We start from the raw sequence: 86450 nt of genomic DNA, 5'->3' as shown, positions 1-86450 counted from the left end.
TGGGGGGTGGGGTTAGGTGGGGAGGAAGGCTGGGGATTCGGCGTCGGGGAGGAGCAGCGTGGGAGTCCCGGTTCCGTCGGCGGGGACGGACCAGACGTCCGCGCCACCCGGGCGGCGCAGGGCGTACCCCACGGCGTCGGCGGAGAGCCAGATCGCCTGGTCGTCGACGCTGCGCGTCTCGGCGAGCGGCACGACACGACCGGTGGCCAGGGTCAGCACCGACAAACGCCAGCCCCGAGCGGGATCGCCGGCCACGGCGGACTTGTACGCGATGCGCGTACCGTCGGGCGACAGGGACGGGCACTCGACGCCGTCGCGCACGACGGCCACGGCGTGCCGCGACACAGAGCCGTACACCAGGTAGCGATGGTTGCGCGTCGACATCGTGGCGTAGAAGTGGTCGTCGTCGGCGGTGAACGTGACGCCCCAGAAGTTGCGGTCGGCTGCCGCCGGCGGCGTGACCGTGAAGTCTTCGAGCGTGCCGACGAGGTCACCGCTGACGGTGTCGAGGATGCCGGCCCGGGTGGAGAACTTCCCGTTGTTGTAGGAGTCGCCGGCGACGAAGACGGTCCAGGCGAGCAGCCGGCCGCTGGGCGAGACCCGGGCCCGGTTGGGTACGCCGACCAGCGGGAACTTGTCCTTCTCCCGCAACTGGGCGTCGACCTGCACGACCTGGTACGTCGCCAGTGGGCCGTCCGGGCGCAGGCAGATGCCCGTGCCCGCGGCGGCGAAGAAGCGGCTGCAGGACAGCGTCGCCACGCGACCGCCGGAGATCAGATGGCCTTGCGTCGCCGGTGCGGTGCTCACGGCGTACAAGCCGGCCTGGAGAGTGAGTGGCGCGGAGCCGAAGACGGCCGGGTGGCGCGCGTGCCGGATGACGCCGGCCGTCACCGCGACCAGCAGGACGAAGGCCGCCGCGGTGAGCAGGAGCTTAGATCGCACGTGGCCGCACCAGGACGGCGGTCGCGACCCCGGCGAGCAGCGTGAGGGTGAACGCGACCAGCACGGCGGCGGTCGTGTCCCAGGTCTGCCAGACGAGGCCGAACAGGACCGACGAGCCGAGGTAGGCGACGGCCTGCCCGGTCTGGATCATCGCGAGGCCGGTGGTCCGCAGCGTCTCGGGCAGCACCGGACCCGCCAACGCCATGAGCACGCCGTCGGTGCTCGCGTAGAAGGCGCCGTTGAGCAGCAGGACCAGCGCGATCATCGGCGTGCCCTGCCACGGGGTGGCCAGCACCAGATAGATCGCCGCGAGCAGAACGTATCCGCCGAGCAGCACGCGCTGCCGCCCGAGCCGGTCGGCCGTCGCCCCGGCCAGGCCCGCGAGCAGCAGGTAGGCCAGGTTCGTGCCGACCGCGAGCACCGGGAACCAGCCGATCGCCAGGCCCGATCGCCGCTGCAACAACAGGTACACGAAGCCGTCGCCGATCGTCGCCAGGCCCAGCACACACCCGGCCGCGGTCAGCCGCCGGGCTCGCGGATCAGCGGCCAGCGCGGCCAGGTCACGGGCGCGCGGCCGCCTCGCGGCCAGCGGATCGCGATGCTCCTTCACGAAAAGCACAAGCAGGAGTACGCCGAAGGCAGCGACACAGCAGCTGCACACGAAGACGGCGTCGAACGCGTCCCGCGAGGCGGCCGTCACCGCCGCGGAGCCGGTGGCGGTCAGCACGCCCAGCGCGACCAGCGGCCCGAGGAAGGCGCCCGCCGCGTCCAGCGTCCGGTGTACGCCGAACGCCCGGCCCAGCAGACCCGGCGGGGCGGACAGGGTGATCAGCGCGTCCCGGGGCGCGGTACGCAGTCCCTTGCCCATCCGGTCGGCGGCGATCACCGCGCCGATGACAGCGGTCTGCGTACCCATCACGAGCAGGCCGAGCTTGGCGATCGCGGAGACGCCGTAGCCGATGCCCGCGACGGTCTTGCGGTGGCGCGTACGGTCGGCGAGCCAGCCCCCGGCGAGCCGGAGCGCGGCGGTCGCCCCGGTATAGAGCCCGTCGACGGCCCCGTACGCCAAGGGCGTCAGCCCGAGCCCGAGCACCAGGTCCGCGAGGAGGACGGCGGTGACCATCTCGGCCGACACGTCGGTGACCAGGCTGACCAGGCCGAGCGCGAAGACGTTGGCCCCGATGGCCGTCCAGCGGCGACCCGCGCCCGTCGCGGCCGGGCGATCTACCGTCGACAGGTACACGTCACTGCCAGATGTCGGTGATCGGCGTGGCGCTCGCCGCGTTGTTGATCGGCGTGAGCCCGTACGCGTCCTCGATGGTCCGCAGGACCGTGTAGTGGTTGATCGTCTCGGCATAGCTGCCGACCTTGACGTGCTGGCCGACGAACGCGGTGAAGATCTGGTTCACCGACGTGCCGCTGTCCTCGTCGAACGTGACGATCAGCAGGCTGTTGTGGGTCTTGGCCCATTGGGCGTACGCGTCGAGCTTGGCTTTGAGCCAGGTGTCGCCCGTGCCGACGGAGCAGTCGTGCATGTCGTTGCACATGTCCGGGGTGACGAAGCTGACCGTCGGCAGGGTCGTGAAGTCGGTCGGGAACTTCGAGTACCGCAGGTTGCTCGCGGCCGGGACGTTGTCGAAGTCCACCCAGCTGTTGTGCTTGCGCCGGTAGGTGCCGCTGGAGCAGCCGGTGTAGCCGTCGGACGGCATCGCCTCGGAGTAGCCGGTGAAGGTCAGCCCGGCGGCGATCAGCTGGTGCCCGAGGTTCTCCTTGCCGGTGAACGTACGCGGGCAGCTGTCGTCGGTGACGCCCTGAGCCGATCCGGAGAACAGCGCGATGTAGTTCGGCTGGCTGGGGTGGGTGATGGCGAAGGACTTGGTGAACTTCGCGCCCTGCGCGGCCAGCGAATTGAAGTACGGCGCGCTGGAGCTGCCGTTGATCGACGAGTACTTCTTGTTCTCGAACATGACCAGCACGACGTGGTCGGGCCGGGGCACGGCGGCCGCGGTCACCGCCGCCGGCACCGGATCGGGGCCGCGGCCGGCGCCTTGATCAGGGCCGTTGTCGGGGCCGTGCTGGAGCGCGTAGGCGCCGCCGGCGACGCCCAACGCCACGACGGCGGCCAGCACTGTAGTGAGGCGTTTGACGGTCATCGGACTCCTTCGTCGGCGGATCACCTTACGAAATGTTACGCATCGATGCGTTGTGAATCGATGCCGCGCGGGCGAATGCTCCACGTCTGAAGGGTGAACGCGGCCGAACACCGTCCGGATATCTATTCTCCCGACATCACCGACAAATTGCACGACACGGTTGTTCGGCGCGGCACGTTTCGGCTTGCGACACCACCCCGCCCCGCAGATCGAGGAGTGCCTCTTGTCCGAACCACAACGCACGGGTGCCCGACGGCTCCGGCTCATCGTCGCGGCCCTGCTCGCCGCGACCCTGACCGTCCTGCTCCCCGCGGCCGGGGCCGCCGCGGGCAACCGGCACACCCAGCCGAAGCCGACCATCGTCCTGGTGCACGGCGCGTGGGCCGACGGCTCGTCGTGGACCGCCGTCGGCGACCGGCTGCGCCGGGCCGGGTATCCCGTGCGCATCCCGCCGAACCCGCTGCGCAACCTGACCACCGACGGGCAGACGATCGCGAGCTTCCTCGCGACCCTCACCGGGCCGATCATCCTCGTGGGCCACTCCTACGGCGGCGCGGTCATCACCCAGGCGGCCACCGGCAATCCGAACGTCAAAGCACTGGTCTACGAGGACGCCTTCGCCCCGGACGAGGGCGAGCAGATCTTCCCGCTCGCGGGCGAGGACTCGGCGCTCAACGTCGACCCCGCCACCGTCTTCGACTTCGTCCCCTACCCGGGCGCGCCGGCCGGTGACGTCGACCTCTACCTCAAGCAGGCCACCTTCCTCGGCCCGTTCGCGGCAGGTGTCCCCCGTCCCCAGGCATTGTCCCTGTACGCCGCCCAGCGCCCGCTGGCGTTGAGCGCCGGGTTCACGCCGGCGGGCGTACCGGCGTGGAAGACGATCCCGTCCTGGTACGTGCTCGGGACGCAGGACCAGATCATCACGCCGACCGCCCAGCGGTTCATGGCGACGCGGGCTGGTTCCCGGATCACCGAGGTACGCGCGGGGCACCTCGCGCTCATCACCAAGCCCGAAGCCGTGGCGAAGGTGATCCAGCAGGCGGCGTCCGCGACCGCCTGACCCAAGTCCTGCGGATCACGGGTACGCGGGCGATCCGCGCCGGTTCCACCGGCGTACCCGTGATCCGCAGCGTCGATTCAAGCCGGGGAAACTGAGCAGAACAGGCGTCCGGGGGATGCGATACCGTTCGCGGCGGGGACAATGATCCCACGACCGAGGAACGGGGGGAGCCCATGGAGATCGCCACCTCGCAGGAGGGCGGCGTCGTCGCCGTCACGGTGACCGGTGACGTGGACCTGCTCTCCCGGGAGGAGCTCGGGCGGAGCCTCGCCGACGCCGTACGCGACGCGGACCAGGGCGTCGAGGTCGACCTGTCCGGTGTCGAGTTCCTGGACTCCTCCGGCATGTCGACGCTGCTCACCGGCCGCCGGGCGGCCGACGAGGCGGGTCTGACCTTCCGGATCGTCGCCGCCGGCGACCTCGTCCGCCGGGTGATGGTGCTGACCGGCGTCTGGCCGCTGCTCACCGGGCAGGGCCGCGGATGACGGCAAGCCGCGATCCCGAGATGCTCGACCGCATCAGGGCGGTCACCGACGCCGAACTGTCGCACCTGCCCGCGGACGCGCTGCTCACCGAGCTAGTCGTGCGGACCAGGGCACTGCTGGGCGTCGACACCGCGACCATCCTCCTGCTGGACCCGACCGGGCGGGAACTGATCACCGCCGCGACCGTCGGTCTGGAGGAGGAGTTGCAGCTCGACATCCGGGTGCCGATGGGCGTCGGCTTCGCCGGGCGGGTGGCGGCCAGCGGCGAGTCGCTGATCATCGAGCACGTCGCTCGCCGGGACGTCTTCAGCCACGTGCTGATCGACCACCATGTGACCTCCATGGCCGGCGTGCCCGTGCTGCTCGCGGGCCGCGTCGTCGGCGTACTGCGGGTCGGCACGGTGGACGCCCGGCCGTTCACCGAGGACGACATCGAGCTGCTGCGGCTGGTCGCCGACCGGGCCGGCGTGGCCGCCAACACTCGGCTGTCGCAGACCGAACGCGTCGCGACCCTGGCCCTGCAACGCAGTCTGCTGCCCGCCCGGCCGCCGGAGATCCCCGGGCTCGACATCGCCGTGCGCTACATCCCCGGCGCGGCGGTCGGCGTCGGCGGCGACTGGTACGACATGTTCACCCTGCCCTCCGGCCATGTCGGGCTGGTCATCGGCGACGTGGCCGGCAACGGTCTGCAGTCAGCCGTCGTCATGGGCCGCATCCGCAGCGCGCTGCGGGCGTACGCGTTGGAGTCGACCGATCCGGCCGATGTGCTCACCCGGCTCGACCGCAAGATCCAGCTGTTCGAGCCGGGCGCGATGGCGACCGCGGCGTACGCCGTCGTCGAGCCGGACCGGACGTCGGTCACGTTCTCCGTCGCCGGGCACCTCATGCCGGTGGTCCTGGATCCCGGTGCGCGGGGGCATCTGCTCGACGCCCCGGTCGACCTGCCGTTGGGGGCGCTGCCGGACGCTGCTCGACGGATCACCACGCTGGCGTTGACGCCTGGGACAGGCCTGCTGCTCTACACCGACGGGCTGGTGGAGCGACGCCGTCAGTCGATCGACGACGGGATCGAGAAGCTGCTGGCCGGGCTGGCCGGGAGCGACGCCGAGACCCTGTGCGCCTCGGCGACGGCGAACATGCTGCACAACGAGGCGGTCAACGACGACGTGGCCGTGGTCGGCGTCCGCCTCACGTGACGGGGCGCAGCGGCGCCGGATGCGACCGCAGCCGGACCCACACCAGTTTGCCGCCCTCGTAGGCGTCGACGCCCCACGCCGCGGCGAGCTGTTCGATCAGGGCCAGCCCATAGCCGCCCGTGTCGTCGGGCGTACGCCGCCGGGGCGACACCGACGTGCTGTCGGCGGCACCGATGGTCACCTTCGTCTCGTGCGCCTGCACGGCGATCTCCAGCAGCCCGCCACCGTGGCGCACGGCGTTGGCCACCAGCTCCGAGACGACCAGATCGGCGATGTCCAGCCAATCGCCGTCGGTGAACCCCCACGCCGTGAGCAACTGCCGGACGGTCTTGCGAGCGCCGCGCGGGGCATCGACCCCGGACGGCACATCCAGCCGGGCACGCAGCTCACTCACCGTTCCCTCCCCTCCCCGAGGCGACCGGCGTACTCGCCGCCCATTGTGCCGCTTCTTCCGTGGGAAGACGAGGCGGCGTCGGCACCGGGCGAACGAGGGGCCGTTTCCATGGAGAACGAGGCGGCCGGGAAGTGGCTGCGCGATCCGGGGTGAGCGGTTGGTGCCGTAGGCTTCCGCGGTGATCAGTCCATACGCGCAGACCCCGTACGCGGTGCGCTGCGACTGGGGTCCGATCGGCGCGGACGAGGTCGGTCCCGGCACCGCCGTGGTGGCCGTGGTCGATGTGCTCTCCTTCTCCACCACGCTCACCGTCGCGGCCGACCGGGGCATCGAGGTATTTCCCTACCGCTGGCGCGACGAGCGGGCCGCCGCGTTCGCCGCCGAGCAGAACGCGACGCTGGCCGTCGGCCGGTCCGAGGTCGGCCCGGCGCAGCCGGTCAGCCTGTCGCCGTCGACGATCCGCGCGGCGCACGGTGTCACCCGGCTGGTCCTGCCGTCGCCCAACGGCTCCACCGTCGCACGGCGGCTGGCCGAGACCGGCGCCACCGTCATCGGCGTATCGCTGCGCAACGCTCGCGCCGCCGCCGCGTGGACCGCCCGTACGCTGCCCAGCGGCGCAGCCGTCGCGGTCGTCCCGGCCGGCGAGAGGTGGAAGATCGACGACTCGCTGCGCCCGGCGATCGAGGATCTGTGGGGCGCGGGCGCGTTCCTTCAGGGTCTGCTCGACGAGGGGCTCGGCGGTCTGTCGCCCGAGGCCGAGTTGGCGGTGGCGGCGTACCGCCATGTCTCCCCCCACCTGCGAGACGCGTTGTACGCCTGTGCCAGCGGGATCGAGCTGGCCGGCTACGGCTATCCGGAGGACGTCGACATTGCGTCCGAAGTAGACAGTAGCACCGTGGTTCCGGTGCTGGACGGCGAGAGCTTCCGCCCGGTCCCGGTCTAGCCGACGGCGATCTTCAGCTTCGCTTCGCCACTGGCGATCCGGGCCGCCTCAGCCTCGGTCTGCTTCCTCGGAACCCCCGACCGTTCACCCGGTCCAGGTTAGGCTGCGACTCCGACCACATCGGGGACGGCCGCCGCCGAGCGATACACCGCCGGCTCGCGGTGCACCGGGGCTTCGCGGTACAGCGGCGCTTCGCGCATGCCGGCCGCGAGACGCTCGGCCACGGCGACCGCGTCCTGCTCCCGGTCGAACGGCTGCCACATCGTCCAGCTCGCCTGGGCGGAGCCGACGAACCAGCGGCCGTCGGGCAGGACGCCCAGCGTGATCGTCATCTTCTCGTCAGACAGCTTGCCCCGGCCGATCCAGCGGCGCACCCGTCGGGTGCCGTCGGACCAGGGGGTCGATTCCCGTTCCGTGTCCACCCGACGACTATCGAACACAAGTACGACACCGTCAAGAGCTGGTCCCGCGTGTCGGGAACAATTGTTCGAATCACGCGGGACCCGCCCGTGGCTTGCTCGTGGTCAGTCAGCTGCGCGTCACTCGTTGCGGGCGACCTCGGGGCCGGTCATCCGGCGCAGCAGCGGCAGGGTGCCGCCGATGACCGCCAGCGACAGGACCAGGCCGACCCCGACCATGGCGTAGTAGTCCCAGCCCGGCGGCACGAGCGTGGAGCCCATCTGTGCCCGGAGGAACAGCTGGGCCGACAGCAGCCCCACACCGATGGCGACGACGGCCACCACCATCATCGGCAGGACGCTCTCCAGCAGCACGACACGGCGCAGCGTACGCAGCGAGACGCCGGTCAGCCGCAGCAGGCTGAAGGGCCGCTTGCGGTCGCTGAGGCCACCGGCGACGCTGGCGGCCAGGCTGCACCCGGCGATCGGCAGGCTGGCCAGGATGATCACGTTGGCCAGCTGCACCCAGCCGGTGAACATGTTCGTCGTGTCCTTGGTGTAGTCGCGATCGGCGATCGGCCGATGCGCGCTCGGAAAGGTGCTCTCGAGGAGCGTCCGGCTCTGTTCGACCGCCGCCATGGACCCGTCGTTGCGGACCTGGATCGCGGCGATCGGCAGCTGCTCCAGGTCCGCGGCCGTGATCGCCGCCGCAGGCCAGGGCGGGGCCGGCATGCCCTTCGGAACTCCGAAGTCGGCCACCGCCGCCGCTTCGGCTCCGGCCGGGCAGCTGCCCAGCTCGGGATGCCGGGCCAGGTCGGCGCAGGCGATCACGTAGGGCTCGTCGCCATATCTGCCGGGCTGATCCGGACCGAAGCCTGGGTTGGATCGCAGGAAGAACACGTCGGACACCCCGGGGACCGCCTTGAGCTGATCGGTGACAGGCGGCGTACCGGTGGGCCCGGGTTCCGGCCAGAACGTCTGCCGCACGTAGCCGGCTTCGAAGCGGTACTCGGTCAAGTCGCGGTCGGCGATGATCGTGCCGATGGTCGCCACGGCGACGCTCGTCACGAACAACGCCAGCACCAGTCCGCTGACGGCGCGGAAGCCGCCCTGCGGGTTGTCCGACAGCCGCCGGGCGGCGATCAGGGTGGCAGGTCGCTGCGCGCGCCGGGCCAGCAGCCGCGAGCCGACCATGGTGAACCAGGGTCCGGCGAGCACGAGTCCGGACATGACCACGAGGAAGCCGGGCAGGAACACCGCGACCTGCTTGAGGCTCGTGTCCGGCCGGTGGCCGTCCAGGTAGGAGAGCCAGGCCAGGCCGGCTACCAACGGAATCAACCGGTACGCCCGCGGCGGCTTCGGAGTGACCCGCCGGGTCACGCCGAGCGGGGACACGCGTACGCGGCGCAGTGACAGCCACGCCACCGCGAGCGCCGCCACCGGTACGCCCGCCGCCACCCACAGCACGTTGGCGACCGTCAGCGACATGTCGTCCGGGTAGAACGGCGCTCCGGTGAAGGGGATCGCCGCCAACGGTTTTCGCAGGAGGAAGAAGACGCCGAAGCCGACGACCGTGCCGATGGCGGCGGCGACCGCGGCTTCGACGACCGCCATCTTCGAGATCTGGCCGCTGGTCGCGCCGATCAGCCGCATGGCCGCGTACCGCTGTTCCCGGCGCGCGGCGGTGAGCCGGGTCGCGGTGCCGATGAAGATGAGCACGGGGAACAGCAGCGCTCCGGCGACCACGCCGAGAATCAGGTCGAATCCGGCCGACCGGTAGCCGACGATGCAGCTGGTGCAGTCCTCCGGCGAGGTGCCGAAGATGCTGGTGACCTGCTGGGCATTGGGCAGCTTGGCGGCCTCGGCCGGATCGTGTCCGATGATGATCACCAGCGAGGTGGGCGACGGCAGCGCCGCGTCGCCGATCAGGCCGACCTCATGGCCGGGGAACCGCACGTCGAGTTGCTCGGCCGGCGCCGTCGCGAGCAGGTCGTGCATCTCCGGGGAGACGAAGTACTCCCCGGCGGCGGGCAGCCGGGTCAGCCCCGGCGGGATGGGCGAATCGGGGCCGGTCGCCGCGACGTCGACCCGGGCGATCGGGTACGCGTCGTAGAAGTCTTCGCGCGGCGCCCACCACAACGCGTCGGCGTGGACGGCGTCGGTCGCGGCGGCCGGGGCCAGCCCGGTGTTCATCCACGCGTACCGGTGGTTGAGCGAATGGACGGCGTTCATCGCGGCGAGCGTGGCCAGCACCAGGCCCACTCCGAGCGCCACCGCGGCGGCGATCGTGATCAGCCGGACCACGGCCTCCCGGCCGCCGGCGACGGCGAAGCGCAGACCGAGCCGGATCACGACGCGACGCCTTCGGTCATCGCGACGCGGCCGTCCCGGACGATGACCTCGCGGTCGGCGTACGCCGCGACGCGGGGCTCATGGGTGACCAGGACGACGGTGGTGCCCTGCTCCTTGGCCGAGCCGACGAGCAGATCCATGACCTGCTCGCCGGTCAGCGAGTCCAGGGCGCCGGTCGGTTCGTCGGCGAACAACACCTCGGGCTCGGCGACCAAGGCGCGGGCCAGTGCGACCCGCTGTGCCTGCCCGCCCGACAGCTCACCCGATCGGCGACCCTCCATTCCGGACAGATCGAGTCGCTCGAACCAGACGCGGGCACGGCTCATCGCCTCGGCCCGGCGTACGCCCCCCAGCAGCAGCGGCAGCGCGACGTTCTCCTGGGCGGTCAACTCGGGCACCAGCTGGCCGAACTGGAAGACGAAGCCGAACCGGTCGCGCCGCAGCGCGCTGCGGCGGGTCTCGGACATCTGGTCGACCCGGTCCCCGGCGAAGGTCACCTCGCCGGAGTGGGGCACGAGGATGCCGGCCAGGCAGTGCAGCAGGGTGCTCTTGCCGGATCCGCTCGGTCCCATGATGGCGACGATCTCGCCGGCTTCGGCCCGGAAGGACGCGCCGCGCAGGGCCGGGGTCTCGCCGAAGGACAGCGTGACGTCGCTGGCCGCGATCAGGGCGGTCATCGGTGGATCTCCTTCGCGAGCGTGTCGAGGCGGGCGGCGGTCAGGTCGATCCAGCGCAGGTCGGCTTCGAGGTGGAACAGGCCGTGGTCGGCGAGCAGGGCGTCCACCATGCCGCCGCTGCGCCGGATCTCGGTGAGCTCGCGCATCCGCTGCATGTGGGCGCGCCGCTGGGTGTCGAGGTACTCCTCGGCGGGCCGGCCGAGCATGAGCGCCAGCACCACCTTCGAGAAGAGGATGGTCTGCAGGTGCGGCTCGGGCTCGACGGGCTCGGTCAGCCAGGCGTCGACCTCGGTGGCGCCGACGTCGGTGATGATGTAGCGCTTGCGGTCCGGGCCGTCGCCCTTGCCGACGTCGCTGATGACGACCTTGCCGTCCCGGGCCAGCCGGCTGAGGGTGGCGTACACCTGGCCGAACGGCAGCGGCCGTCCGCGCCCGAAGTACGCGTCGTAGTCCCGCTTCAACTCGTATCCGTGGCTCGGCTCGCGTTCGAGCAGGCCGAGGAGGGTCAGAGGCACCGTCATGCCGAGGACTATACACCCAGCGTATACACCCGGCGGACAACCCCCACGGCGACACGACCACGGACGCGCGAACCCGGACGGCGAGGCAGAATGGCGCAATGCTGCCGACCGACGGGCACGTGCACAGCGAATGGTCGTGGGACGCGCCCCACGGCGCGATGGAGGAGACCTGCGCGCAGGCGGTGGCGCTCGGTCTGCCGGCGATCGCGTTCACGGAGCACGTCGACCATACGAAGTGGACGGTCGAGCCCGCCGAGCTGGATCCGTTCCCCCACCTCAAGAAGCTCCTCGACGCCGACGACCGGGTCGTGCCACCCCGCTTCGACGCGCTGGGCTACCTCGAAAGCCTCGACCGCTGCCGGCACCGGTTCCCCGACCTTCGGATCATCAGCGGCGTCGAGCTGGGCGAACCGCACCGGCACCGGGACCAGGTGGCGCGGCTGCTGGCCGTCGGCGAGTTCGAGCGGATCCTCGGCTCACTGCACACGATTCCCTGGGCTGACAAGGCTTCCGAGCCGCCCTTTCACTTCCGGCACCGCCCGCCCGGCGAGGTCCTACGGGACTATCTGGCCGAGCTGCCGACGATGATCACGACGGCGGCTGAGTTCGGCGTACTGGCCCACATCGATTACGCCGTCCGCTACTGGCCGGCCGACGCCGAGCCCTTCGACCCGTACGCCTTCGAGGACGAGTTCCGGCACGCCCTGCGTACGCTGGCCGACAGCGGCCGGGTGCTGGAGGTCAACACCCGTGGGCCGCGGAATCCCGACATCGTCCGGTGGTGGTACGACGAGGGCGGTCAGGCGGTCGGCTTCGGCAGCGACGCCCATCAGCCGACCGGGCTGGCCTTCGAGTTCGCCGAGGCGGCCGCGATGGTCGAGGCGCAGGGCTTCCGCCCCGGGCGCCACCCGTACGAGTTCTGGGTCCGTTAAGCGCCCAGCGACGCCATGACTCCGAGCGGGTTGGCCAGCAGATCCGCGAACCCGAGTTCGGCCGCCCCGGCCAAGGTGGTGTCGTCGCCGAGCGCGGCCACCTCCAGGCGTACGCGGTGCCGGGAGACCGGCAGGACGTGGGCGGCGATGCGCTGGTCCACCCGTTCGCGGGCGCCCAGGTAGACGTCGCGCATGATCCCGCCGAAGACGAGCATGCCCGGGTTGAACAGGTTGATCAGGTTCGCGACGCCGATGCCGAGCCAGTCGCCGACGTGGTCGACCGCCCGCCGCGACGCGGGGTCGCCCCGGAGCGCCTGCTCGACTACGTCGCGGACGGCTTCGTGGCCGATGACGTCGGCGGGCAGGCCGGCCTCGTCGAGCAGCGCCCGCTCCCCCACCTCCGCTTCCAGGCAGCCGCGGGCGCCGCAGGAGCACGGCCGGCCGTCGTGCGGGTTGACCACCATGTGGCCGAGTTCGCTGCCGTAGCCGCTCTCCCCGTCGAGCGCCTCGCCGCCGACGATGATGCCGCCGCCCACACCCACGTCGCCGTGCAGATAGATGAGGTTGCGTACGCCGACGCCGGCGCCCCGCAGATATTCGGCCCACGCCCCGAGATGCGCCTCGTTGCCGACCCGGACCGGCAGCCCCAGCCCGAGCTGGTCGCGCAGTTCGGTGCCGAAGGCCTGGTCCACCCAGCCCAGGTAGGGCCCGTATCGGACGGTGCCGTCGCCGGGCCGGATCATCCCGCAGTAGGACCCGCCGACTCCGACGCAGACCGCGCCAGGCCGGGCCGAGCGGTGCAGGTCTCGCCCGAACTCGGCGAGTACGCCCACCACGGCGTCCAGGTCGGGCCCGGAACGCGACCGGGCGGCGATCCGCCGGTCCTGTACCTGCCCGCCGAGCGACACCCGGGCGGCGGTCAGGCGGTCCACCGCGACGTCGAAGGCCAGCACGTACGCGCGATCGGCGGCGGGCGTGACGACCAGCGAGGGGCGGCCGGAGCGGCCGAGCCCGCCGGGCTGCCGTTCGTGCACGAGACCGGCGGCGCTCAGCCGGGTCGTCAGGGCCATGATGGTGCTGCGGTTGAGGTTCATCTCCTCGGCCAGCTCGGCTCGGGACATCGGACCGGCCAGGTGCAGCCGCCGCAGCAGCGCGCCCAGATTCCGCCGAGGTCCCTCGTCGGAGGCGGCCTCGGCTCCGGGCACGGTCGGGCTGGTCAGCATCGGCGAACCCACCTTACAATGCGTGCGTCGCGACCCCGGCGGGCATCAAGGACCGTGCGGGCTGAAACGTCGACTCCCACGAAAGGGGGCGTCGATGTTGCGACGCTTGGACGATCTCGCGGCTCACCTGGCGACCCGGGGTGACGTGATCGGGGTGCTCGGACTCGGCTCGGCCGGGGTGGAGCAGGACCGCTTCGACGAACACTCCGATCTGGACTTCTTCGTCGTCGTGGACGACCTCGCCGCCAAACAGCGGTATCTCGACGACATCGGCTGGCTGGCCGCGCCCGCGCCGGTGGCGTACAGCTTCGTCAACGATCGCAACGGGCGCAAGGCGCTGTACGCCGACGGCGTCTTCTGCGAGTACGCCATCTTCACCAGCACGGAACTACAGCAGCTGCCGTTCACCGGTGCACGGGTGATCTGGGCCCGCTCCGACGCGCCCGCGAACCTGGCCGAGCTGGGCGCCCAGCCGACTCCGGAGAACGGCACCGTGGAGTTCCACCTGAACGAGGCGCTGACCAACCTCTACGTCGGGCTGCATCGGGAGTTGCGCGGTGAGACGCTGACCGCGGCCCGGTTCGTGCAGTCGTACGCCGTCGACCGGGTGATCGCGCTGGCCCGGCTCACCGATCCGCGGGCGTACCAGCGCGACGTCTTCGATCCGAGCCGCCGGGTGGAGCGGGCGTACGCGCCGGCGGAGCTGCCGCTGGCCGGAATGGTCCCAGGCTACGGGCGCACCTTCGAGGCGGCCGAGGTCACGCTCGGCTGGCTGCGGGCGCGATTCGAGGTCGACCCGGTGATCGGCGCGGCGATCGACGAGTTGCTGAGGATCCGGGCGCGGGGTGCGTCCGCGCCCGGATCGGCTAGCTGAAGCCAGTTCGCCCGGCGGAGCCGGGACTAGCAGAAGCAGCTAGAGACAGTCACCGCCGCCGTTGTTGTTCTGCGCCGGCTGGGTGTACTTCTCCTGCGTGCCGTACTTGGCGTACACGCGCATGTAGTTGGGGTAGTCGACGTCGCCGTAGTAGGTCGCCGTCTGGTTGTCGTAGTACGTCGTGTCGCTCGACCAGACGATCCACTGGCCGTTGCACTGCGACTGGACCTCCCAGTACACGTCGCCCGCGCAACCGGACAGGCCCTGCGACCACATGACCATGTTGGCGCCGTTGTAGATGTACTTGGAGAGTTCGAGCGTGCACGAGTCGGCGGCCTGCGCCGAGGCGGCCGGGCCGACCAGTCCGGCGGCGGCCAGCGCGGCGGCGGCCGCGACACCTGCGATCCTGCGCATGGTGGTACCTCCTTTGTGGATGCCTCCCAGGATGTCGATCACCATAACCGTCTCTGTAATGTCTTGTCACCCCGTAACGATCTAGTGAAAATCCTTAACGGCGTCTCGTGACCTGGACTCTCCCACGAGGGGAGGGTCCAGCATGGGAACCGTGCAGGACGAGATGACCATCGGCCGGTTCGCCCGGCTCTGCCGGCTGAGCGTGAAGCAGTTGCGCCACTACGACGAGGCGGGGCTGCTGCGGCCCGCCCGCGTCGACCCGGCCACCGGCTACCGCTACTACGTTCCGGCTCAGGCCCGCGACGCGCTCACCGTCGCGCTGCTGCGCGAGATCGACCTGCCGCTCGCGGTCATCACGGCGGTCCTGGCCACGCCCGAACCGGACCGCGGGCGGCTGCTGACCGCCGAACGCGACCGGCTCGCCGAGCGCATCGACCGCGATCGGGCCCGGCTCGCGTTGCTCGATCGGCTCGCGTCCGGTCACCCCGATCACGAGGTGGTACGCACAACGGAGCCGGCGAGGCGGTTCGCCGTCGTCCGGGCGACCGCCGATCCAGGGCGCATCGGGGCGGCGTACGGCGAATGCGTCGGGCGGTTGCTCGCGACGCTCGCCGGGCGGCTCTGGACGCCGCCGTTGTGGGGCCTGTATCCGCTGGACTTCCCGGATAACGCGGCCGACGGCATGGCGGTCGCGGCCGCCGCCGAGACGGACGCGATCACCACCCTGGAGACGGTGGACCTGCCGGCCGCCGACGTCGTCACCACCGTCCATCATGGACCGTACGCTGAGCTGCCCTTGGCGTACCACACCTTGTTCGCCTGGATCCACGAGCGGGGACTGACCCCCGTTGGCCCGGCGCGCGAGGCCTATCTGGTGGGGCCCGGCGAGGCCGAGCCCGCCGACCTGCTGACCCGCGTGATTCTGGAGGTACGCCCGTGAGACCCGAGTTGGTCGACCTCGCCGAGCAGGAGTTCCTGATGGTCGACGGCCGCGGCGACCCGGACGGACCGGGCTACGCCGAGGCGGTCGCCGCGCTCTACAAGCCCGCGTACGCGCTGCGCTTCGCCCTGAAGCGGGCCGGCGTCGACCGCAAGGTGGCGCCGCTGGAGGGCCGCTGGTGGTCCGACGACCTCGCGGACTTCGCGGCCGGCGGCGACCGGTCGCGCTGGAACTGGACGATGATGATCGGCCTGCCCGCCGAGGCCGCCGAGCTCGACGTGCCGTTGGCTGAGGGCGTGCGGCGGGAGCGGTTCACCGAGGGACTGAGCGCGCAGGCGCTGCACGTCGGCCCGTACGCGACCGAGCCGGAGACGCTCGACGTCCTGCACGCCTTCATCACCGAGCAGGGGTACGCGATCGACGGCGAGCACCACGAGATCTACCTGTCCGATCCGCGCCGGACCAAGCCGGAGCGGCTCAAGACGATCCTGCGGTACCCGGTCCGCCGCGCATAGCCCGGCCCCGCGCCTGTAGACGAAATGTATCCGATTTGGATATCGAGATGTTCAGATCGGGCCATGAGGATCAGCCGGCGTGCCGTCGTGACGGCGCTCGCGATCGCCCTGGCCGCCGCGGTGGGCGGAGCCGGCGCGAGCGCGGCCGCCGAGACCGCGACCGTGCAGGACGCGGCGGACGAGTCGCAGGACTTCCCGTTCCCCGGGGCGGACACGATCGCCCTGCATGACGGGTCCGATCAGTACATCACCTATGGCGCCAGCGCCCACGGCCGCAAGGTCCCCTACGCGATCTCCGGCTCGGGCGACGTGGTCGGCACGTCGCCGGTGATCGCCGGCGACGCCATGCCGGACGGCGGCGGGGCGTGGGTGGAGGACGGCTCCGGCATCTGGACGCCCGGCGCCTGGTACCACGTCAAGGACGGTGTGGGCCGGTACTACCTGTTCTATACGGCGACTCACCGCGACGACAACGGCCGCAAGTGCGTCGGCGTCGCCCGGTCGCGGAACCCGGGCGGCCCGTTCACCCCGGAGCCCACCCCGATCGTCTGCCCGGACAAAGGCGACCGCTGGGCGCTGGACGCCGACGTCACCGCCGGCCCCGCCGGCGCGATCTGGATGACCTGGCGCGACGGGCAGCGGGCCGAGGGCCTGGAATCGGCGCTGTCGGTCATGATGCTGACCTTCAACACCGACGGCACCGTGGACCGCAACGGCGACCCGGTGGTGATCCTGCGCAGCGACAGCCTGGTCTGGGCCAAGTGGCGCGACACCGGCGGGGTGACCGTCATCGAGAACCCGAGCGCCTTCTACCACGACGGGTCGTGGTACCTGTTCTACTCCGGCAACGCCTGGGCGGAGAACTACTACTCGACCGGCATCGCCTACTGCGGCGCGAAGATCGACGACGGCCTGTGCACGCCGATGCCGGGGCCCAACCGCGCCTGGTTCTCCTACTCGGGCCCGGCCGTGCATCTGCCCGACGACATGCGCAAGTACGGGCTGCCCGGCAACAAGCGGGGACCGGGCGCCATGGACGTGTACCTCGCTCGCGACGGCCGCCCCTGGGTGACCTGGAACTACCTGGCCGACGACAGCAGCGGCCGCAAGAGCCGCACCGGCCGCCTGGTCGTCACCGGATCCGGCGCCGGCGCGGACTTCAAGGTCCAGCTCTCCTGACGTCGTTCCAACGTATCCGCCTTCCTGATCCGCTTTCGTGAAAGGGACCGTGTCCATGCCCCGGAGAAGCCTGAGCACCGCCCTGGTCGCCGTGGTGGCGACCCTGGCGGGGCTCCTGCCGGCCACCCCCGCCGCCGCCGTGAACGTCACCTTCCAGGCGGGCACGCTGAACATCCTCAACGAGCTGACCCAGGCGCAGTTCGCCGAGGATCTGCGGCTGATCACCTCGAAGGCGGACCTGGTCGGCCTCAACGAGGTCGCCAACCGCCGTGACTTCCTCCAGACCTGGGCCGCCGACAACGGCTGGTGGTTCTACTCCCCCACCCCGTACAACGCGTCCGCCGAGGCGCTGCTGGCCAAGAAGAGCATGTTCGACGTGCTCGACAAGGGCTCGAACTTCGTGTGCGACACCAACGGGCCCGGCGAGGTGCCCCCGGCCCGGTACAACAACTGGGTCAAGTACAAGCACAAGGCCAGCGGCCGCGTCGTGTTCCACATCAACTTCCACGCCAACGCCAGCATCGAGGACAACGGCCACCCGACCGACCTGCCCCGGACGCAGTGCGCGGAGCAGCAGTTCCAGGAGGTCAAGGAGCTGGCGGCGCGGAAGAAGGACGAGGGGCAGGTCATCGTCAGCGGCGACCTGAACGTCGACTTCGAGGCCGACCGGAGGGTCGGCTACGCGAAGTTCCCGTGGAAGGTGTTCGAGGCCAACGAGCTGCCGAACCTTCGCTCCGTCTACAACATCCTGGGAGTCAAGGCCACGCCGACGCACGACGTCCGGCACATCGACTACGTGTACTTCTGGAAGCGCGTGGAGTCGTCCCAGGTGATGTGGATGACCGACTATCGGATCGTCACCGGCACGAACTCCGATCACAACGGCGTGGTGGCCGACTTCGCCATCGATGTGGCGTAGCCTGCCGCCGTTCCGCCGGGCCGGACGCATGGCGGCGTCCGGCCCGGCACTCCATTCGCAGGAAACTATTGACGGCCGGAACTCCCTACGATGGGCGCCATGGGCGATTCGGATGCCTGGCGCGGCGTCGAGGGTCCGGGCGGCCTGAGCTTCCTGGGCCATCTGGCCGACGTCGACCTGTTCGACGTGGTGTGCCGCATGCGCAACGTCGGATTCTTCGGCACCCAACCGGTCGGGGTGTACACGGTGATCCTGGTGTCCGGCGGCGGCTTCCTCCATCGCGTACACCGCGAGGAATCCTTTGTAGACACGATGTCGGCCGTGGTCGTCCGGCCCGGCGACCAGCTCACCGTCGCACATCCCGCCGGATTCGACGACCGGTCCACCGTCCTCCAGTACGCCGAGGAGCCCTATCTCGATCTCGCGCCCGGCGCGCGGCAGGTCAGCGACGACCTCTTCCTGCGGCATCGTGCCCTGGTCGCGGCGTGCCGGCGGGGTCTCGACCCGGTGGAGCTGGCCGAGCGGATCGACCTGCTCGTCCACGCGCTCGCCGCGCCGGAGCGCTCGGCCCGCCGCGACGGGCGCACGATGCGGTTCGGCACGCGGCAGGTCCACCGCCGCATGGTCGACCGGACGGTGGAGGCGCTGGGCGACGGCGGCTACCGGCGCGGGCTCGACGAACTCGCCACGATCGCGGGCGCCTCCCGGCATCACCTGAGCCGCGTCTTCCAGGCCGTCACCGGGATGACGGTGACGGCGTACCGGAACCGGTTGCGCGTACGCGCGGTGCTGGCCGACATCCAACAGGGTGCGCCGAACCTGCGCGAGCTGGCGCACGCGTACGGGTTCGCCGATCAGGCCCACCTGATCCGGGTCGTCCGGGGCCAGTTCGGGCGTACGCCCGGCGAGATCCGCCGGCTCCTGAACGCCGGCACGGCTGGCGACACAGCCGCCGACGCCTGCGAGTGAGCACATAAGTTCAACGAACGGCTGCTCACCCGGCTCGATCATGGAGCGCATGACCGACATCGGAACGGCCGACCTCGACCACCGCTGGGCCGACGATCAGTTGATCGACTCGCCCACCCGGACGACGGACGACGTCACCCGACCGGAGACTCGCTACGATGTCCCAGCTCGACGCGACCCTGCCGGAACCACGTCGGAGCTGAGGGGTGAGACTTGACGTCGTCGTTCGGCGCGCTGCTGCGTGAACTCCGCCGCGACGCGGGGTTCACCCAGGAACAGCTGGCCGACCGGGCGGCCATCAGCAGCCAGGCGGTCGGCGCCCTCGAACGCGGCGCGCGGCGGTTCCCGCATCAGCACACGGTGACCCGGCTGGCTGACGCGTTGGGGCTGGCCGACGACCAGCGGGCCGCATTCGTCGTCGCAGCCGCCCGGCCGTCCGCGCCACCGGCGCAGCGGGAGCCGGAGGTCACCACCGAGTCCCCGGTACGCGTCCCGCGCCAACTGCCGCCGCCTACTCCGTTGACCGGCCGGGAGCCGATGATCGCGGAGGTGGCCGCGCACCTGATCGCCGCCACCGACCCGAGCCCGGTGCTCTTGGTGGGACCCGGCGGGATCGGCAAGACCGCGCTGGCCGTCGCGATCGGGCACCAGCTCGCCCCGGAGTTCCCCGACGGGCAGTTGTTCGCCGACCTCCGGGGCGCCCAACCCGACCCGGTCGACGCGTACGCCGTCCTCGGGCGGTTTCTGCGGGCGCTCGGCGTACCCAAGGCGGAGGTGCCGGCGGACCCGGACGAGCGGCTGGCCGCGTACCGCAGCGCGCTCGCGGGCCGCCGGATGCTGCTCGTCCTGGACGACGCGGCCACCGAGGAGCAGGTCCGGCCGCTGCTGCCGCCGCCCGACGGCTGCGCGACCGTCGTCACCTCCCGCCGCCAGCTGGGGGCGTTGCTGGGCGCGACCCGGTGGACGGTGCCGGCCTTGGACAGCACGGACGCGGTGCGCCTGCTGGCTCGGATCGCGGGCGACGCACGAATCGCCGACGAGCCGACCGCGGCGACGCAGGTGGCCGACGCGTGCGGCTATTCGCCCCTGGCCATCTGCATCGCCGCCGGGCGGTTGGCGGTCCGGCCACACTGGACGGTCGCGGAGTTGGGCCGCCGCCTCACGGCCGAGCACGGGCGGCTGGACGCGTTGTCGGTCGGCGATCTCGACGTGCGGGCCAGCATCGGGCTCAGTTACCAATCGTTGCGTCCGGAGCAGCGGCGTCTGTTGCGGCGGCTGGGGCTGGTCTGGACGAAGGACTGGCCGGCCTGGGTCGCCGACGAGCTGTTCCAGCCGGCTTCGCCTCCGCACTCGGCCGAGGACGACCTCGACGAGCTGGTCAACGTCCACCTTGTCGAGGCGATCGGCGCGGACGCGGTCGGCCAGCAGCGATTCCGCCTGCATGACCTCATCGCCGAGTTCGCCCGCGAGCGGGCCTACGACGAGGAGAGTCCCGGCACGCCGGAGCGGATCGTCGCCGATCTGCTGCGATCGTGGACGGCCCTGGCCGCCGGGGCCGACGAGGACCTGGGGCACGGCTTCGGCTACGGCACCGGTCTCACGCTCGGTGACGCGCCGGCCCAGCCCGCCGAGACCGCGCGGCTCGCGCCGGGCGAATGGTTCGACGCCGAACGCGGCACTCTGGTCACGGCGGTGGGTCAGGCGATCCGGCTCGGTCACGCCGACGTGGCGGGGACGCTCGCCCTGCGGCTGGCTGGTTTCCTACGCGTACGCGGTCATCGCGACGACCACATCGCCACCCTGCGCCAGGCGCTGGCGGCGGTCCGTGCGGGCGGCCTCGACGAGCTGCGGCTGCGAGTGGCGCAGACGTTGTTCTCGGCGTTGCTCGATCACGACCTCGACGCCGGGATGCCCGAGCTGACGAGCGAGATGCTGGCTGCCGCCCGCGCGCTCGGCCAGGCCGACCTGCTGATCCGTGCGCTGGTCCAGGCTGGGCTGTACGCCAAACGCCGAGGCCGGCTCGGCGAGGCGATCGGCCATTACGAGGACGCCCTCGCGGCCTGCTCGGACGAGTCACGGATGCTGGCCACGGCGCTGGCCGCACTGGCGTTGGCGTACACCGAAGCCGGTCGGCCGCACGACGCGCTGCCGTTGTCGGAACGCGCGGTCGCGCTCCAGCGCGGGGAGGGCGCGCCGGTGATGATCGCGCTGCGACTGCTCAGCCACGCCGAGGTGCTCGCCGACGCGGGCCGGCCGGCGGACGCGGAGACGGCGTTGCGGGAAGCCCTGGCGCTGAGCCGCGCCACTGGTCACGACGCCGCGCGGGCGTACGCCGAATGGCGGCTCGGTGACCTCGCCCTGGTGCGGGGCCGGTGGCGTACCGCCGATCGGCTGATCCGGTCCGCCGTCGCCACCTTCGACCGGCTGCGCGACGCCGGGAGCACGGCGTACGGCATGCGTTCGCTGGGCGATCTCGCGATGGCCCAAGGGCGTCCGCAGGCGGCGATCACGCCGTATCAAGACGCGCTCGCTACCTGGCAGCGGTTGCGGTTGCCGTTGGAGGCCGCCCGGATGCAGGCCCGCCTCGGCCACGCCTGGTACGCCTTGGCCGATCACGGCCGTGCGGCCGAGCATCGGGCCGCCGGCGACCGGATCCTGGCCGACCTCGGGTTGACGGAGCGGGCGCTACGCCTGGGCCTGGCCTTCCATCCCGCGCGGACGAATGTGTAGGTCGGCTGTAGGGGTTGTCGCTGTCCTGGGTGGACCTCGGACCGACAGACTCTGCGGCCATGAGACTGATCCCGCTCCGCCCAGGCACCGCCGCGACCTTGGGCGGTTCCAAGGCGGACCGGTGGCCGCAGGGCTCGGCGTCGATCTACGGAGTCCGGCCCGACGGCCGGCTGACCTACGCGGTCGTCGACGCGGCCACGGGAACGCGTACGCATGGCCCGGTGGTGTCGTCGGAGTCGCTCGGTTTCGTGCCCGCCGCGATGGCGACGCTCAACCTGACCACCGTCCTGGCCACGACGGCGTCCGGCGGCCTTCACCGCATCGACGTGCTCGCCAACAACACGTCGCTGACGTTCAACGCCCCCGTGCACCTCGGTGACGGCTGGCCGGCCGGCCCGCTGGTGTACGACGGCGACGGCCACCTCTATGGCATCGCCGACGGCGTGCTGACGCGCTGGACGGTGACGGCGAGTAAGCCGGAGGCGGCCAACCTCACCGGCCCGCTCGTGATCGGCTCCGGGTTCGCCCTGACGACGCTGACCACGACCGGTCCGGATCGCCTCCTGGGTACGGCCCCCGATGGGCGGCCCACTTCCTATCGCATCCGCGGCGCGAACGATTGGATCGTAGCGGCCTCGACGACCCCCTTCGCGCCGGATCTGACCAGCCTCGTCTGCCCCGGCGGCGGCGTGTGCTTCGGCCACGCGCCCGACGGCTCGCTCCACCGCTTCCTCGACCGGAGCCCGGCCGGCGACGGGACCGACCTGGTCGAGGCGGGCACGGTCGACACGGACGGCTGGCGTCAGGTGATCCTGTCGGCCCAGCCCAGGACGGTCAGCTGACTCGCCAATCTCCCACTAAGCCGATAGGCTTACTGCGTGTTGCGCTTCCACTGGTTCCTCCCGACGTCGGGCGACGGCGATCAGGTCGGCGCGGCGACCGTCACCGCCGGGGCCGCCGACCATCGCCGGGCCGCCACCTTGGACTACCTCGCCGAGGTCGCCGAAGCCGCCGAGGATAACGGATTCACCGGCGCGCTCACCCCCGTCGGGTCCGGCTGCCCCGACCCGTGGATCGTGTGCTCGGCCGTCGCCGCGCGTACCAGTAGATTGAAGTTCTTGGTCGCTTTGCGACCGGGTTTCGCGTTGCCGACGCTGATCGCGCAGCAGGCGCAGGCCTTCACGCAGCTGGCCGGCGATCGCCTGGCGCTCAACGTCGTGACCGGCGGCGACAGCGGCGAGCAGCGCGCCTACGGCGACTTCCTGGACCACGACGCCCGGTACGCCCGGACCCGCGAGTTCCTGCAGGTGCTGCGCGAGTCGTTCGTGGGCGAGCCGTTCGACTTCCACGGCGAGCACTTCCGCATCGAGCGAGGCGGCCTGAAGCAGCCGCAGTCGCCGGCGGTTCCCGTGTACTTCGGCGGCGCTTCGCCGGCGGCGGAGCAGGTCGCGGCGCGGCTGGCCGACACCTATCTGATGTGGGGCGAGCCGCCGGCGGCGATCGCCCGACGAGCCGACCGCATGCGTACGCTCGCCGCCGCGCACGGCCGTGAGCTGCGCCTGGGCATCCGGTTGCACGTCATCGCGCGCGAGACCGCCGAGGAGGCCTGGGCGGAGGCGGACCGGCTGCTGGCCGGGATGAGCCCCGAGCGCATCGCGGCCGCGCAGGCCCGGTTCTCCACAATGGACTCTGTGGGCCAGGCCCGGATGGCGGCCCTGCACGGCGGCAGCGCGGCGAAGCTGGTGATCGCGCCGAACCTGTGGGCGGGCGTCGGCCTGGTCCGCGAGGGCGCCGGAACGGCCCTGGTCGGCAGCTACGCCGAGGTGGCCGAACGGCTGCGCGAGTACGCCGCGCTCGGCCTGTCGGAGTTCATCCTGTCCGGCTGGCCGCACCGCGAGGAGGCAGAACGCGTCGGCCGCCACGTCCTGCCCCTGCTCGCCGAATCAGCGGTTCCCGCCTGAATTGTTCCGCCTGGGGGTCAACGCACGGGGTCGGTGGTGAACACCGCGACGTCGCGGTCGAAGCAGACGACGATGTGGCCGTCGGCGGTGACGTCGACCGCGGCGACCTGCTCAGGAAGCTCCAGGTCCGGGCTGATCTTGTCGAACGTGACGAGGCTGTACGCCGACACCGTCCGGTGGATCGCGACGACCGCGACCGGATGGCCGTCGACCGTGGCGGCGGCGAGCGCGTCCAGGTGTTGGCGGCCCAGGTGGCCGATCTGCTGGGCGGTGGCGACGTCCCACACCTTCACCTGGACGTCGCGCCAGTCGTCATAGGTGGTGACGGCGAGGGATCGGCCGGCCGCGACGGTCGCGGCCACGAGCCGGACCGGTTTGCCGTTGCCGCCGGTGGTCTGGACGCTGGTGTCGCGGTTGGTGGTGAGGTCGCGGACCTTGAAGCCGCCGCCCCATCGGCCGAGGACGGCGACCGGGCGGCCGTCGAGCGTGGTGGTGGCGAGGTCGTGCACCCAACGGTGGTCACTGGCGCGCGGCTTGCCGGTCTCCTCCCCCGTACGCAGATCCCACAGCCGGATCTTCTTGTCGTCGCCGGCGGTGATGGCCCGGGGCCGGCCGTCGGTGCCATCGGCCCCGATCGACGTGATCGGACGGTGGTGGGCAGCCAGTGGTGCGCCTGCCGGTTTCCCCAGGTCCAGGTCCCGGCGGTGCACGGTCCCGTCGGCGCCTCCCGTGACGGCGACCGCCCGCCCGTCCACGGTGGTCGCCGCGACCGTTGTGACCGCGCCGGTGTGACCGGTCAGCGGCGCGCACACCTGGTCGCCGGTCGACAGCTCCCAGACCCGGACGGTCTCGTCGTCGCCGCCGGTGATCACCACCGGCCGGCCGCCTACCGTCGTGGTGGCCACCGCCTTGATCTCGGCGTCGTGGCGTACGGGCTTGTCGATGGGCTCGCCGATGACCAGCTCGGACACCCGGATGGTGCCTCGGTCGCACGTCGACACCACCACCTGGCGGCCGTCCACCATCGCCGTTGTCACCCCGATCACATTGCGGGGGTGCTGGGGAAACAGCTCGCCGACCAGCTCGGCGGAGCTCAGGTCCCACACCTGGATGGTCGGCGTGTCTCCGCGGCAGACCAACGCCACTGGCCGGCCGTGCACGACAGCTGTCGACACGAGGTCGGTGTTCCAGTCGGCGGCTATCGGAAGGTCGGTCACGGGTAGTCCGGTGGCCAGGTCCGACACGAAGGTGGCCAGGCGGTAGCCGCTGGAGACCGCCACCGGCCGGCCGTCGGCCAGCTCCGCGACCGCGAGCGTGCTGACCTGGCCGGGGTGGTCAGGGTGGTCGGTGTGGCCGGTGAACGGGCTGCCTACGGGTTCGCCGGTGTCCAGGTCCCACACCCGGACGGTCCGGTCGCCGGCGGTGACGGCGACCCAGCGACCGTCCAGCATCACGGTCGCGACCGCGTACACCGGACCGGTGTGGCCACGGATCGGTGTCATCACCTCCTGGCCCGTGTCCAGATCCCACACCCGGGCCGTCCTGTCGTGGCAGCCGGTGACCACCACGCGGCGACCCCGACGCTCCGCGATCGCGAAGCCCCAAATGGTGTCGGCCCGCAGGTCGATCGGCTCCCCCACCGGCCGGCCCGAGGCGAGCTCCCACAGCCGAACGACGCCGTCGCTGCCTCCGCTGATCACGATGGGGACACCGGCCAGATCAGACACGGCGATCGCCCGCACCTCGCTCGTGTGACCGATCCAAGGGGCGCCGACTTGCTCACCCGTTTTCAGGTCCCATAGCCGGACGGTGTGATCACCGCTTCCGGTGACCGCCACCGGACGGCCGTCGAGGACCGACGTCGTCACCGCCATCACCCAGGAGGTGTGGCCGTCGGCGGAGCCCATCGGCGGGCAGCACAGGCCGCCCTTTGGTGCCAGACTGGTCCACATCGGTCGGATACGCCACGCAGGTGGTTGAGCAGACAATGTCGACATGCGGGGCAGGATAGCCGCCGGCACCGACAGCCTCGGGCCGGCGTTCTGGGCCGCCTGGTCCATGTTCGACAGCACACTGAGGATCGACCGCTCGTGACAGCCATCATCCGATCAACGCACCTCTATGCGCCATCCGGTCATCGAATCGTGCTCGTCGTACCGATCGGGACTTGTGATCTGGACCACATGGAGCGACGAGCCTAGCGTATCCACCGTGCTCACTTCCTCGATCGAGCACGACTGGCGGAACGGGGTCTGGCTGGCGTGGCTGGCCGGCGAGTTCGCGCGCGACGGGCATGTCCGGCTGCGGCGGATCGTCAGCAAATGCCTGTCCGACGACCCGGCCGGAATCGTCGTGGACCTCACCGAGGTGACCTCGGTCCTTCCGATGTTGCCGACTGCGCTGGCCACCGAGCAGCGGCGGGCTGCCCGCAGTGGCGTCTCCCTGGTCTACGTCCTGCCGGAAGACCGCGCGGCGGAGCTGAAGTCCGGGGCAGCTGGCCGGCACCTGATCATCTGTCCCACGGTCGCGGCAGCCCGTTTCCTCGCGGGCCTCGTCACCCCGCATCGCTGGCTGCACCTGGCGCTCGATTCGCGGCCGCAGTCCATGACGAAGGCACTCGATCAAACGCGGGCCGCCTGCCTCACCTGGGGCGTGCCCGACCTGGCGGCCCCAGCCGAATCCGTCACGGCCGAGCTGGTGACCAACGCGCTCAGCCATGTCGGGGGCGTCGTGCGGCTGACCGTGTCGCTGCAACAGGATCTGCTCCGCATTCGGGTGCACGACCGCAGTCGCCGAGTCCCGATCCTGGCAGCCGCCAGAGCCGAGCCGGTCACCTGGGATCAGACGACCGGGCTGGAACGAGTCGCCCAGTACGCCGCAGCTTGGGGCGCGCGGGCCGTCGACGATGGCAAGATCGTGTGGGCGACGGTACGCGCGCAGATCACCGTCCTCGCTCCGTCACCTCGACCGGCGCAGGCGGACGCTCGTCACACCGAGCCGCCCAGCCTTTCGACAGCGCTGCTCGTCGTCGGCGGGCTGACCCTTGATTGCGCCGGACGGCAGGCCTGGCTCGACGGCCGGCTGCTGCACCTGTCCGACCGCGAGTACGACCTGCTCAGCTATCTCATGCACCATCCGGACATGATCGTCAGCAAGAAGGAGCTGCTGACGAACATCTGGCATCGGTCGCCCACCTCGACCACCCGTACGCTCGACGTGCATCTCTGCTGGCTGCGCCAGAAGCTCGACGACGACATCCGGGCGCCCCGTTATCTGCACACGGTTCGAGGCCTGGGCATCCGTTTGAGCGCGCCGCCCGTCGACTGAGCATGACCTGGATCACATCCGGCCACCCCATCGGCGAATGCCGACTTGCAGAAACCTTCAATTGCTCATGTCCTGCAAGGGTGGCTCGGGAGGGGTGCTGCGCGTGGTTCCGCTGTATCAGAGGAAGGCGGAGTTCTTCCGTACGCTCGGCCACCCCGTGCGGATCCGGGTCCTGGAGTTGCTCGGCGACGGCCCGCTGGCCGTCCGCGATCTGCTGGCCGACGTGGAGATCGAGCCTTCGAGCCTGTCGCAGCAGCTGGCGGTGCTGCGTCGGGCCGGGATCGTGACCTCCCGCCGGGACGGCGGATCGGTGGTCTACGAACTGGCCGGGCCGGATGTCGCCGATCTCATGGCCGCCGCCCGCCGCTTCCTCACCGAGATGATCGAAGGACAGTCCGAGCTGCTGGAGGCGCTGCGCGACGAACCGGCCGCCGCCCGATGAGCACGCTGACCCGGCTGCTGCCCACACGCTCCGACCTGGCGGGGATGCTGCGCCGGCCGCGTACCGATCTGATCGCCGGGCTGACCGTGGCGGTCGTCGCGTTGCCGCTGGCGCTGGGCTTCGGCGTCACCTCCGGGCTCGGCGCGGCGGCGGGCTTGGCCACCGCCATCGTGGCGGGCGCCCTGGCCGCCCTGTTCGGCGGCTCGAACCTGCAGGTCTCCGGTCCGACCGGGGCGATGACCGTGGTGCTCGTCCCGATCGTGCATCGCTACGGGCCCGGCGGCGTGCTCACCGTCGGGCTGATCGCCGGCGTCTTCCTGGTCGCCTTGGCCGTCATGCGCGCCGGACGCTACGTCCGCTACGTTCCGGCTCCGGTCGTCGAGGGGTTCACCGTCGGCATCGCGGCCGTCATCTTCCTGCAGCAGGTCCCGGCGGCGCTGGGCGTCGAGGCGGCCAGTGGGGAGAAGGTCACGGTGGCCGCCTGGCACGCGGTCGTCGACTTCGTCCGGGCACCGCACTGGGCCGCGCTCGGTCTCGCACTCGCGGTCGCGACGGTGATGCTCGCTGGAGCGCGGTGGCGGCCCACCATCCCGTTCTCGCTGCTCGCCGTCGCCGCGGCGACTCTCGCGACAGCTCTGTCCGGGCTGCCGATCGCCACCATCGGCGCGCTGCCCGCCACGCTGCCCGCCCCGTCCCTCGGCTTCCTCGACCTGGCCGCCGTGCCCGGTCTGCTCACGTCGGCGCTGGCAGTGGCCGCCCTCGCCGCGCTGGAGAGCCTGCTGTCGGCGACCGTCGCCGACGGCATGAGCGTGGGTCAGCGGCACGACCCCGACCGGGAGTTGTTCGGCCAGGGCGTCGCAAACCTGGTCACGCCCTTGTTCGGCGGGGTGCCGGCCACTGCGGCCATTGCGCGTACGGCGGTGAACGTCCGCGCTGGGGCTCAGTCCCGGCTCGCGTCGCTCACCCACGCGATCACCCTGGCCGTCATCATGCTCGCGGCTGCTCCGCTGGTCGCCCACATCCCGCTCGCGGCGCTGGCCGGGGTCCTGCTCGCCACGGCGGTACGCATGGTGGAGGTGAGTTCGCTGGCGGCGCTGGCCCGCTCGACGCGGTCGGACGCGCTGATCCTGGCGTTGACCGCCGCCGCCACCCTGGTCCTGGACCTGGTCGCCGCCGTCGGCATCGGGTTGGCCGTCGCCTGCGTGCTGGCGATCCGCCGCATCGCCCGGGCGACCACATTGGAGACAGTGCCGCTCGACGTCACCGACCACCACGCCGAGGAGGCGGCGCTGTTGCGGGAGCACATCGTCGCGTACCGCCTCGAAGGCCCGCTGTTCTTCGCCGCCGCGCATCATTTCCTGCTGGACCTGTCCGACGTAGCCGACGTACGCGTGGTCATCCTGCGCATGTCCCGGGTGCTGACGATCGACGGCACCGGCGCGACCGTGCTCCGCGACGCGATCGAACGGCTCGAACGCCGGGGCATCACGGTCTACCTGTCCGGCTTACGACCAGGCCACGAGCGCGCCATCGCCGCGACCGGCGTCCTGTCGCGGCTCGCCGATCAGGGCCGGGTGTTCCCCGACACGCCGCAGGCCATCGCCGCCGCCCGCATTCTGTTGCAGCACAACGACTTTCCGGCGGTCACCGACCCGGTCGGCGCAGTGCGTACCGCCGCGTCCTGACCTAACCCGATCCGGCGGCGCAGCGGCTGTGCCCGCGTCCTGACCGGCGCCCAGCGGTGGGCGCCGGTCAGATCCGCCGTCACGCCAGGTTGTGCAGCTTCTTGAACTCCAGCGTGTACGCGAGCTTGCCGGGCTTGGCGTCGCTGTACGGCTTGGCGAGCTTGTCGAACTCGCCCTTGTTCGCCGCCTTGCCGTCGTTCCACGCGGCGAGGACGCCGAGCTGGGAAGCGGTGAAACCACTGTCGATCATGCTGTCGCCCGGCAGCGCCGTCATCGTCTGGGTCAGTGTCTTGACGGTGGCCAGGTAGCTCGCCAGGTCGTTCTGGTTCCACGCGGTCAGGTCGACCGGCTCGGCGTCCCGGACCCAACTGCCCCAGTAGAACTCCTGGAACGGCAGCCCGTTCTGGGCGTAGCCGATGTCGCGGCCGAAGTAGAGCAGGCTGCGGTACCTGTCGTTGGTGAAGTTGGCCAGGCCGACGCTGGTGGGCAGCTTGTTGACCGTGATCGCGGCGCCGTCGGGCTGACGCAGATACACCCACTTGCTGGCCTGCATCTGAGCCCAGAAGTCCTGCCGGGTCAGGGTCGACAGGTTGGCCTGGACCCGCAGGCGCACGTGCAGGTTCGCGCCACCGTCCGGAGTCTCGTAGAACGACGTCAGGGTGTGGTGGCCGTCGGTGAGGAAGGGTTCGCCGCCTGGGCCGATGACCACGGTCTTCATCGCGGCGACACTGTCGGCGGTCTCCCCGCCGACCGGCAGCTCACAGGTGAACGACGCCGGGTCGTCCAACCGCGCACCGGCCTGCACGCTGGCGGCGGCGATCCGGCCGTCGGTCTCGCACCAGTCGTCGAACTTCTTGTTGATCGCGTCCTTGCCGAGGGTGTAGCGGCCGAGCTTGTAGTACACCTCGTCGTAGCCCAGGGACGGCTGCGTCGGGTGGACGTCGCCGATGCGCACGTCGAGCAGGTCACCGGCCTGCGCGCACAGGTACTGGGCGAACGGGGTGTTGCGGTTGTCGTGGCCGCAGAAGTCGGGCCGCGTACCGGGCGCTCCCGGGGCGGCGGTCGCGACCGGCGTCAGGGCGTACACGCCGGCGCCGACGACGGCGAGCAGGGCCGCGCCGAGCACGGCTACGCGGATGGTGGGCAGGCGCATGAGACAGCACGCTCCTCGATGACGATGGGGGTCGTCGCGAGCGTGCCGGTGATCAACCAACTAGATGTACCGGCCTGGTGACATCCACGCGAACCGCAGGGAAACGCTGCTCGGTGACGCAGGCCACCACCCGTCCGGGGCTCGGCAGGTCGATCCGGTCACACCGTACGCACGCCGCACCGCTGGCCGAGAGCCGTCCGGCAGCGAGCCGTTGGGTTCTACTGCCGTCGATTGTTAACCTCGAAGGGCATCCAATCCGACACGAAAGGTTCTGGTAGGTGAGGTTCGCGGAGAATGTGGGAGTTCTGGCGGCGCCCGCCGTCACCGTGCCGGCGACGATGACCGGTCGTCAGCTGGCCACGGTGCTGCGGCTACGGGCCGAGACCTCCGCAGCGGTCGTACGCGATGGCGACCGGCGGGGGCTGCTGTCGCGCGCCCAGCTCAGCGAAGGACGCGCCGGCAGCCAGAGCACCGGAGCGGTCGGCAACGCCGCGGCGTGGGACGCGCTGCGCGTGAGCTGGGACACCAGCCTGGCCAAAACCGCCCACCTGCTGCTCACCACGCCCGACGCCCAGAGGCATGACTAGCTGCTCGTCGATCTCCCCGACGGCGAGACGGGGCTGCTGCCGATCAGCCGGCTGTTCCGCGAGCTCGCCGACCGCGCCGACGGGCCGGAGCTGCCCGTCCAGCGGGCCGACGAGCCGAACGGGCACGACGAGCCCGCCATCGACGCCATGATCGACACCGGCCAGCTGCGCGTCTACTACCAGCCCATCGCGGACACCCTCGACGGCTCGATCGTCTCCGCGGAGGCGCTGGTGCGCTGGGAGCACCCGACGCGGGGACTGCTGGCTCCGGACCGGTTCCTGCCGGCGTTCGCCCGCGACGGCAGCCTTCCCACGCTCGATCGGTGGGTATTCGGCCAGGCCTGTCACGACCTCGCCGAACTGCGTCACGAACTCGGCGTACGCGCACCGCAGTGGGTGAACGTCAACATCTCCCGCGCGTCCCTGCGTACGGACTTCGACGCCATGATCAGCGACGTGCTGGCCACCACCGGCATCACGCCCGGCCGGCTGCGCATGGAACTGCCCGAGGACGCCGACCTGCCCGCGTTGACCGAGGTCGCGGACCGGCTGGCGCGGCTCGGCGACCACGGCGTCCGCTTCACCCTGGACGACATGGGCACCGGAGCCACCAACCTGCGCTATATGTCGGCCCTGCCCATCCACGGGTTCAAGATCGACCGGATGTTCGTCGCGGGGATGGCCGACAGCGCCCAAGACCGCACGATCGTCCAGTTGCTGGCGGATCTCGGCCAGCGGCTCGGCCTGCGGGTGACCGCTGAAGGCGTCGAGAACCCCGCCCAGTTGCGGATGCTGGCCGAACTCGGCGTCGCGTACGCCCAGGGCTATCACATCTCGGCGCCGCTGCCGCGCCAGGAGCTGACCGAGTTCCTCACGCGCGAGCCCGAACTGTCATCCGTTTCCGGCTGAGGCGGACGATCCGCCCGCACGGTCCTATCCTGCTGCGCCGTCGCGTCCGGCCAGCTCGGCCAGGCGCTGGGCTTGCCCCTCGTGCACGTCAGTCACCCACTCCCAGCCGGGCTTGGCCGACGCGCCGATCCGCGGGTCGCTGGGCTCCTCGCCCGCTCGCAAGGCGAGCAAGTACGCCCGATCCTGCTCGATCCGCTCGCGCACCTGAACGGCTCCGCCGACCGATCCGTGCCCCGGGATGACGACGTCGACGTCACCCGCCACGCCCTCGAGCAGCCGCAGCCCGGCGAGGTACTCCTCGATCGGGTCCCCGGCGCCGTTCAGATCGAGCATCGGAATCAGAACGTCGGAGAGCATGTCGCCGGCGATGAGGACGCCACGCTCTTCGACGAGCAGGGCCGCGTGGCCGGCCGCGTGCGCCCGATGCTCGATGATCCGGACTTCCGGGCCGTCCCACGGAATCCGCGCCGCTCCAGCGGGCAGGCCGCCGATCTGGCCCAACAGGTCCAGCGGCACCTCGATCTCCGGCGGCAGATCCTCGGCGACGAGGTCCCGCCAGTTCACGTTCGACAGGAACGCTTCGATCTCAGCCGCACAGCGGGCGGTGCCGTAGCGCGGCGCTTCGCCCAGCGTGGTGTGCCAGAGCAGGTGATCCCAGTGTGGATGCGTCGAGAACCCCGCCACGACAGGTCCACCCAGTACTCGAAGGTCGTCGGCGATCGCGCTCATTTCTCGGTCGGTGATCCCGGCGTCTACGAGCAGCACACCCGCTTCGCCTTGCACGACAACGGCGTTGCTCTCGATGAACTCACTCTCGTGGACCCGTACGCCCTTCGCGACTTCCCTCATCATGTGCGCGCCTCGCTTACTTCGGAGATGGCGTAGCGGTGCATCGTGACGCCCGATCGGAGTGTTCGCTGCTCCAACAGCTCGAAGTCGATCGGCTTGTCGTAGTCGTCGAACAACGGCCGGCCGAATCCGAGGTACGCCGGATGCGTCCAGAGCATCAGCTCGTCGAGCAGCTTGGCCCGCAGCAACTGGGTGGCAAGCGTCGCGCCGCCCACGCTGATGATGCCGTCGGTCTGGGCGCGCAATGCCGCCAGTTGTTCGATCGCGTCGTCTCCGCCGATGATCCGCGTGTCGTGATCAGCGGTCTGCCGCGTACGCGAGACGAGCACCTTGGGCTTGGCAGTCCAGATCTCCCCGTATTCCCGCATGTAGTCCGGCAGCGACGCGTCGTGCGGCGCGCGCGGCCAGTACTCCTCCATGACCTCGTAGAAGACCCGGCCATGGACCATGAGCGCCAGCTCCCGCGTCCGGGCGTTCGCCTCCCGGTGCAGTTCCTCGTCGATGCGCAGCCACTCGCCGGCGCCGTTGTCCCCCGGCACTTGCTCGATCCGCAGGTCGAGGGACACGTTCATCGAGTAAACGAAACGGCCCATCCGCTTCCCATCCATAGTGATTGCGTTTTGCAATCACTATAGTTGGGGCGGCATACCTGTCAAGGAGGAGTCGTGGAGTCACCACCTGGGTGTCCGATCAGTGCCGCCGTCGAGGTACTCGGCGACCGCTGGTCCCTGCTCGTGCTTCGCGACGTCATCTTCGGCGACCGCCGCTACTTCCGGGCGTTGCTCACCGGGTCGGTCGAGGGCATCGCGTCGAACATCCTCGCCGACCGGTTGGTGCGGCTCGTGGAGGCGGGGATCCTCACCCGTGGCACCGCGGCTCGAGGGCAGCGCGCCCGCTACAGCCTCACGGAAGCCGGCATCCAGACCCTTCCGATCATCTGCGCCCTGGGCGCCTGGGGACTGGACTGGCGTCCCGGAAGTGACGGCCTGCGGCGTCGGCACCAGCTGATACGCGAGGGAGGTCCGGCATTCATCGAGGAGCTGATGGACGAACTCCGTACCCGTCACCTGGGTGCGCCGCCGAGGCCGCACGACGGCCCGGGCCCGTTCGACCGGCTTGACGCAGCCGACCTGCCATAAGTCCGCTGTGGACGCTCAGCTGGCGGATTCCGGCCCAGGTGGCGCGGACCGCGCGTTCGTCGCGTCGTCGCGTCCCGTGGCCCGCAAGGCGTAGATCGACGCCTGTACGACACCGGCCGGCGTGCGGACGTTCACCGTGACGCGCTGGTAGCTAGGCCCTTCGAAGTCGTCCAGGCGGGGCCAGTGCGCCGGAAGGTCGGCCGACTCGAAGACGTGGACGTCGACCGCGGTTCCGCCGGGGTCGAGGACGATCGCCGGGAAGCCGAGACTGGCACCCCAGCCCGCGTCGACGAACCTGCCGTAGACCTCGCCGCGGAACCAGCGACCGTCGAGCCCGTCGAGTTGGTGATGGTTCTGGCGGCCCGGCGCCAAGGTTCCGTAAGTGGCCAAGCGGCATTGGGCGTCCGCGAGTCCGATCCTCGATTCGTTCGAGTCTTCCATCATCGTGCTCCTCCGCTGTCGCAGCAGAACTGTTGGACCGTGATCATCCAACGCCCACGCTGCGCTAGGGTGCGCACATGCGAGCCACAGCGACCTTCACCGTGACGTCCTTCGTGCCGGCGAGCCTGAGCCCCGAGCCCACGGCGGTGTCCACCGGTACGCCGGTCGGCGTGGCGACCATGGAGAAACTCTTCGACGGCGAAATCACCGGCCGGTCGTCGACCTTGTTCACAGCGGCGTTCGACCAGGACACCGGGGTCGGCACCTATCTGGCCATGGAATCGTTCCAGGGCACGGTCAACGGCAGCGAGGGATCCTTCACCTTCGCCCATTCCGCCACCACGTCAGGCGCCGACCGCACCGCCGAGTTCTTCACCATCGTGCCGTCCAGCGGCACCCAGGCCCTGAAGGGCATCACCGGCAACGGCGGCATCGCCGTCGACACAGACGGCACCCATCGCATCTGGCTCGACTACGAACTCGGCTGACGCCCACCTGCGTGTGACGCAGATGAGCCGCCCGCCGTACTTCGCGGGCGGCTCATCTGGTCTAGCGGATCAGAAGTCGCCGCCGAAGTCGCCGCCACCGAAATCGCCGCCGCCGAAGTCCTCGTATCCGCCACCGTCGTAGCCGGCTTCGGTGGCGCCGGCGTCTTCGAAGCCGGCGCTGTCGGCCCCGGCGTCTTCCGCCCCAGCCCCGTCGGCGGCTTCGGCATCAGGAGCGAACGCGTCGCTGATCATGTCGCCGATGATCATGCCGCCGAAGAAGCCGAGGGCCGCGCCACCCAGGCCGGCCGCGAGAGCTCCGCCCATGCCGGGCCGCCCGTGGTAGCCGCCGTACTTGTAGCCCTGGTGGCCCTGCCCGGCGTAGCCGTACTGCCCGGGACGCCCCTGGCCCTGCGGCGCGTAGCCGGACTGGTGCGGCTGCATGAAGGAACCGGGTGCCACAGGCGCGGGCTGACCGAGCTTGTCCAGCGCGGCCACCACCCAGCGGTCGACCTGCGCCGTCCACCCGTTGTCGGCCGTCAGCCGCTCGACGTCCACCGGCGAGAGGTCATAGCGATCGGCCGCGCCGGGCCGGGACGCCAGCTCGACGAAGATCGTCGTCACGTCCGCTCCCGTCCCCGCGAACAGGAACGTCAGCATCGGGATGTGCGGGCCGGGTTGCTGCCCCTCCGGGATGGGAGCGTAGAAGGTGATGGCCTGTGCGGCCGGGACGGGCAGGCCCGGGGTCGCTCGCAGCTCGTTGCGGACGAACCGGCAGCCGATCGTGCCGAGCGCGTCGACGATGCTCTGCGGCACCTGGCCGGCGTCCACCGCCATCGGGTCGAAGTCGGTCTTGCCGCTGCCGGACGCGACCGCCACCTCGGTGCGTACGCCCAGGCCGACGCCGGGCATCGTCTTGCCGTAGAGCCGGGTGAACGGCGTGTTCGCCGGCAGCGGGACGGTGAACGGGATCGACGGCGTCTGCCCGTCCATCACCCGCAGGCCGCCCGCGACCGCGAACCGGCCCAGCTCGATCTCGCCACGCTGCCCACCCGCCAGCAGGATCACCGTGATCGCCGCGACGTCGGTGTCGGACTTGGCCCGCAAGTTGACCTGACCGGACAGCTGACCGCCGGTGACCGGCGGCTGCGCAGACAGCACGGTGTCCACCTCGACTCCGCCGAAGCCGAGCCCAGCGAGCAGTTTCTTGAAGACCATGGAAGTGCGTTCCCTTCATGTCAGCAGTGCTGAAAGCTTGCGGGTTCAGGCCGCCGCGCCGATAGGATCAGCCACACGGCGCAAACTATCACGTGTAACTGTACGGTTGCTGAGGAAGGGCTGGTCGTGGCGTTGATGCGGATAGGCGAACTGGCCGCCACAGCGGGTGTCAGTTCCAGGACGGTCGACTACTACACGCAGCTCGGTCTTCTCGCACCTGCCGAGCGCACGGCGAAGGGCTACCGGCTGTACGAGGCCCAGGCCGTCGGCCTGATCGGCGCGATTCAGACGTTGGAGCAGGCGGGTCTTCGCCTGGAATCCATCGCCGGCCAGCTGCGCAAGTCCACGGAGGACCTGCCCGGGATCGTCGATCGGCTCGGCCAGGACCTCCGCGCATTGCACCAGCTGGCGGACACCGAGAAGGCCACCGAGACGAACGCGGTCGTCGCCGCCTTGATCTCCCGCGCGCACGACCTGGTCACGGCTGCGACCGAGCTTCTCGGCGCGCTCCCCCAGATCTGAACCGCCGTGCGCGTAGTACTGGGGAGCCACGCCGGAGATGGCTCCGCAGAGTGACGCCCCGCGCGGGGGATGATCCGTAAGGTCGCCCGCATGACCAAGATCAAGCCGCGCGAAGCCGCTGTGACTACCGCTGTCGGGGTACTGGCGCTCATTCCGATCGCGATGATCGTCCTGTGTGTCGCCCGCGGCGTGTTCTATGGCCTCGTCGAACCAGGGCCGTATGACAACGCGTGGGGCGGCCCGACCCAGGGTGGCGCTTGGGCCGCCCATTTCCTGATCAGCATCCCGTTCATCGCGATCGGCGTTCTGGCGCTGCTCGGACTGGTGCGGCTTCGCCGCTCGTGGCTGCGCTGGCTGGGTGGCGAGCGTCGCCGGTGGTGGGTGCTGCCCGTGACCCTCGTGCTCTACGCGGGCGCCGCCGTGCTCGTCGTCGCCTGGCTGCACCAGGTGTAGGTCACCACGGAGCCGACGGGGAATGTCGGAGATATCCGCTACGGTCGCCGACTATGGAATTTCTCGACAACGCGGACGCTCCACATTACTCGGACGTACGCTCACCGCTACCCTCGGTGGACGCCGGTCCGGAGGCGGTCCTGGCCGCGTTGCAGGAAGTGGACTGGTCGGCGTTCACCCCGGCCCGGGATCTGCGGTCGCTGCGGGCCAGGCTCGCCGAGCTGGAGCAGAGGTCCGGCGTCACCGACGCTCACCGATTCGTGACCGAGCGACTCGTGACGTCCGGCGCGCTGCTGCGCCACCCGGACGGGCACCCGGCCGAGATCACCGGGTTCGCGCTGAGTCCCGATGGCCGTCACCTCGCCGTCGGCAGCTGGTGCGGCGACGACTACGAGACGGGCGGCATCCTGCAGATCTGGGAAGTGCCCACCGCGCGCTGCGTCAACACGCTCCACGGGATCGAGGGCGGGGTGGGCTGGCCCGATTACGGCCACATGATCCAGTGGTCGGCCGACGGGCAGCGGATCGCGTTCGCCTTCAACACCAACGTGGTGGGGTCGTGGGAGCCGTTCGGGCTGAGCACCGATCTGCTGGGCCACGCCAACGTCACCGACGGATACTCGCGTCCGCCCACGTTCGCCTTCGCGCCCGACGGTACGCGTGCCCACATCACGATGTGGTCCGGCCGCGCGGTGCCGGGCTGCATCGCGCCGTTGGCGGAGGGCCCGCTGTACTTCAACGACGATCTTGACAACCCGAACGTCGGCTTCCTGGCCGAAGAGCTTCCGGCGGCGGTCAGCGACCTGATGGGCGACGAGCAGCTGGGCCTCGAGCGGGCCTTCTGGTCCCGGGATGGCGCGCGTCTGCTCGGCTACGGGGACGGTCTCGTCTTCGCCGTCGACGTCGCGACTGGACGGATGTCGTGGTTCGCCGAGGCCGAGAGCCGCGGGGTGATCCCGGCGTGGAGCGCGGACGAACGTCTGGTCGCCTATCAGACCGACAGCCGCCTGGTGATCGCCGACGCGGCGACCGGGCGGCAGATCACCACTCTGCCCAACCACCCTGGCGCATCGGAACTCTCCTGGGGCAGCCGTGACGGGGTCGCTCAGCTGGCGGTGGTGGTGCCCGAGAACAACGACGCGGATGCCACGCCGAGAGTCCTCATCTACGACGAAAGCGGCACCGGTTACGGCGTAGCGGCGGCTCTGAAGGAGGTCTCCCGCGAAGAACTCGACGGCGCCACGTGGGCCTGGGCACCTGACGGGCGGCACGCGGCCGGCCTCACCGAGAACGGCCAGATCCAAATCTGGTCCCTTGGGCAGGCACCGGACCGGCTGTCGGTCGTCGAGTCTCCGGAAGATGCGTACGGACTGCTGTGGGGCGCGGACGGCGTACTCGTCGCCGTCGGCCCGAGCGCGCTGCGGTTCGTCCAGGCCGCTACCGGCGAGACGATCGGGGACTTCGCGTTCCTGCGAGCCCCCAGTGGATTGCGCCCCCTCGAGATCGACGGCGAGGACATCGGCGAGAACCTGCGGGACTCCGGGGAACTGACTGCCGACCCGACGTTCGCCCTCGACGACGGTACCTGGGCGGTCGCCTTCGAATCGGGACTCGTGATCGCGCCGTCCGATCGGCGCGACGCGCTCGACGGCGCCCTCGCCTGGACGGTGGAGCGGCGCTTCGCGTGGCCGATTCGGTGGGGTGAGCTGGTGATCGTGCCGGACGCGGCGACCGGCGCACAGCAGGTCGATTCACCGCTCACGAAGTATGCGGAGCAGTTTCAGGGCCAGAGCGGACTGGACACGGTCGCCGGGCAATGGCCGCCGCCCAACATCGCGACAGTGGACGACCTGTTTCAGTTCGCGCGCTCGGCGCGAGCGGCGCTGCACTCAGGCTGGGACTATCACGTCAGCGAGAATCTGCGCTGCGCGGCGCGGTTGCGGGCGCGACGGGGCGAGGCAGCCGAGGCGACGGAACTACTGGAGTCGATCCCGACGCAGGTCGACTACATCAGGGGATGCGCCGACGTCGCCATGATCCTCGCCGCCGCCGGGCAGGCCGACCAGGCGCGACAGATCTTCTCCTTTACGGAGCAGGAGGTCGAGGACGAACTCGACCGACACAACGTGGCGTTCGTGGCCTCCGCAGTCGGCGGCGCCTACGCAGCGCTGGGCGACACCGCCCGCGCCGATGCGTGGTTCGATCGGGCCCGCGCCGCCATCGAACCCGAGACGAACTCTGGCGAGCACCGCCTGTCCGTCGCGTGGGCGCTCATCGAATGCGGTCGCGTCGACGACGCGCGTGCCGTCTGGCAGGCCGCCGCCGAAACCCTCAGCACCTTCTACAGCGTGCCGTTCCTGGCCTACCTCGTTCGCACCGGACGCGAGGATCTCGCCCGGGAAGTCCTGACGTTCCGGGACCCCGCCGCGGACGAGTGGCAGGATCACAGCTGGTTCGACGGCTGGGAGGCCGTCGAATTGTTCGCCGGCTTCGGCCGCGCCGACCTGATTCACACCTGGGCAGAGATCTACGGTTCCCGTTACGCCTACGAAGAACTCGTGGAGCGGGCGGAGGCGAACGCGCGAACCGCAGGATCGCGGCCGACCGAGGCCGACCTCGACTCGCTCGCCGATGCGTACGCGACTCTGCAGAAGACTCCGCGGACCAGGCGCGAACGCCCGACCGAGCTGCTCATCCTCCAAGCAGCCCGGTGCGGCCACATCAGCGCGGTGCTGGACCTCCTCCCGGCGCTCCCGGCCGACGACTTCAACGGCCGCGCCGGCCACGCGTTCCACGCGCTCTGGCTGGTGACCACCGGCGCCGACGTCCCAACCTGGTGAGTCCGGCGAAGTGAGCCGGCGGCCGGGACGCCGTGTCCCGGCCGCCGATGCCGAGCTGACCGCGACCTCATGCCTGCAGGGTGAGGCGGCCGTGGTCCGAACGGCCGACCATTGGCGCAGCCGCTAAGGAGGGATCGCCGTGACCGCGTCGACGACGGAAACTTTGCCGATCGTATTGATTCACGGGCTCTGGATGACCGCCCGGAGCTGGGACCGCTGGGTGGAGCACTATCAGGCGAAGGGACACGAGGTCGTCGTGCCCACCTACCCGGGATTCGAGATCGAAGTCGAGGCTCTGCGGGAACACCCCGAGATCATCGCCGAGGCGTCGGTCCCCGCGACGCTCGACCATCTCATCGAGGTGGTCGAAGCCCTGGACCGGCCGCCGATCATCATGGGCCACTCGTTCGGTGGGACCTTCACCCAGCTCTTGGTCAATCGTGGGCTTGGCGCGGCCGCCGTCACGATCGACTCGGCTCCGCCCGAGGGCGTACGGGTGAACCCGCCGTCGCAGATCAAGTCGCTGTTCCCCATCCTGTCGAACCCGGCCAATCGGCACCGGGCGGTGGGCTTCACCAAGGAACAGTTCCACTACGCCTTCGCGAACACCAGTACCAGGGAAGAGTCTGACGCGGCCTACGACCGGCTGCACATCCCCGCGCCCGGAAGCTGGGTGTGGGCGTACGGCCTGATCGCCAACTGGAAGCCGGGCCACCAGGAGACGTGGGTCGACTACGACCTGGACGACCGCGCGCCCTTGCTGTTCATCAGCGGCGGCAAGGACCATCTGATGCCACCGTCGGTGATCCGTTCCAACGCGAAGAAGTACCGCGACTCCGACTCGCTGACCGAGCTCTACGAGTTCCCGGAGCGATCGCACTTCACCGGTGTCGAGCCCGGCTGGGAACAGGTGGCCGATTACGCGCTGGAGTGGGCGACCCGCCATGCGCGCGACACCGACAACCGACCGTAGCGATTGTCTGAAGCACGCGGACCAGGGACTTTCCCGGGTCCGAGGAGTGCGACGCTCGGTCAGGCTCCGAAGGGAAAGGCCCGCCTACCCTTCAGGAGGCTGCACCATGTCAGTGACCAGCACCGAAACGGCCATTCGCCCGTACCTGGTCGAGATCGCTCAGCAGGATCTGGACGATCTTCGGCAGCGGGTCAGGGCGACCCGCTGGCCGGATCGCGAGACCGTGCCGGACGTGACACAGGGCGTACAGCTCGCGACGATGCAGAAACTGGCCGCGTATTGGGCCGATGGCTACGACTACAGTCGGGTTCAGCGCCGGATCAACGCGTTTCCGCAGTTCATGACCGAGATCGACGGCCTGCCGATTCACTTCGTCCAGGTCCGGTCGAGCCACCCCAGCGCGCTGCCGATGATCCTCACGCACGGCTGGCCCGGGTCGATCGTCGAGATGCTCGACGTCATCGGCCCGCTGACCGACCCGCCGGCGTATGGAGGCGACGCCGCGGACGCCTTCGACGTGGTCGTCCCGTCCCTGCCCGGGTACGGGTTCTCCGGGAAACCGACCTCGCCCGGCTGGGATCCGCCGCACATCGCCCGGGCTTGGGTGACACTGATGAAGCGGCTGGGATACGACCGTTTCGTCGCGCAGGGCGGCGACTGGGGCGCGCAGATCACCGACGTCATGGGGCACGACGCCGCGCCGGAGTTGGTCGGCATCCACTCCAACATGCCTGGCACCGTGCCGTCGGAGCTGACCGAGCTGCTGCTGAGCGGAACGCCCACGCCCAACGGTTTGAGCGGCGACGAGCGGCGCGCCTACGAACAGCTGCTGGCCGTCTACGGCAAGGGCATCGCGTACGCGACCGAGATGAAGCTGCGCCCGCAGACCCTGTACGGCCTGGCGGACTCGCCGGTCGCGCTGGCGGCATGGATGCTCGACCACGACGCGCACAGCTACGACGACATCATGGCGGCCTTCAACGGCAGGCCGGTCGGCAACCTGACCCGGGACGAGGTGCTCGACAACGTCAGCTTGACCTGGCTGACCAACACCGGGATCTCGTCCGGCCGGCTCTACTGGGAGAACACCCTCGACTTCTTCGAGGTCAAGGGCGCGACCGTGCCTACCGCGGTGAGTGTGTTCCCACGTGAGCTGTACCAGGCGCCACGGAGCTGGGCCGAACGGGCCTATCCAGGACTGATCTACTTCCACGAGGTGGACGAGGGCAACCACTTCGCCGCCTGGCAGGAGCCAGAGTTGTTCGTCGACGAGGTCCGGGCCGGGTTCCGCCCCATGCGGGACCTCTGAAACGGTCGGGGGCGGTGCCGGACCAGCCCGGCACCGCCCCCGGTCCACGGCCGATCCCCCGCCTCACCCGGCACCGTCGCCGGAGCTGACGGGGCTGAGCCCGGCGCCATCAGGCAGGGCGCGGCTGTCGGTGAGCACTCGCCGCAGTTCCCGCCGCGAGGAGATGCCGAGCTTGACGTACACCTTGCGCAGATGCCACTCCACCGTTCGCGCACTGATGAACAGCTCGACACCGATTTCCAGATTGGACATTCCAGCTCGGGCCAGCCTGGCGATGACGGACTCCTGCGCGGTGAGCGAGTTGTCTGGTCCGTTGCGTCGTGGACGGACGCTTTCACCGGTCGCCCGGAGTTCCCGATTCGCCCGGTCGGTGAACCCGTCGAGTCCTGCTGTGCTGAACATGTCGACCGCAGTACGCAGCTGATCCCGCGCGTCCACCCGCCGTCCTTGCCGGCGCAGCCACTCGCCGTACAGCAGATGCGTCCGGGCCGACTCGGTACGCAGCGACGTGCGCGCGAGCCGGTCGAGTGCTTCCCGGAAGTACGATTCGGGATCGGACCCGGTCGGCGACACGCCCCGCGTCCGGGCCGCGATGCCCAATGCCCAGTCCGTCCCGGCCGCTTGGGCCAGGTCGCCGAGGCGGTCGAGCGCCTCCCGCAGGTCACCGGCCGCCCCGGTACGCGCCGCGGACTCGACGAGTTCCGCCAGTGCCCACTGGCCGGGCCCGAACTCGACGGTGTCCACCGCGATGCGGGCGGCGGCATTCGCTTCCTCGTACTGTCCACGTCCGTTCGACTGGACCGCCCAGGCCCACTGGACAGTGGCCGTGCCGAGACGGGAGCCGGGATCGTCCACCGGGCCGCTGGCCATTCCGTGGCGGACTCCGCCGTCGGGCCCTGCTCCGAAGAACGCGGCGTCGGCAACGTCTCGGAACGCCACGCCCCGGAACGCCACGCCCCGGAACGCGGCCAGGCAGGCCTGCGGTGCCGCCGACTCGATCCCGATCGCGCGGCTGATCTTGTCGAACTCGTCGATCAGTGCTGCTGCCTTGGCCAGCCGGCCGCGCAGTAGCTCCACCGGGATTCGCAGTTCAAGGGCGGACAGCAGGTCACCGAGCGCACCGGCCTGACGGGCCAAATGGGCCACGCGTCCGACGATCCGAATCAGCGCCTGATCGTCCCAGCTGTCCACAGCGGCGGCGACAGCCGGCCCGCCGAACCGGAGGACGGCCTCGAAGGACTCACCAGACCAGGCAGCCAACGCCTCCCGCAAGGCCGGCATCGCTTGCGCCGGTCCGCTGTCGTAGAGCGTTGCCAGCCCGACGAGAAGCCGATCGGTCGGGCGAGTCCCAGAGCGCAGTCGCGCCGACCGGAGCACCGTGCGGGCTGCCGCTCGAATCGGAGAGTCCGCCTCCGGTACGCCCGCCGCATGAGCGGCCCCGAACGCGTCGAGGTACGCCGCCCGGGCTGCCTCGGCACCCAGTCGCTCCATCCGTTGTGCCGCCCGGATCAGCGACGTGACGCCGTCGCCGGTACGCGAGGCGTACTCGAGTCTGGCCCGGAGCGCATCCTGACGAGCCGCCTGGCGCTCGTCGAGCAGACCGGGACGAGCGCGCGTCAGCAGTCGCCGAGCCGCGGCGAAGTCCCCAGCAGGGATCATCGCCTCCGCCGCCGCGAGCGTCCGCTCGACGCGCTTCGCCGGGTCGGACGTCAACGTCGCGGCCCGTTCCAGAAACGCGGCTGCGGCCGCCAGCCCGCCGCGAACCTGTGCGCGACTAGCCCAGCGAACCAGGTCGTCGGCCAGCTGATCATCGGTGCCGTGGGCAGCGCGGGCGCGGTGCCATGCACGGCGGTCCGGATCGGTGATCGGATCGATCACTTCGGCCAGTGCTCGATGGGCTGCCTGCCGTTCGCGACGGCTCGCCGACCGGTACGCGGCCGATCGTGCGAGCGGGTGCCCGAACCGCACCGTCGCCTCCACCTCGAGCAACCCGGCGTCGGCCGTGAGTGTGGCGGCTTTCGGCGGTAGCCCGAGGGTGCGGGCAGCGGCCCGGACGGCCATCGGGTCGCCGGTGGGTTCGGCGGCCGCGAGCACGAGGAGCCCACGGATCTCGGCTGGCAGCTTCCGGATCCGCTCCCGGAATGCCGTTTCGAGTTCGGCCGGCTCGGGGTGCGGGTGATCGTGGTCGTCGCCGGGAAGATAGGCGAACCCTCGGCTACGTGGCGGATGGAGCAGCGCCGACGGATTCCCGCGCGCCTCGGCGAGCAGCTGCTCGCGTACGCGTTGGTCCAGTGGCCCGGGGAGGACCGAGGCGAGTAGTTCCCGCGCCGACTCGTCCGGGAGGCCGTGCAGGCGGAGTTCGGGCAGGTCGCCGAACTCATCATCGCCCACCCGCCCAACGAAGGCACCCACCCGCCCGGCGAAGTCGCCCACGCACCCGGCGAAGTCATCCGCTCGCCCGGCGAAGTCGCCCGCACGCCCGGCGAAGTCATCCGCTCGCCCGGCGAAGCCGTCCCCGCACCCCGCGAAGTTGTCCACCCGCCCGGCGAGCACCAGCAGAGCGGCTTCGGTGTCCAGCCGACGGGCCGCGAAGGCCAGTGCCCGGGTCGACGGGAAGTCCAGCCACTGCGCATCGTCGACCAGGCAGACCGTGGGTTCGCTCGTCAGCAGGCCGTGGGTGCCCAAGGCGACGAGCATCGGATTCGGCGCCGGACCTGCCTCGAGGCCGAAAGCGATGCGGAGCGCGTCGGTTTGCGGAGCCGGCAGACTATCGATCCGGTCGAGCAGCGGTGCGCAGGCTCCGTGCAGGGCCGCGTACGCCAGGTGCCGCTCCACCGTTATGCCGTTGATGCGCACGAGGCGCAGGCCGGTGCACGCCGCCGCGGTGTAGTCCAGCAGCGCGGACTTGCCGATCCCCCGCAGGCCGCGTACGACGATTGCGCCGCCACGCCCGCAGCGAACTGCGTCCACCAGGCGATCTACGGTTTCGCACTCACGTTCTCGGCCGAACAGCCGGACGGCTGGCCGTCCCGTCTCCATGGCGCCTCCACGGAGGATGACTTCGCGGGACCCGCGACCTCAGATCGTCCGAGCGTAGCGTCCGGGGCGCCCCGGCAACCCTGGTTCGGACCAGGGACTATGACGGGCGCGAAGAACCTCGCGGCGGGGCGATCGTGGCCGCATGGAGTGGGGGCTGCCATCGAGTTCGTGGTTGTCGTGGCGGTCCGGCGCGGCCGATCTGCCCTCTGCCGCGCCGACCGAGTCGGAAGCCGAGCTGGTCGAGGTGCTCGCCCAGGCGTTGGCGGACTCGACGGTCTGCCGCCGTTGCGGGGCCTGCCTGGGGCGCCGCGTACGCCTGATACCGGGGTCACCGTCCGGTGTGACCCCGGATGCGTGGCGGCTGCTGATCGTCGCACGCTGCCGCGGCTGGCGCAGGCACCCTTACATCGCCGAGGTCGTCGCCGGACGGTGGGACCTCCGCTTCGGCCCGTTCTGCTGAAACGGCCTGTCACAACTGGCGGCTGAACATCTTCCGGTTGGCGAAGTTGTGGTAGCCCGCGCGCTGGAACGCCTTGAACATGCCGATGTTGCCCGCGTCGCAGTCGCCGCGGATCTCGTCGGCGCCGGCTTCGACCAGCAGCTGAGTGCCCCGGGCGACCACGCTGGTGGCGTACCCCTGGCCCCGGCCGGCCCGCGCGACGGCGACCAGGCCGATCACTGCCGAGTTGCTCGTCCGCGCGGGCAGGCTGATCGCCACGGGCTGGTCGCGCTCGTCGTAGCCGATCTCGAACCAGGCAGGCTCGTGATCCATTTCCTGCATCTCGGCGAGATTGCGTTCAGCCGCGCCGCGCAGGCCGTGTTCGGCGATCTCGGCCTGGAAGATCGAGTCCTTGGTGTCGGTGAAGGTGTCGGCGAGCAGGTCCACGAAGGGTTCCTCGCCCAGGTCGGTCAGCGAACGCCAGTGCAGGCGCTGGTCCTGGGCCGGCATCGGATCGTTCGCGGTCCACAGGAACCGGCAGCCGTCGCGGCTGATCGTGAAGCCGGTGGCCGCCAGCAGCTTCTCGCGCGACTCGGGATCCCGCTGGAACTGCGGGGCCTGCGCTGGAGCGTCCAGGACGTGCCCCTGCGACTGCGCGCCGAGCGAGCGGGCCAGGTCCGCGGCGTATGCCAGCAGCGCCTCCCCTGTCGCCAGATCGCCCGGTTCCAGCAGCACGAGGTCCATCGGCACCGTGCGACCGGGAATCGTCCACAGCACGACGTTGCCGATCAGCCGGCCGTCACGCTCGGCGACCACGCACCACTCTGGCCGAGTGCATCCGCTTTCCAGCAGACCGGCCAGGTACGCAGCGGTTACGGCGTTGCGCTCGTCGTCGTTCGGGAAGGTCGTCAGTGCGGGCAATTCGTCGCGCTGGGCGATGCGAACAGTGAGTTTCATGCAATCCCTCGGGTCTGTGCCGCTCGAATCCACGGTCGAGTTTCATCGTCATGGCTTCTGAGCAGGCGATCAACGGCGACGATGGTATCGCAGGCTTAACCTTCGGCTTATGGATCGCGGCTCGGGCTGCCTTGGGAGCTCCGATGGCCGAATGGCCGTAGGCACCGCTGAGCACCCTTCGCGCGTGGAGAATAGGCGCGTAACGGACTCAACAGAATCATCGGTTTAAGCCATCGAAGCAACGACAGCGGGGGGCTTCCGTGAAAGTGCTGTCGAAGGTGTTCGCGGTCAACCCTGCCGGAGTCAACTGGCCCCGGGCAGTGCTGTTCCTGGACGTCGCGCTGGTGCCGATGCTGGTCTTCTGGACGTTCGGCAACGAGCAGTACCTCTTCAGTGCTCTGTTCGGTGTGTTGTTCGCCTGGCTCGCCGACCCGGGCGGCAGTTACGGGCAACGCGTTCTGCGCATCGCCGTGTTCGCATTGATCGGCGCGGGCCTGACCGCGCTGGGGTTCGGACTCGGCAACGCGGCCTGGGGCTGGCTGGTACTCGCGGCTTTCCTGGTCACGCTGGTCGCCGGCCTCGCCATCGTGCTCGGGGCGCACCGCTTCGCGACAGGCCTGCTGCTCAATGTCTGGTTCATCATCACCCTCGGCATCGCGGTCGGCATCGATCAGCAATCCCACATCACCAGCCACACCTGGGCGCAGGTGCTCGCCTGGGTCGGCGGGTCGGCGCTGTGGATCGTGGTGACGTTCGCCGAGTGGCTGATCCGCGGGCGGTCGGACCGTCCCCAGCCGATCGCGGAACTGCCCGGTGACACCGCCCAGCGGAAGCTGACCCGGCCCATGATCATGTACGCGGTGATCCGCGCTGTCGTCATCGCCGTCACGGTCGCACTCGCGTTCGGGCTGAACCTCTCGCACGGCTATTGGATGCCGATCGCGGCCATCGTCACGCTGCAGCCCGGCCTGCAACAGACGACCCTCGTCGGCATGCAGCGTGTCGCCGGCGCGCTGATCGGCGCCATCGCGGCAGCGCTGCTGTTGTTGATTCCGAACAGCACACACGGCACCAACCATGTGATGGCCGTACGTGGACTCGAAATAGTCGCGCTCGTCCTGCTGATGCACGGGGTGGCCATCCGCTTCTGGAACTACGCGATCTACACCGCGGCCATCGCCGCAGGAGTGCTCGTCCTGATCGACCTTCCCTCACCCTCCGACTACGGCGCCGAGGGCTACCGGGTGCTGTGGACGCTGTGCGGCGTGGCGATCGGCGTCGTGGTCATGCTGCTCGCCGGCCTGGTGGCCAAACGCGGTGCCAAAGCGCCATCGCAAGCAGCTGAACCATCCTGAAGCGATAGGCGACCGTACCCACGAAAGAAGTGCGGGTTTCGCACGAATCACCGTGTTACCTTGCAGCGGTCACCGGTCCTTCGAAGGGGTACGCCATGTCGGCTCGTGCCGGTTCCGCAATCCTGCTCGGCACGGTGTTAGCCGTGAGCCAGCTTCTCGCGGCTCCGGCGTACGCGGCATCGCCGACGGTGACGATCAATCAGGCCCCGGCACAAAGCGATCCGACGGCCTCGGCTCCGATCAACTTCGCGGTCACGTTCAGCGAACCGGTCTCCGGCTTCGACGCCGCCGACATCGGCTTCACCGGTAGCACCGCCGGCGGCATCCTGGTCGCCACCGTCACCGGCAGCGCCGCCGCGTACACGGTCAGCGTCACCGGGATGACCACCGAAGGCGCCGTGGTCGCCGGAATCGCGGCGGGTGTCGCGACCAACGGCGGCGGCGAGCCGAACGAAGCGTCCACCAGCACCGACAACAGCGTGTCCTGGACACCCGACGGCACCGCGCCGACGGTGATCATCGATCAAGTGGCCAGTCAAACCGATCCGGCGTCGACCACCCCGATCGCGTACGCGGTCACGTTCAGCGAACCTGTCACCGGCTTCGACGCCGCCGACATCGGCTTCACCGGCAGCACCGCCGGTGGCACCCTCGCCGCAGCCGTCACCGGCAGCGCCGCCGCGTACACAGTGAAGGTCACCGGGATGACCACCGAAGGCACGGTGGTGGCGTCGATCGGCGCGGGTGCCGCGACCGATGCGGCAGGCAATCCGAGCACCGCCTCGACCAGCACGGACAACACTGTGGACTGGACGCCGGTCGCACCGACGGTGACGATCGACCAGGAACCGGATCAGACTGATCCGACGTCGCTGACGGCGATCGCGTTCGCGGTCACGTTCAGTGAACCGGTCATCGGCTTCGACGCCGCCGACATCAGTTTCGCCGGCAGCACCGTCGGCGGCACCCTGGTCGCCAATGTCGCCGGCAGCGGTGCCGCGTACACGGTGAACGTCACCGGGATGACCACGGACGGCACGGTGACCGCGGCGATTCCGGCCGGCGCGGCCAAGAGCGCGGCGGGGCTGGACAGCACCGCGTCCACGAGCACCGACAACACGGTGGCCTGGTCGCCGGTCGTGCCGCCGAGCCCGTCGCCGACTCCGACGGACAGCGTTCCGACCGCCGGCGCGACCACGAGTGGGTCAGGTGGATCCATGCCGGTGACCGGCGCGAGCCTCCGGCTGATCATCGGCGGTGCCCTGTTGTTGCTGCTCGTCGGTCTCGGCTTCGTATATGTCCTGCGTCGGCGGAGTCTGCTGGAGGGGTGATCGGCTCAGCCGATCTCCTTAAAGCCTGGGCTCCACGGCACGTTCAGCGAGTAGCGGCCGTCGTGAAGTCCTCATTCGTCGGTGCCGCAACAGGAAGCCGATGCTCGGCTTCCGGCCGTAGCCCGTCGAAGATCAGGTGCAGGTAGCGTCGCCACAGATCAGGCCGTGCGCCCGCGAGCGGGGCTGCGGCCTGTGCCGGAGCGCTGAGCAGGAGCACGACGTCGTGCCCGGTGACGTCCGACCGGAGGACGCCGGCTTTCCGGGCGCGGTCGGCCAGCGCTTCGGCTGCACCGGTCAGCCGGTCGCTGACGGCGCGGATGGCGGGATCCGCGCGGGAGGCCGTGGCCGCCTCGCAGAAGGAGCGGTCGTTGGCCTGGAACTCCGCGCCCGCGGTGACGAATTGAAATAGCGCGTCCAATGGGTCCGGATGCGAAAGCAGGGATTCGCCGGTCGCGGCGAGGGCCGCGAGCTTCTCGCAGAAGATCGCGGCTACCAGTTCTTCCTTGCTGGCGAAATGGTTGAAGACCGTCCCTTTGGCGACGCCGGCCCGGGCGGCGATCCGGGCGATCGAGACGTCGAGGCCATGCTCGGCCAGCTCTGCGGAAGCCGCGTCGATGACGAGGGTGCGATTGCGGGCGGCGTCTGCTCGGGGCACGGTCCCCAGCCTAGCGCAACTTGACCATCGGGTCATTTTATCGGTACGGTCACCAACATGACCGCACGGTCAACTTACTGCGATGAGCATGGGAGCGTGATCATGAAAGCCGTCGTCGCCCAGCAGTACGGACCGGCCGAGATTCTGACCGTCGAAGACATCCCCGTTCCGCAGCCCGGGCCCGGGCAGATCCAGGTCCGCGTGCATGCCGCCGCCCTCAACCCCGCCGACCTGCGAACCCTGAGTGGCGCGGTGCGCGATCTGATCTCCTTGACCTTCCCGCACGTACCCGGCAGCGACTTCGCCGGAACCGTCACCGAGGTCGGCCTAGGAGTAACCCGCTACTCCCCCGGCGACGAGGTCTTCGGCGTCGGACTGCCCCGCGCGACCGAGACGATGGCCGCGATGCTGTCCACGCCCCCGTCCCTGACGACGGGCGCCATGGCCGAGTACGCGGTGTTCGAGGCGGACACGCCGGCCATCACCCGACGCCCGGCGCACCTATCAGCCGAGGTCGCGGCCAGCCTGCCGATCTCCGGTCTGACGGCACTGTCCGTACTGGAGGCCGGCCGGTTCGAGGCAGGCGACCGGGTTCTGGTGACCGGAGCCGCGGGCGGGGTCGGCAGCACCGTCGTCCCGCTGCTCGCCGCCGCCCAGCTCCACGTGATCGCCACCGCGATACCCGAGGACGACGCCTATGTCCGTGGCCTGGGCGCGACCGAGGTCATCGACTACCGCGCGGTCGACACGATCGCCGAAACGCTGCGACGCCACCCCGACGGCGTCGATGCCCTGGTCAACCTGGCCCTGCCCGGTCCCGCTCTCGTTCCGGCGAGCGCCGTCATCCGCCCGGGCGGCCAATTGGTCAACGTCGCCTTCCCCAGTCCCGATCCATCCACATTCGACCGAGTCGATCTCTCGGTGCAGACCGTCTACAGCGCGGCACGGCCGGGCGCCTTGGACGAACTGGCAGCGAGATCCCTGCCCGACGTCATCAGCCGGCGGTACACGTTGGACGATGCGGCGCAGGCGTACGCCGATCTCGTCCACACCCACGTACGCGGAAAGCTCGTCGTCCTCCCGACTGACAGATTGCGCTGAGCCGATGTCAGGGCCGTAACAGGGTCGCGACAGCGCTCGGGCCAACCATTCTCGGCATGGAGAACACGCTGACCCCCACGGCCGCGGCGACAGCGGCCCGGCCGAACCGCATCGTCGAGCTGCTGCTGGCCGACCGCCACTCCGTCGCACTGTCGATCGCGCTGCACCTGGTGCCCGGCGCCCTGATCGTCGCCGCGTACCTGTTCATCGCCGAACCGCTCGTCAAGGCGATGGCGTATCCGATCTTCCTGGCTTGGGCGATCGCCCTGGTCATCGTCCTCGCGCCGGTCCTGTTCGGACTGTTGTGGCTCGGCCGCCGACGCAACGGCCGATACACGCTCCGGGGCGTGGTCGGCTACCTGGACAAGCCGATCCCACGCGGAAAGGTCACCGCGATGATCGCGGGTCTCATGGTGTGGATGACGGTGGTCTCGCTCGCCCTCGTGCCGCTGGACAACGTCGTCTACGAGACCTTCTTCACCTGGGTCCCGTTCGAAGGGGCCGGTGGCAGCGCCACCACCTACCTCGACGGATACTCGCACTCGATGCTGGTGGTCACCATGCTGGTGTGCCTGCCGCTGACCGGATTCACCCTGCCGCTGATCGAGGAGTTCTACTTCCGCGGCTTCCTGCTGCCCCGCATCGCCCATCTGCGCTGGGGAGCGCCGGTGCTCAACACGGTCCTGTTCTCGGTGTACCACTTCTGGGCGCCGTGGACCGTGCTGTCCAAGCTCATCTTCCTGTTCCCGGGGATCTGGCTGGTCTGGCGCAAGCACGACATCCGGCTCTCGATCGGCATGCACCCCGGTTCGGCCCTGCTCATGGCGACGGTCGGCACCGTCGCGATCGTCCTGGGCCTCGTCTGACACCGCCACGCAGGACGGGTGCGAAGGCCCACCTGGGCCTTCGCACCCGTTGATCACTTGACGGTGAACGCGCCGAGCACGGTCTGCTCGATCGTGTTGCCGTCTCGATCCGAGGCCTTGGCCTTGATGCTGACCGTGCCATTGGTCTCGCCGGCGCGCGGTGCGCGGTAGCTCGCCACGAACTCTCCGCCACCCTTGGCCGTCGCCTTCACCGGCTGCCAGGTGGTCCCGCCGTCAAAACTCAGCGACAGCTCCAGGCTCCCGATGGTCGCGCTTTCGATGCCCTGGTGGTACGCCGTGAGCCGCAGTTCGTGCTTGCCGCCGCCGGTGACCGAGCCGGTCACGTCGAGCCCGGCGTCGTAGCGCAGGAACAGCAGCGACTCGGATCGGCAGAGCACACCGATCCCCTGCGGGCACCAGGTTCCCTGCTGCTGGGCCGCCGCGGTGGGCGCTGACGAGGTGAAGCCCCACTTCGTCGTGGTGGCGCCGCCGTTGTTGGAACCGGTCAGCTCGTAACGCTTGGCCTCCTCGGGCAGGTCGTAGACCGCGCCCCAGATGAAGTCGCTGCCCTGAGTCAGTTCCTGGCCGTCTGCGTACATGTGCAGGTTCTCCGGCGCGAAGATGTACGCGCCGTTGACGATGTTCGGGCTCGCCCCGGTGACCAGGTGCAGGAGCGGATAGAAGGTGCTGCCCTGCCGGCAGAACGAGCACATGGTGACGGAGGTGTAGAAGTCTCCGCCGTCGAAGTCGCCCGGCCGGGCCTCGAAGACCTTGGCCGGCAGCTCCGGCGCGCCGGGCACCAGCGGCCCGGTTCCCCACTGCTGGGAACGGATCGGGCCCGCCTGGTCGACCACCTCGACGGTGAGACGGTTCGACAAGTCCCGCTGGAGCCGGACGAGGTCCGGTGCGACCGGGCCCTGATAGGTGGTGTAACGGACGCCCTCGGTGAGGCCGACCAGCACGACGCCGCCCGTCGCGTGCTCGTTCTTGCGGAAGGCCGAGTAGGTCATCGTGTCGGGTTCGGTGGACGATCCGGCCAGCGTCGTCTGGACCTCGGCGAGCTGCCGGTCGGTGAGCTTCGTGTGCAGCGACGCCGGGATCTGCCCTTCCTGGTAGAGGTGCAGGTTGTAGACGTACGGGCTGATCTGCGACGACCCGGTGACCTCGATCTTGACGGTCCCGGTACGCATCATCGCGAGCAACTGCTCCGCCTCGGTGTGGGTGACCGCGGCGTACGGGAGTTCGGGGCGACCCTGCGAAGGCTGGTTCCAGAAGGCCGGCAGGATCGGCAGGTACTCGCACACGGTGGTCGGCCACGGCCCGTTGCTGGCAACCGGGTCGACGAGTACGCCGACCGCACCGGCGGCCTTCGCGCGGTCGAGCGCCGGCGTGCCGATTTCGCAGATGCCGCCGAGCTTGTCGTCGTCGATCTGCAGCATCACGAGCTTGCCCCGGGCGTCGATCTTGGCCAGATCTTCTGCCCGGCCCAGGCCGCCGTCGACCAGTTCCAGGGTCTGCCGTCCGGTGAAGTGGGCGAAGGACTGGCTCACCCAGTAGTTGTTGCCGGCCTGGATCGCGGCCAGCGGCCGTTTGGTGGGCTTGACGACCTTCATGCCGACGTAAGGCTCGCCGAGGATCCAGTTCTGACCCAGGTGGAAGGTGCCCACCGTGATCGGGGCGCTGGGCACCGCCCAGTAGTTGGCGTGGCCGTACATGGTGAACACCATCGAGACCCCGCCGGCGCCGTTGGCGAAGCTGCGGTAGGTGAGCAGGGTGCCGTTGTAGGTCTCGTTCGGCCGGGGCGTCTCTACGATCAGCTGCTGAGCCACGTCGGCGTCCGTCGTGATGGTCAGGTTCTGGTCGACGGTGAACTCCGGCACCTCGAAGTTGAAGATCTGGTCGATGCCGGCGAGCCGGAAGGTCATCAGTCCGCCGCCCTCGTAGACGCCGGCCGGCACCCGGAACTTCGCCTCATAGCCCGTGCAGGGATCGATCGTCACGCAGCTCAGGCTCTGCAACGCGTACGGCGTTCCGATCGCCGACCCGCCGACCTGCGCGAGGCCTGGCTCGGCGAACACGCACATGGTCGCGGCGAGGCTGCCGCAGCTCTGCTGCTGCGCGCTGCTAGGTGCGGTGATGATCCAGGTGACGTCGAACTGTGGCTGGCCCGTGTCGGTCTGCGGTGTCATCGTCGAGGAGCGGTGGCCGGTCGGCCAGAGCCCCAGTACGCCGTGCTCCAGCTTCGGTGCGACGCCGCGTACCAGATAGTTCGTAAGGTCCCCAGCGGAGCCGGAGGCCACGACGGTGGCCCAGAACTGCGCGGCCTTGGCGGCGTCGACGCGGATGTCGACCGTGCCGGCCGCCTGGCTGGTCGCGACGACCGCGGCACCGGGCAGGACGGACGCGGCCTCGGTCAGCGCCGCGACGTCCAGCCCGGAGCCGAACTTGACCGTCACCGGCAGCGAGGTGTCGCCCGCCGCCGATCGCTTCGCCAGCCAGAGCACGTCGAACGCGTTGCGGTCGACGACACCGGCCTTGACCAGTCCGGCGGCGTCGGCCGGCAGTGCGATCACGCTGGTGACCGCCGAATCGGCGCCGAACTTGGCTTTGACGTCGATGGCGGGGATGGTCCCGTCGGCGCGCTGATGCGCCGTGGCGGTGACGGTGTAGCGGCCACTGGTCTGCTGCATCGTGACCTGGTCACCGGTGATCAGGGTGATCGTGTAGGTCGATGCCGTCAGGCCCGGCAACAACAGTCCGCCGTCGGTGGTCGCCGACGTGGTGGCAGTCGTGGTGGTCAGGTCCGTGGTGGCCGGGTCCGCGGTGGCGGCGGTTCCGGCGGTGACGGCGAGGAGGGCGGCCGCGGAGGCGACCATGAGTCTGCGATATGCCCGGATCACGGGGCGGCTCCTTGGCGTGAAGGTCGTCATGTCAGCCTCCGACCTTGGTCAGGGTCCAGTCCTGGGTGACGATGGCGTTCTTGACCACCGGCACCGTCGCGGTGGCGCTGGTGTAGGTGGCGGCGGTAGCGGTGAGCTCGGTCGGCCCGGTCGCGGAGCTGAACAGCCAGTAGAGGCCGTCGCCGAGGTTCGGATCGACCGGGGTGGTCACGGTGGTCGTCTTCTCCTGCGCGGCGGCGGTACGCGCGACGGTGGCGTACACCGAAGCACCGGTGGTGTCCTTGGCGAATCCGACGACGAGCCCGCCCTCGGTCACGACGCAGGCGTGTGTCCCGACGAAGACGTCGTCCAAGGCCCACCAGTTGCCGTTGCGGCCCTGGTAGTGGAACCGGACACGGACGCCGGTGCGATGCGCGGCCTGCGGCAGTGCGACGGTGACCCGGCCGAAGGTGTTGCCGGTGGTCTTCTGCCACACGTTCGTCCACGTCTTGCCGCCGTCGACGCTGACGTCCACGTCGGCCCGCTGGTTGCTCGATCCGTAGTACGCGGTGTCGAAGGCGATCACCGGACTGTCCTGAGCGGACAGGTCGTACGCCGGCGAGGTGAGGGTCGTGTCGAAGCGCTTGACCCCCGCGTACGCCGCGTCGGCGATGGCGAACCGGCCGCCTCCGTCGTTGGGCGCGGTGCGGTAGCCGGGGTTGTCGAAGCGCCATGCCGGTTGGCCGGAGGTCGTCCAGCCGTCCGTCGTGCCGCTGGTCCAGCCGGTGAAGTCCTCGCCGGTGCCGTTCCATCGGTAGCCCGGCGCGGTGCAGCTCGACTGGTCGGCGGTCAGCGACAGGTCGTAGGTGAGGTCGGCGTCGCCGAGCTGCACCGTGCGGTCGCTGGTGGCGTAGCCGTCATACTGCGGGAACACGTGCACCTGGTACGCCGTGGACGCGGGCAGGCGAACGCTGTAGCGGCCGGTGACGGGGTCGGTGAAGATCGGGCCTTCGGTGTACCCGTCGATCATCAGCTTGGCGTACAGCGGCCAGCCGTGGCCCGACCCGTCGGTGACCGTGCCGCTGACCGTCTTGTAGGGCAACGGCACCAGCTTGAGCGCGACGGTCGACGTCGCGTCCTGGGTGATCTGCACGGTGGCGCTGGGAACCTCGTAGCCGTACTTCTTCGCGCTGACGGTGTAGGTCCCGATCGGCAGGATCCCCGACGCGAAGGCACCGTCGGCCGTGGTGGTCAGCTGACGGGTGACCGGCCCGGCGACGGTGATCTGCGCCCCGGCGATCGGCGTACCCGCCGTGTCCGTGGCCGTTCCCGCGACCCGGCCGACCGGCCCGATCGGGGCCGACTTGAGCAGGGCCAACGCGTCGAGACGGCCTTGGCCGAACACGTTGTTGTCGGCGTCGGTGCCGCCGCACTGGCCGTCGGGGCTGTCGATCGCCGTCCCGTCGAGCAGGGCACGCGTCTCGTCGATGTCGCCGACCAGCCCACCGGCCGCCGACCACAGCAGCGCGATCGTTCCGGCCACGTGCGGGGTGGCCATCGACGTTCCGTCCCAGGCCTCGTAGCGGTCACCGGGCAGGCTGGACAGGATCGACGCCCCGGGAGCGGAGATGTCGGGCTTGATCGCGCCGTCCTGACCGGATCCCCGCGAGGAGAAGCTGGCGATCGCGTTGCTCGAGTCGTACGCGCCGACCGAGTAGTTGATCACCCGGCTGCCCGGTGAGCCGCTGGTCTGGCAGGCCGGGCCGGAGTTGCCGTTGGCGAAGATGCCGAAGATGCCCGAGGCGGTCCAGGCCAGGCTGATGTCCTCGAGGATCGGCTCGTCGCTCGGCGTGGTGGAGCCCCACGAGTTGTTGACGATGTTGGGCCGCTTGCTCGCGTCCGGGTTCTGCCCGTTGAGGTCGGTCGGCTCCAGCATCCACTGTCCGGACGCGATCAACGCGGTGTCGTCCGGGCAGCAGCCGTTGGCGGTGATCCACTTCGCCCCGGGGGCGACGCCGATCTGGTGCCCGGCGCCGTCGTCGCCGACCATCGTGCCCATCGTGTGGGTGCCGTGGCCGTGGTTGTCGCAGGGAACGGGACCACAGGTGCCGGCCGCGTCGAACCAGTTGTAGTTGTGGTCGAAGGTGCCGTCGCCGTTGTTGCCCCGGTACTGACGGACCAGCGCGGGGTGGTCGAACTGCGTACCGGTGTCGATGCTGGCGATGGTGATGCCTTCACCGTGTACGCCGTACTGGGCCCACACTTCGTCGGCGCGGATGTTGGCCACGCCCCACTCGACGGCGCTCGCGGTGGCGGCGGCCACCGTCCCGGAGGCGGTGACCTTGGGCGGCTCGACCTTGAACGAAGGTGACACCGACGCCACTTCGGCCCGGGTGGCCAGCGCCTCGACGAGCGCGCGCTTGCCGCCGGTCACCTTGATCGCGTTGGTGGCCCAGAAGCTCTGGTATTCGACGCCGGCGGAGTCCAGCGTCCCGCGGACCGATTGCTGGCTGGCCGCCGCGGTCGCCTTCAACGCCGCGGCAACGGCTGTGCCGCGCACGTTCCAGTCCTTGATGGACGCTGCCTTCGACAGATCCGCCTTGGCTTCGAAGGCGACCCAGAAGTCGGCCTGGTCCTTCGAGTCCAGCTGTTTGCGCAGATCGGGCCGGATCTTGTCCTTGGGCGCTTTCGAGGGCTTCGAGGAGGTGGCGGTCGCGCCAGGGCTGGCCGTGGCGGGAGCGGTGATCGTCACCGCCAGGGCGGTCGCCAGCACAGCCAGCACGGCTGCGGCGGATCGCCGTCTCGGGGATAGGACGGACATGGAGGGGTGCCTCACCTTCCGGGGGTTGGGGGTGGTGATCGCCTACAGCGGCACGTACCGGTCGTGGGACGGGGCGCCTGGCTCGCCGCCCGGCCGGGTACGCGGCTGGTCGCCGTTCGCGGGCGCTGGGGTCGTACGCTCGCGTGCGCCGTCCTCAACGGGTGGCATCGCCTGGTTCTGGTCCTCGTCGTCGCGATCTGGCATGGTCAGCATCCTGATCAAGACCGCGGGCGATCGCGATACCTAGAGCTGGTGAAAGAACTCGGTGGCCCGGGTCAAACGTCCGGGAACCCGGGTGAATCAGTGGTCGCGTGTCCCGGGTTCGGCGACGACACCGGCCGCGATCGCCTTCGCCGTCAACGTCGTCCGCGACGTGGCGTCCAGCTTGCGCATGGCCGACTTCAGCTGGCTGGCCACGGTGTGATGGGAGCGGTGCAGCCGGCGGGCGATCTCCTGATTCGTGCGCCCCTCGGCGGCCAGCTCGACGACTTCGAGTTCCCGAGGGGACAAGTCCGAGCCGTAGCCTTTGCGGCCACCCCGCCACGTACGCGGCACCGGCTTTCCGTGTTCGCGCAGCGTACGCGCGACCCGGTCCACGTCTCCGCCGGCCGGCAGGGCTGCGAAGGAGGTCAGCACCTCGGAGAGCAGTTCCAGTCCCTGCTCCTCGGCGCCCGCCCGGATCAGGTTCAGCGCCTGGTGTTCCCGGGCCAGCGCGGCGTCATACGGCCGGGGCAGCGCGGCCCAGGCTTCGGCCGCCCGCGTGTACAGCTCAGCTGCGGCCGCGTGCTCGCCCTCAGCCTCGGCGAGCACGGCTCGGCACTCGACAGCGGCCGCCGACGGCGCGGGCATGTCCCGGCCCGCGAGCCCCGCTTCGAAGCTCGCGAGGAGGTCACGAGCCTCGCCCATTGCGCCTACGGCCGTCAGCGCGCGTACGCGTGCGGGAACGATCTCGGTCCCCCAGATCCAGATGCCTTTGTCGGCGATGACATCGCACGCCTCGGCGGAGGACTTCACCGCCTGGTCGGGGCGATCCTCCGCCAGCCTGATGCGGGTCAGCGCCGCCGACGCCTCCGCGAGGAACTCCCAGGCGTCGAAGCTGCGCACCGTGTCGACGACCCGTTCGAGTTCGCGGCCCGCCGCTGCCAGTCGGCCGGACGCCAGGTGCAGCAGCCCGCCGATCAGGGCCGGTTCCAGGCGGCTGATCGTCGGAACGCCTTCCTTGCCGGCCAGAGCCGCCGCGTACTCGGCGAGATCGGCCCAGTTCCCGGTCAGCCAGTCCAGGTGCAGTTGCGATCCCAGGATCAGATCTTCCAGCCTGCCCTGCTCGTACTCTTCCGCGAGCCGGCGGGCATCCGCGAGCCAGCGGCCCGCCTCGGCGTACCGGCCCCACCGCAGGGCCGCGTGGCCGACGTTGAGCCGCCCCACGGTGATGACCCGGCGGTCCCGGCCCGCTCCGGCCTCGCCGGGAATGCTCTCCGCTGCTGCCCAACCCCGCTGGTCCCCCAGCGTCAGCAGAACACCCGCCCGGCCCGCCTCGATCCGGAGCCGGTCCGAGGGCGGCAGTCCCACGCCGATCTCCGCGGCGCGGTCCAGCCACACGACATGCTCCGACACTGGTACGCGTCCACGGGGCAGGCCGAGCACCAACATGGCCATCGCAGCGGACACGTCTGTCCGGGCGAGATGCGGCAAGGCGCGCTCCATTTCGGAGCGTGCGCCGCCGTAGTCCTCCAGATCGTTGAGGATCCTGGCCAGCTGGAACCGCAGGTCCGCCTCGACGCTGGGCGCGAGCTGCGGCTGTTCGAGCGTCTGACGCAGTAACTCCGTCACGTCCCGCTGCCGCTTCGTGCCCGTGAGCGAGCCGAGCGGCAGCCGGTCGGCCAGCTCCGACAGCTCGTCGACTGGCACGTCGCCGTTGATCAGCAGGTCGTACAGCACCGTGCCGGCGGTCGCCTCGTCACCGGTCTGCACCGCGACCTCGACGGTGAGCCCGGCGTACTTGCGCCACCGTTGTCCGTCGCCGGCCTGGCGGAAGTGATTGGCCAGCTGCGCCAAGGGCGGTGGCGTCAACGCCTCCAGCGCGTCGCCGGCTCGCTCGTGCAGCGACCGCCGCTCCCGCTCGGGAATGGCGTCGTAGATCGCGCGACCCGCCAGCACGTGGCGGAACGACAGCCGATGCCGGTCGCGTTCCTGGAGCAGGCGATGCGCGGTGGCCTCGGCGATCCCGGCCTCGAACTCGTCGGGCGACAGCCGGCTGATCTGTCGCAGGTGCTGCTCGGCGACCGGCTCCGCGACCACGGCGGCGGCGCGCAGCACGGTCTGCGCCGCGGCGGTGAGCTGACCGGCGTGTTCGAGGACGGTGTCGCGTACCGTCGGCGGCACCACGATCTCCTCCAGCGGCAGCCGCTTCCAGACGCCCACGTGGCGGATGACGTCGCCCCGGCCCGCCATCAGCCGTACGCATTCCTCGACTGCGAGCGGGACACCGTCGGTGTGCACATGCAGATGCCGAGCGAACCCCTCCGACACGGCCTCACCGGCCAGCATGGACGACGCCAGCGCCGCGGTCTCGGCCTGACCCAGCGGTTCCAGCACCAGCCGCAGCCGCGAGCGATGCGGCCGCAGCAGCGCCGAGAGCCGCCGAAGCCAGGAGTCGTCGACGAGGTCCTCCGGCCGGTACGCCACGACGAGACTCAGCCCTGCGCCTTCCCGATTCGCCAGAAACAGCATGAACTCCCTGGTCGCATCGTCCGACCACTGGGCGTCGTCCACGACGAGCAGGGTGACGCCCAGCTTGTCGACCAGTTCGGCGAGCGCTCGCAGCACCCGATGGCGTGCGGCGGTGGCGTCCTCGGCCGGTTCGAGGGCGGGCGGCAACTCCCCGGCCCACTCCGGGAACAGGGGACGCAAGGCGCCCGCCAACGGGCTCAGCTCCAGTGGCGCGAGCGTACCGATGCCCAGGGCCAGGACCGCGTCCACGATCGGACCGAGTGTGCACGGCTCACGCAGTGGCGGGCAGGTCGCCGTGAGCGCGGTGAACGAACCGTCGGCGGCCGTCAGGAACTCCTCCAGCAGCCGTGTCTTGCCGAGTCCAGCCTCGCCCTCGACGAGCACCAACGCCGCCGGCGTGGCGACGACCTCGGCCAGCCGGGCCAGTTCCTCGTCGCGACCGACCAGCGCCGGCGGGGAAACCGCGGCAGCGCCGGACAGCATTTCGTTTGCCGCCGCTTCCCGGCCCATGTCCCGCCTCCAACCCGGACTCTCAACGATCTTGACGCAAGTCACGGCGTGAGTAAAGCGGGAGTGAACAGGTCCCGGCAGCCGGCCCGTCAGCCGGTCGCCGCGCCGGTACGGCGATATCTGCCCGGTGCGATGGCGTACAGGCGTTTGAACGCGTTGGCGAACGCGAATTCCGATGTGTATCCCACGCGACCGGCGATCGCGGTGAGCGGTGCGTCGGATCGCCGCAGCAGGTCGGCCGCAAGGGTCAGCCGCCACCAGGTGACGTAGGTCAGCGGGGCTTGGGCGGTCAGGCTCGTGAAGCGTCGCGAGAACGTGGCCCGCGAAAGGTTGGCCTGGTCGGCGAGGCTCTGGACCGTCCAGGCGCGGGCGGGATCGCGGTGGATCGCGTTCAGCGCGGCGCCGATCGCGGGATCGGCCAGTGCCGCGGCCCAGCCGGTGGGGTTCGCCGGGGCCGTGGACTGCGCGAACCAGGCCCGCAGGATGTAGAGCAGAAGCATGTCGAGCAGGGCGAGCACGGCCGTGTCGGCGCCGGGGCGCGGCCGGCTGACCTCGTTGCCGAGCAGGTCCACAGCGGTACGCAGTTCCGGGTGCTCGCCGAAGCGGGCCGGCAGGTGGATCACCGCCGGTAGGTCGCGCAGCAGCGGGTGGGCGTGGCGTGGGTCGAGCTGATAGCCGCCGCACAGGGTCACCGTCACCGGGCCGGTGTGCCCGACGAAGTCGGAGACGAACAGGTCGGCGTCCGCCAGCGGGTCGCACACCGGATCGGCCAATGGCGCCGACGGATCGGCCGCCAGACCGTACGCGTGCCCGTGCGGGAAGAACACCACGTCGCCGACGCCCAGCGGGACGGGGTCGCCGGTGGGTGGGATCAGCCAGCCGGAGCCTTGCAGGATGACCTGGAATCCCGCCGATCCGGGCGCTGCCGGAAAACGCTGCCCCCACGGGGCGTGCCAGGCGACCCGCGCCGAGCGGGGCCGCCCCGATCGCAAGATCGACACCACGTCGCTGAGCAGATCCATTCGGCGAAGCTAGCATGCGACGATCACGTATGAATCTCGGATTCTGAAGCATTCATCGTCGCACTCTCCTCTCCTAGGGTTGATGATCAGTCAGCTCGAACCGAAGGAGACAGCAGATGTCGCAGCGGATTCTGGTCACGGCGGCGGCCGGCCGGGTCGGACGACAGGTGACCGCTCAATTGGCCCAGCTCGGGGCCGAGGTTCACGCCTTGACCCGCCGTCCGGCCGATTTCCCGAGCGGCGTCGTGGCCGTACGCGGCGACCTGTCGGTGCCCGATTCGCTGCGCACGGCGATGGACGGCATGACGGCGGTGTTCCTGGTCTGGCCGTTCGCCTCCGCCGACGGGCTGGAGGAGGTGGTCGCGCTGATCGCCGAGCAGGCCCGTCGGGTGGTCTACCTGTCGTCCGTGGCGGTGCGTGACCACGAGCGGCAGGCTGAGCACCTGATCCGCCAGTACGGTCTGGAGTCGACGGTGCTTCGTCCGCACGCGTTCGCGGCGAACGCGCTGCGGTGGGCCGGGAAGATCCGTGCGGAGGGCGTCGTCGCCGAACCGTACGGCCAGGCAGCCATGGCACCGGTGCACGAGAAGGACATCGCCGCGGTCGCGGTGCGCTCACTGATCCAGGAAGGACCCGGCGGTGCGGTCTACGAGCTGACCGGGCCACAGTCGCTGACCCAAGCCGAACAGGTGAGCATCATCGGTGAGGTGACCGGCATACCGGTGCGCTGGCACGAGGAGTCCCCCGACGAAGCCCGGCTCCGGATGACGGCGCGCGGCTGGCCGCCCGCGGCGGTCGACGAGATCCTGCGCGCCCAGGCTGCGATGACGACCGGCCCGGCCCGGGTCACCTCCACCGTGGCGGAGGTGACCGGGACCCCCGCGCGCACGTTCCGCTCGTGGGTGGTCGAGCACGCGGATGCCTTTCGCACTCCGGCAAGCCTGTGACGGGCTGCCGGAATCAGGCTCGCTTTCGGCGTACCAAAAGCATGAGGCGGAAGATCGAATCACTTCTTGTCGGTGTGGTACGCCCCAAGCCGGGTGAGCAGGTCGATCAGCGTCTTCCGGTCGGCAGTGGACAGCGGAGCCAGGTACGCGTCCTGCGCGCCGCTGATGAGTTCGTCGAGCTGCCCGAGCTGCGTACGCCCGGCGGCGGTGATGGTGACGACGTTGCGACGCCGGTCGTCCGGGTCGGGCGCCCGGTGGACGAAGCCCCAGTCGGCCAGGTCGTTGACGGTCGCCACCATGTCGCTGCGGTCGATGCCGGTACGCCGGCCGAGGTCGGCCTGGCTCGCTGAGCCGTACTCCTGCAGCGTGGCGAGCAGGGCGTAGTGATAACGGCGTACGCCGGCCTGGCCGAGCGCCTGGTCCACGAGCCGGTTGGCCGCGAGCGCCGCCTGGTTCGTCAGCCTGCTCGCCAGCACCCGAAGCCGCTGCGCCGGTTGTCCTTCTCCGGTGTCCACCAGGGAAATCTAGCAAACCGTTGGCCAAACCCACGATCATGTGTATTGTTGGCCGCACCAACGTTGGTATGGCCAACGTTATCTCGCACAGAGGTGGAGTACTCACATGCTGGAGACACAGATCCGGGGCCGCGTGCTCAACCCCGGCGACGAGGGATTCGACGAAGCCAGCTCGGGCTTCCTGCTGACCGTCACCCACCGGCCGGCGGTGGTCGTGATCCCGGCAGACGCCGCCGACGTCGCCACCGCCGTCCGGTACGCGGTGGACACCGGACGCCCGATCGCCGTGCAGTCGACCGGGCACGGCAAATCCGTGCCCGCGGACGGGGCGGTCTTCATCGCCACCGGCGAGCTGCGGGAGCTGTCGATCGACCCGAGCGCGGGCACGGCCCGGATCGGCGCGGGACTGCGCTGGGGTGACGTGATCGCCGCGGCGGCCGAGCACGGGCTCGCCCCGCTCGTCGGATCTTCGCCGAACGTGGGCGTGATGGGGTTCCTGACCGGCGGCGGCCTGCCGCTGACCGCCCGGACGTTCGGGTTCGCCGCCGGCTACGTCCGCTCGCTCGACATCGTCACGGCCGACGGCGTCCTGCGTACGGCTTCGCCGACCGAGGAACCCGATCTGTTCTGGGCGGTACGCGGCGGCAAGAGCAACTTCGGCGTCGTCGTGGCCGCCGAGATCGACCTGTTCCCCGTACGCACCGTCTACGGTGGCGAACTCAGCTTCGCCGGAGAGGATCCCGCGTACGCGGCGCGAATCCTGCGCTCCTACCTGGATTGGGCTGGAGCGCAGCCGGACGAGATGACGTCCTCGGTGACCCTGCTGCGCTTCCCTGACGCGCCACAGTTCCCCGAGGAGGTCCGGGGCCGGTCGCTGGTGCAGATCCGGGTGGTCTACGCCGGAACCGAGGAGCAGGGCGCCCGGCTGATAAGCCCGCTGCGGGCGATCGGGCCGGAGATCGACACCTGCGCCGTCGTGCCGTACGAGGAGATCACCGAGATCTACCAGGACCCCAAGCATCCGGTCCGGGCGCACCTGCGCAGCGCGCTGCTGCGCGACCTGGATGACGAGGCGGTCGCCGAACTGGTCGCACTGATCGATCCAGCGGCCACCGGCGGCCCCTACCCGGGCGTCGAGCTGCGGCAGCTGGGCGGCGCACTGGACCGGGAGCCCCGGCGCGCGCACGCCGTCAGTACGCAGGGCGCGGCGTTCCACCTGTGGCTGCGAATGCCGGCGCCGCCCGAGCGGGCCGACGCCGTCCGCCAGGTCACCGACGAGGTGCTGGAGCGCCTCCGGCCGTGGGACACCGGTGCCAAGCTTCCCGGATTCCTCTTCGACCACGACTCGACTCCCGAGCGGGTACGCCGCGCGTACACCGTGGCGAACTACGACCGGCTGGCCGAGCTGAAGGCGAAGTACGACCCGAACCAGATCTTCCGCATCAACCACGCCATCCAGCCGAGATGAGTGATCCAGCCGAGATGAGCGGCCAGTCGCCCAGTGTTCAGGGCCGGAGCCCTGGCCTGGGCGACCTACTCGACCGAGATGACCGATTCACGGGCCGACGAGCCCGGAATCCGGCGAAATGAACCTAGGCTGGAACAGTGCCCGAGATAAGCGGGAAGAGCTACCGCCGGCGGCTGATCACCGCCGCGGTGGTCGTCGCGCTGATCGCCGTGGCCGCCTTCCCCCTCGCTTCACAATCGGAGCGAAGCGGGATATACCTCGTATTCTCGTGGCTGGCCGTCGTGCCCACGCTCTACGGCCTACGGCACAGCCCGGCCAACCTCCGCACCCAATGGTGGTTGATCTTCGCCGCGATCATGCTTAGCGCCGTCAACAACACGTTGCACCTCTGGCTGCCCAACCGGGGCGTCGTCGATGTGGTGGCCAGCATGCTGCTCCTCACCGCCGCAGCCGGGCTGGTCATCAAACGCGGGGGCAACGACTACAGCGGCCTGATCGACGCCAGCCTGGCCGCCATCTCGCTGGGCGGCCTGCTGTGGGTCGTCGTGCTGCAACCGCGGATGGACGCCAACGGGCTGACCTCGAACGAGGCGATCGCCCTCGGCGTGATCGTGCTCGTGCTGTGCGGGACCTGGGGTGCGCTCATCCGGCTGGTCGAGACCGACCAGGAGCGTACGCGTGCGCTGCGCCTGTTCCTGGCGGCGCTGACCTTCAACCTCGCCGGATTCGTCCTGACCGGCTGGGGTGGCGCGCCGGCCCGGGTCGTCGGGGTGATGTCGTTCATGATCGCCTACATCGCGCTGTCCGTGGTCGGATTCGACCCCTCGATGCGCCGGCTCGCCCGGCCCGGCCCGCCCCGGGACGAACGCCTGAGTTCGCTGCGCCTGGTGTTGCTGGGCCTGGCGCTCAGCATCCCGGCGATCGTCAACGGCTTCCTGCTCCTGACGGGGGCACAGGTCGACGCGACAGTCAGCGTCCTCGTCGGCGTCGTCATGGTGCCGCTGGTCATGCTGCGCATCGGCCTGCTGGCCAAGAGCCGGGATCGGCTGGCGGAGGCGTTGGCCGTGGAGGCTGATCATGATCCGCTGACCGGTCTGCTCAACCGGCGGGCGTTCACCGAGGCGCTCGACCGGGAACTCGCGTCACCCCGTGACTGCACGCTGATCTTCTGCGATCTCGACGACTTCAAGGAGGTCAACGACCGGTACGGGCACGCCGCCGGGGACCGCGTGCTCGTCGAGATCGCCGGTCGGCTCCGCCGCAGCGTACGCGCCGGCGACCACGTCGGCCGGTTCGGCGGCGACGAGTTCCTCGCACTGCTGAGCGACTGCGGCGCCGACCGCGCGGGCGCCCTGGTCGAGCGCGTGCGGTCGGCTCTCGCCCGCCCGTTCGAGGAGTCCCCGGACGGCGTGGCCGTCGGCGCCAGCCTCGGCGCGGTCGTCAGCGAGGCGGCCACCCGGGACGGGACCGAGATCGACGACCTGATCCGGGTCGCCGACGAGGCGATGTACGCGCAGAAGCAGATCGTCGCGATCGACGGCGCCACCGGGCGTGGCTCGACCGTCCCACCCAGGTCGCTGTCCCATCGCGGCCCCAAGGCGCTGCGACCGGAACCGGACGGCGACCGCCGCAATACGTGAAAGGCGCTGTCAGCAGGAGCTGTCGCGGCTCCCGGAAGGCGCTACGCCTTCGCCGTGTAGACGTTCAAGCAGGGGCGCGAGGGTATTGCGCTCGTCGTCGGTGAGCCGATGCAGGAGCATGTTGCGTTCGGCCACGGCCTGGGCGATCCGGCTTCGGAGCGCGACACCCTCCTCGGTGAGCGCGAGGAGTTTGTAGCGGCGGTCCTCGCCAGGCACCCGGGTGATGAGACCGCGCTCCTCGAGTTGATCGGCCAGGCTCGTGATGTAGGACCGGTCACAGCGCAGCTGCTCGGCCAGATCGCGCATGGGCGCCGGCTTGGTCAGCAGGACGATGGCGCGCGCGAGTGACACGGGCAGGCCCAGTTCGCCGACGGTCGCGGCGAAGTCGGCTTTGGCCTGCTCTACGACGCCGACCAGCAGTTCGGCCAGGCGGTTCGCCTCGGCGAGTCGCGCGTCCTGATCTGTCATGCGCCCCACACTACTACACCAACTCAATAGTTGACACACTCACGTATCGCGCTACGGTAGTACGTGACTCGCTCAACTATTGGCAGCGGTCGCCGACCGCCCATTGGGAGTAATCATGGCCTTCACCGAGGAAGAGATCGCCTACCTGCGGTCCCAACCGCTGGCTCGCATCGCCACCGTCGCCGACGACGGTCAGCCCGACGTCGTCCCGGTCGGCTTCGAGTTCGACGGTGCGCACTTCTACATCGGCGGCTTCGACCCCGCCAAGACCCGCCGCACCAAGAACGTGCGCGCCGGCAACACCAAGATCGCGCTCGTCGTCGACGACCTGGCCTCCGTACGCCCGTGGTCGCCGCGCTACATCCGCGTCTACGGCACCGCCGAGATCGTCGAACGCCAGACCCGATTCGGAACCGCACCCATTCTGAAGATCACCCCAGAAGTCTCCTGGAGCATGAACCTCGGCGGCCAATGGCACCGCGACAGCGGCGGGATCACTCCACACAAGACCATCCACCGATCCACCCCGTCCGCGGCAACCGGAGGAAGCGATGACTGACCGGCGACACGTACTCGTGGTGGGCGCCACCGGCTCACTCGGCGGCCAGGTCGTCGACCAGTTGCTAGCCCGTGGCAAGCAGGTCCGGGCACTGGTCCGGCCGGGTTCTGACGCCGGCCGCCTGGAAACCCTGGGCGTCGAGATCGCCCGTGGCGACATGCTCGACCCCGCATCGCTGGACCGGGCCATGACCGACGCCGACGCCGTCGTCACCACCGCGGCCGGGTACACCCGGCGCATCAAGAACGCCACTGAGATCGACACCGTCGGCAACGCCAACCTCGCCGAGGCCGCCGCTCGGACCGGCGTACGCCGATTCGTGCTCACCAGCATCCTCACCAGCGACCAGACACCGGGCGTGCCGCACTTCTGGCACAAGAAACTGGCCGAGGACAGGCTCGAACAGCTCGCCGTACCGTTCGTCGCCCTGCGACCAGGCGCGTTCCTCGACCAGGTGACCCAGTTCGGCGGCGACCCGTTCGCCAAGGGCCGCCTGATGTGGCTCGGCGATGCGCGCGTACCGCTGACCTTCGTGCTGACCGCGGACCTCGCCCGATATCTCGCCGCCGCGGTCGACGCGGCCGGCGTCGACGGCCAGCGCATCGACATCGGCTGGGACCGGCCCGCCAGCATGACCGACCTCGCCCAGCTCGCCACCCGGCTGCTCGGAAAGCAGATCCGGGTGCGATCCATCCCCACCGGGCTCATCCACGCCATGGGGACCGTCTTCGGCCCGTTCGTTCCGATGGTCAAGGACATGAGCGCGATGGTCGACTGGTTCGGCACCGGACGGTACGTCGCCGACACGACCCGCCAGGCCGAAGTCTTCGGCGCCGTACCCACGGCCGAAGACGCCGTCGCCCGGTTCGCCCGCCGACTCGGCCACCCCGTGCGCTGACCGGCCGGCCCGGCATCGCATACCGATGCCTCGCAAGCTGAACCGTGATCGGACGCCGGCCGCTCGCGTCACGACGTCATGGGCACATCACCGCGGACGCCGACCTGGCAAAGCGGCTCGCCCGCGAGCATGACCGAGTGGATCGTGCGGTAACCGTCCCGGGGTTCCCGGCTGATCAGGAAGGTCGGATGGTTGTCGCCGACCGGGGTGAGGCCGGGCAACTCCTTCTCGATCAGCGTGTTCCAGCCGACGAGGTCCTGAAAGGACGGTTCGATCACCGGGTACTCGGCGTGATGCCGGCGCAGCCAGCTCGCCGCCTGCGACGAACACGATCCCCAGTACTCGCCCTCGAAGGAGTGGTGCGCCCGGGCGTACCCGCCGACGACCGGGCTGAAGTAGGCGTACTCATAGGGATAGATTCGAGCGGCGGCCACCACGACCTCGGCCTGGCCGACGATCGCGAGTCCGACGAGCGTGGCCGCCAGGACCCGCCGGCCGGACCCGGCAGCGGCCCGGACCGCCGCGAGCAGTACGCCGGTGGCGATGAGGATCAGGCCCGGGACGAGGTAGAGGAACTGGCGCAACGAGTTGTAAAGCGTCGGGCGCAAGGCGATCAGCAAGATCAACGGCACCGCCACGTACGCCGCGAGCACCAGGTAGCGCCCGTCGGACGGACCGCGCCGCCACCACAACGCGCCCGCCGACGCCAGTACGAGCAGCACCACTGGCAACGGCGAGCCGACGACCAGCCACACGGGGGCGTAGTGCCACGGCGCCTGCGGAGCCGGGACCATCGCGCCCAGGTAGAGAATCTCGTGATTCCACTGGTACTTGGACATCGCCGCGACCGCGTCCATCGCCCCGGCGATGGGCCGCACGAGCACGTAAGGCCAGGTGAGCGACATGGCCAGGTAGCACGTCGACACGATCAGCAGCAGCGAACCGACCTGCTTCGACAGTTCCGCCCGGATCGCGGCCGCCCCGGCGGGCCGGCGTCGGAGCCAGAACGCGGCGATCAGCACCGCCAGGACCACGAACCAGGCGAGCGCGTTGACGCGGATCGCCGCGGCGAACCCGATCGCCGCGCCGAGGGTGGCGTCCTGCAGCAGCTCGAACCGCCGCTGGTCCTGCTGCCATCGGCGGATCGTCCGCAGGACCAGCCACAGCACGACGGTCATCGCGACCGTGAACGGGATGTCCTTGGAGTTGTTGAAGATCGAGCCGGTGTAGCGCGGATACAGGGCCAGCCCGGCTGCCGCCACGAAAGCACCCCACGGTCCGGCGACCTCCCGGCCGCACAACGCGATCGCCAGGACGCCCAGCAACCCGGTCACGCCGCCGAGCACCGATCGGGTCTGCCACTGCTCGCCGGTCAGCTTCTGGGCCGCCGCGATGATCAGCTCGTACGCCGGCCCGTGCTGGGGCATGTACAGCTCCGGCGCCATCTCCAGGAACGACCGGTCCTTGCCGCCGCTGAGATAGAAGGCCAGTGTCCGCCGGCCGTAGTCGTCCTGCATCCACTCGTCGAAGGCTCTGCCGTGCACCGCGTACTGCGTCACCACGAACACGGTCAGCAGCGTGAACAGCAGCGCCAATAACACATATGGCAGCTGGGCATACCGCCTGGCAGCCATCCCCGTCGATGTCGTCACCTTCACTGTCTACGGTAGAAGGTGGCGCCCGGGAAGCTCTGTCTCAATTCCTAGAACATTCCGAGGCAACGTCGAGGAAATCTGCGTCATCGATTCGACGCCGACCAGCACCAGCCTCATCCAATTGACAATCTTGACTACCTTCAGCAGAATGGCCGACAATCCGTTTCTGCCGCCGACCGGGTAGGCGGCCGTCTCTCCGCTGGAGGCGGTCCCATGCCCATTGCCCGGAACGCCCGCAGACTTGCGGCCCTCCTGATGCTGGTGTCCGCTTCGGTGGTGACCTTCGCATCGCCCTCGGCCGCCGCGGTGACGACGCCACCCATGGGATGGGCGTCGTGGAACACCTTCGCCGCGCAGATCAACTACAACGTCATCAAGGCGCAGACCGACGCGCTCGTGGCCAGTGGACTCAAAGACGCCGGATACCAGTACGTCAACATCGACGAAGGCTGGTGGCAGGGCACCCGGGACGCGGCCGGCAACATCACCGTCGACACCGCCGAATGGCCCGGCGGGATGAAGGCCATCGCCGACTACATCCACAGCAAGGGCCTCAAGGCCGGGATCTACACCGACGCCGGTCGTGACGGCTGCGGCTACTACTACCCGACCGGACGCCCGGCCGCGCCCGGCTCCGGCAGCGAAGGCCACTACGACCAGGACTTCCTGCTGTTCTCCCAATGGGGGTTCGACTTCGTCAAGGTCGACTGGTGCGGCGGGGACGCCGAGGGCCTGGACGCTCGCACCGCGTACCAGGCGATCAGCGACGCCATCGGGCGGGCGACCGCACAGACCGGCCGGCCGATGACGCTGTCGGTCTGCAACTGGGGCAAGCAGAGCCCGTGGAGCTGGGCGCCGAGCCTGTCGGCAATGTGGCGGACCAGCACCGACATCATCTACTTCGGCGAGAACGCGTCGATGGACCGTGTCCTGGCCAACTTCGACTCCGCCCAGCATCCGGCGGCGCAGAGTCCCGGCCACTACAACGATCCGGACATGTTGATCGTCGGGATGCCCGCGTTCACCGCCGCGCAGAACCGCACTCACCTGAGCCTGTGGGCGATCTCCGGCGCTCCCCTGCTGGCCGGCAACAACCTGGCGACCATGAGCACCACGACGCGGGACATCCTGGCCAATCGTGAGGTGATCGCCATCGACCAGGATCCGCTGGGCAGGCAGGGCACCAAGGTCGCCGAGGCCGCGGCCGGCCTCCAGGTCTACAGCAAGGTTCTCACCGGCAGCGGCCGCCGGGCGGTCGTCCTGCTCAACCGGAACTCCACCGCCGCACCGATCACGCTCCGCTTCGCCGACCTCGGCCTGGCCGCCACGGCGTCGGTCCGCAACGTCTGGGCCGCCACCGACCTGGGCAGCCAGAACACCAGTTACACCGCGACCGTGCCGGCCCGGGAGGCGGTGCTGCTTACCGTCGCGGGGACTGAGGCTCCGTCCACCACCGGCCGAGTCGTCGGACGGCAGTCCGGCCGCTGCGCCGACATCAACAACTTCGCCACCGCCAACGGGACACAGGCCCAGCTGTGGGACTGCACGGGCGGCAGCAACCAGAGCTGGACCTACACTCCGGCCCGTCAGTTCACCGTCTACGGCGCCAAGTGCCTCGACGCGTACGGGCAGGGCACCGTCAACGGCACGAAAGTCGTGATCTGGGACTGCAACGGCCAGGCCAACCAGCAGTGGACGGTCAACTCCGACGGCACGATCCGCGGCGTCCAGTCAGGACTGTGCCTCGACGCCTCCGGCGCGGCCGTGGCCAACGGCACGAAACTCATCCTGTGGAGCTGTGCCGCGACGGACAACCAACGCTGGACGTTCCCCTGACGCGTATCCCGCGTGCTGATCCATGCCGGCCGCCGCCGCGTGAATGGTGAGATGCGCCGGCCCGCAGACTGAAACGCGGGTTCGGCCGTCATGTAGGGGAGACGGCCGAACCCGCGTGGCATCGACGGGAAGTCAGACGCGCGTGAACACGCCGTCGACGACGTCCACCGCCACCACGGTCGGCGTCTTCACCGCCTCGGTCCGCAGCTCGGCCATGGTGTCGACACCGGCGAGGAACTCGGCGCCCTCGTCCTCCATCGCGTTGAGCTTGATGCCGCCCGCCGCGTCGACGGTGCCGAACAGGTCGCCGCTGTGTCCGATCGAATAGACGTCCGGCGCGTAGTCGAAGCGGCCCTGGCGGTCCAGCGCCACGATCACCTTGCCGAGGCTGCGCAGGCCGTCGACCGCCGTGTCGGCGTCCGCGCCCCGGTCGATGATGACGGCGAAGGTGACCTTGCTCAGCCCGGCGACCCGGCCCCACGACTCCTCGACCGCGACCGTGACATCGACGGTACGCCACAACGCGTCCGCGGCGTCGAAGGCGACCTCGACACCTTTGGGCGCGTCGTCGGGATGGGCGTAGCCCCGGCCCGGGTTCACCGCGACGACGGAGCCGATGACTACCCCGTTCTTGTTCCCGGCCGTCGCCAGGCTTCCGTTGACCGAGAACTGCCGGGACGGCAACATCTCGGCGAAGGACGACTCGAGCCAGACCGCGTCCTGCGCTCCGCTGCGTGCCTGCAGGTGGGCGAACAGATAGTCGGCGTCCGATCGGGTCTGGCCGGGCTGCGCCGCCCAGAAGGCCGCCGCGCCGATTGCCGCTACGACCGCGGCGATACCAAGGATCTTCCTCATGGCATGCTCCCGATCAGTAGTTGTTGTTGATGTGCTCGGCGTCGTGGGCCGAGTAGTTGTTGAGCGGCTTCGGATAGCCCTGCTGCATGCATGACTTCGACGTGCGGTGGGCGAGACCGAGGGTGTGGCCGATCTCGTGACAGGCCAGGCCACGCTCGTTCGTGAGGGACGTGTTGTCGACGAAGTAGTTGTTGTAGCGCACCGTGTGCTGCTCGCACTCATCGGCCGAGTTGGTGTCGTCACAGGTAGCGAGGCCGACGACGCCGCCATTGGTGGACGAGCGGTACCAGTCGTGTCCGCAGAAGTCCACGTAGTACCGGTCCCGGACCACCACGTCGGTCAGGCCGTCCAAGCTGGGATCGGTCGTGGTGTTGATGTCCGTGGGATCGACGTTGTTGGTCCGCGCCCAGGACGTGGCATTGACCATGGCCGTGCTCAGATCCACATTGTGGAAACTGTGCGTGGCGTTGTCGGCCTTGTTGAGGTCGTTGCAGCCCGTGGCGCCGGTCGCTCCCGAAAAGTTGGCCGCGGCCGGTGACACCGGCCCCAACGAGCCAACGGCGACCGCCACTGCCGCGATCACGGCCGCGCGGCGGCTAACGTGCCCGAAGAACAAAGGATCCCCCTGTCGCTGGCGGAACCTGGCCGAGGGCATGCGCCATCGGGCCGCCCGATGCCGGACGGCCCGATGGATCGACTGCCTCCCCAGGAAAACGATCGCCGGTGATGCTAGGGGAAACGGGCGCATTATTCGAAGAGCTTCAGTTGAACAGCGCGCAATAAGAGTTCTTGGCATCGATCCGGTCGGGCAGACCGAAGAGCGGGAACAGCCCGGTCACCCGCTGCCCCCTCGGTCCGCGATTCCGGCCCGAGGAATACCTCCGCCACCCTCCCGAACGTACCGCCACCCTCCGCAGGACGCCGCTGCCCCGGCCGGATGCGAAGGGGTACTTCTGGTAGAACGTGAAGATCACCAAGCTCGGCCGGCTGAGCACGGCTGAAGGGAGCCCAGATGAGAGTCGCCCTGCACACCAAGGTCCGGTCCGATCGGATCGCGGAGTACGACGCCGCCCACCGGGAGGTTCCACCGGAGCTGGTGGCGGCGATCCGGGACAGTGGCGCCCGCGAGTGGACGATCTGGCGCAGCGGAACCGACCTGTTCCACCTGATCGAGGTCGACGACTACGCGGCGATGATCGACCGGCTGGCCGCGCTGCCGGTCAACATCGCCTGGCAGGCCCGGATGGCCGAGCTGCTCGATGTGGCGCACGACTACTCGTCGGACGCCGCCGAGGCGGCGCTGCCGGTCGTCTGGCAGCTCTGACATCCAGCTCCACCGGCGACACCCGTTATCCCGCGGCCACGGTACGCAGCCGCTCGAGTTCCGCATCAGTGCCGATGGCGGCCCGCGCGGCGGGATGGTCGACGTAGTGGCGGATCGCGTACGCCAGGAACGCCGGCTCGACGTCGACGGACAACGGGACCTGATAGCGGGTGTAGCGCACCGGACCGGCGACGTAGAGCCAGATCTGGCGGGCCCGCTTGGCCGGCGGCAGTGGGCCGCCCGGCGCCAGCAGGGTCCAGGGGATCGTCGATTGGCTCCGCAACCGCTGGATCAGTACGCCGTCCGGGCCCAGCTCGACCCGAGGCCGAGTAGGAACGGCAAGGCGACGCCGATGACGACCAGCGCTGCCACCAGCGTCGCCGCGACCAGGAACAGGGGCAGCGGGTCGGTGTTCAGCCGCAGCACGTACTCGTTCGGCACACGCCTGGCCGGCACCATTCCGCCGGCGAAGTAGAGCAGCAGAATCGACCACAGGCCGAAGAGAATCGGGTTCGACCTCGCCACGAACCGGCCGTCCTGGACGGGGAACGCCCTGGGCAGCCGGTACCGCCGGGTAAGCAGCCAATAGCCGCCGAACGGAAGCACTGCGGCGGTGATCATCCCCACGGCGTACAAACCGATTCCGAGAGCCAGGGAGTCGAGACTCCAGGTGAGCGGCTGCCACCAGAAGGCGACCACGATCCGGAGGGCGAACGCCAGCAGCCCCAGGCTGACGGCGGCAAGGCGGAGCCTGTCGCGCGACATGCTCGCAGTGTAGGGAGCGGGGCCTTCAGGGAACGGCGTCGTAATCCGCCCGGGCGGCGAGCACGTCGTCCATATGGGTCTCGGCCCAGATCTTGACCGCGCGCACCACCGGCATCAGGCTCTCCCCCAATGCCGACAGCTCGTAGTCGACGCGGACCGGCACGGCGGCGGTCACCGTCCGAGTCAGCAGGCCGTCGCGTTCGAGTGAGCGCAGGCTCTGGGTCAGCATCTTCTGGCTGACCCCGGCGATCTGCCGGGACAGGTCGCTGTATCGCATCGGCCCGTCGGCCAGCGCGGCGAGGATCAGGCAGACCCACTTGTCGCTCAGCGAGTCGAGCAGCTGCCGGGTCGGGCACAGCGCGAGGAACGCGTTGTACTCGAATTTCGCCTGCTCACGGCGTACCGCGGCGGTCGTCGTCGGCATTAGCGCTCACCTTTCGGTCTGCTACGCACTCCTAGGTGCCTTCTTTCCGATGGAGAGTACCTCTCCTACGGTTGGCAGCACCACAAGGAAACCACCAGGAACCACGATGAAGGAGAGAATCCGATGCGTGCAGTGACCGTCACCAGTCCGCAGGGCCTCGACTCGATCGAGATCGCCGAGCTGCCCGTCCCCCAGCCCGGCCCCGGCCAGCTACGGGTTCGCGTACGGGCGAGCGCGGTCCATCCCGCCGACCTGGCCGCGGCGAACGGCGCGTTCGCGCACCTCACGCCGTCCGGCGTACAGCGCGTCCTCGGCTGGGACCTCGCCGGGACCGTCGAGGCCGTCGGCTCCGGCGTCCAGCGCTTCCAGCCCGGGGACGAGGTCGTCGGGCTCACCTTCTGGCTGGCCGCTGGGGCGGGCGTACAGGCCGAGGTGGCGCTGCTCGACGAGGCGTCCGCCGCCCACGCTCCGGCCGGCGTCGACCCGGCGCTCGCGGCGACGTTGCCGCTCAACGCGCTGACGGCTGCGGACGCGCTGGATCTGGCCGGGCTGCCGACCGGCGCGACACTCGCGGTGTTCGGCGCGGCGGGTGCGGTCGGTGGGTTCGCGATCCAGCTCGCGACCGCCCGGGGTCTGCGGGTCGTGGGGGTCGCGTCCGCTCAAGACGAGCAACTGGTACGCGATTACGGCGCGACCTGGTTCGTCGACCGGTCGGCGCAGCCGGCGGCGCGGATTCGCGACCTGGTCGGCGCGGGTGTCGACGGCGTCTACGACCCGGCCCTGGCCGGAGTGGAAGCCCTGGCGGCCGTACGCGACGGCGGGGTCTACGTCAACGGCTACCCGGTCGCCCCCGAGTCGCAGCGCGGCATCCGCACCGAGGGCGTCCAGGTCGCCGCCGACGGCGTACGCCTGGCCGAGCTGGTCGGGCTCGTCGAGTCGGGCCGGCTGCGGCTGCGGCTCGCCGAGACGTATCCGCTCGCGGAGGCGGCCACGGCGTACAAGCGGCTGGCCGAAGGCGGCGTACGCGGCGGCGTCGTGCTGCTGCCCTGAGCGTTTCGGGGCAGGTCGGGCCGGGTAGCTGCATCGCAGGCCACCGGAGAAGGAGGTCCCGATGCGACCTGGCTCGATGCCCGACGACGAACCGTTCCGGGAACAGACTCCGGAGGAGTTCGCCGACGAGGAGGAGCGGCCCTTCGAGCGCAAGCTGCGCGAGGACCGCGAGCGTGAGCAGCGCAAGCCGCCCGACGACGACGAATCGGCCGAGCGGCCCTGACTGTCTAATGTGGGCGGCCATCCCTAGGATGGCCGCCATGACTGCTGACAAGTATCAATCCGATCGCCGCCGGGTCGTCGGCGCGGCCTTCGCCGGGATCGCCTCCGGCGTCGGCCTGGCCGTCGGCACGGCGGCGACCGGACCGTCCCCGGCCAGCGCCGGGGTCGGCACCGGCTCCCGGCCGCTGCGCATCACGGTCGCCGCCGCCGACGCGCCCGCGTACATCAAGGCGGACGCCAACTACGTCTGCACCGGGACCGACGATCAGATCGCCATCAACGCGGCCATCGCCGAGGCGGCGACCGGGCCGATCGCCGGCAGCTCGGAACGGGCGCTCAACGCGGTCGAGCTGTCCGGCGGCCAGTTCTACTGTTCCGGCGCGGTCCTGCTGCGCTCAGGCGTCGACGTGATGGGCGCCGGCATGTACGCCTCCGTCCTGCGAGCGGTCGGCATCACCACCGCGACGGGTGCCGGGACCCGGGTCGGCCTGGTCAAGCTGTTCGACCTGAACACCCACGGCTGCGGGCTGCACGGCTTCACCCTGGAGGGCGGCGGGACCGGCGGCGGCACCTGCGACGCGCTCGTGTACTGCAACGACGGATCCGCCAATCCCACCGGCTACCCGTACACCTCCCCGGACCCGGACTGTTACGCGTACAACTTGTTCATCCGGGGCTTTCGCACCGCGGGCGTCGGGGGCGCGGGCCGCAACGGCCTGTACGCGGAGACCGACATGCGCGGCACGTTCTTCCACAGCTGCAACGTCCGTGACTGCTCCGGCGACGGCGTGGTGCTCAACGGAACCCCGGACTCGCACGTCGACCGGATCCACATCGGCGGCATCGACGGCTACGGCGTCAACGTGTCGTCGGGCAACAACAAGGTGACCAACTGCAAGGCGTACTACTGCAACATCGCCGGGATGCGCTTCGCGGGCGGCCGTGGCACGTTCACCTGCCTGGAGGTCCAGGACTCGGTCGTCGGATTCGACATCTCCGGCACCCCCGCCGTCATCGCCGGCCTGACCGCCGACACCTGCCGCGACGACGGCGTCATCATCCAGGGCACCGGCCTGTCCCTCGACGGCTTCCAGGTCTTCTGGCGGTCCGGCGGCCGGTACACGTCCCAGCTTCGCGGGGTGACCTTCACCGGCTCGCCGGCCGAGGTGACGGCGATCGGGCGGGTCGCGACGAACGGGATCACCACCAAGGTCACGGGCGCCCCGGGCGCGAACTCGTTCGTCCGCATCGCCGGCGGCGCCCTGTACGCGGTGGGCTGATCGCCGGGCCCGTCCGCGAGACGGCCGATCGTCTCGCGGACGGGCGTGCCGCTCAGTTCGGCGCGGTCGGCAGCCGCAGGATGCACCGGCCGAGGTCGAAGGTCAGCACCGAAGCCGTGGCCAGGGTGGTGGTCCACGAGCTGTCGGTCGAGCTGATGACCAGGCCCAGCTGGTGACCGGCCTTGATGATCTGATCGGTGGCCGCCAGCCGCAGCGTGACGGTCTGCCAGGTCAACGCGGGCATCCCGGCCGGGCTCGACAGCGAGCCGCGGTGCGCCAGATCCAGCCAGCCCCGGCTCAATACCGAGACGCCGGTGTTGACCACGTTCTTGGTCGTCTTCTTGTAACAGCTGTCGTCGGCGGCCGTGGACGAACCCCAGCAGTCCTCGGTGTTGCCGGTCGTGATGCCCTGGCCGGACTCCCAGTTGACCCGGGTCTGATTGCCGTAGTCCACCAGCTTGGCGGTCAACGTCGCCGTGGACAACGTCGACTGCATGCGTACCGTCACCACCGCACTGCCGGCCAGATGCAGGTCCTGCGGCAGCGCCGAGGTCAGGAAGACCCAGCGGCCGAGCTTGGCGAGCGGCGGTCCGGTGGTCGCGGTCGACTCCGACAGGGCGAGGTCGGTGATCGCCGCGGAACCGCCGTTCGGCCCGGCGGTCGACAGCTCACCGGTGACCCCGTTGCCCGGACGCAGGTAGTAGACCGGGCTCGTGGTGCCCACGGGCGGCCACTCCGGCAGATCCACCCAGGTGTCCGCGGCGCGCTCCACCGTGGCCTGCGGCTCGTCCATGATCCCGGTGTCCAGGCCTTGCAGCCACTGGTCGAACCACCGATGCAGGGTGTCGACCCAGACCGCCCGGCGGAAGTCGAACGGGTCGACGTGCTGCTCCTGCGACAGCCACAGCTTGCGCGGTACGCCGTTGGCGGCGAGCTGTTCCCAGAGCCGGCCGAAGTTCGAGCTCTTGACGTTCAGGTCGTTCATGCCGTGCACGAGGAACACGCTGGCGTTGATGTTCGCCGCGTTCGCGACGTAGTCCCGATCGGACCAGAACGCCGAATAGTCGAGCCCGTTGTTGTTGACCAACGTGGTCCGGGTCGCCGAGCAGGCCGCCGGGGGCCGGGACGTGTAGCTGTCGTGCAGGCCGACCGTCGAGCTGACGTTCGACCGCACCGCCCCGTTGAGCCGCTCGTAGTCGTACCAGCTGGTCACCGCGCTGATCGGGACGATGGTCGTCAACCCCGGTACGCCGGTCGCCGCGACCCCGGTGACCATCGCGCCGTCCCAGGACTTGCCGATCATTCCGGCCTTGCCGCTGAACCAGGTCGCGAAGATCTGCTGGCCCATCGCGTTGTGGGCGACGGCGTTGCCGCTGAGCCAGTCGATCACCGCCTTGGCTCCGAGCACTTCGGCCTTGCCGCCGACGTCGAGGCAGCCCGTCGAGTGGGTGCTGCCGGACAGGTCGACGCCGAGGAAGGCGTACCCGCGGGGAACGAAGTAGTTGTCGTAGTAGAGCGGCATCTTGACCACGGGGCTGGTCGGGTCGTTCGGCGTGAGGTAGAGCTTCTTCTCCGACTCGTTGCCCCGGCCCAGCAGGGTGTAATAGGGCGAGGCCTCCACGATGGCGGGCACCTGGAGGCCGGGGTTGTCCGGGTCGACCGGCCGGACGATGTCCACCGCGATCCGATCTGGACCGGGTTCGGCGTCGCTGTCGACGCTGCTCTCCACCCAGACGACCTCACGGATCGCGGAGGCGTAGTCGTAGACTGCGACGGTTTCGTTCCCCTGGATGTGCTTCGGTGGCAACGCGTACGCGGTGACGGCGCCGACGGGCAGGGTGGCCAGGGCCAGCGTCAGGACGAGGACGGTTCTTCGCATCATGGCGCGACGGTAACGACGGACATGATCCATTTAGATACATCTGTCCGAAGGGCGTCGCTTGAAGGAATCGCCGCGAATGCTCATCTCGCGTACTCATGCCGTTTCCGCAGCTCCGGCGCAGCCTCGGGCGTACCTTCGAGGAGTGACGACCGACGACGTCAAGATCGCCCCGATGGGCCTGGAGCACCTGCGCCAGGTACGCGACCTCGGCCGCCAGGTGTACGACGTGACCGTCAAGCCCTACACGTCGTGGTCGCTGACCTCGATCGCGGAACACCTCGACACCGCCGAGGGCGCCTGCTGGGTGGCGCTGGCCGACGAGCGGGTCGTCGGGTTCGTCCTCGGCTCCATGACCTTCGAGCTGCGCGACGACTGGGCGTACCTGGAGTGGATCGCGGTCGCACCGGACCAGCAGGGCAAGGGCGTCGCCCGCCGGCTCGTCGAGGTGTGCTGCAACGCTCTGTTCGCCGCCGGGGCGACCCGGGTCGTGACCGACGTCGAAGACACCAACCGCGCGTCGGCCGCGCTCATGGAACGCAGCGGGTTCACCCCGGCGACCACCGTCACCCTGTTCACCCGCGCGAACTCGGCGGCCCCCGACGAACCGGCCGGAGTCGCGCCCGCCGCGGGCAGCCGCCGCGCGCTGATCCGCTCCGGCCGCCTCGTCGGCGACCAACGCCCTTCCTAACCGCCCCCCACCTGACCCGCCCCACCCCCACCCCCGCCCGGACGGGCTCGTTGATCATGGGGTTTACCCCCTCGCCACGCCGTCGAGACCACAGTTAACTCCATGATCAACGGGGAGAGCGCGGGGAGAGCGAGGGGGCTAGACGGCGGCGGTGCGGCGGGCGCGTTGGGCGACGGGGTCGGCGATCGGGGCCGCGGCCAGCAGCCGCTGCGTGTACGGGTCGGCCGGCGAGCCGAGCACGACAGCGGTCGGGCCGGTTTCGACGACCTTCCCGCGGTGCATGACCGCGACGCGGTCGGCGAGCTGGTCCACCACGGCGAGGTCGTGGCTGACGAACAGGCAGGCGAACCCGAGGTCTCGTTGCAGCTCGCGCAGCAGGAGCAGGACGCGGGCCTGGACGGAGACGTCGAGCGCGCTGGTCGGCTCGTCGGCGATGAGCAGCGCCGGATCCAGCGCGATGGCCCGGGCGATGGCGACGCGCTGCCGTTGACCGCCGGACAGCTCGTGCGGATAGCGGTCGCGCACGGTGCGTACCAGCTGGACCGCGTCGAGCAGCCCGTCCACCTTGGATGTGAGCGCGTCGCCGCGGAGCTCGCTGTGCAGCAGCAACGGTTCGGCGATGCTGTCGGCCACCGTGCGGCGGGGGTTGAGCGACGACGCCGGGTCCTGGAAGACGATGCCGAGGCGGGACCGCACCTCGCGCAGCCGTCTCGGGTTGCCACGTGCGGCGGCGACATCGGTCCCGGCGACGGTGAGGCTGCCCGCACCGACCGGCACCAGCCCGGCGATGGCCCGGCCGATGGTGGTCTTGCCGGAGCCGGACTCCCCCACCAGGCCCAGGATCTCGCCCGCCGCGATGTCGAGGCTCACCCCGTCGACCGCTGTCACACGGCGGCCGTGGCGTCCGGCGTACTCGACGGAGACGTCGCGGAGCTGGACCACGGGCGATCCGGTCGTGACGCCGGGGCTGTCCTGAGTGGATCGTCGCGGGACCGCCGCGAGCAGCGCCTGGGTGTACTCGTGCTCGGGCTGCGCGAACAGCTGCTCGACCGGGGCCTGCTCGACCACCTGGCCGTCGCGCAGCACCACCACCTCGTCGGCGAGGTCCGCGACCACGCCCATGTCGTGGGTGATCAGCAGGATCGCGGTGTCCAGCCGCGCGCGCAGGTCACGTAGCAGGTCCAGGATCCCGGCCTGCACGGTCACGTCCAGCGCCGTCGTGGGCTCGTCCGCGATGAGAACCACGGGGTCGCAGCTCACCGCCATGGCGATCACGGCTCGCTGGAGCTGGCCGCCCGACAACTCGTGCGGATACGCGCGGGCGATGCGCGCCGGGTCCGGCAACCCCACCAGATCAAGCAATTCTTGTACGCGTAGAGCAGCGGCCTGCTTCCCCTCGTCGCGATGGGCGCGGACCGCTTCGGCCAGTTGATCCCCGACGGTGAACATCGGGTTCAGCGCGCTCATCGGCTCCTGGAAGACGGTGCCGATGCGGCCGCCGCGCACCGCCCGAAGGGTCTTGCGATCGGCTCCGACGAGTTCCCGGCCGTCCAGTTGGATGCTCCCGGTCACGGTGGCAGTGGCGGGCAGCAGGCCGAGCGCGGCCAGGGCGGTCGCGCTCTTGCCCGAGCCGGATTCGCCGACCAGGGCGAGGACCCGCCCGCGGCGCAGCCCGAAGACCACCCCGCGGACGGCGTCCACCGTACGCCCGTCGACGTCGAACGAGATGTGAAGATCGCCGACGGTCAGCACGTTCTCGTTCACTTGCTCAGCGACACCTTCAGATAGTTCGGGTACGCCGGGAACGCCGCCACCTGGAAGTTCTGCACCGCCGAGCCGTGCAGGAACGAGTTCTTGGTGTAGATCAGGGGGACGATCGGGGCGTCGGTCAGGATGCGCTTGTCGGCCTGCTGCCACAGCGCCTGCGCCTTGGCCGGGTCGACCTCGGCGCGGGCCTGCTCGATGAGGGCGTCGACCTCGGCGTTGGAGTACCGCGAGAGGTTGAAGCCCCCGCCGCCGATCTCGCTGGAGGCGAACAGCGGCTGGATGTTGGCGTTGGCGCTGGGGTAGTCCGGCTGCCAGCTGGACAGGGTCAGGTCGTAGTCGCCCTTGTCGTTGGTGACCGCGTCGAACCACGAGTCGCTGTCGAGCGGCTTGATGGTCAGCTCGACGCCGATCCGGGCCAGGCCCTGCTGGATCGCCTGGGCGCGGGCCAGGTCATCCGAGTCGTTCTGCACGACGAAGGTCAGCTTCAGGTTGCTCTGACCGGCCTCGGCCAGCAGCGCCTTGGCCTTGTCGACGTCACCGGACGGGTCGGCGGTCGGGTACAGGTTGTACTCGGCGCGCCCGGCGATGCCCGGCGTGATCAGCGTCGAGGCGTAGTCGCCGCCGAGCGTGCCACCCGCCGCGACCAGGTACGCCTTCTTGTCCACGGCGTAGTTGAGCGCCTGGCGCACCTTGGCGTCCTTGAGCGGACCGCGGGTGGTGTTGATCGCCAGGTACGCCAGCGCGCCGGGGTCGGAGGTGACCAGCCGTTGCTTGGCCGCCGCGTTGGCCTGGATCTGGGCCAGCTGAGCGGGCGGCACGAAGCTCGCGCCGAAGGCGTTCTTGTCGGCGCCGGAGTCGGCGATCAACCGCTGCGCGGCGACGGTGGCCTCCTGGCCGAGCTGGAACGTGATCGTGTCCGGCCCACCCGTACGCACCGGGTCGGACGAGGCCTCCCAGTAGGTGTTGCGCTTGAGCTTCAGCGCGGTCCCCTGCTGATACGAGTCGACCTGGTACGGGCCGGACGCGACCGGGTTCTTGCCGTAGTTCGCGACGTCGTCCTTGGCCTTCGGCACCGGCGCGAACGCCGGCATCGACACGATCCAGGGCCAGTCGCCGAACGGCTTGGTCAGCTTGAACACGATCGTCTGCGCGTCGGGCACCTCGATCGAGTCCAGCTCCTTGCCGGTGTAGGGGCCCTTGTACTCGGCCCCGCCGACGAGCAGCGTCTTGTGGTAGCCGAGCCCGCCGGACAGCTCCGGCGCGAACGACCGCTCCACGCCGTATTTCACGTCGGCGGCGGTGATGGCGGTGCCGTCGGCGTACTTGAGGTTGGGCTTGAGCTTGAACGTCCAAGTCTTGCCGCCGTCGCTGGGCGTACCGGCGTCCTGCGCCAGGTCGCCGACGACCTTGCCCTCCTGCCCCGGCTTGATGTCCCACGTGGTCAAGCGGCGGAAGATCAGGCCCAGCGTGGTGATCGCCAGGTTCTGGCTCTTGGCCGGGTCGAGGGTCACCGAGCTGGCCGAGGTGAGGATGGCCAGGTCGCCGCCCTGCTGCGTACCGGTGCTCGCGGTGTTCGTGCCGGATCCCGAGTTGGCGTTGCACGCCGTCAGGGCCAGCGCCGCCACCACCGCCAGCGCGGCGGTGATCGTCGTGCGTCTCATCGACTTACCTTTCTGTGTTCCGAGGGGGTTGATCACAGGGAAATCCGGGGGTCGAGGACGCTGTAGAGCACGTCCACGACGAAGTTGGCGACGATGATGAGCACCGCGCTGAACAAGGTCACGCCGACCAGCAGCGGCAGGTCGACGTTGCCGACCGCGTCCATGAGCAGCGCGCCGAGGCCTTGGAGGCTGAAGACCCGCTCGGTGATGACCGCCCCGCCGAGCAGGCCGCCGAGGTCCATCCCGAACACGGTCACCACCGGCACCAGCACGTTGCGCAGCGCGTGGCGGCCGATGACCCGGCGTTCGCTCAGGCCCTTGGCGCGAGCGGTTCGGATGTAGTCCTCGCCGAGCACCTCGAGCATCTGGCCGCGGGTCAGCCGGGCGTAGATGGCGGCCGACACGAAGGCCAGTACGCACCACGGCAGGATCAGGTGCCAGGCCCATTGCACCGGGTTCTCCGCGAAGGGCACGTAGCCGCCGACGGGAACCATGTCGAGGGTGAAGCCGAACAGCAGGATGCCGAGCAGCCCCACCAGGTAGGTCGGCGCCGACACCCCGGTGATGGCGAAGGTCATCACCGCCCGGTCGACCGCGCTGCCCCGGCGTACGGCCGAGACGACGCCGGACCCGACGCCGAGGAACAGCCACAGCACGGCCGCCCCGATCGCCAGCGAGAAGGTCACGCCCAGGTGGGTGGTGATCAGCGTGGTCACCGGCTCGTCCAGCCGGAACGAGTAGCCGAAGCAGGGCGCGGCGCATCGCACGATCGCCTGGCCGCTGCCGAACTCGCGGCCGGCGAAGATGCCGGTCAGGAAGTCGAGGTACTGCCGCCACCAGGGTGCGTCGTAGCCCATGAAGGCGCGGGCGTCGGCCAGCCGCTCCGGGGTGCACGGCTTGCCGCAGGACAGCTGGGCCGGGTCGGCCGGCAGCAGATAGAACACGGCATAGGTGAGGAGGCTGACGATCAGCAGTACGCCGATCATGCTCAGCAGGCGGCTGCTTGCGAACCGCAGGATTCTCATCGCTTCACCCCGGGGGACTTGGGGTCGAGGGCGTCGCGCAGCCCGTCGCCCAGCAGGTTGAACGCGAGCGTGGTGACGAACAGGGCCGCGCCCGGGACGACGAGGAACATCGGATCGGTCTGCACCCAGGCGATCGCGTCGCCGATCGACCGGCCCCAGGCCGGGGTGGGCGGCGGAACGCCGACCCCGAGGAAGGACAGCGCCGCTTCGGCGCCGATCATGCCGGGGATCAGCATGGTCGCGTACACGATGATCGTCGCGGCCAGGTTGGGCAGGACCTGACGCCGCAGCACGTGGCCGGAGCCGGCGCCGAGCGACACCGACGCGACGACGAACGTGCGCTGCTTGAGCGCGAGCGTCTGGCCGCGCACCACGCGGGCGATGCCCGGCCAGCCGAACAGCCCGATCACCCCCACGACCAGCAGTTGCTTCGGGAAGTGCACCGGGGCGATCGCGCCGAGGGCGATCATCAGGATCAGCGTGGGGAAGCCGAACAGCACGTCGATCGCGCGTCCGGTGATCCGGTCGTACCAGCCACCGAAGAATCCGGAGGTGACCCCGACCAGCACGCCGAGGAAGACCGACAGCACGGTCGCGGCCAGCCCGACCAGGATCGACGTACGCGCGCCGTAGACCGTGATCGCGAAGAGGTCCCGTCCGGTCAGCGGCTCGACGCCGAACCAGTGCTCGGCGCTGATCCCACCGCCGAAGCCGATCGGGACGCCCGAGTCGTCCAAGGCGTCCAGGTGATACGTGTACGGGTCCTGTCCGGACAGTCCGGCCAGCAGCGGCGCGGCCAGCGCGATCAGCAGCAGCGCGGCGACGGTCACGCCACCGGCGACGGCCCAGCGGTCGGTCGTGATCCGCCGCCAGCGGGCTCTGCGCTCGGGAAGTACTGCGACGGCGGTCATCTCTTCCTTCCAATGGGCAGGGACGACTATTCGTCCATTTGCGACAGATCGCCAAGGCGGCCCGGAGATCGTATGGAGATCACGAACGGCTTGCCTATGGCCGCGGGCACAAAGAGACCCACAACACACATCGGTTTAGTAGGGAATACATCTCGACTAATCCTATAGGCTAACTATAGTATCCCTCGCATGAGCGAGTCCTCCACCCCCTCCGCCGAAGCCTCCCCCGAGGTCGACGCGGTGGCCGGTGCCTGGATCGGTGGCAACATCGACACCACCGCCGCGGTCACCGCGGCCGGGGCGCTGGCCGGCGACGACGCGCTGAAGATCGCCACCATCGTCAAGACGACGCAGAACGCGCTCATCGGCGTCGTCGCGGTGGCGCTGTCGGCGTACTTCGCGTTCAAGGTGGAGCGCGATCCGAACGCTCAGCGCCCCGGTCTGAAGACGCTTTGGGACCGGTTCCCGAAGTTCGTGCTGGGCTTCATCGTCGCGTCCGGCGTCGGCACCTGGTACGCCAACGCGGTCTCGGCCGCCGACGCGAAGACCACCATCGGCGTGGTCACCGACTGGCGGATCTGGTTCCTGGTGCTGGCCTTCGTCAGCATCGGCCGCGAGTTCCGGATCGGCGCGCTGAAGGAGGCCGGCTGGCGCCGGTCGCCGTCTTCGCCAGCGCGACGGTCGCCAACCTCGCCCTCGGCCTAGTGGTGTGACATGAAACGTTGACCCGGTAATCGGATCGATGTGACTATATCGATGTTTGTGGTTTCTGTGTTGAGTGCGCGGAGGTATCCGA

General features: G+C 70.0%; 82 protein-coding genes and 1 pseudogene. 44 read left to right on the top strand and 39 right to left on the bottom strand.

Annotated elements, in window-relative coordinates:
- Positions 1 to 12 precede the first annotated feature (12 nt).
- Genes AB0M47_RS12595 through AB0M47_RS12585 form a run of 3 tightly spaced genes read right to left on the bottom strand, consistent with a single transcriptional unit; the run spans position 13 to position 3095 of the window.
- Positions 13 to 942 carry a hypothetical protein gene (locus AB0M47_RS12595; protein ID WP_363412226.1) on the bottom strand — a complete coding sequence of 310 codons (930 nt, stop codon included), beginning with the start codon at positions 940 to 942 and terminating at the stop codon, positions 13 to 15.
- Positions 932 to 2185, bottom strand: a complete 1254-nt coding sequence (locus AB0M47_RS12590) for an MFS transporter (protein WP_363412224.1) — start codon at positions 2183 to 2185, stop codon at positions 932 to 934. The genes AB0M47_RS12595 and AB0M47_RS12590 overlap by 11 nt, the downstream gene beginning before the upstream one ends.
- A 1-nt stretch (position 2186) precedes the next feature.
- Complete coding sequence (locus AB0M47_RS12585; protein WP_363412222.1) at positions 2187 to 3095, bottom strand: alkaline phosphatase family protein; 909 nt, start codon at positions 3093 to 3095, stop codon at positions 2187 to 2189.
- A gap of 223 nt (positions 3096 to 3318) precedes the next feature.
- On the opposite strand from AB0M47_RS12585, the gene AB0M47_RS12580 reads away from it, so the two are divergent.
- From AB0M47_RS12580 to AB0M47_RS12570, 3 genes are all read left to right on the top strand, one after another.
- A complete protein-coding gene (locus AB0M47_RS12580) occupies positions 3319 to 4155 on the top strand; it encodes an alpha/beta hydrolase (RefSeq protein WP_363412221.1) in 837 nt (278 codons plus the stop codon).
- A gap of 173 nt (positions 4156 to 4328) precedes the next feature.
- Positions 4329 to 4640, top strand: coding sequence for an STAS domain-containing protein (locus tag AB0M47_RS12575; RefSeq protein ID WP_363412219.1), 312 nt, complete (start codon positions 4329 to 4331; stop codon positions 4638 to 4640).
- Positions 4637 to 5836 (top strand): GAF domain-containing SpoIIE family protein phosphatase, encoded by a 1200-nt coding sequence (locus AB0M47_RS12570; protein ID WP_363412217.1) that lies wholly within the window; start codon positions 4637 to 4639, stop codon positions 5834 to 5836. The genes AB0M47_RS12575 and AB0M47_RS12570 overlap by 4 nt, the downstream gene beginning before the upstream one ends.
- Here AB0M47_RS12570 and AB0M47_RS12565 read toward each other — a convergent pair.
- A complete protein-coding gene (locus tag AB0M47_RS12565; RefSeq protein WP_363412215.1) occupies positions 5829 to 6230 on the bottom strand; it encodes an ATP-binding protein in 402 nt (133 codons plus the stop codon). The genes AB0M47_RS12570 and AB0M47_RS12565 overlap by 8 nt on opposite strands.
- A 178-nt stretch (positions 6231 to 6408) precedes the next feature.
- Between AB0M47_RS12565 and AB0M47_RS12560 the strand changes: the two genes are divergently transcribed.
- A complete protein-coding gene (locus AB0M47_RS12560; RefSeq protein ID WP_363412213.1) occupies positions 6409 to 7173 on the top strand; it encodes a 2-phosphosulfolactate phosphatase in 765 nt (254 codons plus the stop codon).
- A gap of 98 nt (positions 7174 to 7271) precedes the next feature.
- Here the strand turns inward: AB0M47_RS12560 and AB0M47_RS12555 are convergent, their stop codons facing one another.
- From AB0M47_RS12555 to AB0M47_RS12540, 4 genes are all read right to left on the bottom strand, one after another.
- Positions 7272 to 7595, bottom strand: coding sequence for a hypothetical protein (locus AB0M47_RS12555; protein ID WP_363412211.1), 324 nt, complete (start codon positions 7593 to 7595; stop codon positions 7272 to 7274).
- Positions 7596 to 7712: 117 nt separating this feature from the next.
- Positions 7713 to 9923: an FtsX-like permease family protein gene (locus AB0M47_RS12550; RefSeq protein ID WP_363412209.1), complete on the bottom strand. Its 2211-nt coding sequence runs from the start codon at positions 9921 to 9923 to the stop codon at positions 7713 to 7715.
- Positions 9920 to 10600 (bottom strand): ABC transporter ATP-binding protein, encoded by a 681-nt coding sequence (locus AB0M47_RS12545; protein WP_363412207.1) that lies wholly within the window; start codon positions 10598 to 10600, stop codon positions 9920 to 9922. Before AB0M47_RS12545 ends, AB0M47_RS12550 begins: the two co-directional genes overlap by 4 nt.
- Positions 10597 to 11121, bottom strand: a complete 525-nt coding sequence (locus AB0M47_RS12540) for a PadR family transcriptional regulator (protein WP_363412205.1) — start codon at positions 11119 to 11121, stop codon at positions 10597 to 10599. Before AB0M47_RS12540 ends, AB0M47_RS12545 begins: the two co-directional genes overlap by 4 nt.
- 98 nt (positions 11122 to 11219) lie before the next feature.
- Between AB0M47_RS12540 and AB0M47_RS12535 the strand changes: the two genes are divergently transcribed.
- On the top strand, positions 11220 to 12053 hold the full coding sequence (locus AB0M47_RS12535; RefSeq protein ID WP_363412203.1) for a PHP domain-containing protein: 834 nt from the start codon (positions 11220 to 11222) through the stop codon (positions 12051 to 12053).
- On the opposite strand, the gene AB0M47_RS12530 is transcribed toward AB0M47_RS12535, so the two are convergent.
- Positions 12050 to 13276, bottom strand: a complete 1227-nt coding sequence (locus tag AB0M47_RS12530; RefSeq protein WP_363412201.1) for an ROK family transcriptional regulator — start codon at positions 13274 to 13276, stop codon at positions 12050 to 12052. The genes AB0M47_RS12535 and AB0M47_RS12530 overlap by 4 nt on opposite strands.
- Positions 13277 to 13370: 94 nt before the next feature.
- Between AB0M47_RS12530 and AB0M47_RS12525 the strand changes: the two genes are divergently transcribed.
- Positions 13371 to 14150 carry a hypothetical protein gene (locus tag AB0M47_RS12525; RefSeq protein WP_363412199.1) on the top strand — a complete coding sequence of 260 codons (780 nt, stop codon included), beginning with the start codon at positions 13371 to 13373 and terminating at the stop codon, positions 14148 to 14150.
- Between the two features lie 39 nt (positions 14151 to 14189).
- Here AB0M47_RS12525 and AB0M47_RS12520 read toward each other — a convergent pair whose 3' ends face one another.
- Positions 14190 to 14564: a hypothetical protein gene (locus AB0M47_RS12520; RefSeq protein WP_363412197.1), complete on the bottom strand. Its 375-nt coding sequence runs from the start codon at positions 14562 to 14564 to the stop codon at positions 14190 to 14192.
- Positions 14565 to 14706: 142 nt separating this feature from the next.
- Here AB0M47_RS12520 and AB0M47_RS12515 point away from each other — a divergent pair, with 142 nt between their 5' ends.
- From AB0M47_RS12515 to AB0M47_RS12475, 9 genes are all read left to right on the top strand, one after another.
- Positions 14707 to 15504 carry a GyrI-like domain-containing protein gene (locus tag AB0M47_RS12515; RefSeq protein ID WP_363412195.1) on the top strand — a complete coding sequence of 266 codons (798 nt, stop codon included), beginning with the start codon at positions 14707 to 14709 and terminating at the stop codon, positions 15502 to 15504.
- A complete protein-coding gene (locus tag AB0M47_RS12510) occupies positions 15501 to 16019 on the top strand; it encodes a GyrI-like domain-containing protein (RefSeq protein WP_363412194.1) in 519 nt (172 codons plus the stop codon). Before AB0M47_RS12515 ends, AB0M47_RS12510 begins: the two co-directional genes overlap by 4 nt.
- Before the next feature lie 63 nt (positions 16020 to 16082).
- Positions 16083 to 17198 (top strand): family 43 glycosylhydrolase, encoded by a 1116-nt coding sequence (locus AB0M47_RS12505; protein ID WP_363412192.1) that lies wholly within the window; start codon positions 16083 to 16085, stop codon positions 17196 to 17198.
- Between the two features lie 55 nt (positions 17199 to 17253).
- Positions 17254 to 18117 carry an endonuclease/exonuclease/phosphatase family protein gene (locus AB0M47_RS12500; protein WP_363412190.1) on the top strand — a complete coding sequence of 288 codons (864 nt, stop codon included), beginning with the start codon at positions 17254 to 17256 and terminating at the stop codon, positions 18115 to 18117.
- Positions 18118 to 18216: 99 nt separating this feature from the next.
- A complete protein-coding gene (locus AB0M47_RS12495) occupies positions 18217 to 19086 on the top strand; it encodes an AraC family transcriptional regulator (RefSeq protein ID WP_363412188.1) in 870 nt (289 codons plus the stop codon).
- A 49-nt stretch (positions 19087 to 19135) separates the two neighbouring features.
- Entirely contained in the window at positions 19136 to 19303 is a 168-nt protein-coding gene (locus AB0M47_RS12490; protein ID WP_363412187.1) for a hypothetical protein, read from the top strand.
- Complete coding sequence (locus AB0M47_RS12485; RefSeq protein WP_363412185.1) at positions 19300 to 21816, top strand: helix-turn-helix domain-containing protein; 2517 nt, start codon at positions 19300 to 19302, stop codon at positions 21814 to 21816. Before AB0M47_RS12490 ends, AB0M47_RS12485 begins: the two co-directional genes overlap by 4 nt.
- 59 nt (positions 21817 to 21875) lie before the next feature.
- Complete coding sequence (locus tag AB0M47_RS12480) at positions 21876 to 22658, top strand: hypothetical protein (protein ID WP_363412183.1); 783 nt, start codon at positions 21876 to 21878, stop codon at positions 22656 to 22658.
- A gap of 36 nt (positions 22659 to 22694) precedes the next feature.
- Positions 22695 to 23777 carry an LLM class flavin-dependent oxidoreductase gene (locus AB0M47_RS12475; RefSeq protein ID WP_363412181.1) on the top strand — a complete coding sequence of 361 codons (1083 nt, stop codon included), beginning with the start codon at positions 22695 to 22697 and terminating at the stop codon, positions 23775 to 23777.
- A 17-nt stretch (positions 23778 to 23794) separates the two neighbouring features.
- Here the strand turns inward: AB0M47_RS12475 and AB0M47_RS12470 are convergent, their stop codons facing one another.
- Entirely contained in the window at positions 23795 to 25684 is a 1890-nt protein-coding gene (locus AB0M47_RS12470) for a WD40 repeat domain-containing protein (protein WP_363412179.1), read from the bottom strand.
- A gap of 304 nt (positions 25685 to 25988) precedes the next feature.
- Between AB0M47_RS12470 and AB0M47_RS12465 the strand changes: the two genes are divergently transcribed.
- From AB0M47_RS12465 to AB0M47_RS12455, 3 genes are all read left to right on the top strand, one after another.
- Positions 25989 to 27104, top strand: a complete 1116-nt coding sequence (locus AB0M47_RS12465) for a winged helix-turn-helix domain-containing protein (RefSeq protein ID WP_363412177.1) — start codon at positions 25989 to 25991, stop codon at positions 27102 to 27104.
- A gap of 67 nt (positions 27105 to 27171) precedes the next feature.
- Positions 27172 to 27546, top strand: coding sequence for a metalloregulator ArsR/SmtB family transcription factor (locus tag AB0M47_RS12460; protein ID WP_363412175.1), 375 nt, complete (start codon positions 27172 to 27174; stop codon positions 27544 to 27546).
- A complete protein-coding gene (locus tag AB0M47_RS12455) occupies positions 27543 to 29231 on the top strand; it encodes a SulP family inorganic anion transporter (protein ID WP_363412173.1) in 1689 nt (562 codons plus the stop codon). The genes AB0M47_RS12460 and AB0M47_RS12455 overlap by 4 nt, the downstream gene beginning before the upstream one ends.
- 79 nt (positions 29232 to 29310) lie before the next feature.
- Here AB0M47_RS12455 and AB0M47_RS12450 read toward each other — a convergent pair whose 3' ends face one another.
- On the bottom strand, positions 29311 to 30384 hold the full coding sequence (locus AB0M47_RS12450) for a ParB/Srx family N-terminal domain-containing protein (RefSeq protein WP_363412171.1): 1074 nt from the start codon (positions 30382 to 30384) through the stop codon (positions 29311 to 29313).
- A 278-nt stretch (positions 30385 to 30662) separates the two neighbouring features.
- Between AB0M47_RS12450 and AB0M47_RS12445 the strand changes: the two genes are divergently transcribed.
- The gene (locus tag AB0M47_RS12445; protein WP_363412169.1) at positions 30663 to 30971 is read left to right on the top strand and encodes a hypothetical protein; all 309 of its coding nucleotides are present in this window, start codon (positions 30663 to 30665) and stop codon (positions 30969 to 30971) included.
- Positions 30972 to 31118: 147 nt separating this feature from the next.
- Positions 31119 to 31880 (top strand): EAL domain-containing protein, encoded by a 762-nt coding sequence (locus AB0M47_RS12440; RefSeq protein ID WP_363412167.1) that lies wholly within the window; start codon positions 31119 to 31121, stop codon positions 31878 to 31880.
- 24 nt (positions 31881 to 31904) lie between these two features.
- On the opposite strand, the gene AB0M47_RS12435 is transcribed toward AB0M47_RS12440, so the two are convergent.
- Positions 31905 to 32732: an MBL fold metallo-hydrolase gene (locus AB0M47_RS12435; RefSeq protein WP_363412165.1), complete on the bottom strand. Its 828-nt coding sequence runs from the start codon at positions 32730 to 32732 to the stop codon at positions 31905 to 31907.
- The gene (locus AB0M47_RS12430) at positions 32729 to 33322 is read right to left on the bottom strand and encodes a dihydrofolate reductase family protein (protein WP_363412163.1); all 594 of its coding nucleotides are present in this window, start codon (positions 33320 to 33322) and stop codon (positions 32729 to 32731) included. Before AB0M47_RS12430 ends, AB0M47_RS12435 begins: the two co-directional genes overlap by 4 nt.
- Positions 33323 to 33394: 72 nt before the next feature.
- Between AB0M47_RS12430 and AB0M47_RS12425 the strand changes: the two genes are divergently transcribed.
- Complete coding sequence (locus tag AB0M47_RS12425; protein WP_363412161.1) at positions 33395 to 33868, top strand: helix-turn-helix domain-containing protein; 474 nt, start codon at positions 33395 to 33397, stop codon at positions 33866 to 33868.
- A gap of 15 nt (positions 33869 to 33883) precedes the next feature.
- On the opposite strand, the gene AB0M47_RS12420 is transcribed toward AB0M47_RS12425, so the two are convergent.
- Positions 33884 to 34309, bottom strand: a complete 426-nt coding sequence (locus tag AB0M47_RS12420; RefSeq protein WP_363412159.1) for a gamma-glutamylcyclotransferase — start codon at positions 34307 to 34309, stop codon at positions 33884 to 33886.
- Between the two features lie 77 nt (positions 34310 to 34386).
- On the opposite strand from AB0M47_RS12420, the gene AB0M47_RS12415 reads away from it, so the two are divergent.
- A complete protein-coding gene (locus AB0M47_RS12415; RefSeq protein ID WP_363412157.1) occupies positions 34387 to 34797 on the top strand; it encodes a DUF3224 domain-containing protein in 411 nt (136 codons plus the stop codon).
- Positions 34798 to 34866: 69 nt separating this feature from the next.
- Here AB0M47_RS12415 and AB0M47_RS12410 read toward each other — a convergent pair whose 3' ends face one another.
- Positions 34867 to 36012: a sporulation protein gene (locus tag AB0M47_RS12410; RefSeq protein WP_363412155.1), complete on the bottom strand. Its 1146-nt coding sequence runs from the start codon at positions 36010 to 36012 to the stop codon at positions 34867 to 34869.
- A gap of 135 nt (positions 36013 to 36147) precedes the next feature.
- Here AB0M47_RS12410 and AB0M47_RS12405 point away from each other — a divergent pair, with 135 nt between their 5' ends.
- The 5 genes from AB0M47_RS12405 to AB0M47_RS12385 all read left to right on the top strand — a co-directional run bounded on the left by AB0M47_RS12405 (position 36148) and on the right by AB0M47_RS12385 (position 42109).
- On the top strand, positions 36148 to 36534 hold the full coding sequence (locus tag AB0M47_RS12405) for a MerR family transcriptional regulator (RefSeq protein ID WP_363412233.1): 387 nt from the start codon (positions 36148 to 36150) through the stop codon (positions 36532 to 36534).
- A gap of 90 nt (positions 36535 to 36624) precedes the next feature.
- Positions 36625 to 36987, top strand: coding sequence for a hypothetical protein (locus AB0M47_RS12400; protein ID WP_363412153.1), 363 nt, complete (start codon positions 36625 to 36627; stop codon positions 36985 to 36987).
- Positions 36988 to 37040: 53 nt separating this feature from the next.
- The gene (locus AB0M47_RS12395) at positions 37041 to 39827 is read left to right on the top strand and encodes a WD40 repeat domain-containing protein (RefSeq protein WP_363412151.1); all 2787 of its coding nucleotides are present in this window, start codon (positions 37041 to 37043) and stop codon (positions 39825 to 39827) included.
- Positions 39828 to 39966: 139 nt separating this feature from the next.
- The gene (locus tag AB0M47_RS12390) at positions 39967 to 40800 is read left to right on the top strand and encodes an alpha/beta hydrolase (RefSeq protein WP_363412149.1); all 834 of its coding nucleotides are present in this window, start codon (positions 39967 to 39969) and stop codon (positions 40798 to 40800) included.
- Between the two features lie 106 nt (positions 40801 to 40906).
- Positions 40907 to 42109: an epoxide hydrolase family protein gene (locus AB0M47_RS12385; protein WP_363412147.1), complete on the top strand. Its 1203-nt coding sequence runs from the start codon at positions 40907 to 40909 to the stop codon at positions 42107 to 42109.
- A 63-nt stretch (positions 42110 to 42172) separates the two neighbouring features.
- Here AB0M47_RS12385 and AB0M47_RS12380 read toward each other — a convergent pair whose 3' ends face one another.
- The 3 genes and pseudogenes from AB0M47_RS12380 to AB0M47_RS12370 form a co-directional block, all read right to left on the bottom strand.
- The gene (locus tag AB0M47_RS12380; protein WP_363412231.1) at positions 42173 to 42511 is read right to left on the bottom strand and encodes a helix-turn-helix transcriptional regulator; all 339 of its coding nucleotides are present in this window, start codon (positions 42509 to 42511) and stop codon (positions 42173 to 42175) included.
- Between the two features lie 632 nt (positions 42512 to 43143).
- Positions 43144 to 43221, bottom strand: a complete 78-nt coding sequence (locus AB0M47_RS12375) for a hypothetical protein (protein WP_363412230.1) — start codon at positions 43219 to 43221, stop codon at positions 43144 to 43146.
- A 1450-nt stretch (positions 43222 to 44671) separates the two neighbouring features.
- A pseudogene (locus AB0M47_RS12370) lies at positions 44672 to 45148 on the bottom strand (ATP-binding protein); the annotation flags it as partial.
- Between the two features lie 142 nt (positions 45149 to 45290).
- Here AB0M47_RS12370 and AB0M47_RS12365 point away from each other — a divergent pair.
- Positions 45291 to 45608, top strand: coding sequence for a hypothetical protein (locus AB0M47_RS12365; protein ID WP_363412145.1), 318 nt, complete (start codon positions 45291 to 45293; stop codon positions 45606 to 45608).
- 9 nt (positions 45609 to 45617) lie between these two features.
- Here AB0M47_RS12365 and AB0M47_RS12360 read toward each other — a convergent pair whose 3' ends face one another.
- A complete protein-coding gene (locus AB0M47_RS12360) occupies positions 45618 to 46544 on the bottom strand; it encodes a GNAT family N-acetyltransferase (protein ID WP_363412143.1) in 927 nt (308 codons plus the stop codon).
- A gap of 260 nt (positions 46545 to 46804) precedes the next feature.
- On the opposite strand from AB0M47_RS12360, the gene AB0M47_RS12355 reads away from it, so the two are divergent.
- A complete protein-coding gene (locus AB0M47_RS12355; protein WP_363412141.1) occupies positions 46805 to 47899 on the top strand; it encodes an FUSC family protein in 1095 nt (364 codons plus the stop codon).
- A 143-nt stretch (positions 47900 to 48042) separates the two neighbouring features.
- Positions 48043 to 49230: an Ig-like domain-containing protein gene (locus AB0M47_RS12350; protein WP_363412140.1), complete on the top strand. Its 1188-nt coding sequence runs from the start codon at positions 48043 to 48045 to the stop codon at positions 49228 to 49230.
- 43 nt (positions 49231 to 49273) lie between these two features.
- Here AB0M47_RS12350 and AB0M47_RS12345 read toward each other — a convergent pair whose 3' ends face one another.
- Complete coding sequence (locus AB0M47_RS12345; protein WP_363412138.1) at positions 49274 to 49885, bottom strand: helix-turn-helix domain-containing protein; 612 nt, start codon at positions 49883 to 49885, stop codon at positions 49274 to 49276.
- A 102-nt stretch (positions 49886 to 49987) separates the two neighbouring features.
- Between AB0M47_RS12345 and AB0M47_RS12340 the strand changes: the two genes are divergently transcribed.
- Both AB0M47_RS12340 and AB0M47_RS12335 read left to right on the top strand, forming a co-directional pair.
- Complete coding sequence (locus AB0M47_RS12340) at positions 49988 to 50986, top strand: NADP-dependent oxidoreductase (protein WP_363412228.1); 999 nt, start codon at positions 49988 to 49990, stop codon at positions 50984 to 50986.
- A 56-nt stretch (positions 50987 to 51042) separates the two neighbouring features.
- Positions 51043 to 51852, top strand: a complete 810-nt coding sequence (locus AB0M47_RS12335; RefSeq protein WP_363412136.1) for a CPBP family intramembrane glutamic endopeptidase — start codon at positions 51043 to 51045, stop codon at positions 51850 to 51852.
- Positions 51853 to 51905: 53 nt separating this feature from the next.
- On the opposite strand, the gene AB0M47_RS12330 is transcribed toward AB0M47_RS12335, so the two are convergent.
- The 5 genes from AB0M47_RS12330 to AB0M47_RS12310 form a co-directional block, all read right to left on the bottom strand.
- Positions 51906 to 54752 (bottom strand): hypothetical protein, encoded by a 2847-nt coding sequence (locus AB0M47_RS12330; protein WP_363412134.1) that lies wholly within the window; start codon positions 54750 to 54752, stop codon positions 51906 to 51908.
- Positions 54753 to 54783: 31 nt separating this feature from the next.
- Positions 54784 to 57552: a S8 family serine peptidase gene (locus AB0M47_RS12325; protein WP_363412132.1), complete on the bottom strand. Its 2769-nt coding sequence runs from the start codon at positions 57550 to 57552 to the stop codon at positions 54784 to 54786.
- Positions 57553 to 57594: 42 nt separating this feature from the next.
- On the bottom strand, positions 57595 to 57756 hold the full coding sequence (locus AB0M47_RS12320; RefSeq protein WP_363412130.1) for a hypothetical protein: 162 nt from the start codon (positions 57754 to 57756) through the stop codon (positions 57595 to 57597).
- Positions 57757 to 57852: 96 nt separating this feature from the next.
- Positions 57853 to 60792, bottom strand: coding sequence for an AAA family ATPase (locus AB0M47_RS12315; RefSeq protein WP_363412128.1), 2940 nt, complete (start codon positions 60790 to 60792; stop codon positions 57853 to 57855).
- Positions 60793 to 60881: 89 nt separating this feature from the next.
- Entirely contained in the window at positions 60882 to 61814 is a 933-nt protein-coding gene (locus AB0M47_RS12310) for an AraC family transcriptional regulator (protein WP_363412126.1), read from the bottom strand.
- Positions 61815 to 61930: 116 nt separating this feature from the next.
- Between AB0M47_RS12310 and AB0M47_RS12305 the strand changes: the two genes are divergently transcribed.
- The gene (locus tag AB0M47_RS12305) at positions 61931 to 62761 is read left to right on the top strand and encodes an NAD(P)H-binding protein (RefSeq protein ID WP_363412124.1); all 831 of its coding nucleotides are present in this window, start codon (positions 61931 to 61933) and stop codon (positions 62759 to 62761) included.
- A gap of 59 nt (positions 62762 to 62820) precedes the next feature.
- On the opposite strand, the gene AB0M47_RS12300 is transcribed toward AB0M47_RS12305, so the two are convergent.
- Positions 62821 to 63276: a MarR family transcriptional regulator gene (locus tag AB0M47_RS12300; protein WP_363412122.1), complete on the bottom strand. Its 456-nt coding sequence runs from the start codon at positions 63274 to 63276 to the stop codon at positions 62821 to 62823.
- Between the two features lie 106 nt (positions 63277 to 63382).
- Here AB0M47_RS12300 and AB0M47_RS12295 point away from each other — a divergent pair, with 106 nt between their 5' ends.
- Positions 63383 to 64744, top strand: coding sequence for an FAD-binding oxidoreductase (locus tag AB0M47_RS12295; RefSeq protein WP_363412120.1), 1362 nt, complete (start codon positions 63383 to 63385; stop codon positions 64742 to 64744).
- A gap of 137 nt (positions 64745 to 64881) precedes the next feature.
- Entirely contained in the window at positions 64882 to 66384 is a 1503-nt protein-coding gene (locus AB0M47_RS12290) for a GGDEF domain-containing protein (RefSeq protein ID WP_363412118.1), read from the top strand.
- A gap of 9 nt (positions 66385 to 66393) precedes the next feature.
- On the opposite strand, the gene AB0M47_RS12285 is transcribed toward AB0M47_RS12290, so the two are convergent.
- Positions 66394 to 66852 (bottom strand): MarR family transcriptional regulator, encoded by a 459-nt coding sequence (locus tag AB0M47_RS12285; RefSeq protein WP_363412116.1) that lies wholly within the window; start codon positions 66850 to 66852, stop codon positions 66394 to 66396.
- A gap of 115 nt (positions 66853 to 66967) precedes the next feature.
- Here AB0M47_RS12285 and AB0M47_RS12280 point away from each other — a divergent pair, with 115 nt between their 5' ends.
- The gene (locus AB0M47_RS12280; RefSeq protein WP_363412114.1) at positions 66968 to 67411 is read left to right on the top strand and encodes a PPOX class F420-dependent oxidoreductase; all 444 of its coding nucleotides are present in this window, start codon (positions 66968 to 66970) and stop codon (positions 67409 to 67411) included.
- On the top strand, positions 67404 to 68309 hold the full coding sequence (locus tag AB0M47_RS12275; RefSeq protein ID WP_363412112.1) for an SDR family oxidoreductase: 906 nt from the start codon (positions 67404 to 67406) through the stop codon (positions 68307 to 68309). Before AB0M47_RS12280 ends, AB0M47_RS12275 begins: the two co-directional genes overlap by 8 nt.
- 68 nt (positions 68310 to 68377) lie before the next feature.
- Here AB0M47_RS12275 and AB0M47_RS12270 read toward each other — a convergent pair whose 3' ends face one another.
- Complete coding sequence (locus tag AB0M47_RS12270) at positions 68378 to 69910, bottom strand: glycosyltransferase family 39 protein (protein WP_363412110.1); 1533 nt, start codon at positions 69908 to 69910, stop codon at positions 68378 to 68380.
- 267 nt (positions 69911 to 70177) lie between these two features.
- On the opposite strand from AB0M47_RS12270, the gene AB0M47_RS12265 reads away from it, so the two are divergent.
- Entirely contained in the window at positions 70178 to 71800 is a 1623-nt protein-coding gene (locus AB0M47_RS12265) for a ricin-type beta-trefoil lectin domain protein (RefSeq protein ID WP_363412108.1), read from the top strand.
- A 132-nt stretch (positions 71801 to 71932) separates the two neighbouring features.
- Here AB0M47_RS12265 and AB0M47_RS12260 read toward each other — a convergent pair whose 3' ends face one another.
- Both AB0M47_RS12260 and AB0M47_RS12255 read right to left on the bottom strand, forming a co-directional pair.
- Entirely contained in the window at positions 71933 to 72655 is a 723-nt protein-coding gene (locus AB0M47_RS12260) for a hypothetical protein (RefSeq protein ID WP_363412106.1), read from the bottom strand.
- Positions 72656 to 72668: 13 nt separating this feature from the next.
- Positions 72669 to 73226: a matrixin family metalloprotease gene (locus AB0M47_RS12255; protein ID WP_363412104.1), complete on the bottom strand. Its 558-nt coding sequence runs from the start codon at positions 73224 to 73226 to the stop codon at positions 72669 to 72671.
- Positions 73227 to 73667: 441 nt separating this feature from the next.
- Between AB0M47_RS12255 and AB0M47_RS12250 the strand changes: the two genes are divergently transcribed.
- Positions 73668 to 73979, top strand: a complete 312-nt coding sequence (locus tag AB0M47_RS12250) for an L-rhamnose mutarotase (protein ID WP_363412102.1) — start codon at positions 73668 to 73670, stop codon at positions 73977 to 73979.
- 25 nt (positions 73980 to 74004) lie between these two features.
- Here AB0M47_RS12250 and AB0M47_RS12245 read toward each other — a convergent pair whose 3' ends face one another.
- From AB0M47_RS12245 to AB0M47_RS12235, 3 genes are read right to left on the bottom strand one after another with little or no spacing between them, the layout of a single operon-like run.
- Entirely contained in the window at positions 74005 to 74262 is a 258-nt protein-coding gene (locus tag AB0M47_RS12245; protein WP_363412101.1) for a hypothetical protein, read from the bottom strand.
- Between the two features lie 8 nt (positions 74263 to 74270).
- Complete coding sequence (locus AB0M47_RS12240) at positions 74271 to 74744, bottom strand: hypothetical protein (RefSeq protein ID WP_363412099.1); 474 nt, start codon at positions 74742 to 74744, stop codon at positions 74271 to 74273.
- 25 nt (positions 74745 to 74769) lie between these two features.
- Positions 74770 to 75168, bottom strand: coding sequence for a helix-turn-helix domain-containing protein (locus tag AB0M47_RS12235; protein WP_363412097.1), 399 nt, complete (start codon positions 75166 to 75168; stop codon positions 74770 to 74772).
- A 123-nt stretch (positions 75169 to 75291) separates the two neighbouring features.
- On the opposite strand from AB0M47_RS12235, the gene AB0M47_RS12230 reads away from it, so the two are divergent.
- The 3 genes from AB0M47_RS12230 to AB0M47_RS12220 all read left to right on the top strand — a co-directional run bounded on the left by AB0M47_RS12230 (position 75292) and on the right by AB0M47_RS12220 (position 77720).
- Positions 75292 to 76218, top strand: a complete 927-nt coding sequence (locus AB0M47_RS12230) for an NADP-dependent oxidoreductase (protein WP_363412095.1) — start codon at positions 75292 to 75294, stop codon at positions 76216 to 76218.
- 61 nt (positions 76219 to 76279) lie between these two features.
- Complete coding sequence (locus tag AB0M47_RS12225; RefSeq protein WP_363412093.1) at positions 76280 to 76441, top strand: hypothetical protein; 162 nt, start codon at positions 76280 to 76282, stop codon at positions 76439 to 76441.
- Between the two features lie 37 nt (positions 76442 to 76478).
- Positions 76479 to 77720: a right-handed parallel beta-helix repeat-containing protein gene (locus AB0M47_RS12220; protein WP_363412091.1), complete on the top strand. Its 1242-nt coding sequence runs from the start codon at positions 76479 to 76481 to the stop codon at positions 77718 to 77720.
- Positions 77721 to 77772: 52 nt separating this feature from the next.
- Here AB0M47_RS12220 and AB0M47_RS12215 read toward each other — a convergent pair whose 3' ends face one another.
- On the bottom strand, positions 77773 to 79602 hold the full coding sequence (locus AB0M47_RS12215; RefSeq protein WP_363412089.1) for a CocE/NonD family hydrolase: 1830 nt from the start codon (positions 79600 to 79602) through the stop codon (positions 77773 to 77775).
- A 142-nt stretch (positions 79603 to 79744) separates the two neighbouring features.
- On the opposite strand from AB0M47_RS12215, the gene AB0M47_RS12210 reads away from it, so the two are divergent.
- Entirely contained in the window at positions 79745 to 80290 is a 546-nt protein-coding gene (locus AB0M47_RS12210) for a GNAT family N-acetyltransferase (RefSeq protein WP_363412087.1), read from the top strand.
- 138 nt (positions 80291 to 80428) lie between these two features.
- Here AB0M47_RS12210 and AB0M47_RS12205 read toward each other — a convergent pair whose 3' ends face one another.
- The 4 genes from AB0M47_RS12205 to AB0M47_RS12190 are packed head-to-tail and all read right to left on the bottom strand — an operon-like array spanning position 80429 to position 85654.
- Positions 80429 to 82054, bottom strand: coding sequence for an ABC transporter ATP-binding protein (locus AB0M47_RS12205; protein ID WP_363412085.1), 1626 nt, complete (start codon positions 82052 to 82054; stop codon positions 80429 to 80431).
- On the bottom strand, positions 82051 to 83718 hold the full coding sequence (locus AB0M47_RS12200) for an ABC transporter substrate-binding protein (RefSeq protein ID WP_363412083.1): 1668 nt from the start codon (positions 83716 to 83718) through the stop codon (positions 82051 to 82053). Before AB0M47_RS12200 ends, AB0M47_RS12205 begins: the two co-directional genes overlap by 4 nt.
- A gap of 32 nt (positions 83719 to 83750) precedes the next feature.
- On the bottom strand, positions 83751 to 84743 hold the full coding sequence (locus tag AB0M47_RS12195) for an ABC transporter permease (RefSeq protein WP_363412081.1): 993 nt from the start codon (positions 84741 to 84743) through the stop codon (positions 83751 to 83753).
- Positions 84740 to 85654 (bottom strand): ABC transporter permease, encoded by a 915-nt coding sequence (locus tag AB0M47_RS12190; RefSeq protein WP_363412079.1) that lies wholly within the window; start codon positions 85652 to 85654, stop codon positions 84740 to 84742. Before AB0M47_RS12190 ends, AB0M47_RS12195 begins: the two co-directional genes overlap by 4 nt.
- 189 nt (positions 85655 to 85843) lie before the next feature.
- On the opposite strand from AB0M47_RS12190, the gene AB0M47_RS12185 reads away from it, so the two are divergent.
- Entirely contained in the window at positions 85844 to 86359 is a 516-nt protein-coding gene (locus AB0M47_RS12185; RefSeq protein WP_363412077.1) for a putative sulfate exporter family transporter, read from the top strand.
- The last annotated feature ends 91 nt before the right edge of the window (positions 86360 to 86450 follow it).

This window comes from Hamadaea sp. NPDC051192 (genome assembly GCF_040682475.1).
Classification (GTDB): domain Bacteria; phylum Actinomycetota; class Actinomycetes; order Mycobacteriales; family Micromonosporaceae; genus Hamadaea; species Hamadaea flava.
Note: the sequence above shows the minus strand (reverse complement) of the source record. Positions and strands in the feature narration are given on the sequence as shown.

What these genes read in the sequence shown, in the direction of transcription:
- AB0M47_RS12220 (WP_363412091.1), top strand. Translation starts at nt 76,479, where the DNA reads ATGACTGCTGACAAGTATCAATCCGATCGCCGCCGGGTCGTCGGCGCG.
- AB0M47_RS12240 (WP_363412099.1), bottom strand. Translation starts at nt 74,744, where the DNA reads ATGTCGCGCGACAGGCTCCGCCTTGCCGCCGTCAGCCTGGGGCTGCTG.
- AB0M47_RS12285 (WP_363412116.1), bottom strand. Translation starts at nt 66,852, where the DNA reads ATGACAGATCAGGACGCGCGACTCGCCGAGGCGAACCGCCTGGCCGAA.
- AB0M47_RS12185 (WP_363412077.1), top strand. Translation starts at nt 85,844, where the DNA reads ATGAGCGAGTCCTCCACCCCCTCCGCCGAAGCCTCCCCCGAGGTCGAC.
- AB0M47_RS12235 (WP_363412097.1), bottom strand. Translation starts at nt 75,168, where the DNA reads ATGCCGACGACGACCGCCGCGGTACGCCGTGAGCAGGCGAAATTCGAG.
- AB0M47_RS12545 (WP_363412207.1), bottom strand. Translation starts at nt 10,600, where the DNA reads ATGACCGCCCTGATCGCGGCCAGCGACGTCACGCTGTCCTTCGGCGAG.
- AB0M47_RS12460 (WP_363412175.1), top strand. Translation starts at nt 27,172, where the DNA reads ATGTCCTGCAAGGGTGGCTCGGGAGGGGTGCTGCGCGTGGTTCCGCTG.
- AB0M47_RS12225 (WP_363412093.1), top strand. Translation starts at nt 76,280, where the DNA reads ATGCGACCTGGCTCGATGCCCGACGACGAACCGTTCCGGGAACAGACT.
- AB0M47_RS12455 (WP_363412173.1), top strand. Translation starts at nt 27,543, where the DNA reads ATGAGCACGCTGACCCGGCTGCTGCCCACACGCTCCGACCTGGCGGGG.
- AB0M47_RS12430 (WP_363412163.1), bottom strand. Translation starts at nt 33,322, where the DNA reads ATGGGCCGTTTCGTTTACTCGATGAACGTGTCCCTCGACCTGCGGATC.
- AB0M47_RS12230 (WP_363412095.1), top strand. Translation starts at nt 75,292, where the DNA reads ATGCGTGCAGTGACCGTCACCAGTCCGCAGGGCCTCGACTCGATCGAG.
- AB0M47_RS12505 (WP_363412192.1), top strand. Translation starts at nt 16,083, where the DNA reads ATGAGGATCAGCCGGCGTGCCGTCGTGACGGCGCTCGCGATCGCCCTG.
- AB0M47_RS12530 (WP_363412201.1), bottom strand. Translation starts at nt 13,276, where the DNA reads ATGCTGACCAGCCCGACCGTGCCCGGAGCCGAGGCCGCCTCCGACGAG.
- AB0M47_RS12325 (WP_363412132.1), bottom strand. Translation starts at nt 57,552, where the DNA reads ATGTCCGTCCTATCCCCGAGACGGCGATCCGCCGCAGCCGTGCTGGCT.
- AB0M47_RS12575 (WP_363412219.1), top strand. Translation starts at nt 4,329, where the DNA reads ATGGAGATCGCCACCTCGCAGGAGGGCGGCGTCGTCGCCGTCACGGTG.
- AB0M47_RS12335 (WP_363412136.1), top strand. Translation starts at nt 51,043, where the DNA reads ATGGAGAACACGCTGACCCCCACGGCCGCGGCGACAGCGGCCCGGCCG.
- AB0M47_RS12540 (WP_363412205.1), bottom strand. Translation starts at nt 11,121, where the DNA reads ATGACGGTGCCTCTGACCCTCCTCGGCCTGCTCGAACGCGAGCCGAGC.
- AB0M47_RS12360 (WP_363412143.1), bottom strand. Translation starts at nt 46,544, where the DNA reads ATGAAACTCACTGTTCGCATCGCCCAGCGCGACGAATTGCCCGCACTG.
- AB0M47_RS12420 (WP_363412159.1), bottom strand. Translation starts at nt 34,309, where the DNA reads ATGGAAGACTCGAACGAATCGAGGATCGGACTCGCGGACGCCCAATGC.
- AB0M47_RS12250 (WP_363412102.1), top strand. Translation starts at nt 73,668, where the DNA reads ATGAGAGTCGCCCTGCACACCAAGGTCCGGTCCGATCGGATCGCGGAG.
- AB0M47_RS12195 (WP_363412081.1), bottom strand. Translation starts at nt 84,743, where the DNA reads ATGAGAATCCTGCGGTTCGCAAGCAGCCGCCTGCTGAGCATGATCGGC.
- AB0M47_RS12400 (WP_363412153.1), top strand. Translation starts at nt 36,625, where the DNA reads ATGACCAAGATCAAGCCGCGCGAAGCCGCTGTGACTACCGCTGTCGGG.
- AB0M47_RS12440 (WP_363412167.1), top strand. Translation starts at nt 31,119, where the DNA reads ATGATCGACACCGGCCAGCTGCGCGTCTACTACCAGCCCATCGCGGAC.
- AB0M47_RS12585 (WP_363412222.1), bottom strand. Translation starts at nt 3,095, where the DNA reads ATGACCGTCAAACGCCTCACTACAGTGCTGGCCGCCGTCGTGGCGTTG.
- AB0M47_RS12495 (WP_363412188.1), top strand. Translation starts at nt 18,217, where the DNA reads ATGGGCGATTCGGATGCCTGGCGCGGCGTCGAGGGTCCGGGCGGCCTG.
- AB0M47_RS12380 (WP_363412231.1), bottom strand. Translation starts at nt 42,511, where the DNA reads ATGTTCAGCACAGCAGGACTCGACGGGTTCACCGACCGGGCGAATCGG.
- AB0M47_RS12515 (WP_363412195.1), top strand. Translation starts at nt 14,707, where the DNA reads ATGGGAACCGTGCAGGACGAGATGACCATCGGCCGGTTCGCCCGGCTC.
- AB0M47_RS12500 (WP_363412190.1), top strand. Translation starts at nt 17,254, where the DNA reads ATGCCCCGGAGAAGCCTGAGCACCGCCCTGGTCGCCGTGGTGGCGACC.
- AB0M47_RS12405 (WP_363412233.1), top strand. Translation starts at nt 36,148, where the DNA reads ATGCGGATAGGCGAACTGGCCGCCACAGCGGGTGTCAGTTCCAGGACG.
- AB0M47_RS12385 (WP_363412147.1), top strand. Translation starts at nt 40,907, where the DNA reads ATGTCAGTGACCAGCACCGAAACGGCCATTCGCCCGTACCTGGTCGAG.
- AB0M47_RS12570 (WP_363412217.1), top strand. Translation starts at nt 4,637, where the DNA reads ATGACGGCAAGCCGCGATCCCGAGATGCTCGACCGCATCAGGGCGGTC.
- AB0M47_RS12535 (WP_363412203.1), top strand. Translation starts at nt 11,220, where the DNA reads ATGCTGCCGACCGACGGGCACGTGCACAGCGAATGGTCGTGGGACGCG.
- AB0M47_RS12410 (WP_363412155.1), bottom strand. Translation starts at nt 36,012, where the DNA reads ATGGTCTTCAAGAAACTGCTCGCTGGGCTCGGCTTCGGCGGAGTCGAG.
- AB0M47_RS12260 (WP_363412106.1), bottom strand. Translation starts at nt 72,655, where the DNA reads ATGAGGAAGATCCTTGGTATCGCCGCGGTCGTAGCGGCAATCGGCGCG.
- AB0M47_RS12215 (WP_363412089.1), bottom strand. Translation starts at nt 79,602, where the DNA reads ATGATGCGAAGAACCGTCCTCGTCCTGACGCTGGCCCTGGCCACCCTG.
- AB0M47_RS12275 (WP_363412112.1), top strand. Translation starts at nt 67,404, where the DNA reads ATGACTGACCGGCGACACGTACTCGTGGTGGGCGCCACCGGCTCACTC.
- AB0M47_RS12435 (WP_363412165.1), bottom strand. Translation starts at nt 32,732, where the DNA reads ATGATGAGGGAAGTCGCGAAGGGCGTACGGGTCCACGAGAGTGAGTTC.
- AB0M47_RS12525 (WP_363412199.1), top strand. Translation starts at nt 13,371, where the DNA reads ATGTTGCGACGCTTGGACGATCTCGCGGCTCACCTGGCGACCCGGGGT.
- AB0M47_RS12200 (WP_363412083.1), bottom strand. Translation starts at nt 83,718, where the DNA reads ATGAGACGCACGACGATCACCGCCGCGCTGGCGGTGGTGGCGGCGCTG.
- AB0M47_RS12490 (WP_363412187.1), top strand. Translation starts at nt 19,136, where the DNA reads ATGACCGACATCGGAACGGCCGACCTCGACCACCGCTGGGCCGACGAT.
- AB0M47_RS12305 (WP_363412124.1), top strand. Translation starts at nt 61,931, where the DNA reads ATGTCGCAGCGGATTCTGGTCACGGCGGCGGCCGGCCGGGTCGGACGA.
- AB0M47_RS12280 (WP_363412114.1), top strand. Translation starts at nt 66,968, where the DNA reads ATGGCCTTCACCGAGGAAGAGATCGCCTACCTGCGGTCCCAACCGCTG.
- AB0M47_RS12520 (WP_363412197.1), bottom strand. Translation starts at nt 14,564, where the DNA reads ATGCGCAGGATCGCAGGTGTCGCGGCCGCCGCCGCGCTGGCCGCCGCC.
- AB0M47_RS12265 (WP_363412108.1), top strand. Translation starts at nt 70,178, where the DNA reads ATGCCCATTGCCCGGAACGCCCGCAGACTTGCGGCCCTCCTGATGCTG.
- AB0M47_RS12395 (WP_363412151.1), top strand. Translation starts at nt 37,041, where the DNA reads ATGGAATTTCTCGACAACGCGGACGCTCCACATTACTCGGACGTACGC.
- AB0M47_RS12365 (WP_363412145.1), top strand. Translation starts at nt 45,291, where the DNA reads ATGGAGTGGGGGCTGCCATCGAGTTCGTGGTTGTCGTGGCGGTCCGGC.
- AB0M47_RS12450 (WP_363412171.1), bottom strand. Translation starts at nt 30,384, where the DNA reads ATGCGCCTGCCCACCATCCGCGTAGCCGTGCTCGGCGCGGCCCTGCTC.
- AB0M47_RS12295 (WP_363412120.1), top strand. Translation starts at nt 63,383, where the DNA reads ATGCTGGAGACACAGATCCGGGGCCGCGTGCTCAACCCCGGCGACGAG.
- AB0M47_RS12310 (WP_363412126.1), bottom strand. Translation starts at nt 61,814, where the DNA reads ATGGATCTGCTCAGCGACGTGGTGTCGATCTTGCGATCGGGGCGGCCC.
- AB0M47_RS12315 (WP_363412128.1), bottom strand. Translation starts at nt 60,792, where the DNA reads ATGGGCCGGGAAGCGGCGGCAAACGAAATGCTGTCCGGCGCTGCCGCG.
- AB0M47_RS12415 (WP_363412157.1), top strand. Translation starts at nt 34,387, where the DNA reads ATGCGAGCCACAGCGACCTTCACCGTGACGTCCTTCGTGCCGGCGAGC.
- AB0M47_RS12190 (WP_363412079.1), bottom strand. Translation starts at nt 85,654, where the DNA reads ATGACCGCCGTCGCAGTACTTCCCGAGCGCAGAGCCCGCTGGCGGCGG.
- AB0M47_RS12340 (WP_363412228.1), top strand. Translation starts at nt 49,988, where the DNA reads ATGAAAGCCGTCGTCGCCCAGCAGTACGGACCGGCCGAGATTCTGACC.
- AB0M47_RS12480 (WP_363412183.1), top strand. Translation starts at nt 21,876, where the DNA reads ATGAGACTGATCCCGCTCCGCCCAGGCACCGCCGCGACCTTGGGCGGT.
- AB0M47_RS12320 (WP_363412130.1), bottom strand. Translation starts at nt 57,756, where the DNA reads ATGCCAGATCGCGACGACGAGGACCAGAACCAGGCGATGCCACCCGTT.
- AB0M47_RS12470 (WP_363412179.1), bottom strand. Translation starts at nt 25,684, where the DNA reads ATGGGCTCCGCCGACGGCCACACCTCCTGGGTGATGGCGGTGACGACG.